This window comes from Flavobacterium fluviatile (genome assembly GCF_010645065.1).
Taxonomy (GTDB): Bacteria; Bacteroidota; Bacteroidia; order Flavobacteriales; family Flavobacteriaceae; genus Flavobacterium; species Flavobacterium fluviatile.
This window is the reverse complement of sequence record NZ_JAADZW010000003.1, coordinates 1-115343: the sequence shown is the minus strand read 5'-3', so window position 1 is coordinate 115343 and position 115343 is coordinate 1. Positions and strand designations below refer to the sequence as shown.

The following is a 115343-nucleotide window of genomic DNA, read 5'->3' as shown; positions in this document are numbered from 1 at the left end:
TTTATATCATGGGCTCTGACCAAATTTTTAATCCATTTTTCAGGGATATTTTCGATTCCGAAATAAATGCCTGCGAGAACTCCGGCAATAGCGCCCGTTGTATCAGTATCTTCTCCAAGATTAACCGCTTTCAGGACAGTTGCTGAATACGAATCGGAATTCAGGAAACACCAAAAACTGGCTTCTAAACTATGAAGGACATAACCTGAAGACTGAATTTCGTCTTCCGAATACTTCGAAATATCATTTTTTAGAATCCTGTCAAATAACTGAATTTCTGCTGAATTAAACTTTTTGTCTTTCAGAAATGCCGAAACAGTGTTTTTCATTTCGGTATATGCGTCGAATTTATCTTTCTTTTTTAAAATTCTCAAACAATAGATTACGTAAATAAAACAAGCAAATATTGATCTGAAATGTGCATGTGTTATCGATGAGACTTCTTTTACTTTTTGGAAAATAACTTCAGTATCATTTTCATTTTGAAGATAAAAAGCCAAAGGCAAAATACGCATTAAGGAACCATTTCCGTTATCACTTTCAGAAAATCCGCCGCACAAATCGGGCTGATGTCCTTTTGCTATATTGTGAATCGCATGAGTGGTCGCTATTCCAATATCGAAAATTTTTCCGTGAGGTGTCCAAAGTTCTTCATTATACCATTTAACAAAATTCCTGGCGATGTCATTTAAATCATAACCTGTACATAAACTTTCAGCCAGACAAAACGCCAGTGAGCTGTCATCACTCCAGGTTCCGATTGGCTGATGATGCGTCCCAAAACCAAACATTTCAGTAACCGGATTTTGTTTTAAATATTCTCTTGATTTAAATTCAACCGGAACGCCTAACGCATCACCAACAGCTAAACCGAATAAACCTGATTCTATTTTGTTTTTCATTTTAGTAACGATTTATAAATCTGATAATTTTCATCATCAAAACAGATAAATAGCACTTTTTCAAATTCTGAAATTCTATCAAAATCTTTTATTGCTTCTACAGCGATTTTAGCTGCTTTATCTTTCGGGAAATGATAAATTCCTGTACTGATATTTGGAAAGGCAATCGTTTTAACTCCATTTTCTAAAGCTACAATCAAACTGTTCTTATAACAATCTGCCAGTAGTTTTGACTTTTCTTCTTTATCGCCATTCCAAACCGGTCCCACAGTATGAATTACATATTTTGAAGGCAGATTGCCGGCTGTTGTAATTACAGCTTCTCCTGTTTTACATCCTCCTTGTTTGTTACGAATTTGAATACATTCGTCTAAAATTGCTTTTCCTCCTTTGCGATGAATCGCTCCATCAACACCACCGCCTCCAAGCAAAGAAGTATTAGCTGCATTTACAATTGCGTCGACTTGAATTTCTGTTATGTCCGCTTTTAATAATTCAATTTCCATAATCATTTTATCTCAATTCATCCCTAACTTCCATCAAGGCAAACCCCAAAAGATTCAAACCTCTCCATTTTTCAGGATTCAAAACATCTTTATGATCTCCCGCCATTCCAATTCCCCAGATTGGATCGACCGGACTTGCTTCGACTAAAACCCGTTCATTCGTATTTAATAAAAATGTTTTTAAATCAACATTTTGGCTGAATTTGTGAAAGTTTCCTTGTTTTACAATTTTGTATCGGTTTTCTAACCAAACTGTATCAACATAATTTTTGACTTCTCTACCTAGTTTTTTGGCTTCTGCAGGAGAATCGGCTTCAAGGATTTTTTCTAAAATTTCCTGATCGTTGAATAATTGGGCTTTTTTAGCCATCATCCAGTGTTCTGCAGTCTTATATGTGATTCCTTCAGTGTCAAAAGAACTTAGCCACCATTGACTGAAACAGGTTTTCGTAATCGTTCCGTCTTTACTTGGCTGATGTCCCCAGAAGAATAAAAATTTACTTTCCGGAGCTATGGTATCTATATTGTATTTCATTTTTTCTATTTAATGCGTTGACAACGGTAATACTAAACAAATGTGATCAATAGTATTATTTTTAATTTTTAGCTAATAAAACCAGTTCACAGAATAACTGGGTTGTTTTCATTGTAATTTTTTCATTATCTGAACTCAATTTTGGAAACGAAAAAATTCCCGATTCCCTATTCACTTTAGATAATGAATATCCGTTTTTTTTAAAAAATAATTCTGAATTATCTGATACTAGAATCTCCCAATCGCCGTGCATATAGCCTTTTGTTTTATTGCTCTCCGTTTTCATCTGAATAAAACGAAAAACATTGTCAAAATTGGTTTTGGAAAAACATAACTCATTATTTTTTTCGCTTTTCATATTGCAGCTCATTTTAAATATTCAAAATTTTTTCTTCATTAATTTAAAAAAGCAGTTTGAAATCTTTTGAATCGGGTGAAAATGATCCGTAAATTTCATTGAATTCTGTTGTGAGACTTTCGAACTCATAATCCTGCTCCAGCTGATCCATACAGGTTACAACCAAATTTCGTTTTGTCATTGGGCTGTAAGCTGCATCAAGTTTTAGAGCATAATTTAGAAGCTCGTAATTCAGAGTTCCAAAACGTAAATGTTTTTGGTATTCGTTAAAAACACAGGTTTCTTCTTCGTTATTTTTTAATTTAATTTCTCCTTCATTCGCCATCCAGCCGTGTCCGTGGCGGGTTGTATAACTTCGGGTTACGTAATAAACGACTACATCTTCAATTTTTAGTGTATTACAAATTTCAAAAGCATTTTTTGAAGTGGTATTGGCATAGGTTACATTCGGAAAAACACCGTGATCCATATCGAGCAGGATTCCCTGACTGCCTTCAAAAATCAGATTTTCATATTTTGAGAGGAATGTATAATCGACAATATTCCATTGTATTTTATCGATTGCTTCCAGATATTGACTGACTTCTTCGTCGATTTCACTTACGTTTAAAAAGCCATAATAATAGGCGATTTGGTTTAGTTTTTCTAACAACATTCCGCGAGGCGCAATCAAATCGATGGCAAACAATTTATACGGACCTTCATTTCTTTTCATGGTTGAACCAATTCCTTTTCCGCAGGTTCCGTTTTCAATGTTTCGCACATTTCCTCTGTTGTGCCAGACATCAAAAGGAGTTGTGACTTTTGCCAGGGGATGTATATACAAATCCAGATTAGCTTCTTTCTCTTTTAATTCTTCTCTTTCGTTGTACAAAAAAAGCGGATGGATAGTGCAATGTTCGCTGTAATAAGACGGAAGTCCGCGAAGTGCTCCGCTTGCAAAACTCGAATGCACATGTTTTCTATCATCGATCATAACCGTGTGTGCGGCCTGCTGTCCTCCCGAAAAGCGAATAACTATAGATTCAGGGTTTTGTTTTGCCAGAAAATCTGTCGTTATGCCTTTTCCTTCATCACCAAATCCTAAACCTATAACTATTTTTGCTGTTTTCATTTTGTTTTTTTTAATCTCGCAAAGTCGCTAAGTTTTTTTAAACTTAAATTTTAAATAAGAATCTTTGCACCTTTGCGTCTTTGCGAGCAAATTTCTAGTTGTCTAAACAAAAAAGCTTATGTTTTAATCTCGCAAAGTCGCAGAGTCGCAAAGTTTAAAGCATTTCTATATTATCTAAACCTGTACTCTTTGTATCAGAAACTGGCATTGTTCCTAAACCAGAACTTTTATGTTTATCGCAAATGATCTTTTTGATTATGTTTGGAATTTCTCTGTGATCTTCGATAGACAAACAGTTTTGTCCCAGTAATTCTTTCCATTCAACATCAGCATTGATGGCCTGACCTGAATGCAGTACACTAATGTGATACACATCGTATCTTTTTTGCGCTTCTGCCAATAATTCAAGATGCGTATAAGTCTGTTGTCCCTGACCCATAATTTCCTTAATTGCTGAAGCCGGAAGTGTTTTCAAGCCTGGTTCATCACCCACTGTGAACAATAATCCTTTTTGTCCTCTTTTTTCGAAAGCATCGGTTTTAGTGTGAAATGCTGCAAAATACCAGGCCAAAAGATAACTTTCTCCGGCGTTTCCGCCACCGCCACCTTCGATGTAGGTTCTGGTTAGCCACATATCCAGTTCCTCGTCACCAGATTCAAACTGGCCTACCTGAAGCGGAAATCTGTCGCATTCGTGATCTCCGATTCCTAAGAATAAAAGTGCCGGATCAGGAACACCGCCCTGAATAATACCGCCCATTAATTTTGGAAGTCCGTCTTTTATCAATTCATGCGGAATATGTCCCATACTTCCTGTAACGTCCAGTCCTAAAATAATAGGAACCGTATTTGGATGAACATCAGAATCTCTTGCTTCTCTAAAAAGCACTCCTTTCGGAATCATTGATTCATGCGCCATTCGCAATGCATTCTGTGTAAAAATCTCACCAGCTGATTTACTGGCATAACCTACTTTTTTTGCCCTGCTTTCGCGGGCTCCGAAATCATATCTTGTACCTCCCATGACTAAAATGTTTTACCAAATAAATATTCAAATCTTTTTTTTGTAACCTCAAGCTGGATGTTTAAATTTCTGATCGTCAGCGAAAGTTCCATGTCTTTCTGAACAAATGCTTCCGGCTGAAAATCGGCAAAAGTCAAGCTGTTTTTATCCAGCGGACTAATATCAATCAATCCTTCCTGTTCTCTTTCGAGCCTTTTGATTTTTAATTCGATGTCTTCGACTCTTCTTCTGTAAATTAATTCAGAATCTTCACCAATTACTTTGGCTCTGTCTTCTCTAATCTGATCATTGTTTCTTTTTAAAGATTCAATAAATCTTGGTTTTAAATCGTCGCTCATAATTTTATTGGTTTGTTTAAGTTTCAAGTTTTTCTTGTTTCACGTTTCCAAGTTATTTGCGCGAACTTGAAACATGGAATATTAAACTTGAAACAGTTAATAGATTTTTTTTTTAAGGTTTGCAAAACAACTTGAAACCTCAAACTTGAAACATTTTTAAACTAATTGATCTAATCCAATTACCTGAACACTTTCGCCTTCAAAATCCTTAAAAGAGTTGGTTGTGAAAATTCCGTCGAAGCAGTTTAAAACTTCAAAACCTTTGTTAAAAATGCCGTGGCTTACTGCTAAATATAGTTTTCCGGCATTTTTCTTTTTTAGTTCTTCGGCTAATCCTACGAAAGTCCCTCCTCCGTCGCAGATATCATCTACTATTAAACAATCCATTCCCTGCAAATCTTCTTCAAAAACTTTAAAACCAGATAATTTTCCGGTTTTTACATCACGGCTTTTACTGCATTCTACAACATCTATCCCGCCTAAAAATTCAGATACTTTATAGATTTTCTTTAAAGCGCCACCGTCTGGAGAAATCAGTTTTACGTTCTCGCCAATTCTATTTAAAACCTCTTTGATAAAAGTATAGTTCGGAATTACAGAACTATTATTCAACAAAGCCGGAGTTACTTCTGAATGCGAATCAAAAACAAAAACTTTATTCAATTGCATCGTGTTGATTATATCAGCATAAACTTTAACAGACAAAGGTTCTCCCGGAATCATAACACGATCCTGTCTGGCAGCCGGGAAATACGGAATGAAAAGATCGATAATCTTAACGTCCATTCTGCGTAAGGCATCAACAGTAATACACAACAAACCTAAATCGTTGAATGAATTTAACCGGTGTGTAATCGTTACTTTTTTGTTGGTATCAAAATCAGGAACGATTTTAATGTGTGGTTCTCCTCCAGAGAAAGTAAAACTTTGAAATTTAATTTCTTCCTGATTTTGAAATGGGGCGAATTTTGGGTCGAGATTTAGTATCATAGTTTTGTATTTTGCGTTAATTATACGCAAATGTAGAATTTAATTTTGAATAAACAATTTATTTTGTGTAAAAATTACGCAAACTTTATTTCGAAGTGAAAGCCTTTTTTTGTTAATTCATTATATTTCAATTTATTAAACTTAAAAAGTTTTGCAGGTCGACCGCTTTTAGATGATCCGAATTGATCCGTTTCTTCAATAATTTCAAAGCTTAATATTTTTTTTCTGAAATTTCGTCTGTCAATTTCTTTTTCCAGAATGGTGCAGTATAAATTTTCAAGTTCAGAAAAAAGGAATTCTTTTGGCAGCAAATCAAAACCTACCGGTTCATAAGTAAGTTTTGCTTTTAGGCGTTCGATGGCTTTTTTTAGGATATCGTTGTGATCAAAAGCTAAGTCCGGAATCTCATTAATTTTGTACCACTGTGCATGGTCAGCATCAGAATCTGCTTTGATTGTTAACTTTGAAGGGTCAACAAGGGCAAAATAGGCCACAGAAATTACACGGTTTCTCGGGTCACGATTTATATCATCGCCAAAAGTAAAGAGCTGTTCAAAATACGTAACGGTAACATTGGTTTCTTCTTTCAATTCCCTTTTTACAGCATCCTGCAACGATTCGTCATTTTTGACCAAGCCTCCTGGCAGCGCCCAATACGATTCCTGTGTGCCAAATTTCTGTTGTATCAAAAGGACATATAATTGATTGTTCTGGTAGCCAAATACGATTGCATCAACAGCTATTCTGATATTTTGAATGTTAGTCATATTCTAAATGCGTAAGATTTACACAAATATAGAGTTTTATATTCTTACGCTGAGCAATTAAGGCTGAGCCGGGGAAAAATTCGCTATAAACGGAATTTCACTATGCAAATTTAATGTGCAGCAGCATATCCATACTCATCATTTTTGATGATTTTATTTAAGGTTATGGTATTTAAGAGGACAAGGCCATTCTCACCTCGTTCGCAATAGTGTCAAAAAAAGTTTTCAGGTTGTTGTTTTTGGCTGCCAGTAAATAGACATATTCTTCAGGAACGTGAAAACTATTCCAGACCAATTGTAGTTTGTTTTGCTGAATAAATTTTCTCGCATTGCAATTCCATGTTATCGCAATTCCCGAATTTTTGGAAAGCATTTCCAGCATTTCATGTTCAGATGGAATAATATAATTAGGGACCATTGCAGGTCTTTTTTTATTGAATGCATGAAGCCAGAATAATTTTATATGCGGAATCCGTGCGTCATGCGAATACCATTTTTGTTCGTTCAGCCATTGTTCTGCTCCGGTAAAATCATCTGATTTGAGTTTTTGGCGAAATTCAGTTATATCTAAGTTCGTTGGTCCAACCATCACCAGTTTAATTTTGGCAACCGTTTCCTGAATAGTATCAAACGTATCATATTTTTTAGAGACAATTGCAAAATCAAGTTTTTTAGAATCGACTAAGGAAAAAAGAGTATCATCATCGGCAAAAGTAAAATCGATTAAATCAAATTTTGCAATTAAACTATTCCCCACACTGCTGAAAAGATGCTTCGAAACACCAACAGAAATTAACCGTGTGGCATCTTCAGCTTTTGACCGAAAAGTAGTTTCTACATTTTCAAGACGATCGAGTGCGTCTATTATTAAGTTATTCAGTAACTTAGCATACTCGGTTGGTTCTACGCCTTTAGACTTTCGGATAAAAAGTTTATTTCCAACATGTGCTTCCAGCATAGAAATTTGCTGGCTGACTGCTGGCTGACTCATGAAGAGTTCTTTTGCGGCAAAAGAAAAGTTTCCGTTTTTATAGACCGCTTTAAAAGTTCTGTACCATTCTAAATTTACCATAGCTATAAATTTATTTATAACAAACATAGTTTATTTTATTTTTACAAATATCACATTAGTCGTAAATTTGATTAAAATTAAATATTATGAAGAAAATAATGCTAATAGCAATAACCGCATTGACAGTTTTAAGCTTTTCAGCTTCAGCTCAAATAACATCCACAAAAAGTATGAAAAAAGTATTATTTGTTGTAACCAGTAATGATAAACTGGGCAACACAGGAGAAAAAACAGGATTCTGGTCAGAAGAATTTGCTGCGCCTTATTATGAATTATTAGATCAGGGTGTCGAAATATCAATTGCATCTCCGCTTGGAGGTCAGCCGCCAGTTGATCCAAAAAGTGCAGATCCGGCATCAGCAACCGAAGATACCAAACGTTTCGATGCAGATAAAGTTTTACAGGAGAAATTAAAAAACACTTTAAAACTTTCTACAATCAATCAGAAAGACTATGATGCTGTGTTTTATCCCGGAGGCCATGGTCCCCTTTGGGATTTAGTTGAAGATAAAAGTTCAATCGCTTTAATAGAATCATTTTATACGAACAATAAACCGATTGCTTTTGTTTGTCATGCGCCTGCAGTTTTGAAAAATGTAAAAGTTAAAGGTGAATTTTTAGTTAAAGATAAAAAAGTAACCGGATTTACCAATGCCGAAGAAGAAGCAGTGGGTTTAACGAAAGTAGTTCCGTTTTTATTAGAAGATGCTTTGACTCAAAATGGGGCTAAATTTTCGAAGGGAGCCAACTGGCAGCCTTATGCAGTCGCAGACGGACTTTTAATTACGGGACAAAATCCGGCTTCTTCTAAATTAGTTGCGGCAAAATTACTTCAAGAGTTGAAGTAAAGGGGCTAAGGGACTGAGGTACTAAGGTTCTAAGTTTTCTAAAAACCTAAAAACTCTATCTCTGTACTCGCTAATTGCAAAATAAAAATTAATAAATCACAATGTTAAGTTTCTGAGAGTTTACGTTTCAACAAAAAAACTTAGAATCTCAGAACCTTAGCATCTCAGTAACTTTAAAAAACATGTTAAACTTTGAATTATACAATCCGACAAATTTAATTTTCGGAAAAGGACAAATAGAAAAACTTTCTGCTTTAGTTCCAAAAGAGGCTAAAATCTTAGTGGCTTATGGTGGCGGAAGTATTTTTAAAAACGGAATTTACGATCAGGTAATTAATAACCTAAAAGGTTTTGAAATAGTAGAATTTGGCGGTATAGAGCCCAATCCGCATTTTGAAACTTTGATGAAAGCAGTAGAATTAATAAAAGCCGAAAAAATTGATTTTATTCTGGCTGTTGGCGGCGGGTCTGTTATTGACGGTGTAAAATTTATTTCGGCTGCGGTTCATTTTGATGGAAATCCAATAGATATTCTTCAAAAAAGAATTCTGATTAAATCAAATGCAATGCCGTTTGGAACAGTTTTAACCTTGCCGGCGACTGGAAGCGAAATGAATTCAGGATATGTGGTGACAATTGAAGCGACTCAGGAAAAATTAGCTTCCGGTGGAAGTGCTCTGTTCCCTCAATTCTCGATATGTGACCCAACTGTAATTGCTTCCTTGCCTGAAAGACAGTTACAAAATGGTGTTGTAGATGCCTACACGCACGTAATGGAGCAATATTTAACCTATCCACACGAAGCCTTTCTCCAGGACAGGATTGCAGAAGGTATTTTACAAACGCTAATTGAAGTAGGCCCAGGGGTTGTAGAAAATCCGACCGATTATGCTTTGGCATCCAATTTTATGTGGAGCTGTACGATGGCATTAAACGGATTAATCCAAAAAGGTGTTCCAACGGACTGGGCCACACACATGATTGGTCACGAGTTAACGGCTTTATACGGAATTGATCATGCAAGGACTCTGGCAATTATCGGTCCGAGTTTATATCAAGTGATGTTTGAAACCAAAAAAGGAAAATTAGCGCAATACGGAAGAAGAATTTTTAATTTAACAGGTTCAGATGACGAAGTTGCAAAAGAAGCTATCAGTAAAACGGTAGAATTTTTCCATGGGATGGGAATGGATACTAAACTTTCCCAATATACAAATGATTACGACAAAACAGCAGATTTTATCGTAAACCGTTTTGATGAAAGAGGCTGGAAAGGCTTAGGAGAAAAGCAGCTGGTCACTTTAGATAAAGTAAAATCTATCGTAGAAATGAGTTATTAATTCGATGAATTTCAAAGGTTTAAAAAATCCAAAAAAAATAATTTCGAATTAATTTTTTTGGATTTTTTGTTGGAATGACAATGAAGAAGTTTGGAATTTGGGAATTGGTATTTAAACAAAAGGCGTTCTTAAAAAATATTTAGAAACGCCTTTTTAAAATACTAAAACAAAACTAACTAACTCAAGTCTTACTAAATTCATTTAAAAATCTAATTTATAATAAATTACAACGTAAGGATTCTATTCTTATTGTGATAAAAGAAAAATATTTTTTAATTTTTTATAATCAGTAAAAAGCATTGTAACTAGAGAGCACTTTTAAAATTCTTAAACTACATTTTGTGATATTACTGCATTATTAAGTACTTTTGCCTTAAATTAATAAAATAATGAGCCAAAATTTAAAGTTTGCAGTAATTGGAGGAGGGAGCTGGGCAACTGCAATTGCAAAAATGTTATGTGTCAATCTTCCTGAAATTTCGTGGTATATGCGAAATGATGCAGCAATAGAGCACATTCAAAAATACAAGCATAATCCAAATTATTTAAGTTCAGTTGAATTTGATACCACGAAACTTAAATTAACCAATAATATAAATGAAGCAATTGAATATGCAGATTACTTAATATTTGCAATTCCTTCGGCTTTTTTAAATGCAGAATTAGAGTCGTTAACGGTTTCTCTTGAAAATAAAATTATCTTCTCGGCTATTAAAGGGATTGTACCTGAAACAAGTTTAATAGTTGGTGAACATTTTCATATTCAATACGATATTCCATACTATAATATCGGCGTAATTACAGGTCCCTGTCATGCTGAAGAAGTAGCTTTAGAAAGACTTTCTTATTTAACTATCGCCTGCGGAGATCCTGATAAAGCCTGTACAGTTGCCAAAATATTATCGAGTAATTATATAAAAGCTAAAATTTCTGATGACATCATTGGAACTGAATATGCTGCAATGCTGAAAAATATTTATGCCATAGCTGCCGGAATTGCCCATGGTTTGGGTTATGGGGATAATTTTCAGTCGGTAATGATGAGTAACGGAATTCGTGAAATGCGAAAATTCATCAAGAAAGTGCATAAAATGAAACGTGACATCAATGACTCGGCTTATTTGGGTGATTTATTGGTTACAGGGTATTCGGTGTTTTCAAGAAACCGAATGTTTGGCAACATGATCGGGAAAGGCTATACCGTAAAAAGTGCCATGATGGAAATGAGTATGGTTGCTGAAGGTTATTATGCCACTAAAAGTGCTTATAAATTAAATCAGGGCTACGGGGCAAAAACGCCTATTATTGATGCGGTTTATGCAGTACTGTATGAAGGTAAAAATGCCAAGACGGTTTTCAAAAAGCTTACTGAATCTTTAGATTAATCTAATATTTATAAAAAAGAGTCCGTTTCTGCTGCAGAGACGGACTCTCTTTTTTAACTGTGATTTGCTATTTTACTTCTTTTATGGCTGAAGCATCGATCCAGCCTTCAGTACCATCCGTCAATTCGATTTTTTTCCAGTTTTCCAAAGCTTCTTTTACGTAAACTTTAGCACCCTCATGCAATAGAAAAATGCTGGCTCCTGCTTTTTGAGGCTCACTTCGTACTTCAGTCATTTCAGCAAAAACTATCGCAGGGCGATCATTATTGTAGTGGTCTTTTTCAGTTATCCCTGCCGATACACTTAATACTAAAGCAAACAGCAAAACAAACATTCCTATAAAATAGATTCTTTTTGAAAGTGTAAGCTGTGAAAAATAATATCCAATAAAACTCAGTAAAAAAGCAAATGCAATTCCTACCGAAATCCAGGCCCAGGTGTTGTAATTAAAAATACCGGTAAAATTCTGAATCAGTTTTGCGAAACCAACTTTTGGGACTTCTTTAATTTCGTCAATAGTCAGTTTTTTGGCAAATTTCAGGTTATTCAGTGTTTCGGCATCATGTGGTTTCAGGACAAGAGCCTTTTCATAATTATAAATTGAAAGCGCTACTTTATTAAGTTTGTAATAACAATTTCCTAAGTTAAAATACAATTCCGCAGAATGTTGTTTGTCATCCTTAATTATACTTTCATAAGTCTGCGCTGCTTCCCGGTATTGTCCCTTTTGATATAAGGCATTACCCTTTTCAAAGCTGCCCTGAGCAAAGAAAACCTGAGAGATTAATAAAAAAAGATATAATATGTTCTTCATTTTGTATTTGTACTATTTTCAACTTGCGAACTTTAATTTAACGAAAGCTAAATCAATTTCCTTATCGAACGTTGCGGTTAAAAATTAAACAATTTGTTTTTCTAATTCTGATATAATCAAAACTGCTTTGTCATAATCCTGCTGTATTGATGCGCTGGATGCCGGAGCATAACGTGCAAATTCGCAGTTTTCGGTCAGGTTTATAAAACTCTGAACTGTTTCCGGGTTTGCATTTCTGGAAGATAGCAGTTCGCGGATATTGTCTTTGCTCATTTCGGAAGTTTCAATATGCAATTTAGCTTTCAGGAAATTATGCATTGCTTTTTCCAGGGCAATATAAAACGGTTCTTTATTGTTGAGCTGCTTTTTGGCTTCAGATAAATATTTCTTCGCCAGTTTATTGTTCATTTTAATTCGGTTACCCGTTACATCGCTGTCAATCGCTTCTTTTTTCTTCTTAGCAATTATAATAACCGGTAAAATGACGAAAGGCAATAACAATAAGCTGTAATATAAATCGGAGCCGTAGAAATCATCTTTTGCAGTCGAAACTAAAATTGTTTTTGGTTTGATGTATTTAAATTGCTCTGATTTTGTAATCACATTTTTCGATGTATGGGATGCAGCTGTTTCAGTCTGAACCGGTCCTTCTAAGACATCAATCATGATTTCAGGAGAAGTTATGGTTTTATAGCTTCCCGAATTCAAATCGAAATAAGAGAATTCCATTGGTTTTATAGCATACTTTCCTTTAAATTGAGGTATGATGGTGTACTTGTCCGAAATTTTTCCTGACATTCCTGCGAGTGATGTACTTACTTTTTCATCATGAACAGGATCATACATTTCTAATGCATTTGGAACAACCGGTTTTGGCAATGTAAACAATTTCATATTGCCTGTACCAGCAGCACTAACAATCAGGTCAAGACTTTCTCCGCTTTTTAAGGTTGTTTTTGAAGGAGTTACTTTAAAATCAAATTTACCAACAGCACCTGTAAATCCGAGAGGTTTATTTGCCTCAGGAAGTGCTCTTACATTAATTGTCTTGGCACCTGCAGAAACGGTTTTGTTCCCGTCATCAGTTACGATTCGGCCAAACATGTCGCGACCTCTGGGAACCTGAACACCTATGTCTAATGAAAGTGGTTCAATAGTAAGTTTTCCTGATTTTTGAGGGTATAAAATAGTTTTTTTAAGAACAACATAATAACAGCGTTCTCCTTTGTACATTCCTTCTTCAATCTGCAGTTGTTTGATGTCAATGTTCTGATTCCAGAAATCTTTGTATTTTGGTTTTGCCAGTTCCTTAAATCCTGTTACACCAATGCCATAAAAATATAACTTATAAACTACTGTGATTGGTTCATTGATATAAGGGTTCGTTTTGGAAATTTCTGCTACAAGATTCAGGATCTCGCTTCCGCTTCCGCCTCCCTGATGCTGTTGTTGCGAATTAGGATCTCTTTCCTGAGCTACAGCATTTGTAACTGTTATTTTTATCGGAGAGGTTTTGTAAACCTGGCCATTGTACTCAATTGCTGCCTGTTTGATGATAAATGTACCTTTTTGGTTAGGCAGTAAAAAATAAGAATAAATCTTTTGAAATGAACTTCTTCCATTGACCCAGGACTGACTTATCTGCTGGCTAGGGCCGGCTACAATTCTGAAACCGTCAAAAGAAGGCTGTTCAAAATTATCCCCATCGACATTCATGATAAAATCAATTCGTAATCTTTCATTAACTCCAAGTGTGTTTTTGCTTACTCTGGCTTCAAATTGAACCTGAGCCATAAGCCCCTGAATAGTGAATAATAATAGAATTAAATATCTTTTCATTTAATTTTTTAATCAGTTTATTGTTGTTGTTTATAGTTTGTTGTTAATTGTTAAAGTTTTAATTCGTTGCTATAATATTTCAATTAAGAAAAACAACAAACTTTAAACCAAAACCACAAACAAACTATTTACCAGTCTTTTTCTGTTTTCTTTGGTTTTCCTTTTGCTTTTTTGGCATTTACTCTATCCTGAATTTTCTTTTCTTCATTGTTAACTGCGTCTAATAAATTCTGAACGCGATCTTTTGAAATGCCTCCGGGCATAGGTTTTGGCTCTCCGTTATTATTTGACTGATCATCCTTTTTAGGATCGTTTTTACCATCTTTTTTATCCTTGTCCTTGTCTCCTTTGTCGTCTTTCTTTTGATCGTCTTTGCCGTCTTTTTTATCTTTATCCTTATTGTCGCCGTCCTTTTTCTGATCGTCTTTTTTATCGTTCTTTTTATCCTTGTCTTTGTTTTTGTCGTTTTTAGGAGGATTTTCTTTTAGTTTTTGTTTGGCTAAAGCATAATTGTAACGAGTCTCATCATCAGCCGGATCATTACGCAAAGCATTTTTATAGGCTTCAACAGCTTGTGAATAATCTTTCTCTTTCATAAAAACGTTTCCTAAATTATGAAAAGCTTTATGTTTTTCAGATCTGGTTTTGGCGTTTTTAATGGCTTTTGCATAAGCATATTTTGCTTCTGATACCTGATTTTGTTTATAAATGGTGTTTCCTAAATTATAAGAAGACGCAGCTTTATTAGGGAATTTTGATTGAGAAATTCTGTAATTTGCTTCAGCATCACCAAATTTATTCTGCTTATATTCTTCATTGGCCTTTGGCAATGTCTTGTCTTTTTCCTGAGCAGAAACTGCCAAAGAAAAAGTTAGTAAAATATAAAGAAGTAAATTTTTCATTCTGTTTTGTATTTTTTTTGCTCCGGAATATCAGAACAATTATTTCTTTTCGTTAAATAAATTCAACTCGTTTATCCAGTTTGTTTTTCTTTCCAACAGAAAAATATCCAGAAACAATAGTATAAAGGCAAAACCTAAAAACCATTGAAACTGAGACTGGAATTCTGCCATTTGCGTAGCTTCAAATTCTGTTTTCTGGATATTATTCAAAGCATTTTTTACGTATTCCAATACTTCTTTTGTACTTCCTCCGTAAACATATCCGCCTTTGGTTGCTTTTGCAATTGCTCTTAAACCTTCCTGATTTAGCTTTGTAATAACGGTTTCACCATTTTGGTCTTGCTGATAGCTTCTTACTATACCATTTTCCTTCAACGGAATTGTAGCTCCTTTTTCAGTTCCAATTCCAATAGTAATGATTTTCATTCCAATTTTATTGGCTTCTTCTGCTGCAATTTCAGCTCCTTCAGAATGGTCTTCTCCGTCAGAAATCAGTATTAAAAGCTTGCTGGTTTTACTTTTTTCATCAAAATAAGTTGCTGATAATTTGATCGCTTCGTCAAGTGAAGTTCCCTGTGACGACACCATTCCCGGATTCATACCCTGCAGAAACATTTTGGCAACACTATAATCTGTCGTAATCGGCAAAACCGGAAATGCGCTTCCTGCATAAGCCACAATTCCAATCCTGTCGCTTCCTAAATTATTGATGATCTGCGAAACCAATTGTTTGCTTTTTTCCAGACGGCTTGGCGCAACATCTTCCGCGAGCATACTTTTTGAAACGTCAACAGCAAAAACAATATCAATTCCTTCCCGTTTAACGGTTTCCATTTTGGTCCCGATTTTTGGATTAACCAAACCGATGATCAAACAGGCTAATGCCAAAAGAAACAATATTAATTTTAAAACCGGTTTAAAGACAGAACTTTCAGGGCTTAGTTTTTTTACGAGTTCCAAATCACCAAACTCACGCTGTTTTTTTCTTTTCCAATACATATTAAAAAGAAAAAAACATATCACAATTGGGATGAGAAACAAAAGATATAAATATTTTTTTTCGTCTAGTTCCATAAATGTTTTTAAATTCCAAAAATTAAATTCCAAATTCCAATCTTTGTTGTATCCTAAATATTAATTTTTAAATTTCAATTTTTTTGTTTGTTTTTACTTTTGATATTCCTTGTTTGAAGCTCCAATTTGTTATTTGGAATTTCAAAATTGGAATTTTTTGATTTGAAAAATCAAATAAAGCTTCTGTAAACCGTATTTCTTAAACCGACTTCCAGCAATAAAAAAATTCCTGCGAGGAATACAAAGAATCGGTATTTTTCATCATAATCATAGAATTTTAATTCCTGAATTTCAGTTGTTTCCAATTTGTTGATAGAATTGTATATTTCAGCCAGTTTATCATTACTGGTAGCTCTAAAATACGTTCCATCTGTTTTTCTGGCGATACTTTTCAGCAACTGTTCATCAATTTCTACTTTTTGCATTTTGAACAAAAATCCGCCGTTTGGAGCATATGCATAAGGAAATTCGGCCATTCCGTTGGTTCCGATTCCAATTGTATAAACTTTTATCCCGTATTGTTTTGCAATATCAGACGCTGTTTCCGGCTCGATGAATCCGGCATTGTTTACACCATCTGTAAGCAGAATGATAACCCTGCTTTTTGCTTTGCTGTCTTTAAGTCGGTTTACGGCAGTTGCAAGTCCCATTCCAATTCCGGTACCATCCTGTAAAACATTGTCGTATTTGATTTCTTTTATGGCTTCTAAAATAATGGCCTTATCGCTTGTTACAGGCGTTTTAGTGTAGGCTTCAGAAGCATATAAAACCAGTCCGATTCGGTCATTTGGTCTTTCTTCAACGAAATCAGCCGCCACTCTTTTTAAAGCTTCCATACGGTTCGGCTTTAAATCTTTCGCCAGCATACTTCCTGAAACGTCAATTGCCATTACAATATCGATTCCTTTTGTTGTTTTAGTCTCATTGCTGATGTCAACTGTTCTTGGTCTTGCCAAAGCAATAATCAGGGAACACAAAGCAATAATCCTAAAAACATATAAACAAGGTTTTAATTTTGTTAAAAGTGATTCAGAATTTTTAAAACCCTGAGTAGAACTCATTTTTAAGGTAGCCGATTGCTGGTTGCGTTTCCAGAAAAACCATGCAATTGCAACTGGGATTAATAAAAACAGCCAAAAAAATTCCGGATTTAAAAAAGTTATTTTTTCCATTAGTTGTTTGCTCTTTTAAGTTCAACAGAATTTAAAATTCTACTTGAAATATCATTAGCATAAGTGTCTCCCTCTTCATGGAATATAGCAATTTGCTGCAATCCGCCATCTTGTTTAAACATCAGGACTTCATAGTAAATTTTAGTGCTTGATTTCAGAGTTTCGTTAATAAGAGTGAAAGTTCCGTAACCTTTGATACCTGTGATTCCTTCTTTGGTTTGAAAATCTTCCTGTTTGACAATCATATTTCTTGCTCCCTGGCTTTCGATAATTTTTAAATTGCCTTCTAGCGCTTTCGATAAATCGATTTCTGTTTCGGCTTTAAATTTTGCTGTAGAAATTGTAATGTAAAAGTTATCCAGTAAACTTCCATAACCAAAAAGCTGCATTTCTTTAATAAGCGCCATTGCTTCTTTTGGCAGAACTTTTTCAGTATCAAGTCGTTTTAAAACCTTTGGAGTTTCTACTAAAACTCCAGGATTTCCGTATTCGCTTTTTATCCATTCCCCTTCCAGTAATTCTTTCGTTGGATGTCCAATGATATTATCTTTTACAAACTTGAAACCTTTAGTGACAACAAAATAAGTAGTTGTAGCCGTTAGTAAAAACACGACAATTGCAGCAGCAGTTACAATACGTTTATTTCTTTTTTTCTTTAACTGGAGCTTGATTTGTTTTTGCTTTTGTGCTTCATTCAGAAGTAAATCCTCTTCTTCGGCAGGAACTTCGGTCGGTATAGCACTGTCAAGAGTTAAAATTGCTTTCTGAATCTTGTTTCTGTCTTGTGTAATTTCGAATTCTAATGGTTTTGATTTAGCAAATTTTACCAAGTCGGCCTGTCTTAAAACCCGTTCCAGATTTTCGACAGTTTCAGGAGTCAGGCTCATTTTCTTTTTGTTTGAAGCCGCTTTAAGTCCCTGGATCAATTCAGAAGTAGTGCTTTCCATAGCGGGTATCTGAATCGCCTCTTCAATATAATTTCGGGCAATATCGGTCAGTTCGCTATAATATTCCTTAATTTCACCTTTTTGCCAAAGTTCTTTTTTTTCTAATACATTTAGCAGGTTTGTTGCTTTTTCGATTGGTGTTTTGTACACTTCCTCTTCAATTTTTTTCTTTTGGTGTTTTTTCATGTACCAGTAAACGAAAACACCAATTCCTAAAATCAGAATCACAATCAAAAGATAAACCCACCAGTTCCCAATGCCATTTTTTACAGTAGAAATATCTTTAATATCATACATTTTCTGCTGCAAAGTATCCACTTTTACACTGGCTACTTCAACAGAAACCGGATCGCTTAAATGAGGCTTTTTATCAATTAGAATCTTAACTGGCGGAATAACATATCTTCCGGAATCAAATTGTGTTAAGCCATATTTTTTAATAAGTTCATAAGTACCGTCTTTTTTAACGGTGTCGATTGGGTACGACTGAATGACTTCTAACGGACCAATGTTTTTTAAAGCAGGAAATACAACTTTAGATTTTGAACTTACTGTGGTTTTAAGCGTTAGCTTAAACTCGGCGCCAATTTTATTTTTTGTAGTATCAATAGTGGTCTCAATCTGCTTGCTTTGTGCAAAAACAGCTGAAGAAAGTAACAATAGAAATATGTAAAATTTTAATTTCATTTGGTTTTTGATTTTAGATTTTAGTCTAAAATGAATGCTTAAACGAATTTAACTTAAGCGATTTTTTTTATGATTATTGTTCAAATTAATCTAATATTCTAACAATCTAAGATGTCTGATAATCTAAAAATTATCTTGATTTGAAATACCCAAGTAATTTGGTGACATAGCTTTCGTCAACTCTTGTATGTACGACACCGGCACCTGATTTACTAAAAGTTTCTTTGAAATAATGTAATCGTTCCTGATAGTGTTTTTCGTAATTCATACGTACCTTTTTCGAGCCTGTATCAACCAGCTGAATTTTACCGCTTTCGGCATCAAGCATCGATACCATTCCTAAATTCGGGATTTTTTCCTCACGGATATCGTAAACCCGGACACCGGTAATATCATGTTTTTTAGAAGCAATTTTTAAAGTGTGCTCATAATTTTCAGACATGAAATCTGAAATCATAAAAACGATTGCTTTCTTTTTTTGTGTTCCTGAAAGAAACTTTAAAGCTTGGGCAATATCTGTTTTTTGGCTTTTTGGTTCAAATTCGATCAGTTCACGAATAATTCTCAAAACGTGCGAACGGCCTTTTTTTGGAGGAATATATAATTCAACATTATCAGAAAACAATATTAAACCAATCTTGTCGTTATTTTGTGTAGCCGAAAAAGCCATCGTTGCCGCAATTTCGATTACGATGTCTTTTTTAAACTGACTTTTGGATCCAAAACCTTCAGAACCCGAAATATCCACCATTAAAACCATGGTCAGTTCGCGTTCTTCTTCAAAAACTTTTACGTGGGCTTCATTATAGCGTGCGGTTACATTCCAGTCGATGTTACGAATATCATCGCCATATTGGTATTGGCGCACTTCGCTAAAAGTCATTCCGCGCCCTTTAAATGAAGAATGGTACTCTCCTGAAAAGATATGATTGCTCAGTCTTTTGGTTTTGATTTCTATTTTCCGTACTTTTTTTAAAAGCTCTTTTGTATCCATTTTATTTGTTTAAAGTTTAAAGTTTAAAAGTTTCAGGTCATTGTCTTATTGAGAACAACTTGAAACTTGAAACTTGAAACAAATTTTTAAGGTACTTCAATCTCGTTTACGATTTTGTTGATAATGTCTACAGAAGTAATATTTTCAGCCTCAGCTTCATACGTTATCCCAACTCTGTGGCGCAGAACATCATGTACAACAGCACGAACGTCTTCAGGAATTACATATCCGCGGCGTTTGATGAAAGCATAACATTTTGCTGCATTGGCCAGATTGATACTTCCACGTGGGGATGCCCCAAAACTGATAAGCGGTTTTAAGTCGGCTAATTTATATTTCTCCGGATAACGGGTAGCAAAGATGATATCTAAGATATATTTTTCGATTTTTTCGTCCATGTAAACTTCGCGAACTGCTTCCTGAGCCCGTAAAATCTGATCTACTGAAACTACAGGATTTACTTTTTCGTAAGAACCTTTTAAGTTTTGGCGAATTACAAAACGTTCCTCATCAATTTTTGGGTAATCAATTACGGTTTTCAGCATAAAACGGTCAACCTGCGCTTCCGGAAGCTGGTATGTTCCTTCTTGTTCTACAGGGTTTTGGGTTGCCAGTACTAAAAACGGACGATCAAGTTTGAAAGTCGTGTCGCCAATAGTAACTTGTTTTTCCTGCATAGCTTCAAGCAATGCCGACTGTACTTTTGCAGGAGCACGGTTGATCTCATCGGCAAGTACAAAATTGGCAAAAATTGGCCCTTTTTTAATAGAAAATTCGTTTGCTTTAATGTTGTAAATCATCGTTCCGATAACATCGGCCGGCAATAAATCCGGTGTAAACTGGATACGGCTGAAAGAACCCTGAACTGCCTGGGATAAAGTATTAATCGCTAAAGTTTTTGCTAAACCGGGAACACCTTCCAGTAAAATATGCCCTTGTCCCAAAAGTCCGATTAATAAACGCTCGACCATGTGTTTCTGGCCCACAATAACTTTGTTCATTTCCATTGTAAGAAGGTCTATAAAAGCACTTTCTCTCTCAATTTTTTCATTTATCGCTCTAATGTCTAAAGTCGTTGTATTTTCTTCCATATAAATATTTTTAAAAACCTTTTAAAATTCTTGATTTTTATGCCTGATTTTTGAGAGTGCAAATTGAATATTTTTTGAGAAGTAAGATGTTAAAAAATGGTTAAAACTTCGATCAACACTCTAATTTTAAGGACGAATTGTGAATCTATTTTTATATTTTTAAGAACTTTGATAATTATGCTTCAGTATAAAATAAATATCATTAAAATGTACATAGTAAAAGAGTTGTAATGTTGGGTGAAATTATTTAAAAAAAGTTAATTAGCGTTTTACCTGAGCTATAATAACGAAACAAAAAATCGTATCCTGAATCGTTTTTAATTCTAATTTTCTTATTCACGATATATCGAAATAACCCGGACTGACGAAAATTAATATTTAAAAACTAACTGCACTCCAAGGTTCAGTTGTCATAATTTTTTCTGGCTGTTGTTTTAGCACAGAGGGTTTGAAAATTATAAAGAAAGTTATTTTTAAAATTGAAGATTGCATAAATAATGACAATGATACTTATACCAGATTTATGGTTTAATTTATATTTCGAATGTATAAAAATCTTTTATTTGTGGGCAAATAACAGACAGAATGAAAAAAACAGTTTTAGTTACCGGTGCTACGAGCGGAATTGGAAAAGCAACTGCTGAGATATTTGCCCGAAATCACTACAAAATTATTATTTGCGGAAGACGAAAAGAACGACTAAAGGAACTTGAAAATGAACTTTCTGCATATACAGAAGTACATTCTTTAGCTTTTGATGTCAGGGATAAAGATGCTGTTTTTGAAAGTATAAATTCTTTACCGGAATATTTTTCGACAATTGACATTTTAATCAATAATGCGGGCAATGCGCACGGATTGGATCCAATTCATAATGGTGATGTTGACGATTGGGATGCTATGATTGATATCAATGTAAAAGGACTTTTATATGTTTCGAAAGCGATAATTCCGCAAATGGTCGAAAGGGAATCAGGACATATCATCAACATAGGTTCAACAGCAGCAAAAGAGGTTTATCCTAACGGGAATGTCTATTGCGGCTCAAAACATGCTGTTGATGCCATCACGCAGGGAATGCGAATAGATTTGAATCAGCACAAAATTAAAGTAAGCGGAATTCATCCGGGTTTGGTTGAAACTGAATTTAGCGAAGTGCGTTTTAAAGGGGATACAGAAAGAGCTTCAAATGTTTACAAAGGTTTCGATCCTTTAAAAGCAGAAGATATAGCCGATATTATCCACTTTGTGGTTTCAAGACCTTACCACGTTAATATTGCCGACTTGATCGTCATGTCTACAGCTCAGGCATCTTCGACAATTGTTAAGAAGGTTTTTTAAAGTTATTAGGCAGAGGCGCACAGTAGTGCGTCTTTTTTAAGGTTATAATTTGCAGAATTGAAATATTGATTTGATAAGAATTAGAGTAATTTGTTATAAATTAAAAACCTCAAATATGATTAATAAACGCCTTTTAATAAAAAACCTGCTTGCTCATAATGACGAGAGCAGTTTTTATGACAAAAAAAGGCAGTTGAATTTACACTCTCGCGAAGGAAAAGGGAAGTTTCTCAAACACATCTGCGCTTTGTCAAATTCAAACCCAGCCAATAATTCTTATATCGTTGTTGGTGTTGAAGATCAGGATAACGAAATTGTAGGTGATGATTTCTTTGATGATAGCAGGATTCAGAATCTTGTCAATGCTTTTTTGGAAAATCCGCCTAAAATTCAGTACGAAAATGTGCCTTTTCCAAATCTTCCAAAAGATAAGGTTATAGGATTAGTTACAATTAAACCCAAAAGCCAGATTTCGTTTTTCAAAAAAGGAATTCATACTATTCCGGCCAACAGTGTTTTTGTCAGGCGCGGAAGCAATTCGGTTCCCGTAGAAGGTGAAATTGAAAAAAATTATCAGAATACCGAAACAGTTATCGGAATCGAAAACAGTTCCCGAAACAGTATCCAGTATACACTCGACGGCGTATTCGATTTTATGAATTTCAGACACAAAGATATGTCTCCAAAATATCGTGTTTTTAAGGAATTGTTTGTGATCTGCTGGGCTGGCGTACCCAAAAAATCAAGAGAAGAAACCTTTCTTTCGCGTGTAGATATTGAATTGATAAATGAACAGATCAAGCTTTTTTATTCTGCTCAGGATGTTGTTACGATTGTTTTTGATGATGACACTTTTACCATAACCGAATATGTTCCTCTGGGATTAAACGATAAAACCAGTTATTATCCACTTGAAAAGCAAACCATACATTTTTTTGATAACGGTTATTACAAAATCGACCGTCAAATGCTTTTTCAGCCTCCTGAATTCAATAAGCGAATGCTGTTTCATATTTACAATTCAAATATCGCCCTGCTTCAAAAATTGCAGAAAGGTTTTGCTTTGTCGCAACGCGAACTCAAAGATTTGGAAAATTTACCTTCTACTTTTATGATTTGTTACCTCAACGGTTTTGACGAAGCCAAACAAAAACTAATTGATGCCAAATTGCTTCTAAAACCTTTTGGGCCAGTATATTTGTCTTTTAAAGAATCGCTGCGGGTTTTACGTAAAATGAAATATGATATTCAATAATTTTAGGGAGAAATGCGGAGTCTGCCGCTAACTGAATCAGATCATTGAAATTTCAAATAGTTACGTATCTGCTCATACGGAAACAAAATCTCTTTTGGACCATCTGCATAAGAACCTGCTTCATAAGAGTTGTAATAGAGCAGCAGACCTCCTTCGGTATAAAATATATTTTGAGGCAATTGAAAAGTGTCTTTTTCAAACATTAATCCTGTTGCATTTATATTGCCTTTTGGAGGAATTTCATATTTTCTGCGGAACTCTTTTTCGGCGAAAGCCTTAAACTCTCTTTCGTTTTTAAATATTTCATCACAAAAAATGGTTTTTCCGGTAGCAGGATTGAATAGCAGAGAGCGAAAACCCTGATAGCCATGAGCGCCGCCTGTAAATGTATAATGATCCAGTTTTATATTTAATATCTGATCCGACTGATATTCGACATTTCCTTTTACTTTCGCTTCCCAGCCGAATGTTTCAGTTGGAAATTTTTTATGCATTTCTTCGTAGGAAGCAATAAAAGAATCAGCAAGACTGTTGTAATCTTTAGCATCAGATGGTTTTTCTCCGAAATAAACAATATCTTTTAAAACGGCCAATATCTTTTTGTTGATACTGTCAGCAACAACAGGAATGTTTTTTGCAATTGGCACTTCTATTGTAATTTCAGGACAATCTTTTTTGCACGGAATTTTGGATTCTTTTTTATAAACTTCTTTTTCAAAAGTTAATGTTTTAGTGCAGCCAGTTAGTAATAGAAGCACCATGACAAGAAGAGAATAATGTTTCATCTTAAAAAGTGTTAATTATACTTAAAGGTAAGAACTGTATCTGGATTTGAATAAATTTAAAAGTAAATTTGTGAAAGTATTAAGTATTTAAAATTTATAACTATATGAAATTCAATACAAAAGTGATCCACGGAGGTCAGCATCATGATTTGGCTACGGGTGCTGTTATGCCTGCGGTGTATCAAACTTCAACTTATATCCAGACAAGTCCGGGTAAGCCATTAGGAGATTATGAGTATAGCCGTGCAGCGAATCCAACAAGGACTGCTTTGGAAAATGCATTGGCAAGTATTGAAAACGGTACCCGCGGACTGGCTTTTTCATCAGGCTTGGCGGCAACAGATTGTATCCTGAGATCTTTTAAAGCAGGTGATGAAGTAATTGCCATGGATGATTTGTATGGAGGTACCTATAGAATGTTTTCAAGAATTTATAAAGACTCAGGTATTAAATTTCATTTTGTTGATATGACAGATATTGCAAAACTGAAATCTTTGATTAATAAAAATACCAAATTAATCTGGGTAGAAACACCTACTAATCCTCTAATGAAACTGGCTGATATTGAAGAAATTTCCAAAATCACTAAAGAGAACAAAATCTGGCTTGCGGTAGACAATACTTTTGCAACTCCTTATTTGCAAAAACCACTTGATTTAGGTGCCGATATCGTAATGCATTCGGCAACCAAATATTTAGGAGGTCACTCTGATGTTATTGCAGGCGCCTTAATTGTAAAGGATAAAGCATTGGGAGAACAATTTCATTTTCAGCAATTTGCAACCGGCGCAACATTAGGGCCAATGGATAGTTTTCTGGTTTTAAGAGGAATAAAAACACTCTCGTTAAGAGTTCAGAGACATTGTGAAAATGGAGAGAAAATAGTTGAATTCCTGACTAATCATCCAAAAATAAAAACCGTTTATTATCCAGGATTAAAAAGTCATCCTTTTCATGAGATTGCAAAAAAACAAATGAAAGCTTTTGGCGGAATGGTCTCTTTTACATTCGTTTCAGGCAAAAAAGAAGATTCAATTGCTTTCTTGGAAAAGCTCAGAGTATTTACATTAGCAGAATCGTTAGGAGGGGTTGAGTCACTGGCGAATCATCCGGCTTTAATGACTCATGCTTCTATCCCGGCAGATAAAAGAGCTGAGGTTGGAATTACAGATGATCTTGTTCGTTTAAGTGTAGGTATAGAAGATGCCGAAGATTTAATAGCTGATTTAGAACAAGCCTTGTCATAAAAAACAAACCCCAGCTCAAAAGAATTGGGGTTTGTTTTTTGTATCTTTTTTTTAGAACTCTAAATAATGGGAATAACCAAAATTGAACCAGACTTGCGAATCTTTTGCTTTGTTTTCTTTGAAAAGATCCCTGTTAGGATTTAAACCGTCTATCCAGTCTGAATTAAATCCCTGATAACGTATCTCAAAAAGCAAATCGTTCATTTCGTCTAATTTGTATTGAACACCAACACCCAGAAGGGCTGAAATCGTGAAACCGCTTTCTGTTGAAAAACCATATTGATTGCCTTCTGAAGGAAATAAATATTTATCAGGAGTGGTCGCCGGGATGCCCAATTGGCCAAGTGAAGAATTAGCTTCAGTGCTGTAATAACTTCCCATAACACCTATACTTAAATAAGGATAGAAACTGCCAACGTTTTTTTCGAATTCGTGAATTGTCATAAAAGGAGAGTAATTTACCTGAACTCCCACATTAAACAAATATGTTTTCCCACTCATGGCTTTAAGCTTTTCTTTGGTTACAGAAGGTTTTCCTTCTACCCAGCGGCCATAATGCTGAAAATTGGTTTTGTTAAACGAAATTTCAGAGCGAATTTTAAAATGCTCATTGAAATATTCATTTCCATTTGCAGCTGATGAAAAGTTAATCCAGTGAACCGCGCCAATTCCAAAACCTGTATTTCCGACATTTGTAGACTGATCGTGTCTCTGCCCATAGTCAGACTGAAAAGCTACCGGACCAGCTATTAATCCAATTTCGTAGGCTAATTGTGCATTTGATACCGTGGAAATACCAAATATTGTAAAAAGAGTTAAGGCTATTTGCTTGAACATGAGTTTTTCGGCTTTCAAATCATGGGCAAATATATAAAAAACATAAACGACTTTAAAAGAATTAAATAGGCAATTAAAAAATATCTATAAAAACACTTAAAATGTTAATCAAAATAATGGGTTTAGACTGGAATGTAATAGTTGTAAATGCTAATCTTGAGTTTGTTTGAAAAATACATAATTTTCATGAAATTGTTATAAAAATAAATTTTCAATTATGATTTTAATTTACCTTTGTTATGAATAACGAAAACGTTTTCTTGATGAATTTTTCTTATTTATTGATGCAAATAAACGATTTGTAAGCATAATTATTTTCAAAATGATGAAACAAAAAATAAATGATTTTATGGCTCTTGTAGAGTCAAAAAACCCAAATGAGCCTGAATTTTTGCAGGCTGTCAGAGAGTTTGCAGAGACGGTAATTCCTTTTATTGCTGAGCAAAAAAAATACGATGGAAAAAACTTACTTCTTAGAATAGCCGAGCCTGAAAGATCCATAATTTTTAGGGTTCCGTGGGTTGATGATGAAGGAGAAATCATTGTAAACAGAGGATTTCGAATCCAGATGAATTCAGCAATCGGTCCTTATAAAGGAGGTATTAGATTTCATCACACAGTAAATCTTTCAGTATTGAAATTTTTGGCTTTCGAGCAGGTGTTCAAAAACAGTCTGACGACTTTGCCAATGGGAGGAGGAAAAGGAGGTTCAGATTTTGATCCGGAGGGAAAATCTGATGGTGAAATTATGCGTTTCTGCCAATCGTTTATGACCGAATTATGCCGTCACATAGGTCCGGATCTGGATGTTCCTGCCGGTGATATTGGAGTAGGAGCAAGAGAAATTGGTTATTTGTTTGGTCAGTATAAAAGAATCAGAAATGAATTCACAGGTGTTTTGACCGGAAAAGGTCTTGCTTATGGAGGTTCATTAATCAGGCCGGAAGCTACAGGTTATGGAGTGGTATATTTTACAGATCAGATGCTTCGTACTATCGGACATGATATTAAAGGTAAAAGAGTTGCTATTTCTGGATTTGGAAATGTTGCCTGGGGAGTCGCTTTAAAAGTAAATGAACTTGGTGGTAAAGTACTTACGATTTCTGGTCCTGATGGTTATATTTATGATGAAGAAGGCATTTCCGGAGAAAAAATTGACTACATGCTGGAAATGCGGGCAACCGGAGATAACAGGGCAGAAAGATATTTAGAAAAATATCCAAATGCTGTTTTTCATAAGGGAAAAAGTCCCTGGGAAGTAAAAGTTGATATTGCAATTCCGTGTGCCACTCAAAATGAATTGAATGGTGATGATGCCAAAAAGCTGATAGATAACGGAGTTCTGTGTGTAACTGAAGCTGCAAATATGCCTTCAACATTAGATGCGATTAAATTATTTTTAGACAATAAAGTGCTTTTTGCGCCGGGAAAAGCGGCTAATGCCGGCGGAGTCGCGGCATCTGGTTTAGAAATGACGCAAAATTCTATTCGCCTGAACTGGACAAGTGAAGAAGTAGATTTAAGACTAAAAGAAATCATGATCGGAATTCACAATCAGTGTAAAAAATACGGTGCTGAAGAAGACGGTTATGTGAACTACGTAAAGGGGGCTAATATTGCCGGATTTGTTAAGGTAGCTGATGCTATGCTTGCTCAGGGAGTAGTATAAAACATATTTTGAATTTCAAGATGCCTTCATTCATTCTCTAATTAGGATAGAATCGAAGGCATTTTTGTTAACTCAATTTTTTTACTTTCTAAAAATGAATATTTTAAAACAGAACAAAAATCTAATATTTTCGTTTGTAGTATATTTGTCAATCTGAATCTTAGCAAATGAAAAAAAAGTTTCTTTACATTCTGTTTTTTATAATTGTTCAAAATTGTTTTTCTCAGGGAACATTATCCTGGCAGGGTTATTTTTCTTATAATAATATTAAAGATGTGGCTGTAAATCCAACAGGAATTATCGCTGCTTCTGAAAACGCCCTGTTTTCAAAGAATTTAACGAGGGATGTCATTAAAACAACCACGACAATTGACGGTCTTTCAGGACAGACTATATCTTCAGTGCATTACAGCGAAGCTTTTAAAAAAACAATTATAGGTTATGAAAATGGGTTGATGATTATTGTAAATGACGACGCAACCATGCTTAAAGTGGTTGATATAATAAATAAACAGCTGCCATCAAACCTGAAAAAAATCAATCATTTTATGGAGCATAATGGATTGGTATATGTTTCCTGTGATTTCGGAATTGTCCAGTTTAATTTAGCAACTTCTAAATTTGGCGATACTTATTTTATTGGCGATGCCGGTGCTGAAATTAGTGTAAAACAAACTACTTTTTTTAATGGATTTATTTATGCTGCTACTTCAGGCGGAATTAGAAGGGCAAGTAGTACTGATGCTAATTTAATAGATTATAATCAATGGTCTGTTGTTAACTCCGGTGATTGGTCCAGTATAGAAACGTTAGACACAGAACTTATTGCAATTAATGCTGCAGGATATATTCATCGATATAATTCAAATTCTTTTGTTGGTTATTTTCAGCTTCCACAGTCTTCAACAGATATGAGGGCAGTTGATCACCAATTGTTTGTTACAACACCATCATCCATTTATGTTTATACGAATCAGATGGTCTTAAGCCGTCAGATTTCGAATACTCAGGTTCTCGAAACCGGGGTGAATTTTGTCTGTGCAACAGCAATTGGTGATGTTATATACATTGGTACAAAAGAAAACGGTTTGTTTAACTCTACTCTGTCTGCTGTTAGTGCATTTGAGAATAGCAGTCCGGATGGTCCTTTACGAAATAATATTTTTGGCCTCGATGTTAATCCAAATGTACTTTGGGCTGTTTATGGAGATTATGACAGCAGAATGAATCCATATCCCCTCGATAGTTATGGTGTTAGTGCCTTAAGAGAAAAAAAATGGCTTAATATTCCCTATGAAAAAGTATTTGGGGCAAAATCAATAGTAAATATAATAGTTGATCCAAATGATGAAAAGAAAGTTTATGCGAGTTCTAATTTTTCCGGATTACTAAAGATTGAAAATAATGAACCCAATATTCTGTATAATGAAAAAAATAGTGGATTGGAAACACTAACTTTTGTAGGTCCTGATTACATTGATGTTCGGATCAATGGATTGGCTTTTGATAAATCAGGAAATCTTTGGCTGACAAATAATATGATTGAAAACGGTTTGAAAGTGTTAAAGTCAAATGAACAATGGCAAAGCGTTTCTATGAAAACTATTTTGTTAAAACCTGAGGATGCCAGTTATACCGATTTGGTTATTGATAAAAACGGAACTAAATGGATTTCCATGAATAGTGAAGGTGTTGTAGGTTTTAATGAAAGCACTAATACTTTTAAAAAAATAAGTTCCGGCACAGATTCAGGAAACCTGCCAATATCAAATGTCAGGGCTTTAGCAATAGATACTAAAAATCAATTATGGATTGGAACAACCAAAGGACTAAGGGTTTTGTCGAATGTAAATAATTTTCAATCTGAAAACCAATTAACCACGAAGCCTGTAATAATCATGGAGGAAGGATTGGCACAGGAATTATTATACGAACAGTTTATTACTTCAATTGCAGTAGACGGAGCAAATAACAAATGGATAGGAACAGCAGATTCGGGTATTTTTATGGTGTCGCCAAACGGTCAGGAAACAAAATACCATTTTACGATAAATAACTCCCCTTTACCTTCTAATACTGTAAACGACATTAAAATCGACAATAAAACGGGTGAGGTATTTATTGCCACAGCCAAAGGAATGATTTCTTTTAATGGATCTGCTACAAAAGCTAATGAAAATTTAAATAATGTTTATGTTTATCCGAATCCTGTCCGACCAGCATATTCAGGAACTGTAAAAATTGCGGGCTTAATTGACAAGGCCAATATTAAAATTACAGATATAGAAGGCAATCTCGTTTACGAAACTATTTCAGAAGGTGGAACAATTGAATGGGATACGACTGCTTTTGGAAGATATAAAGTAGCATCGGGCGTATATATGGTTTTTATTTCCGCACAGGACGGAGAAGAAACGAAAGTCAAAAAAGTGATGATAATTAGATGAAAATCGTTATACTATTTTTATGAGTTCAAAGCAGCAAGCACTAATCAATATAAATTGTTTTGATTTTTTAAGGTTTTTTTTTGCATTTAATATTCTGCTGGCACACTTATGCGAGCTGTCTCAAAGTAAATCACTTTTATTTTTATCTTTTTTCTCAAATTCTCTTATTGCAGTTAAAGGTTTTTTTATCATGAGTGGATTTTTAGTTGCAAAAAGTTTCGCTAATACCTGTTCATTGAAAGAATATTTTATTAAAAGAGCTGTGAGAATTTTACCGGCATATATTTTTTTAGTGCTGTTTTCTACGGTATTCCTTTCTCTATTTAGCAGATACCATTTTTTGGAATATTTTTCTGATTTCGATACCTACCAATATCTGGGCTGGAATTTGCTTTTTCTCAACTTTCTGCATCCTTGTTTGCCTGGTCTTTTTGATCAAAACCTGATTTGTGCAGTAAACGGTGCGCTCTGGACTTTGAAAGTTGAAGTAGGCTTTTATATAATTTTACCGTTAATTTTTTACATAGTTAAGAAATCAGAAAAACCATTTTTGGTATTAGGGAGTCTTTATTTATTCTCGTTAGGATATTGGTTTTTGTTGGATTATCTTAATCAGCCTTTACTGGCAAAACAATTGCCGGGTTATTTGTCTTATTTCGTGACAGGTATTTTTCTTTTTTTAAATTTTGATTATGTTATAAAAAGCAAAAAAATACTTTTGAGTTTGTCTGTTTTGATAATAATAGGTTGTCATTTCTTCGATTTGCATCTTGACCTGATATATCCTGCAGCTTTTGGTTTGATTGTTATAATTACAGCTTATAGCATTCCTTCTCTCAATAATTTTGGCAAATATGGCGACTTTACTTATGGACTTTATATTTATCATTTTCCAATAATTCAACTTTTCAGACAATACAATTTATTCGAAAAATTCAATCCGGTAATCATGGCAATTGGTGTAATTTTTATCTCAGCATCATTTGCAGCGTTTTCCTGGTTTTTTATTGAAAAAAGATTTTTAATGAGATTCAAAAAGAGCAACCTAAAGAAAGTTCCATTTTATGCAGGTTAAAACCAAAGCCATAGTAATCTCTTCATTAAAATTTCAGGAAAAAAGCCTGATTGTAAAATGTTTCACGCTTTCAAACGGACTGAAATCTTACTTTGTGCGTGATGCTTTTTCGAGTACGAAAGCAAGCCAGAAAATTGCTTACTTCCAGCCTTTGTCTATTCTGGAAATTGAAGCAGTCCATAAAAATAAAGGTACTTTAGAGAACTTCAGGGAAATCAAAACAGCCATTCCGTTTCAGAGTATCCATATTGATATTGTGAAAAGTACCATGGTAATGTTTCTTTCAGAAATGCTTCATTATTCTATTCAGGAAGAAGAAAAAAACGAACAGCTTTTTCTGTTTTTAGAAACAGCACTAATCTGGCTGGACCATCATAATGAAATTTCTAATTTTCACTTAATCCTGATTTTAGAAATCACCAAATACCTCGGATTTTATCCGGATGTTTCAGAAATTGATCTGCCCTATTTTGAAATAAATGAAGGTGTTTTTATGCTTTTGCAAAAGGGAAATGTCCTGTCTGAACATGAAACCAATTTGTTTAAAAGGCTGATTGGATTGAAATTTGACAACGATCAGAAAATCTTTCATGTTGTAGAAAGACAAATTCTTCTGAGAATTCTTATTGATTACTATAGTCTGCATCTTGACGGATTCAAAAAACCAAAATCTTTAGAAATTTTAAAAGAAATTTTTTCTTAAATCAATAAAACAGGCAATTTTTCTTGTAGAAGCTATTCGAAATTTTCTGAAATCGGTCTTTTTCCTATCATCTTTTATCTATTTTCCTCAAAATTCCTTACTTTCGCACCTCGATTAAGAAAAGGATAAAATGAGTACAAAATTTACTGAATACAAAGGACTTGACTTGCCAACGGTAGCTTCTGAAGTTCTTGATTTTTGGAAGAAAGAAAATATATTTGAAAAGAGCGTAACAACCCGAGAAGGTGCAGAACCTTTCGTGTTTTTTGAAGGTCCGCCTTCAGCAAACGGATTACCGGGAATTCACCACGTAATGGCGCGTGCAATTAAAGATATTTTTTGCAGATATAAAACTCAGAAAGGTTTTCAGGTAAAAAGAAAAGCCGGATGGGATACTCACGGTTTGCCTGTAGAATTGGGTACTGAAAAAGAATTAGGAATTACTAAAGAAGATATTGGTAAAACTATTTCTATTGAAGAATATAACGAAGCGTGTAAAAAAACCGTTATGCGTTATACGGATGTATGGAATGATTTAACCGAAAAAATGGGGTATTGGGTTGATATGGAAGATCCGTATGTGACTTATAAACCAAAATACATGGAGTCTGTCTGGTGGCTTTTGAAACAAATCTACGATAAAGGTTTGTTGTACAAAGGATACACGATTCAGCCATATTCTCCAAAAGCAGGAACAGGATTATCTTCTCACGAGGTAAATCAGCCGGGAGCTTACAGAGACGTTACAGATACTACGATTGTAGCGCAATTCAAAACTTTACCAGAAACATTGCCAGGCTTTTTACAAGGTTTTGGAGATATCCACATTTTAGCCTGGACGACAACTCCCTGGACACTTCCGTCAAACACCGCTTTGACAGTTGGGCCAAAAATCGATTATGTTTTAGTTAAAACTTTCAATCAATATACTTTTGAGCCAATCAATGTTGTTTTGGCAAAAAACTTAGTTGGAAAACAATTCGGAAAAGGATTTTTCTTAAGTGAAGATGATGCTGATTTTGATAACGTTAAAAGTGGAGATAAAAAACTTCCATATAAAATCTTAACTGAAGCAAAAGGAGCAGATTTAGTAGAAATTCGCTACGAACAATTATTGCCTTATGTATTGCCATATCAAAATGCTGAAAATGCATTTAGAGTAATCGCCGGAGATTTCGTGACAACTGAAGATGGAACCGGAGTAGTGCATACAGCGCCAACTTTTGGTGCAGATGATGCTAAAGTAGCAAAAGAAGCAAAACCGGAAGTGCCGCCAATGTTGGTTTTAGATGAAGAAGGAAATGCGGTTCCATTAGTTGATTTACAAGGGAAATTCACTTCTCATTTAGGTGACTTAGCAGGTAAATATGTAAAAAATGAATATTACGATGCAGGTCAGGCTCCGGAGAAATCTGTAGATGTTGAAATCGCTATTCGTCTTAAAGAAGAAAATAAAGCATTTAAAGTTGAAAAATACGTGCACAGTTATCCACACAGCTGGAGAACAGACGAGCCGTTATTATACTATCCCCTGGATTCATGGTTCATCAAAGTAACCGATGTAAAAGATAGAATGTTCGACCTGAACGAAACTATCAACTGGAAGCCTAAATCTACTGGTGAAGGACGTTTTGGAAACTGGCTTAAAAATGCCAACGACTGGAACTTATCTCGTTCTAGATATTGGGGAATTCCGTTGCCAATCTGGAGAACTGAAGACAAAAAAGAGGAAGTTCTGATTGGTTCTGTAGAAGAATTGTACAATGCGATTGAGAAATCTATCGAAGCTGGTTTTCAAAAAGAAAATCCGTTTAGAGGTTTTGAAATCGGAAACATGTCTGAATCAAATTATGATTTAATTGATTTACACAAAAATGTTGTGGATGAAATTACTTTAGTTTCTGCTTCCGGGAAACCAATGAAGCGAGAAAGTGATTTAATTGACGTTTGGTTTGATTCTGGAGCAATGCCTTATGCACAATGGCATTATCCTTTTGAAAACAAAGATAAAATTGATGAGAATAAAGATTTCCCGGCTAATTTTATCGCTGAAGGAGTAGATCAGACTCGTGGATGGTTCTATACATTACACGCGATCGGAACTTTGGTTTTTGATAAAATTGCTTACAAAAATGTTGTTTCAAACGGTTTGGTGTTGGACAAAAACGGACAAAAAATGTCTAAACGTCTAGGAAACGCAACAGATCCTTTTGAAACAATTGCAGAATACGGTCCGGATGCGACTCGTTGGTACATGATTTCAAACGCAAATCCTTGGGATAATTTGAAGTTTGACCTGGAAGGAATTGCTGAGGTTCGTCGTAAATTCTTTGGAACTTTATACAACACATATTCTTTCTTCTCGTTATATGCAAACATCGACGGATTTAAATATGCTGAAGCTGAAATTCCGTTAAACGAAAGACCGGAAATCGATCAGTGGATTATTTCTGAGTTGAATACTTTAGTAAAGTTTGTTGACGAATGTTATGAAGATTATGAGCCAACAAAAGCTACAAGAGCTATTTCTGAATTTGTTCAGGAAAACTTAAGTAACTGGTACGTTCGTTTGTGCCGTCGTCGTTTCTGGAAAGGAGAATACGCGAAAGATAAAATCGCAGCTTACCAAACGCTTTATACTTGCTTGTTAACAATCAGCAAATTAAGCGCTCCAGTTGCTCCTTTTTTCATGGATAAATTGTACAGAGATTTGACAGCTTCTACGGGAACCGAGAATTTTGCTAGTGTTCACCTGGCAGAATTTCCAAAATTTGTCGAAAACTTTGTTAATAAAACGTTGGAAAGCAAAATGCAGAAAGCGCAAACTATCTCTTCTTTAGTTTTATCACTACGTAAAAAAGAGATGATTAAAGTGCGTCAACCTCTGCAAAAGGTAATGATTCCGGTGCTTGACGAGAATCAGCGTGCTGAAATCGAAGCGATTTCTGACCTTGTAAAAGCCGAAGTAAACGTGAAAGAAGTTGAGCTTTTAGACGATGCTTCGGGTATTTTAGTAAAACAAATTAAACCTAATTTTAAAGCATTAGGACCGCGTTTCGGTAAGGATATGGGTCTGATTTCTAAAGAGATACAAGGCTTTACTGCAGAACAGATCAACCAGTTGGACAAGCAGGGAACCCTGGATATTGTTATTTCTGGAAATAATGTAACTTTATCCTTAGAAGACGTCGAAATAACATCTCAGGATATTGAAGGATGGCTGGTTGCAAATTCAAACGGAATAACAGTTGCACTTGACATTACCATATCTGAAGAGTTGAAAAATGAAGGTATCGCGAGAGAATTAGTAAACAGAATTCAGAATATCCGTAAAGATTCAGGATTTGAAGTTACTGATAAGATCAAAGTACAAATAAAAAGAGACAGTATCATTTTAGAAGAAGCTGTTTCAAAAAATGCAGATTATATAAAATCTGAAACATTAACAGACGAACTGGTTTTTGCTGACGCTTTGGAAAACGGCACAGAAATTGAGTTTGACGACATTAAAACAATGATATTAATTTCAAAATAATATAAAATACCATGATAGATGAAATTACACGATACTCAGACGCTGATTTAGCAGAGTTCAAAGAAATTATACAAGCAAAAATTAAAAAAGCACAAGAAGATCTTGATTTGATCAAAAGTGCCTATATGAATGATTTGAATAACGGGACTGACGATACATCTCCAACTTTCAAGGCATTTGAAGAAGGAAGTGAAACAATGTCTAAAGAAGCAAACTCACAGTTAGCGATCAGACAGGAAAAATTTATCAGAGATTTAAAAAATGCTCTGTTCCGTGTTGAAAATAAAACCTATGGTATTTGCAAGGTTACGGGTAAATTAATCGGCAAAGAAAGACTTAAAATTGTTCCTCATGCAACAATGAGCATCGAGGCTAAAAACATGCAAAGATAGTCACCCTTAAAATACAAAAGAATTAACGCTCCATTTGGGGCGTTTTTTTTGATTTAATTGTTACTTTTGCCAACATTAAAAATCACAACATGTCATTAAGAAAAGCGTATCTCCTTATATTTATCATATTACTGATCGATCAGGTTTCTAAAATCTATGTAAAAACAAACTTTATTTTAGGTGAAGAGGTTACGGTTTTCAATTGGTTTAAAATTCATTTCATAGAAAATGAGGGAATGGCATGGGGTACCAAAATACCTGGTGAATATGGAAAATTAATTTTGACTGTATTTAGAATTTTTGCTGTTTGCGGAATTGGGTACTGGTTATATGATTCAGTAAAAAAGAATGCTTCTTCTTACCTTGTTGTGGCTATTGCACTTATTTTTGCCGGAGCTGCAGGAAACATTCTGGATTCGATTTTTTACGGTGTTATTTTTGACAGCAGTTATAATAATTTAGCGACTCCTTTTTCTCCAGAACCTTATGGTACATGGTTTCATGGTTTAGTTGTGGATATGTTTTATTTTCCTATCTGGAAGGGCGATTTGCCTTCCTGGATTCCTTTTTTTGGAGGAAAACGATTTGAATTTTTTAATGCTATTTTTAACGTTGCTGATGTCGCGATTTCTACAGGTGTCGGCATTCTGCTTGTTTTTAATAAAAGAGCTTTTCCAAAACATTAATTTTTTAAAAATTAAATAAATTCCAAATTCCAATAACTGATGCACAATCAATAGTTATTGGAATTTGGAATTTTGCATTATTGGGTTTAACTATTTAAAGTGCTATTTTTACCATACAAAAACCAACTTATGCAAAGTCCGTCTTTCTCAATTTATGATGCTTCTGCAGGTTCCGGGAAAACCTATACACTGGTTAAGGAATATCTTAAAATCATTCTTTCTTCACCTAAAAATGACGCTTATCGGAATATTCTGGCTATAACTTTTACCAATAAAGCAGTTCATGAAATGAAAGGCCGGATTGTTGGAAGTTTGTCTGAATTTGCTAAAGACGACCCTTCGGCGAAAGCCATAGATTTGATGGAAGACTTGTCCCGGGAAACAGGGCTTTCTGTAATTAAAATCAAAACAAAATCCCAAAATATTATCAAGCATCTTATTCATAATTATGCTGCTTTTGATATTTCTACTATTGATAAATTTACACATAAAGTAATTCGGGCGTTTGCACATGATTTAAATCTGCCAATGACTTTTGAGGTGACTCTGGATACCGAAAATTTGTTGATTGAAGCTGTTGACGCTATTATTGCACAGGCAGGCCAGGACGAAACGCTGACTAAATTGCTGGTTGATTTTACAATGGAAAAGACCGATGATGACAAAAGCTGGGATGTTTCGCGTGAGATTCTCGAAACAGGCAGATTGGTTTTGAACGAAAATAATCGAAATGAAATTATTCATTTTAACGACAAAACAATCGGGGAGTTTGTTGTCATTAAAAAGAAAATGCTGGTCTTGTGCGAGGAATTAGAATCAGAAAATCAACAATTAGCTATTGAAGCACTCTCTTTAATCGACAAAAACGGAATCAACTTAAAATCTTTTTCCCGCGGGACGTTTCCAAATCATTTGGAAAATATTCGTGACGGAAAATTTAATCCGCGAAATAAAACCTTTCGTGAATTTGATGATATTGCAATTAATAAAACAGCAAGTGACAGGGCTTTGATTGAAAATATTATTCCACAATTGCTTCAGATATTAGATAAAATCTATAAAAACTACGAGAAAAGAGATTTCTACAAGGCTTTCCTAAAAAATATTACACCGCTTTCTCTGTTGAATACAGTCAGTAATGAACTGGCAAAAATTCAATCCGAACAAAATGTTTTGTCGATTTCAGAATTCAATGCAATTATACACCGCGAAATCCAAAACCAGCCTGCACCATTTATTTATGAACGTTTAGGCGAGCGATACCGCCACTTTTTTATAGATGAATTTCAGGATACTTCTGAAATGCAATGGCAAAATTTGATTCCGCTTATTGATAATGCACTTTCCGGACAGGATGATTTTGGCAACAAAGGAACCCTCATGATTGTAGGGGATCCAAAACAATCAATATACCGCTGGCGGGGAGGTAAAGCAGAACAATTTATTGAGTTAAGCAAAGATTTAAATCCGTTTAACAATCCTGATAAATCTATTAAGCATTTAGATACAAATTATAGAAGTTACAGCGAGGTAATTGATTTTAATAATGCTTTTTTTAAGTTAATTTCGACTGAATTTTCTAATGAGGACTATAAAAATTTATATGAAAATCACAGTTTTCAGAATACAAATGCTAAGAAAGGAGGTTATGTCAATATTTCTTTTCTTCCTTTAACTGAAAAAAATGATTTAGGCGATGAAGACGAAACAATCGAAAAATCAGATTTGTATGTTCTGGCTACTTTAAATACAATTGAAAAAGTTATTCGTGAAGGTTTTGAATATAAGGATATAGTAATTTTGACCCGTAAAAGAGATCAGGGAATCGCTGTTGCAAATTATCTGACCGAACAGAATATTCCGCTTTTATCATCTGAAACATTGATGATTCAAAATGCTACTGAAGTAAGACTCATTGTTCATTTGCTGAAATATCTCAATAATAGTGTTGATTTGGAGGCAAAAGCAAATTTCCTGCATTTCTTAGGAAGTACAAAAAAGATTGAAATGCCAATTCATGATTTTATTGCAGAAGGAATGAATCAGAAACTTGAGAATGATTTTGAGAAATGGTTATTGACTTTTGATGTTTCGCTTTCATTTGAAAATATCCGAAAGAAATCACTTTATGAAGCCGTAGAGATTATTATATCTAAATTTATTCTTCCTTCTGAAGGTAATGCTTATGTGCAATATTTTCTTGATATTGTTCTGGAGCGTGATATTCGTAATCAGGCAGGAATAGCTGACTTTTTAAGTTATTGGGATAAAAACGGAGAGAAATTCAGTATTCCTTCTCCGGAAGGCAATAATGCAGTCCGGATTATGACGATTCATAAGTCAAAAGGTCTGGAATTTCCGGTTGTAATTATGCCTTTTGCAGAAGAAGATTATAACAGGAAGCCAAAAGACAAACTCTGGCTGGATGCAGAAGGGATTGATTTGGGTGTTCCGAAAGCTCTTATTGACAACAGTAATGCCGTAGAAGGTTTTGGAGAAAGTGCTTCAGCAGTTTTTAATTTGAAAAAGCAGGAAGAATTGCTTGATAACATTAATGTTTTGTATGTTGCATTGACACGGGCAGAAGAGCAGTTGTATATTATTTCTCAGTCATTAAAAGAAAGAAAAGACGGTGAGTTTTCAAATAATATGGCCACTTTTTTTATTAAATTTTTAATGCATAAAGGGATTTACGATCCCGACAAGCCGGAATATGAATTTGGGAATTCAAAAAAACTTTCAGCCTCAGGTAAGACGTTAGATTTCTTAAAAGTAATTCCGGTGGTTTCGGAAGTTTTAAATCCTAAAAATATTATAATTGCACAGCGTGAAGCTTTAATGTGGGGAACACATCAGCAGGAGGCAATTGCTTACGGAAATATTGTGCATGAGATTTTGGCTTTTGTGAAAGACAGGTCAGATATTGATTTGGCAATTACCAAAGCAATAGAAAATGGCTTAATAACATACGATCAAAAAGAAATTGTTTTTAAAACACTTCTGGAAATTGTAAATCATCCTGAAATAAGTATTTGTTTTAATGGTGAAAATGCTGTTTTGAATGAGCAGACGATTGTTCAAAAACAAGGGAAAACATTAAAACCTGACAGGATTGTGCTTACAAAAGACATGAAAGCTTATTTGCTGGATTATAAAACCGGAGCCAAAAACCCCAAATACCTACATCAGATTCAGGAATATCAAAATGCAGTTGAGGATTTAGGATATAAAGTGTTAAAAAAGGTATTGGTGTACATTGGAACCGAAATCGATGTGGTAAATTTGTGATAAAATTAATCAGATGTTAAAGGATTTACGTAGCTTATTTTTTGCTAATGTATTAATTTTTAACGTTTTAAAAATATAGAGATGTACGGAAAAATTAAAGACTATCTGCAAAGTGAGCTGCAGACAATTGAAGCAAACGGAATTTTTAAAAAAGAACGTATAATCACTTCTGCTCAGGATGCTGAGATTACAATTTCTACAGGAGAAAAGGTTTTGAATTTTTGTGCTAACAATTACTTAGGGCTTTCTTCACATCCAGAAGTAATTCAGGCAGCAAAAGATGCAATGGATACACATGGTTTCGGAATGTCGTCGGTTCGCTTTATTTGTGGAACTCAGGATATTCATAAAACTTTAGAAAAAAAGATTGCTGATTTTTATGGTACTGAAGATACAATTCTTTATGCAGCTGCCTTTGATGCTAACGGAGGGGTTTTTGAACCTTTGCTGGGAGAGCATGATGCGATAATTTCAGATAGTCTGAATCATGCCTCTATTATTGATGGTGTACGTTTGTGCAAAGCAGCCCGCTATCGCTATGAAAACAGTAACATGGAAGATTTAGAGCATCAGTTGATTAAAGCTAATGAGGCAGGTGCTCGTTTTAAGTTAATTGTTACAGATGGTGTTTTTTCTATGGATGGACTTGTAGCTCCGTTGGATAAAATTTGTGACCTGGCAGATAAATATGATGCGATGGTGATGGTAGACGAATGTCATGCGGCCGGATTTATCGGGGCAACAGGAAAAGGAACCCTTGAGGCAAAAGGAGTTATGGGAAGGGTAGATATAATTACCGGAACACTTGGTAAAGCCCTCGGTGGCGCAATGGGGGGTTACACTACTGCCAAAAAGGAAATCATAGAATTATTGCGTCAGCGTTCACGTCCTTATTTGTTTTCAAATTCTTTAGCTCCGGCAATCGTTGGTGCTTCTATTAAAGTTTTCGAGCTTTTGGAGAAAGATACGGCTTTAAGAGACAAATTAGAGTGGAACACTAACTATTTTAAAGAACAAATGAAACAAGCCGGCTTTGATATTATAGACGGAGATTCTGCAATTGTACCTGTTATGTTATATGATGCAAAACTATCCCAAACAATGGCAAATGAACTTCTTAAGTATGGAATCTATGTAATTGGTTTCTTTTTTCCGGTAGTTCCTAAAGAAAAAGCACGAATTAGAGTACAATTATCTGCAGCCCATACTAAAGAACATTTAGACAGGGCTATTAACGCTTTTGTACTTGTAGGACAAATGTTAAAAGTTATATAATTACCATTTAATGGAATTTTTGTAGGTTTTTTTTAACATAACATTTTGTATTTAAAAAATTAGGTGTTACTTTTGTCTGTAATTAACTAAATTGTAATTAAAAAAAATAAGTATGAAACATCTTAACAAACTTTTTGTTGCTGTTTTAATGGCGATGGGTATAAATGCCCACGCACAGGACAGTAACAATCCATGGGCTATCTCTTTTGGGGTTAATGCCGTTGATACCAGAACAAGCTCTGGTTCAGGAAGTGGTTTCTTTGATCAACACTTTTCTCAGCCATTCGCTGTTAAAGACAACTGGAATATTCTTCCATCTTTATCTTACATCGGTGTAAATAGATACGTAGGGCATGGTTTTTCTGTTGGTTTACAGGGATCTGTGAATAAAATTGATAAATATGTTGTTTTTGATCCATCTAACGCAGATGCAGATTCAAGAGGAAATGTTGTTTACAACCCAGGAGATTTAATGTATTACGGAATTGATGCTACTATCAAATATAGCTTCATGGAATTAATTAAATCTAAAGTAGTAGATCCTTCGTTATCTGTTGGTGGAGGTTACACTTTCTTTGGTGACAGCAGTTTTGGTACTGTTAATCCAGGTATTGGTTTGACTTTCTGGTTTACAGATGCTATTGGTCTTGAACTTGCTTCAAGATACAAATGGGCTGTAGGTGGAGATAGAGAAGATGCAAATGGTGAGCCAGATGCTCCATCTCACTTCCAGCATACTGCAGGTTTAGTTTTCAAATTCGGAGGTAAAGATACTGACGGAGATGGAATTTACGATAAAGATGATGCTTGTCCGGACGTTGCTGGTTTGAAACAATTCAACGGATGTCCTGATACTGACGGTGACGGAATTGTTGATGCTTCTGATGCTTGTCCAGATGTATTTGGTTTAGCTGCATTAAACGGATGTCCTGATACTGATGGTGACGGAATCGCTGATGCTTCTGATGCTTGTCCGGATGTTGCTGGTTTAGCTGCATTAAACGGATGTCCTGATTCTGACGGTGATGGTGTTGCCGATAAAGATGATAAATGTCCTACTGTTGCTGGTCCAAAAGAAAATGGTGGTTGTCCTTTCTTAGACGCTGATAAAGATGGTGTTGCAGATAAAGATGATGATTGTCCTACAGTTGCCGGACCTGCAAGTAACAGAGGTTGTCCAGAAGTAACTACTGAAGTTTTAGATGAACTTAAAGTTCAGGCAAGAGCAGTTTACTTTAACTCAGGTAAAGCTACTTTCAAAACTGGAGATAAAGAAACTTTAGCAAGATTAGATGCTATCAAACAAATCCTTATCAACTATCCAAATGCGAAATTCAGTATTGAAGGTCATACAGATAGTGATGGTTCTGACAAATTAAATCAAAAACTTTCCGAAGACAGAGCTGCTGCAGTAATGAATGGTTTAATAGAAAGAGGAGTTAGCGCTGATAACTTAGTTTCTAAAGGTTTTGGTGAGTCTCAGCCAGTTGCAAGTAACAAAACTGCAGCAGGGAAAGCACAAAACAGAAGAACTGAAATTAGACACATTGGTTCTAAATATGAAGGTAAACTATAATTTACTTTTCTAAATAATTTTAAAAAGCCATTCTTAATTGAATGGCTTTTTTTATTTTTATGATATGATATACACTTCTTTTTTAGAAAAAATTGCAGCTACAATTATTCAGGATTACTCTGACAGGTTATTTGAAATTACTATTGTGCTTCCTAACAAAAGAGCTAAAGTTTTTTTAATCGAAGCGCTAAGAAAACAAATTAATCAAACAATTCTTTCTCCTGACATTATTTCAATTGAGGATTTTGTGCAGGAAGTTGCCTCTATCCGTTCTGTTGATTCAATTGAGCTGTTGTTTGAATTTTATGAAGTTTATCTTTCCATTACCGAAAAGCAGCATCAACAGTCCTTTGAGTTATTTGCTAATTGGGCGAAAACGCTTCTTCAGGATTTTAATGAAATTGACCGTTATCTTCTGGAACCGACGTATGTATTATCGTATCTTAAAGATATTGAAGACATAAAGAAATGGGGGATTGAAGTCGAAAATAAAACCAGACTACTTGAGAATTATATTGATTTTTGGAAATTGCTTCCGGTTTATTATGAAGCGCTATACAGTCATTTGTTAAATAAAGGTTTTGGTTATCAGGGTTTGATATATCGGGAAGCGGTAAATAACCTAAATCATTTTTCAAATACTATTTCAAATAAAACATTTGTTTTTGCGGGTTTCAATGCTTTAAATGCAGCTGAGGAAAAAATTGTTCAGCATCTTTTAGCTTTTGATAAGGCAAAAATTTATTGGGATATAGACCAGGTTTTTCTGAACGACCCTTACCACGATGCAGGCCTTTTTGTAAGACGGTTTAAAGCAAATTGGAAATACTATAAATCAAATTCTTTTGACTGGATTACGGATGATTTTTCCCAGCCAAAAAACATTCAGGTGATCGGTACTCCAAAAACTATTGGGCAGGCAAAACTTTCGGGAAGTATTATTGAAGATATACTGAGAGATAATCCGGAATCTTCTCTTGATAAAGTTGCTATTGTGCTCGGTGAGGAAAATTTACTGATGCCTGTTTTGTATTCTTTGCCAAATTCTGTTGGTGCTTTGAATATTACCATGGGATATTCAGGTAAAAACAATCCTTCGCAAATTTTAATTGCCAAATTGTTTAAAATGCATACAAATGCCCTTTCCAGAAATGGGGCAAATTATGTTTTCTATTACAAGGATGTACTTGACATTCTTACACATCCGTTAATTGAACCTTTTGCTAAAACCAGTCAATTGGTTAAAATTATAAAAGAAAATAATTATACTTTTATTACCTATACGCGATTAAATGAAATCAACCTGAATCCTTCTGATTTATTTAATCTGCTGTTTCAAAAATGGGAAAATGGATCTTTGGCGGTGCTCGAAAGTATTTCGGAACTCTTACTCTTGATAAAAGAAAATTTCAGTAATGACAATGAGGAAGATAAAATTGCAAAAACTTTTGTTTTCTCCATTTTTAAGGTTATCAATAAGCTAATCAATTACTATTCCCAGCATAGCCATATAGATAATATTCAGACTTTGTATGCGATTTACAAACAGGTTATCGATGTTGCAGAAGTTTCATTTGAAGGGGAGCCATTAAATGGTTTGCAAATTATGGGAGTTTTGGAAAGTCGTGTTCTTGATTTTGATACCGTAATTGTAACTTCGATGAATGAAGGAAAGTTTCCCGCCGGAAAATCTCAGAATTCTTTTATTCCATACGATGTAAAAAGAGAGCTTGGTTTGCCAACTTTTAAAGAAAAAGATGCTATTTATACGTATCATTTTTATCATTTGCTGCAAAGGGCTAAAAATGTTTATCTGATACATAACACCGAAAATGACGGACTGGATGCTGGTGAACGCAGTCGTTTTATCACGCAATTAGAAGTAGAAAAACAACCTAAACATAATTTAACTTTTGATATTTACAATCCGGTTTTGCCAACAACAGCTTATAAACCAATGTTGGTTCCAAAGTCGGATGCAGTGATTGAACGTTTAAAAGAAATTGCTTCCACGGGATTTTCCCCTTCTGCGCTGACTAGTTATATTCGCAATCCAATTGATTTTTATTTTCAAAAAATACTCCGCATTCGGGAAGTTGAAGAGGTTGAAGAAAATATTGCTTTAAATACCTTGGGAACTATTATTCACGGAACATTGGAAGCTTTGTATACGCCTTTTATCGGGAAATTTATTTCGGAATCCGATATTTTAAATTGTTTAAAATTATTAGATGATGAGGTTTTGAGGCAGTTTAAAGTGGTTTATAAGGAAGGAGAAATCAAAAAAGGACGTAATCTTCTGGCTTTTGAAGTTGCAAAACGAAATGTTTCTAATTTTTTAAAAATGGAATTGGAGGCAATCAAAAATGGTGATGCAGTTAAAATTATTGCTTTAGAAGAAACGTTTGGACGTGATTTGATTCATCCGAGTCTCCCTTTTCCTGTTTTAATTAAAGGAAATGTGGACAGAATTGAACTACGTAACGGAAAGATAAGAATTATTGACTATAAGACAGGAAAAGTTGAAAAGAGTAATGTAATCCTGAAATCCTGGAAAGGATTGACTCAGGAGCTCAAAAACGATAAAATCATTCAGGTATTGGCTTATGCTTTTATGTTTGAAAAAGAAGCAGGCGAGTTTCCTGTTGAAGTTGGGATTATTTCATTTAAAAATTTGAGATCAGGTTTTTTACCGTTCGGATTTAAAGAAGATAAAGAATTGGATACTACTGTTACCAGAGAAACTTTAAATAATTATCTGGATGAGATGGTATTGTTATTAAATGAGATTTTTGATGCTAATATTCCTTTCGAAGAAAAAATAAATTGATGATGTGCTGCTTTTTGTAATTTATTTGTTTCTAATTTTCATAATGTCATAGTTAGAGGCCAAGTTTATTTGTTTTTTATGTATTTGTTTTTAGCGACATACGAATTTTTCATTTGAATTTTTGCATACTCTGTTTTTAAAAGCAAGAAAGGATGTATTATAAATAAAAATGATTCAAAGGGATGTTTTGAGTGTTTTTTTTAACAGTTGTTCGTTTAAAAGTTATATTTATTCAAATATCTTTGCCGCATCTAAAAAAATATTATTTTAGAAACCTGACACAGTAGGTCAATTAAAATGTCTAAGATTTTGCCCCCGATAATGAAGAAAGGCCGTTTCATATTGATGATCGGTCTTTTTTCTATTTTAAGTAATTTCTAATGCCTGAAAAAATCTGAGAGAACTGTTTTCAAATCCTCCTTGTTCTCAATGTAGCTCATATGTCCGTCTTCAAAAGAAAAAAGTTTAGCAGTTGTATTCTCAATTTGGGATATACTCTCATCATAATTCAAAACAGGATCCTTTTTGCCTAAAATCAGCAAAACCGGAAAAAGATTTTGTTTTAAAATACTTTCTCTGTCTTTTCTGATTTTCATTCCTTCGAGCGAGGCTACAATTCCCTGTAAGGGTGTTTTTAAGGCTTCTGCTTTTACTTTTTCAATTTCGTTTAATAATCGGGTTCTGTTTTCTTCGCTAAATAAATTAGCGATAGACATGCTCACAAAGTTTGCGAAGCTTTGCTTAACGGCTTTGATGGCACGTGTTCTGTTTACTTTCTTTTCTGCGCTGTCTTCTTTGGATGTAGAGTTCAGTAAAACTAATTTTTCAATTTTATCCGGGTATAATTCGGCGAAAGCCAGACCAACATAGCCGCCCATAGAATGTCCCAGAATTATAGCTTTTCCAATTTTTAAATGTTCTAAAACTTCATTAACAGCCTTGGCATTATCCTCCATTTCGTGAACATAGCCCAAACATTCAGACTCGCCATGACCTAATAAATCGATTGTGATGACACGATAATTTTGGGAGAATAAAACAACATAGTCTTTCCACATTTTTTTGTTTTCCAGAAAACCGTGCAGCAAGACAATTGCGGTACCTTTTCCTGTATCGGAATAGGATATTTTTGTGTTTTTGAAGAGAAGCGTTTTCAAAATTGAATTTTATAGAATGAAAAGCAAAGATAACAAATGATAAACCATACAAGAAATGAAGATTAGTAAACAACGATTATTTTATGGTTTATAATAAAGCCAATAGTTTGATATAAAGGCTTATTTTTGAAAGCCATGCTGTAAATTAAAATCGATTGTCCCCATCCAGAAGATTCCCCAATCCGCCAAGCAGGCTTCCTTCATCACGGCTGTTTCCGCCTGATCTTGGAGCCGATGCTATGATGCGGTCTGCTAAACGGGAGAAAGGCAATGACTGGATATAAACCGTTCCCGGACCTTTTAAAGTGGCATAAAATAAACCTTCACCACCAAAAATGGAGTTCTTTATTCCACCAATAAATTCAATATCATAATCGACGTCTTTGGTAAAACCAATAATACACCCCGTATCGACTTTCAGGACTTCACCGTGAGCCAAAACTTTTTTAGCCATTGTTCCTCCGGAATGTACGAACGCCATACCGTCTCCTTCGATTTTCTGCATGATAAAACCTTCACCGCCAAATAAGCCTCGACCTAGTTTCTGAGAAAATTCTATTCCAACAGAAACGCCTTTGGCTGCGCATAAAAAAGAACTTTTCTGGCATATAAATTTGCCCTGAAATTCGGTTAAATCAATCGGAAGTATTTTTCCCTGATAAGGCGATGCAAATGAGACTTTGCTTTTGGTATGACCCTGGTTTAGAAATGCTGTCATAAACAAGCTTTCGCCCGTAAGGACTCTTTTTCCTGCATTTAAAAGTTTACCAAACAAACCCGATCCCTGTTGTTGGGAACCGTCTCCAAATATGGTTTCCATCCGGATATTATTTTCCATCATCATAAAACTGCCGGCTTCGGCAATTACAATTTCCTGCGGATCCAGTTCAATTTCCACGTACTGCATTTCTTCTCCAAAAATCTGATAATCTATTTCGTGTGACTGCATGATTTTTATAGTATTAAGTTTTTAAAATAAGTCGAATAATGCTTTAAAAAGTTACATTTTAGATCGTATTAAGCTAATTTAAAAATATAAAAAGATTTTGTTATTTTAAATTAGTCTTAATTATGTGTTTATTTCATGTAAATTATATATTTTTGCACCGTTATAATTTTATCAGAATGGCATTAGTTAGCGATTTGACCACCAAAGTATTATTTGAAACCGAAAAAGGATACACATATCAGTGTGATTTGACCAATAGTATAATTGTCAATTTTATTGATACAGTATCAAGTTATAAAATTCAGGATTTTTTGATTTTCCAAAGAAAGGTGAATAGCGTTGATATTCTGGATATGCTTTATGACCTGTCCGATCATGCTGATGCACAGCTGATTGAAACTACTAAGAGAAATTTTTCCAGAAATCTTACCATCTGCGAAATAGTGCAGCTTCGCGAACTATTAAACGGAACTAAATTTACCCTGAGCCTGCATTCTATGCTTTGCAGTATTGCAAATGTTGAGCTTATTTAGATTCTTACTTAGATTAAATCCAAATTTTCAGGCGTTTAATGATGTCTTCCTTAATTTTTGTAAATTTACATAATATAAAAATTAAGGATATGAAAGATTTACTAAGAACCAGTACTTCATTAACTGAAGGAATTGAAAATATATTGAACTTACAGGCAAAAATAGAAAGTGACGCTTCAAACAAATATTTGGCTATGGCTGCATGGCTTGACAGAAATGGTTTTGAAAATACAGCTTCGTATTTGTACAAGCAGGCAGAAGAAGAAAGAGAGCATTTTCTAAAAATTTTCAGATTTATTACGGATATGGGAGGGATTGCAGTTACGCCGTCTGTTCCGGAAGTACAACAGGAATTTGCTTCTTTCAGAGAAGTATTTGAAATCGCTTTGCAAAACGAAATTGCCGTTACCCAGGCAATCAATAAAGTAATTGCAAAATGCAGAGCAGAAAACGATTACGCTACAGAAGATTTTATGATGTGGTATGTGGCGGAGCAGAGAGAAGAAGAAAAAAATGCAAGAAGAGCTTTAGAGCTTTTCGAAATAATCAACGAAAACGAAGCTACAGGCAAATTCGAATTAGATGTGCAAATAGCTAAAATCGGATAATAACCGGTTTATAAAATTTAAAAAGCCCTTAATGTGTAAAGTATTGAGGGCTTTTTTTTATATATTTTTAGGAGCAGAAACATCAGGTGTTTTTAGAGACATCGTTCCTGCTCTCCACTATATCTTTGCTTTTTTAAAGAAAAAAAGCAAAGGATGCCGTTGCGATCAGGGCTAAAAAGAAGCATAGTGATTCTTTATTCAAATTACAAAAAAAGACAGTTTTCAGTACTGAAAACCGTCTTTTATCTTTTCTCTTTATTCTATTTCTAATTAAGAATTCATCAGACTTTCAATTTCATCCACTTCAACCGGAATATTGCGCATAAGGTTAAAAGGTTCTCCTTTTTCCTGAACCACAACATTGTCCTCCAGACGGATTCCGAATTTTTCTGCCGGAATGTAAATTCCCGGTTCAACGGTAAAAACCATATTCGCTTTCATTGGTTCATGAAGTAATCCGTAATCGTGCGTGTCAAGTCCCATGTGGTGAGACGTTCCGTGCATGAAATATTTTTTGTAAGCAGGCCAGTCCGGATTTTCGTTCTGAACATCGGCTTTGTCTAGTAAACCTAAACCTAATAATTCAGAAGTCATAATTTTACCCACTTCAACGTGATATTGTTTCCAAAGCGTTCCCGGTATAAGCATTTTTGTTGCTTCGTTTTTTACTCTTAAAACCGCATTATAAACCGCTTTCTGGCGATCTGAAAAACGTCCCGAAACCGGAATCGTTCTCGTCATATCGCTGGAATAATTCGCATATTCTGCAGCAACATCCAGTAAAATCAAATCTCCGGCTTTACATTGCTGGTTGTTTTCGATATAATGTAAAACGTTTGCATTGTTTCCGGAAGCAATAATTGGCGTATAAGCAAAACCTTTTGAGCGGTTACGAATGAATTCGTGCGCCAGTTCGGCTTCGATTTCGTATTCGGTAACATTTGGCTTTACAAATGACAGCAATCTGCGGAAACCTTTTTCGGTAATATCACAGGCGTGCTGAATCAAATCGATTTCTTCGCTTTCTTTTACAGAACGATTTCTTTGTAAAATTGGATTACTTTTTGCGACATTGTGAGCCGGATATTTTTCTTTCCACCATTTTACAAAACGGGCTTCGCGAGTTTCAGTTTCAACAGCAGCGCGGTAATGTTCGTTGGTGTTGATGTATATCGTATCAGCATACGTCATTATTTCGTTCAAAATTTTATGAAAATCCTGCAGCCAGTACACCGTTCTGATTCCCGAAACCTGAAAAGCACGTTCTTTGGTCAGTTTTTCACCTTCCCAAATCGCAATATGTTCGCTGGTTTCTTTCAGGAAAAGCATTTCTTTCTGGTTTTCATAAGGCGCATCCGGAAACAAAAGCAAAATACTTTCTTCCTGATCCACACCGCTCAGGTAAAAAATATCCCTGTGCTGGGCAAAAGGCAAAGTACTGTCGGCACTAATCGGGTAAATGTCGTTTGAATTGAAAATGGCAACAGAATTAGGTTTCATTTCTGCCGTAAATTTTCTGCGGTTTTTTACAAAAAGATTGCTGTTTATTTGATGATATTTCATAATAACTTAGTTTTTGAACTTGGAATTTCAAAATTACATATTTTAAGTAATCAACGTAAAATTGATTTATTAAAGTTTTCATATTTATTTTTGTTCAATTTTGTCATCTCGACGAAGGAGAGATCACACTCGTAACTCCACAAAGATTGGCAATTTTGTTTAACGCAGATTTAGCAGATTTTGGCAGATTTTTTTCTTTAAAAGTTGTATTGACCCAATCTTGTTATCTCGACAAAGGAGAGATCTCTGCAAGTAGCTCTACAAAGCTAAATAAGCGCAAAGTTCTGTCATTTCGACGGAGGAGAAATCACATTAGAAACTCCGCAAAGAGAATAACCAATCTTTGTCGATTTACGAGTGTGATTTACTTCTTCTGTCGCTATCGCTCGAGTCTCCTCCGTCGAAATGAACAATATTGCGAAATCTCAGCAACTTACTCTCTAAGTGCTTTAAAATTTTATAATGGCGTGTCCCAAGGACCGGGCTTTCGGCTATATTCCCGATTAACAAAAATTACGGTTAAAAAACCTTGTTTTTCTAAATCGGGAGATACCGCCTCAAATGAAATTCACTGAACTCCAATTAAAATATAATAATGTGAAGTAATCCCTCACGCAGACTCTGATTATTTGATATTTCTTGCTATTATAGAAAATGGATTTATTCAGGGTGTTCAGGATTTTAGAGAACAACCGAAGCAATTTTCGCTTCGGTTTTTTTATGGAGTTATTCAGAGAAATGCTAAATTTGAATGTTTACATTTTTATAAGTGATATATTATTTACAGTTTAAAGAATTGATGTCATCCTGAGCGGAGTCGAAGGCTTTTAACCTTGAGGGCTTCGACTCCGCTCAGCCTGACACTTATTTTACCTAACGTATTAATTTAGTAAACATCAATTGAATATGGCAGCAAAAAGATGGAAGTTAAAAAGGATTTTAAAAACAATCTGGATTGCAACAGGTATACTGTTTACCATTTGGCTGTTTTATTCCTATGAGTCTGATGGTGTGGACAAGTCTTTTCTGCAAAGCAATGATTTGATGAATGTAGAAGATGCTTCTGATTATTATTTATTTACGCCTAAAAAAGAATTTAAAAATGTTGTTATTTTTTATCCGGGTGCAATGGTGGAAACAGAAGCTTACGTTCCGCTTTGCAGAAAACTGGCTGATCAAAACATGATGGTCTATTTGATAAAAATGCCATGGCGACTTGCTTCAAAAGGATATAATAAACCTAAAGACTTACATCTTCTTGATGATGATTCTAAAACTTACATTCTCGCAGGACATTCGCAGGGCGGAAAAATGGCAGCTCAGTTTGTGTATGAAAATCCGGATTTAATTGATAAACTGATATTGATCGGAACTTCGCATCCACGGGATATTTCTCTGGTAGATGCCCAAATCCCAATCTTAAAAATTTACGGTTCAAAAGACGGTGTGGCAGATGAAGGGTTCATTATGAAAAACAAATCGAAATTGCCCAAGACTGCAAGATTTATAAAGATAGAAGGAGCAAACCATTGTCAGTTTGGTTATTATGGTTTTCAATTGGGAGATGATAAAGCGACAATTAGTAGAGAGCAGCAGCAAAAAGAAACTTTAAACGGAATGGTTTCTTTTATAAATGAATGATTTATTAGATGGAATCAATGTAAAATTAATTTTGTCACGAAAGAGATCAACAACTGTAAAATTGAGTTTAAAATGGCATTTAATTTAGGTAATAATGTCATCCTGAGCGGAGTCGAAGGCTTTTAACCTTGAGGTGCTTCGACTCCGCTCAGCCCGACACTTCATTTTACTCCAATGGTAATAATAGTTAAACAATAAAAATATGGCATCAGATAATATTTCAGCAAAACCCGAAAACGAAATTGTATCAAACAGAATTGTAAATTTCGCACAGGAACTTGTTTATTCGGCCTGGACAGAACCGGAACATTTAAAAAACTGGTGGGGTCCAAAAGGCTTTACCAATACATTCAATGAATTTGATTTGCGTCCCGGCGGAAAATGGAGTTTCATTATGCACGGACCTGATAAAGGAAATTATGCAAATGAGTGTGAATTTCTAAAAGTTGAAAAGCCCAGTTTTCTAAGCTGGAAACGCCATTCGAAACCACTTTTTCAGGTAGCAGTATCATTTGAAAAGGTTTCAGATAATCAAACTAAAATTGTTTTTAAAATGATTTTTGACACGCCTGAAGAATGCAATAAACTGAAACCCTATGTAGTAGATAAAAACGAAGAGAACTTTGATAAACTTGAGGTCGAATTATCAAAAATGATTTAATAGAAAGTCCTGATATAAAAAAAACCGAAGAATTAATAAACTTCGGTTTTTTGGAATTTGGATTTTTTGGATTGAAAATTAATTTAATCCACCCATTTATAATAGCGAGCTCCGATTAAAGTTGGAATCTCTTTTTCGATTCGGTCTAAAACCCATTCGTTTTTTGGAGTTCTTACACTTTGTTTTTGCTCTTTTTTATGAAGGCTTTCGTAAGTATTGAAATCAATTTCTGTACTTTCTGCTAAGTTTTCAAAAAGCTTCACGTTTTCTAAAGCCGATTTCCATTCCGGCTGAATGGTTCCTTCGAAAACTTTTGATTTCGATCCGCTTCCATAAGCTAAGAAACCGAATTTAGTTCCTGCAATTGCTGCGTTTGTGCCATAAAAATGAGCCAGAGTCGATAATAATCCCATAAAAATAGAACCAGTGTAAAGGTTTCCAATTAAAGAAGAAGCCAATTCTGCAGGCTGTAATTTCTCGGTAACAAAACTTCTGTAATCATCAGATTTTGCCACTTCTTTAATTTTTGCCTGATAATCGGCTGGCACAATATCATCGGCAATAATTTTTTCGGCGCTGTCTAAAGCATAAATTTCAGACAACATTCTGCGTCCCTGAAAAGAATATGGCAAATGCATTACGATACTATGCCAGGTGTTGTATAAAGTTTCGGTAGTATTTTTTAATTTTTTGAATGAAAAGTAAGCATTGCGCGTACGATCCATATAACACTGATTGGAATATTGACCATCAAAAACCGGCTGGTCTTTATGGATTTCGATTTCGGCTTCTAAATTGTCAAACCAGGAATCGTTGTTTGAATTTTGTGTAATGGCTTCTTTTGAAATGCTTCTGTATGGTTTAAAGAAATCAAAAACACCTTTTGTACTTGTTGCCCAGTTATCATCAAAAGCAATAATTTTTGGATTAGCTGAGATTAGCATTGCAACGGCTCCGGCGCCCTGAGTGTATTCTCCGCCGGAATTCAAATCATATTTTGCAAAATCAGAAGTAACTACAATTGCTTTTTTAGATGGATTCAGTTTTACAAAATCCAAACAGTTCTGCACGGCATCAACACCGCCAATACAAGCGAAGGTAAAATCGACAACGTCGCATTCAGCCAAGGCATCTTCTCCAAATTTGTGCTCCATTAGACTAATCAGATAAGAAGCTATTGGTTTCGAACTGTCAATGCCGCTTTCGGTCCCAACATAGATTCTGCTTATTTCGTTTAGGTTGATTTTATTGTCAATGATCAGTTTTGTTAAAGCATTTGCTCCAAAAACTACGGCGTCCTGATGAACGTCCGGGAAAGTCATTTTTAATAATCCGAGACCTTTTTCCAGTTTTTCCGGTTCAATATTTCTGGCATTCGCCAATGTTTTTATGGGTAAATGTATGTTGGCTACATCAAAAGAAATAGCATCAATTCCTGTTTTCATTCTCATTTTTTTTGAAGGCGGTAAAGGTAAAGTTATTAGAATGGAATGGCAATTTTTTAGGAATATAAAATTACAGGCTAATAGCACTTTTGTAAAATAGAGTACGAAAGTTGAAGTAAAATAATAATTTAGTAAAGTTTTGTTATTTTTTATGCGATGCATATTTTCTGAAATAAAATCGACTTAATTATACATTTGAAAATTTTTATAATAATTTAATGCGTAATCTGTTATTTTTATACGTAAAACTACGTATACGTAGTCTATTTTAAAATCATTATAAATAACAGCGAAATGGTTGTAGTTGACGTGTATTTGAGTTATTTTTGCCTAATTTTTAAAACAAAACTACTTAAACACTTATGGCACAATCTGCACTATTGAATGCTTCCATCTTAAAGAAAGTAGCTATGGCTCTTTCGGGAATATTCTTAATCACGTTTTTAGCGCTGCATGTTACCTTAAACTTCATTTCTGTTATTAGTGAAGACGTTTTTAACGAGGCTTCACACTTTATGGGTTACAATCCGCTAATACAGTTTGTAATGCAGCCAATTTTGGCAATCGGAGTAATTTTCCATTTTGTAATGGGATTTATACTTACTGCTCAGAACAGGGCTGCAAGACCTATTGCTTATGCGAATTACAATGGGGCTGCAAACGCATCATGGAGTTCCAGGAACATGATTATTTCTGGATTGGTTATTTTAGCATTCTTAGGACTGCATTTTTATGATTTCTGGTTTCCTGAAGTTACGTATAAGTACATAGCAGGTACGGCACCAGATGCCACTAGATATTATGGGGAGTTAGTTCATAAATTTCATGACCCGATCCGTACGGGATTATACTGTGTGTCATTTATCCTTTTAGGATTTCACTTATGGCACGGATTTGCATCATCTTTACAATCAGTAGGGATGCACAACAAATATTCAAGATTTTTGGCAAAAGTAGGTTACTGGTTCGCAGTTGTGGTTCCGGCTCTTTTTGTAATTATCGCTTTATTTCATCATTTCAATAATTAATATCAATTATAATGGCATTAGATTCAAAAATTCCAAATGGTCCTATAGCGGACAAATGGACAAATTATAAAGATCATATTAATTTAGTAAACCCTGCTAACAAACGTAATTTAGATATTATCGTGGTTGGTACAGGTTTGGCGGGAGGTTCGGCTGCGGCTACTTTGGCTGAATTAGGATATAACGTAAAAGCATTTTGCTTCCAGGATTCTCCACGTCGTGCACACTCTATTGCTGCACAGGGAGGTATCAACGCGGCAAAAAACTATAAAGGTGACGGTGACTCGGTTTACAGATTGTTCTACGATACTGTAAAAGGAGGTGACTACCGTGCACGTGAAGCAAATGTTCACCGTCTGGCTGAAGTTTCTGCAAATATTATTGACCAGTGTGTGGCTCAAGGGGTGCCATTGGCTCGTGAATATGGCGGACTCTTGGATAACCGTTCTTTTGGAGGAACATTGGTTTCACGTACATTCTATGCACAAGGACAAACCGGACAGCAATTATTGTTAGGAGCTTATTCTGCAATGAACCGTCAGATTGGCCGTGGAAAAATAAAAATGTACAACCGTCATGAAATGCTCGAATTAGTAGTTGTTGACGGAAAAGCGAGAGGAATTATCGCTCGTAACTTAATCACAGGAGAAATTGAAAGACATTCTGCTCACGCGGTAGTAATTGGTTCAGGTGGATACGGAAACGTATTTTTCCTTTCTACAAATGCTATGGGAAGTAACGCAACAGCAGCGTGGAAAATTCATAAAAAAGGAGCGTTCTTCGCAAATCCTTGCTACACACAAATTCACCCGACATGTATTCCGGTTTCAGGAGATCACCAGTCTAAACTGACTTTGATGTCTGAATCGTTACGTAATGACGGTCGTATCTGGGTTCCTGCAAAATTAGAAGATGCTCAGGCAATCCGTGAGGGAAGAAAAAAAGCAACTGATATTGCTGAAGCAGACAGAGATTATTTTCTGGAGAGAAGATATCCTGCCTTTGGTAACCTGGTTCCTCGTGACGTTGCATCCCGTGCGGCTAAAGAAAGATGTGATGCTGGTTTTGGCGTTAATAAAACGGGTGAAGCAGTTTATCTTGATTTTGCAGCTGCTATCGAACGTTACGGAAAAGAAGCTGCTCACGTAAAAGGATTGAATGAAAATGATAAAACTTTAGTTACTAAATTAGGAACTGACATCGTTAAAAGTAAATACGGAAACTTATTTCAAATGTACCTGAAAATCGTTGACGAAGATCCGTATGTAACACCAATGATGATTTACCCGGCGGTTCACTACACAATGGGAGGAACCTGGGTTGATTATAACTTAATGACTACTATTCCAGGATGTTTCTCAATTGGAGAATCTAACTTTTCTGACCACGGGGCAAACAGACTAGGAGCTTCTGCTTTGATGCAGGGATTGGCTGATGGATATTTCGTGTTACCATACACTATCGGAGATTATTTAGCTCCGGATATTAAAATGGGACCAATCTCTACAGACTTGCCGGAATTCGTTGAAGCTGAAAAATCAGTAAAAGATTTGATCAATAATTTTATCAGTAATAATGGAACTCATTCTGTAGATTATTTCCATAAAAAATTAGGTAAAATTATGTGGAATAAAGTAGGTATGGCCCGTAATGCTAAAGGATTAGCTGAGGCTATGGAAGAAATTGCCGCTTTGCGTGAAGAGTTTTATAAAGATGTAAAAGTTCCTGGAAGCGCTAACGAATTTAATCAGGAATTAGAAAAAGCAATCCGTGTTGCTGATTTCCTGGAATTAGGAGAATTGTTTGCGAAAGATGCTTTACACCGTAATGAATCTTGTGGTGGTCACTTCCGTGAGGAATACCAGACAGAAGAAGGAGAAGCACTTCGTGACGATGACAACTTTGCATACGTTGCAGCCTGGGAGTACAAAGGAAAACCAAGTGACGCCGTATTACACAAAGAACCTCTTAATTACGAAAACATTAAATTAGTTCAAAGAAGCTACAAATAGGATTTAGCCTTAGTCTTTAGTCCTTAGCTTTAAAATGTTGAGATTGGACTTTAAGATTTTAGACTTAAGACTTTTAAACTTATAAAAGATGAAACTTACATTAAAAATATGGCGTCAGAAAAACGCCCAGGATAAAGGAGGAATCGTTGATTACCCAATCGACGGAATCGAACCGGATATGTCATTCCTTGAAATGCTTGATGTTCTTAACGAACAATTAATCAATAAAGGAGAAGAGCCAGTAGCATTTGACCACGATTGTCGTGAGGGAATCTGCGGAATGTGTTCTTTGTTCATCAATGGTGAAGCACACGGACCGGACAGAGGCGTAACTACTTGCCAGTTACACATGCGTATGTTTAAAGATGGAGATACGATTTTTATCGAGCCATTCAGAGCAAAAGCTTTTCCTGTAATTAAAGATTTAGTTGTGGACAGAAGCTCTTTTGACAGAATTCAGCACGCAGGTGGATTTATCTCGGTAAATACTTCAGGTAATACTATCGATGCGAATACTATTCCGGTACCAAAAGTCGATGCAGACAAATCATTTGATGCTGCTGCCTGTATTGGATGTGGTGCTTGTGTGGCAACTTGTAAAAACTCTTCAGCAATGTTATTCGTTGGTGCAAAAGTATCTCAGTATGCTTTGTTACCACAAGGTAAAGTTGAGGCTACAGAGCGTGTATTAAACATGGTTCACCAAATGGATTTAGAAGGTTTTGGTAACTGTACCAACACCGGAGCTTGTGAAGTAGAATGTCCTAAAGGTATTTCTCTTGAAAATATCGCACGTATGAACCGTGAGTATTTAGCAGCAAGCTTAAAAGGTTAAGTAAATACAACTTAGTTTATAGAAAAATGCATTCATTAATTTGAATGCATTTTTTGTTTCTATTCGTAATACAATTGCGAAGCACTAATTTCCTGTTTTTCTTTTCCTTCCTGCTGTATAAAACAGCTTAATGTAGTTCCTCCAACCTGATCAAAATAACTGATGTTGATTTTATGGAAACCTTTCTCGAGACGGATAGCTCCGTAGGCTTCATTGAGCCAATGAATACCATCGTTGTTTACAATCAATTCATCATCTATAATAAGCTTCGATCCGTCATCAGAAAGAGTTGAAAAGGAATAATTTCCGGTTTCCGGAATAAAGATGTATCCGCCAAATTTTAAACCAATATAGCGCTCTAATTTAGTTTTCCATTTTTCAGCACTGATTTTGCCTCCAAAGATTCCTGAATTAACAGGTCTTGAAAGTTCTAAATCTTGAACTTGAGAAAAATTTCCCGTAAAATACTCATACTTCAAACCATTCTTTTGAGGTTGAATTGTCAAAGCAGGTTTCAAATCTGGATTTCGAACGATAATTTTATTGATGGAACTTCTTCTTCCGCCTGAATTAATCTGAACTGTTTTTATAATTCGGTATTCTCCTTTCGGAATATTTATAGTGACAGGTTTTGTGTAAATTACAGCAGTTTCATCAGGATTGTAACCGTCAATGGTGTAGAAAATTTGCCCGTTTTTGATAGTGGGTTTTAAATCTAAAACATATTTTGATGCAATCAATGCCGTTTCATTCGAACCAAAAGGCGCGGGAACTTTATATAGTCTTTTTTGCGAGTCTAATTTTTCTAAATGATGTGGCATTCTATCCAAAATAAAAGTATTATAATCTTTATTCTGAGGTTCCGTCCAGGCAATTTCTGCCAGGGCGAATATTCTCGGATACAGCATATAATTCAGTTTTGCAGGACTGGTTAGATATTCAGACCAAAGATTTGCCTGAACACCGATGATGTATTTTTGTTCTTCAACCGTTAAGCTGTCCACCGGAGTAGGGTTGTAGTTATAGACTTTTTCCAGAGTACTCAGTCTTCCAACTGTAAGCGGTTCTTCAGGAGAATATCCCTGATTATAGTCAAAATAAACAGTTCCTTCCGGAGTCATCACGACCGGATGTTTTAGTTTTGCAGCATTTATTCCACCGGATTCTCCTCTCCATGACATTACAGCTGCGTTGGGAGCCAATCCGCCTTCGAGAATTTCATCCCAGCCAAAAATCTGTCTTCCATTTGCATTTAGGAATTTTTCAATTCTTTTGATGAAATAACTCTGCAATTCGTGCTCGTCATTCAAACTTAAATCTTTAATTTTCTTTTGACAATTCGGACAAACTTTCCATCTTGCTTTCGGACATTCATCTCCTCCGATATGGATATATTTGCCCGGAAATAAACTCATCACTTCGGTTAAAACATCTTCCAGAAAAGTAAAAGTTTCTTCTTTTCCTGCACAAAATACATCTTCAAAAACACCCCAGAATTCTGCCACTTTATATTTACGATCCGGAAAACAGGCTAAATTAGGATAAGCTGTTAGTGCTGCAGTCGCATGACCGGGCATTTCGATTTCGGGAATGATATTGACATAATGTGCTTCTGCAAATTGTACAACATCCCTGATTTCTTCCTGAGTATAAAAACCACCATACGGATTTCCATCAAAAAAATAGGGAAATCTTTCAAATTTATTGCCCACTAAAGTCTGTGCTCTTTTCGATCCGACTTCGGTCAGTTTTGGATATTTTTTGATCTCAATTCTCCAGCCCTGATCGTCGGTTAAATGCCAGTGAAAGTTATTTAATTTATAACTGGACATCTGTGTAATAAAATCTTTTATAACATTAATCGAAAAAAAGTGACGGCAAACATCAAGGTGAAGTCCGCGGTAGCCGTATCTGGGCTGGTCTTCAATGGTTACACAAGGTAATTTTATCTCTTTTGCTGATGGTTTGTTGGGCAGCATTTGCAATAAACTCTGAACAGCATAAAATAATCCTTCCTCACTTCCGGTAACGGTTATCTTTTTTGAAGTAATATTGATTTTATATGCTTCTTTTTTTAAAGATGCAGATGGGTTTTTGGTAATGAACAAAACTTCAATATTGCTTTTTTTATTTGGTGTATTCGAATTTACAGCAGCTTGAAAAATGGAAGCTGTTTTTTGTTCTTTGGTGCTGTATGTATTGTTTTCGAAAATAACTTTTATCTGACCGTTCAACCGAATACTGTCTCCTGTTGCTTTATAAAAATTAGGTGCAGGAATAATTGTATTGTTGTTGGAGAAATTCTGTGCGTTTCCCAAAGAATACAAAAAAACTAAAATGAATAAAAGACTTTTGTTCATAGGGCGTTATATTTTTTAATTTATTTAAAATCTAATTTGCAAAAAAAATGCAGATTCTGTTTTGTCAGATGTCTTTAAAATTAAGCGTTTCTTAAAGATAATCATTTGTTTCAGAATTTGATTCGCAATATTATTGCAGTTATTGTTTACATTTGCTTTTATTAAAAACGATTCGAAATGAATGATAATGAATTAGTAAATCTTACTAAGGAAGAACGTAAAAATCATATTTTAAAAGAGATTAACCTCCACACGCGTGTGAGTTTTGAAACACTTTCAAACAAACTTTCTGTTTCAGAGGATACTATCAGACGCGATATTAATGAACTTGAATCAGAATCGTTGTTGATTAAAGTGAAAGGTGGCGCGATGACTAATGCGTACCATCATTCTTCGTCTAATGCTACTTATGCCGGAGAAGCAAAACAGGTTATTGCACAAAAAACAGTTGGTTTACTTCATGATGGTATGGTTTTATTGATTGGAGGCGGAACTACAATACGTGAATTTATCCGATTGATTCCAAAGGACATGAATCTTACTATTTTTACAGTTACCGTTTTATCGGCCGTTGAACTTTTGGATAAGCCTAATGTCAAAACTATCATGATCGGGGGCAGCATTTCGTCCTACAGTCAAATGTGTGTCAGCGGCGATGTGTATAATCAGCTGGCCAATATTAAGGCTGATTTATTAATATTAGGAACCAATGCTTTAGATATCGAAGGCGGCTTCTCAGATTCTGACTGGGAAACGGTCCAGGTAAAAAAAGCAATGATTCAGGCTTCTGAAAAAACAGCCATTCTTACTATTTCTGAAAAACTGGACACTGTTCTAAAAATGAAAATTGCCAACTTATCCGAAGTGAATTATGTGGTGACTGAAGTAGGTTCCGATCACGAAAAACTAAAATCGTATAAGAAGGCAGTTCCAGGCCTGGTTTTTATCTAATCCCAGTTTTTCATTAAAAAATCAATCCAGTTTTGGTGAAAGATTTTGTTTAAATCTGCATCAGAATAACCATTATTTTTAAATATAAGAACGAGTTTTTGCAAGTCGGCAATTGTATCTAAATCATAAGGGCACTGCTCAGTTCCAAAAGCACCATCAAGGTCAGAACCTATTCCGATATGATTTGTATTTCCGGCCAGCTGACAAATGTGATCCATATGGTTGAAAACAGTTTCCAGATTGCAGTTTGTGGCTTTTGGCGTCGAAACACCGCGTTCCCAATCCGGAACCAGCATCCAGGCATCTAAAGCGCCTCCAATAACAGCTCCTCGGGAAATTAAAGCCTGAATCATTTCGTCGCTGTATTGGCGATTATGATTCACCAGACTTCTGCAATTATTATGGCTTGCCCAAACAGGTCCGTGATAATGGTCCAGTGCCTGCCAAAAAGCATCATCGCATAAATGTGTTGCATCGAGAATTATATTCAAACGTTCCATTTCTTTTAATAAATCAAGACCATTTTGATTCATTTTTCCGGTTGCATCAGTTCCGTTTGCGTAACGTCCTGGACCATAATGCGCGGGACCAATGGCTCGTAATCCATAATTATATGCTTTTTCTAAATATGAAATATCTATAATGGAATCAGCACCTTCTAAACTCAGGATGTACCCAATCGGTTTTTTATCATTGGGAGTTCCGTCATTCCATATTTCAATTTGTTTTTGGAGTGATTTTTTATCTGTTATCTGAGTTATTTCACCCGCTTCCTCCATGGCTTTGTACCATGCCAGCTGGCCTTGTGTTTGTGCCCAGGCTTGTTCAGGTGAATTCCATCCCGGAATACTACTGTCCGGTTTTACAAAGCGTGCGATTTGAGTGGCTACAACAATTCCGATATTGCCTTTACGCAAGTCAGGAAATGAAACCGTTGCACGTTCACGATCAGGTTTGTCGGTCATTCCTTTTTCTAAGTGACGCAGAGCTGGAACATGATTTCTTAAATCCCGGTTCCATTCCATTGCATTCATGCTGAGATCTAAGTGAGCATCTATTATAAACATACAGTAAGGCTTAAACTTTTAAATATTAATTTTTCTGGTTCGGGCTTTAACCAGCCATTGATCGTAAATTTGATGTTTCTTGTTCACTACCTCAACCGAATCATAAAGCGCACAAGTTGGGCAAACGTGGTAGGGAAGGGAGTAAACTGTATCCCCAATTTTATAGTCTTTTTCTCCTCGGTTTTCTACAATTAAATGTTCTTCTGAATGTGAAACCGGAATTAAATTTTCATCATTTAAAATAACTACTCTTTTATCGACAGGATTTTCAGAAGAAACCGCTTTGTATCCAATATCAACACAAAATGTTGAATCTGTAGGTTTTGAAATAATAGTTCCCACAATAACCAATGCAGGTCTGAAGTCTTGCTCCGGTAAATTAATCTTGTAATTCGAATCCCAGAAAACAAAAGTTCCCGGACTGCATTCTACATTTTCCTGAGTAGCATAATACGGAAATGAGTTGGAACCTCCGGCAACAATTTTTAATTCATAATTTAATTTTTGCTGTAGTTTTTCGAGCTCTTTTTTAATACTTGAAAATGAATTTGAAGCCGTTGATTTTCGTTCTTCAATAGTGCCTTTCAAATGACCGTCATAAATATGAATGCCTTCAAAATGAAGATTTTTTAACGAAATAATTTCATTTGCCAAATCCGGCCACTGGTCTGAAATCGAAATTCCGGTTCTGTTCATTCCGGTATTTAAATCCAGATAAATATTCAGGGTAAGTTTAATTCTCTGAGCAATTTCATTTAAGGCTTTCGCCGAATCTAAATTATCAGCTATAGTCGAAAAATGGATGCCCGGATATTTTTGAAGCAGCGAAATCCATCTTTCCTTTTTTGCACCAACCGGCTGATAGGCCAGAAGAATATCCGGAATTTCATGTATCGCAGCAAGTTCAGCTTCTGCAATTGTGGCACATTTCACCTTCTTTATGTTGTAGATTTTAAACAGCTCCAGAATTTCGCCAATTTTATGCGTTTTGATATGTGGTCTTAATTTTTGGGTGTCACCGTTTACTGCCCCAATCAACCGCTCCAGATTGAACCGGATACGGTCTTCGTAAACGGCCAAAAATGGGGTATCAATGAGGGTTTCGGGATTTATTTCCCACCAGTTTTCTTTCATAGATTCTTTTTAGTTTCTGAATTTTATTAAAGCAAAATGTTTAATGCAATTCAAAAATAGCTTCGACTTCAACCGGAATATTATCAGGTAATGAACCCATTCCAACAGCACTTCTTACACCAATTCCGTTTTCCTGTCCCCAGATTTCTGCGAATAATTCGCTGCAGCCATTAATAACATAAGGATGCCTTAAGAAATCAGAACTGCAATTGACCATCCCTAAGACTTTTATGACTCTTTTTATTTTGTCTAAACTTCCAAAGTTGGTTACAATTGTTGAAAGCATTGTTAGACCAACTTGTCTTGCGGCTAATTTTCCCTCTTCAATATCCATATCATCACCGATTCTTCCAATAATTAAGGATTTGTCATCGCGAACCGGACCGTGACCTGAAAGATACAGATATTTTCCGTCAACCAGATAGGGTTTGTAAATACCAAGTGGCTGTGGAGCAGGAGGTAATGATAAACCTAATGATTCAAATTTTTCTTGTGGTAATAAATTCATGCTGTTAATGTATAATTGAGTTTAAAATAAAAACGAAAATGATTCCCAGAACAGAAACTAATGATTCCATTACGGTCCATGATTTAAAAGTGTCTTTCATGCTGATATTAAAATATTCCTTAAACATCCAAAAACCCGGATCGTTTACGTGAGAGCACATCAGACTTCCGGCACCTACAGATAAAACTAACAGGTTGGGGTCAAGGTTATTAGTTTGTAATAAAGGTAATAAAACACTGGCTGTCATTAATCCGGCTGCCGTTGCTGATCCAACGCAAATGCGAATAATAGCGGCCATTATCCAGGCCAATAAATAAGGGTGTAGATTGATTTGAGTTAAAGCTGCAACGATGGTTTCATTTACACCACTTACAATCATAACTTCTTTTAAACTTCCGGCACCGCCAATAATAAGAATAATCAATGCGACATCCTTTATGGCTGTTGCATAATCGTCCATTACAGATTGCAGACTCCGGTTCATTCTAATTCCTAAAGTGTAGGTGCAGATGAATAAGGAAATTAACATTATGATGCTGGGATCGCCAATTGTTTTACAAATATTTACCAGAGTTTTATTCTCTGAAATTAATGGTAATAATGAAGTGAGTGTTAAGCCGAATACGGGAAATAAAGCAGAGAATAAACTGGTTGAAAAATCAGGCACCTTACCAGTTGTTGAAACTTCTTCTACATTTAATATTCCGTTGTCAGATTCGGTTTTGATGTTTTTAAGCAGGTTCGAAAATAATAATCCTGCTATAAAAATGGTGGGAACAGCAATTATGATTCCATAAATCAGGACAAGTCCAATATCAGCATTCAGAATACTGCTTAAAGCCATTGGCGACGGATGCGGAGGCAGAAATCCATGTGCTACAGAAAGTGAAGCAAGCATCGGAATTCCCAAATATACTTTTGATAATTTGAACTGATGTGCAACTGAAAAGATTAAGGGAACCAATAATACAAATCCAACACTGTAGAAAAGCGGAATGCCGACTATAAATCCGGTGATCATTAAACCAAGCCGAACGTACTTTTTGCCTGTCCATTGCATAACGGTCTTAGCAATAATATTTGCGGCACCAGATGAAACCGTGAGTTTTCCAATACAGGTTCCAAAAACGATTATTAAGGTAATTGAACCCAGCATTTCACCTAATCCTTTTTGAACGGTTTGTGAAAGGGAATTTATTGGGATTCCTAAAAAGAAACCTGCGAGAAGAGCCGTTATAATAAATGCTACAAAAGCATTAATTTTAAACCACGCTATCTGAATGATTAAAAAAGAAATGCAGAGTATAAGGATTATGATGCTCATTTGGTTGGTTTTGGAAAGTATTGGAAATTCAAATATATAAATTATTTTAAGCTAACGCATTTTTTTTGCAAAAAAATGCGTTTTTTTTGCAAATTACCTTTTTCAATGATTTTAATCAGGATTAATTAATAATCCCACATCTTTTTTAACTTTATATAAAATTATAAAAATGAAAATTGCAGTTATTCAGTCGGATCTTTATTGGGAAGATGCTTTTAAAAACAGAATTCAGTTTCAGAATAAAATTAATCAGATCGATTCAAATGTTGATTTGGTAGTACTGCCTGAAATGTTTTCGACAGGATTTACTATGAATGCTCAACAAGTTGCTGAAACGATGCAGGGAGAAACTGTCCTTTGGATGCAGGCTTTGGCTAAAAATAAAAATTGTGCTGTTGCGGGAAGTCTGATTATTACAGAAAATAATAAATTTTATAACCGTTTTCTGTTTGTGTTTCCGTCGGGAGAGATTCAGTTTTATGACAAAAGGCATTTATTTACACTGGCAGGAGAAGATAAAATCTATACTTCAGGAAGCAAAAAACAAATTGTTGAATATTTAGGATGGAAAATATGCCTGCAGGTTTGTTATGATTTGCGTTTTCCTGTATTTGTCCGGAATGTCGAAAATTATGATCTGATTTTATATGTTGCCAACTGGCCAAAAGTCCGAATAAATGCGTGGGATATCCTGCTCAAAGCCCGTTCGGTAGAGAACCTTAGTTATACAATTGGGTTAAACAGGATAGGTGTGGATGCAAATAATCATCACTATAACGGACATTCGCAGGTGGTTGATTTTCTTGGAAATCCAATTTTAGAACCACAGGAAATTGAAGGCGTTTTTTTAGTTGAATTAGATAAAAACAGCATGTTGGAAACCCGAAAAAAAATGGATTTCCTAAGCGATAAAGATGTGTTTGAAATTCAGGATTAAAAAGCAGTTTTTTTTCTCTTTTTTTCCGCATTTAACTTTGCCTGTTCGTTCTTTTTTGCCAGTTCAGGACTATAAGGTATACTTAGATCGATAGATTCGACTTTATCCCAGTTTGCATGTAGGTCGATTTCTTCCTGATAATAAAAAACTTCTTCGGCATATCTTTTTTCTAAATAGTTACCGGAGTCATACATCTTATTTTTATTGTCATCATAAATTATCCTGACAGAATATACACTAGGTTCTAAAAGCAGAAAATCAAATTTTGTCTGAGATTCAGAATATTCACTGGCCAGTACAATATCTCCTTTTTTATTGGTTAATTCAACGATAACAGGGAAACGCTTTACGTTTTGTAAATTTAGTGTCAGGTTGCCGTATTCTTCTATTTCACGCGTATTGAGTTTGTAGGATAAAGTATCATTTGATTTATCATTAAGATCGGTTAAAGCACCCGGCAAAAATGTAAAATTGTATTTTTCTGAAGGCTCTTTTTTAAAATCGATATATAGTTTCTGCTCGAACTCATCATATTCCATTGTGTAAGGGACGGCCGTAGAATCTTTATTAACTAATTGTATTTTTGATTTATCAAATTTAATAAGTGGTGTTGCCGTTTCAAGTGTAAACCTGTCCCGGAAATGAATAATGCCATTTTGCGCAGCAGTAATGTTTAGACTGTCTTTTTTCTGGTTTTTTATTTTAAAATTAAAGGTCTTATTGTAAGTATCTTTGCTGACTTCCATTGATAATGAATCTGCTTTTACAGGCTTATACCAAATTTGCAGTGAATCTTTTTTTGGAAATTGAGTTATAATAGTTTCAAGAACTTCATCTCCATTTTTAAGGACGATTTTTGGTTTTGTATCTTTAAAATTCTGTTTCCCTTCATAAGGAAGTAACAAGCGGTTTCCAGATGCCTGAATTGGTTTGAAAGTTTTCAAAGGAAGTCGTTCCTTAAATAATTCTAATTCAAAAATAGTATCATTTGGAATCGTTACAGGTTGTTTCAAAAACCCAATTTTGTCATCTTTAGGATTGAATTTATTATTGCTTCCTTTATCCTTTAAAGCTACCAAAAGATATTTTCCCGCTTTTAGATTCTCTAATCGGAAAGTAGTTAAACTGTCTAAAGTGTTGGTTACATAACGGGGGTTTTCCTTGTAAATAACAGAATCCTTAAATTTATCATTTATTTCATACAGCATAACAGTTACAAAATTGTCTGCTGTTTTGTCATAAGAATCTTTAATCTTTCCGTTTAAGGCAAGAGAATCAATATAAGTACCTGTAGAAAAAACATATTTGAACTGATTATACGGATTCCCTTCGTTATTATCAGCAATACTTTGTCCGAAATTAAGACTGTAAGTCGTGTTGGGCTGTAAAGTGTCTAAAATTTTTATATTAATAAATTTACTTGCATTGGAAGGCGTAATAATTGGCGGAGTTTTCATTGGAGGTGAAATAATCAGCTGCTTATTGGTGTTTTTAAGTTTGACATATTCATCGAATGTCAGAATGATTTCATCTGCCTTAAAATTGGTGCTGAAGTTTTCAGGTGAACTTGACCTTAAAACGGGTGCAAGAGTGTCTTTTAAACCTCCGGTTATGCTGCCGCGCTTTGCGCAACTCATCATTAAAAATACCAATAAAAAAGTAAAATATTTTAAGTTGTTTTTCAACATAACGATTTGTCATTTAATTGCACAAAATAACAATTATATTTGCTTTAATTGAAATTTTTTATCGTTTTATTGGGTTTTGGGTTTTTGAATAAAGTTGTCTTTAAATTTAATAAAAGTTATCCTCGCAAGTTTACAAACGGGATATAATTTCTTACATTTGGCTTCAATTTAATTTACAGGTTTTGAAGAAAATTTTCTTTTTAGTATTACTTTCACTTTTCTTGATTTCGTGTCATGATACTACCAAGCCGAATGTTTCTTTTTATTATTGGAAAACCATTTTTAAGTTGTCTGAAACGGAAAAAGAAACTCTTCTTGAGAATAATGTCCGTAAAATATATATCCGTTATTTCGATATTGATTTACATCCAAAAGATACATATCCTATTCCTTTATCACCGATTCATTTTAAGGAAACAATGAGTGATTTTGAAGTTGTTCCCGTGGTGTATATCAAAAACAAAGTGATGCTGAAACCAAATCTTGATATTGAAGATTTGGTTCAAAAAACGTTTGTTTTAGTATACGAGATCAATTCTAAAAATAAAATTAGTTGTAAAGAAATTCAGATTGACTGCGACTGGACACTCTCAAGCAAAGACAATTATCTGAAATTTATTGAGTTGTTTAAAAAGCTTTCGCAAAAGAAAATTTCAGGTACGATACGGCTGCATCAGATTAAATATTTCAAAAAAACCAAAATACCAAACGTAGATTCAGGTGTTTTGATGTATTATAACATGGGCAATATCGCCCCGGATTCGCTGAATTCTGTTTATGATAAGAAAGTTGCTGACCGTTATCTGAAAAGTTTAAAAAAATATCCGCTGCATCTTGATTTTGCTTTGCCGGTTTATTCCTGGGCAGTTCATATTAGAAATCAAAGAGTAGTCGGATTGCGTTCAAAGCTTACTGTAAATGAACTTAAAGAGGATGAAAATTTCGAGCAGACCAGTCCTGTTTTTTTTAAAGTAAAACAGGCTAATTATAAAAACGGCATATTTTATGAAGAAAACGATGTATTAAAAGTTGAGGCCATTTCATCAGAAGATTTAATCGAAATGGCTGAAGATCTGAATGAAAATAGCCATCAAAAACCAAAAGAAATTATTTTTTACGACTTAGACGAATTCAATATAAAAAACCATGAAAAGAATATTTTTAAGCAAGTTGTTTCTTGTTTCTAGTGCTTCCTTATTATTTGTGTATGGAATTATTTATGCCTGTGCAGGCGGAGACGACTGGGATTTTTTTGGCTATAATTCAAATTTTACACCGGAGACCTTTGCAGATAAATCCTATTCACCGCTTTTTTTATCAGGCGATGTATTTTATGGAATCGGTTTTGACACTGAACATAATTCACGCTTCAATGAAAACATCAAATCAGATTGGGTTTCTTATCTCAAAGGAAGTGTAGATGCTGCAACTGTGAATTATTTTTTAATTGGAGATGATAAGCCGCGATATTATTCAGATGAAAAAAGCACAATAAAAAATAAAGAAGAGGTTACACAACTTCATGTGTATTATAAAAATAAAAAAGAGAATGCTGCTTCTGCAAAATGGGGCAAAAAAATGAGCCTTAAAGATAGTAAGGTAAAAAGCTTTATTGAATTTTTGTATTTGGCACAAAAAATTGAAACCGTATCGATTGGAGAAGATTATTGGAGTTATGATCCGGTTGTGGCGAAAACATTTGATGATGCAAAAATGATTCAGTCCATAGAAAATGTTTACAATACGACTTCAGATCCGTTTTTGAAAAACAGATACTGGTTTCTGACCATGAAGGCGCGTTTTTACAGCAATGACAAGCAAAAGGCAATTTTATTTTTTAATAAAACAGAAAATTCGGTTCCTAAAAATACGCTGTATTATCGTGCATTGTCGTATGTGGCAGGAATCCATTACAAACAGAAAAAATATGCGCTTTCTAACTATTTGTATGCCCAGGTTTTTGATAAATGCCCGGAACTGAGAATTGTGACTGCTTATAGTTTTCATCCAAAAAATGATGCCGACTGGAATAAATCACTGGCAATGGCAAAAAATAATAAGGAGAAAGCGGCTCTTTGGGCAATACACGGTTATTATAAAGACGAAAAACAAGCTATTGAAAAAATCTACGAATTAGATCCTAAAAGTGAACATCTGAATTATCTGGCGACAAGACTGGTAAATAAACAGGAACAGGCTATCAATAATTCTTTTCAGCAGAATGCCGGAGAAAATTTACCAATAAAAAAACAGACTGTAGCAGAAAATAAAACTGAAAATCAGTCTAAAATTGATAAAACAGCTTTTGCTTTAGTCGAAAAAATTGCAGCAGCAGGAAATACAGACAGGCCTTATTTATGGGATTTGTGTCTGGGATATTTACAGACTTTAAAAGGCGATTATACAAATGCAGACAAAAGTTTTGACAAGGCAGTAAAAACATTGCCAAAAACTGAATTAGCAGGAATGCAGCTGCGTCTGCTTCGGTTTGTAAATAATCTGAGCAAAATAGATAAACTCACCGATAAAAACGAAAAAACAATTTTAGCCGATCTGAACTGGCTGTATAATGAACTGCCAAAAACTTATAAAGGGCAGGAGTTTCGCTATCAAAATGCCTCTTCATGGAGCAGAAGCTATTTGTCTGCACTTTACAAAGGAAAATCGGATCCGGTGATGGCTGAGATATTTGGTGAGTCTCGTTACAGCTATTGGAACGAAGGGAACTCTTTTTATGATAATGAAAAAAATCTGTTGGATATAAAAGCTTTTCTGTCTAAACCGAATAAAACCGAAATTGAAAAAATTGGTGTCGGAATTTATAGTCTGAAGTTAAAAGACATCAATAATTTTCAGGCTGTTCAGGCTACCTTCCAAAATAAAATTTCAGAAGCCATCGGATTTATGCAACAGACAGATTCTGTTCAGTATCAAACCTTTTTGGGGAATCCGTTCAACGGAAACATAAAGGACTGTCATGACTGCGATCACGCTGCGTATCAAAAAAAGAAATACAGTTATCTCGATTTTTTAAATACAATAAAAACAATGCAGGAGAAACTGGCTCAAAAAGAGGATGTTTATACCAATAGTTTACTGCTTGGAAATGCATTTTACAACATTACACATTTTGGAAACGGACGGACTTTTTATGAAATTTCGATTGTAGGTTATGGGTCAAGTCCATATTCTTTCAGGAATTCGATGAAAGAAATGATAACCAATTGTGATGTGTCAAAAATGTATTACCAAAAAGCATTTGAAGCAGCCATAACCAAAGAGCAAAAAGCAAAATCTATTTATTTAATGTCAAAATGTGAGCGAAATGAGTATTACAATAATAAGTATAATAAAGTCAACAGCTGGTGGGAAATTCAGGATGACAAAATTAATTTTATTGCCTGGAACGGATTTAAAATTTTGAAAAACGATTATTCGGACACAAAATATTATCAGGATGTAATTGCAGAATGTGGTTATTTTAATACTTATGTAAATCAATAAATTGTATTTGAATGTATAAATTATGGTAAATAAAATTGAACATATTGGAATTGCAGTAAAAAATATAGATGACGCCAATATTTTGTTTCAAAAACTTCTAGGCGTTCCGCCATATAAAATGGAAACGGTAGAGACAGAAAGTGTGGTGACTTCATTTTTTCAGACGGGAACCAATAAAATTGAACTTTTAATGGCAACAAATCCTGAGAGTCCAATTGCAAAGTTTCTGAAGAAAAAAGGGGAAGGAATCCATCATATCGCTTTTGATGTGGAGGATATAGAAGCAGAAGTTGCCCGATTAAGAAAAGAGGGTTTTATCCTGATAAATGAGAAACCAAAGCCCGGAGCCGACAATAAAATGGTTATTTTTTTACATCCTAAAAGCACAAACGGGGTTTTAGTTGAGCTATGTCAGGAAATAAAGTGATTTTAATGTTTTAATAATTACCTGATAATCAATTTAATTTTTAATAAGAATTGTTAATATTGAAATTAAGTACAAATGAGAGTATAAAATATTTGGAACGAATAAAAAATAGTAGTAATATTGCAAACTCTTAACCGGTCCTATAGCTCAGCTGGTTAGAGCACCTGACTCATAATCAGGTGGTCCCTGGTTCGAGCCCAGGTGGGACCACTTTAAAAAAAAGCTTCATAATATTTTTATGAAGCTTTTTTTGTATCATAGTCTTTTTTTAATAAAAAGCAATATATTTGCAACGGACTTTGTGAAAGAACCACGCTTTGTTAAAAGTCTGTAAATCAAATTTAAGATAAACTAAGATTTTAAACTGTTTCGTTTTTTATGAAAATGATAAATAAAACTATAATGTTTTTGATGGCGTTTTGTGTGGTTAATGTTTTTGCTGCAGATCCGCCACCGCCAGCATCAACTGCAAAAGCAATGGCGCCAGGTCCTCCGGAACCACCTGCGCCAATAGATGGTGTTGGTTTGCTAATACTGGTATTGGCAGCAATCTTATTAGGTACATATGTCATATACAAACATAAATTAAAAACAAAAGCTTCAGTGTAAAACTGAAGCTTTTGCTTTGTAAAAAAGTTTTGTTTTATTGTTTGATGGAATAAAGTCTGGAAATATATTTTCCAACAACATCAAACTCTAAATTTATTTTAGTGCCAACTTTAAAATTTTTGAAGTTAGTGTTTTCAAAAGTATAAGGTATTATAGAAACACTAAATTCGTTTGTCTTAGAATTTACTACTGTCAGGCTGACTCCGTTTACTGTTATTGAACCTTTTTCGATAGTAATATTGTTTAGGTTTTTGTCGTATTCAAAAGTGTAATTCCAGCTTCCGTTAGCCTCTTCAATTTTTATGCAGGTTCCGGTTTGATCTACATGTCCCTGTACAATATGCCCGTCAAGGCGGTCGCCGAGTTTCATTCCTCTTTCTAAATTAACAATGTCTCCGGCTTTCCAGTCTCCAATATTGGTTTTTAAGACAGTTTCCTCGATTGCAGTTACGGTATAAAAAGTATCTTTTATAGCAACAACAGTAAGGCAGATTCCATTATGGGACACACTTTGGTCAATTTTTAATTCGTTTGTGATGGATGAATCAATTGTTATGTGAAGATTATTTTTGTCTTTTTGTATTTCGTAAACCCTTCCTAAGGTTTCTATAATTCCTGTGAACATTGTTGGTTTTATTTACTAAATTTGCACATCAAAATTAGTAATAAATAATTGGAGCTCATGAATAAAAAAGCAGAAAATATAATAGTTGGAATTTCGATTGGAGATTTAAACGGTATTGGAAGCGAAGTTATATTGAAAACATTCGAAGATTCCCGTATGTTGGAATTATGTACGCCGGTTATTTTTGCAAATGCCAAAATACTTTCTTTTGTTAAGAAAAGCTTCACTTCTACAGTTCAGTTTCATGGTATTGACAAGTTAGATCAGGTTTTGCCCGGTAAAGTGAACGTTTTTAATCTATGGAGAGAAAGTGTTGAAATAAATTTAGGTACAAACGATGAGAAAATAGGTGAGTACGCTATAAAATCATTTGTGGCCGTTACAAAAGCATTAAAAGAAGGAGAGATTGATGTTTTGGTAACAGCTCCTATAAATAAATACAATATTCAGTCGGAAAATTTTAAATTTCCGGGGCATACCGATTATCTCGGTCAGGAACTGGAAGGGAATGCATTGATGATGATGGTTCATGATGATTTGAGAGTTGGTTTGTTGACAGACCATGTTCCTCTGAATGAAGTTTCTTCTCATTTAACAGAAGAATTAATTACAAGAAAAATCGAAACGATCAAAAAATCATTAATCCAGGATTTTAGTATTGTAAGGCCTAAAATTGCAGTGCTAAGCCTGAATCCTCATGCCGGTGATGGAGGTGTGATAGGAAAAGAAGATGATTTGGTGTTAAAACCTGCATTAAAAAAAATATTCGATGCCGGAACTTTGGTTTTTGGACCTTTTCCGGCAGATGGTTTTTTTGGAAGCGGCCAGCATGAAAAATATGACGCTGTTGTAGCAACTTATCACGACCAGGGATTGATTCCTTTTAAAACATTATCATTTGGAAAAGGAGTTAATTATTCGGCAGGACTAAACAGGATCAGAACCTCGCCGGATCATGGTACTGCTTATGATATTGCAGGAAAGGATATGGCAGATCATAATTCATTTAAACAGGCTGTATATCTTGCAATTGATATTTTTCGTTCACGCAATCAGTATGAGGAGATTAGTGCAAAACCACTTAAAATAAAAGAAAAACAGTTATAAACAAAAAAAGGTGAATAAGATTATTAGTTTTATAATAATTTTATATCTTTGCACCCCAATTCAGGTATCTGAGTTTTAGAGCCTAATTGCAAAAATTGATGTTGAAATGAGCAAAACAAAAGAATTTTTAATTCCTTTCGTGGGGTTAAAGCTAGGAAAACACCATTTTGAATATCAAATAAATAAGAAGTTCTTTGAGGACTTTGATTATAATGAGTTTCAAAATTCGGATATCAAAGTCAGTTTAGTTTTAGATAAGAAAAGCAATATGCTGGAATTGGATTTCAAGCATAAAGGAACAGTAAATGTGCCGTGTGACTTAACTAGTGAAGATTTTGATTTGCCTGTAAAAGGAAAGATGAAACTCATCGTTCGTTTTGGAGAAGAATTTAACAATGATAATGAAGAGCTGCTGATCCTGCCTCATGGCGAATTTGAAATAGATGTAGCACAATACATTTATGAAATGATTGCATTGTCAGTTCCGCAAAAAAGAATTCACCCGGGGGTAAAAGACGGAACTTTGCAGACAGAAGCGCTGACCAAACTAAATGAGTTAAAAGTCAAAGAACAAAAGAAAGAGAGTAAACAAGAAGAAGATATTGACCCGCGTTGGGAAAAATTAAAAAAACTATTAACGGATAAATAATATAGTAAAATGGCACATCCTAAGAGAAAGACCTCGAAAACAAGAAGAGATAAAAGAAGAACACATTATAAAGCTACTGTAGCTCAAATCGCTACATGTCCTGTTACAGGTGAAGCGCATTTATACCACAGAGCTTACTGGCATGAAGGTAAAATGTATTACAGAGGGCAAGTTGTTATCGATAAATCTGAAGCGGTTGCTTAATACGTTTTTGTAAATGATATTGGAACTCTCACTATGTGAGAGTTTTTTTTGTTGGATACAACTTTCTTTTTTAAAGAAATTTACGACAATACGTTTAGAAATTTTTTTGTAATTTTCACGTCTTTTAAAAATTTTTCGAATAGAAATATTTGAAAGGAAATAATAGAATATAATGAATACAATCACAGCCGCAATTACCGCTGTTGGAGGATACGTTCCTGACTTTGTACTTTCTAACAAAGTACTAGAAACAATGGTTGATACCAATGATGAATGGATTACTACCCGTACCGGAATAAAAGAAAGAAGAATCCTTAAAGATGCTGATAAAGGTACTTCCTATCTTGCTATAAAAGCAGCACAAGATTTAATAGCAAAAGCCAATATTGATCCGCTGGAAATTGATATGGTAATAATGGCAACAGCTACACCAGATATGATGGTGGCTGCTACAGGTGTACATGTTGCTACAGAAATTGGTGCCACAAATGCATTTGCCTACGATTTACAAGCGGCCTGTTCCAGTTTTTTATACGGAATGTCTACTGCGGCAGCTTATGTACAATCCGGACGTTACAAAAAAGTATTATTAATTGGTGCCGATAAAATGTCATCTATTGTAGATTATACAGACAGATCTACCTGTATTATTTTTGGTGATGGAGCCGGAGCGGTTTTATTTGAACCGAATTATGAAGGTTTGGGTTTGCAGGATGAATACTTACGAAGCGATGGTGTAGGACGCGATTTTCTCAAAATTCCTGCAGGAGGTTCTTTGATTCCTGCTTCTGAAGAAACCATTAAAAACAGACAGCATAATATTATGCAGGACGGTAAAACAGTATTTAAATATGCTGTTACCAATATGGCTGATGCAAGTGAATTAATTTTGCAAAGAAACAGTTTGACAAAAGAAGATGTGAACTGGTTAGTGCCACATCAGGCAAACAGACGTATTATTGACGCTACTGCCGGCAGATTAGATCTTGAAGATTCTAAAGTACTTGTAAATATCGAAAGATATGGTAATACAACTTCAGGAACATTGCCATTAGTGCTTGCTGACTTTGAACACAAGTTCAAAAAAGGAGATAATGTTATTTTTGCCGCTTTCGGAGGTGGATTCACATGGGGATCTATTTACCTGAAATGGGCTTACGATAAGAAATAAACTAAAACTAAAAACGAATCATTATGGATTTAAAAGAAATTCAAAACCTAATCAAATTTGTAGCAAATTCGGGTGTTGCAGAGGTAAAGTTAGAAATGGATGATGTGAAAATCACTATCAGAACAACTTTAGAGACAAATTCAACTGAGGCTACTTATGTACAGCAATTACCAGCTCAGGCTACATTGGCACAGGCAGTTGCTCCTCAACAAACTGCACCGGTAGTTGTAAACGTGAATAGTGAAGCGGCTGCTCCTGCTGAAAATTCTAAATTCATTACTATAAAATCTCCAATTATTGGAACATTCTACAGAAAACCTTCTCCGGATAAACCAGTTTTCACTGAAGTAGGAAGTACAATCGCAAAAGGTGATGTTCTTTGTGTAATTGAAGCAATGAAATTATTCAACGAAATTGAATCAGAAGTTTCTGGTAAAATTGTGAAAATTCTTGTTGACGATATGTCTCCGGTAGAATTTGACCAGCCTTTATTTTTAGTAGATCCATCTTAATTAATTATAAATTATGAATTATAAATTATGAATTGATATTTAATCAATCATAATTTCAAAACTCATAACTCATAACTCATAACTCAGAATAGATGTTTAAAAAAATATTAATTGCGAATAGAGGAGAAATTGCATTACGTGTAATTCGTACATGCAAGGAAATGGGAATCAAGACTGTAGCGGTTTATTCTACAGCCGATGCGGAAAGCTTACATGTTAAGTTCGCAGACGAAGCGGTTTGTATTGGTCCTCCTCCAAGTAACTTATCGTATTTAAAAATGTCAAATATTATTGCTGCTGCAGAAATTACAAATGCAGACGCAATACATCCGGGATACGGTTTTCTTTCTGAGAATGCTAAATTCTCAAAAATCTGTCAGGAACACGGAATCAAATTTATTGGTGCAGCTCCTGAAATGATCGACCGGATGGGAGATAAAGCTTCAGCTAAAGCTACAATGAAAGCAGCAGGAGTACCATGCGTGCCAGGTTCAGACGGATTATTAGAATCTTTCGAACACGCACAAAAAGTAGCTAAAGAAATTGGTTACCCGGTTATGATGAAAGCTACTGCCGGTGGTGGCGGAAAAGGAATGCGTGCCATCTGGAAAGAAGAGGAACTTTTAAAAGCCTGGGAAAGTGCCCGTCAGGAAGCTGCTGCAGCTTTTGGAAATGACGGAATGTACATGGAGAAACTTATCGAAGAACCACGTCACATCGAAATTCAGGTTGTTGGGGATTCTTACGGAAAAGCATGTCACCTTTCAGAAAGAGATTGCTCTGTCCAGCGTCGTCATCAAAAATTGACTGAAGAAACACCTTCACCTTTCATGACAGATGAATTGCGTACAAGAATGGGAGAAGCGGCTGTAAAGGCGGCTGAATTCATCAAATACGAAGGAGCCGGTACTGTAGAGTTTTTAGTGGATAAACACAGAAATTTCTACTTCATGGAGATGAATACCCGTATCCAGGTAGAACACCCAATCACTGAACAGGTAATTGATTATGATTTGATCCGTGAGCAGATTATGGTGGCTGCCGGAATTCCGATTTCTGGTAAAAATTATTTGCCGGAATTACACGCTATCGAATGTCGTATTAATGCCGAAGATCCTTTTAATGATTTTCGTCCTTCACCAGGAAAAATTACTACACTTCATATGCCTGGGGGTCACGGTGTTCGTTTAGATACTCACGTATATTCAGGTTACAGTATTCCTCCAAACTACGATTCGATGATTGCAAAGTTAATTACAACTGCGCAGTCCCGCGAAGAAGCTATCAGCAAAATGAGAAGAGCTCTGGACGAATTCGTAATCGAAGGTGTGAAAACAACAATACCTTTCCACAGACAACTAATGGATGATCCAAAATACATTGCAGGAGATTATACAACTGCTTTCATGGACACTTTCAAAATGAATAGTCCGGAATAATAACTAGAACCTCATTGAAAAATGAGGTTTTTTTATGCTCTGATTTAACTAAAAAATGTCGATTATTTAATCCGGATTTAAAGTTAGGACAGCCGGAAGCAAATACTTTTGCAGACAAAAAAACATGAAATCTTTTTTGTTCCTCGGTATTGCCCTTTTTACAGGTTTTGTAATAATGTCTTTTAATCCCGGAGATAATGAATATATAGCTACAAATGCGATAGTGAATCACGGATTAAAAACATTCAGAGATAAACTGAATGTTTTAAAATCTGACGTCCGTCTTTTTCAACAGCATAAGATTTCAAATGAAGATTTACAGGAATCCTTAAAAAACACCAGAAACTCATACAAGGAAATAGAGTTTTATATTGCTTATCATTATCCGGAATTTTCCAAAACGCATCTTAATGCTGCACCATTATTTCATATAGAAGGTACAGGTACTGCCTCCAATACTTTGCCTCCGGAAGGATTGCAGGTTCTGGATGAACTTATTTTTTCAGATGATGCCGATAAGCAACAAGACAAGATTGTTGAAATAACAGACTTTCTTTGTAATAGCTATAATAGTTTTTACCTGAGTGCTTTAAAAAACGGCTTTTCAGAAGAAAACAATAAAACACTGCCATTGCGTATAGAGCTTATTAGAATTTATACCATGGGTGTTACAGGATTTGACACACCCGGATCGCTGAATGTTTTTGAAGAATCTATACATGCTCTTAGAGGGATTGATAACTACATTAAGAAAGACGATTATTTTAAAAAATTTGATACCAAAAAAGCCGAAAACTTATTGGCAGGCAGTATTGATTATCTTTCAAAAAATACCAATTTTGATGCTTTTGACCGAATAGAATTTTATAAAACCCATCTTCAGCCCTTATATGAAGAGTTAGGGAAATGGGATAATTCTCCGGATGATTTAAAAGAAGTTTCAGGCTGGAACATCAATAACAAAAATTTTTTCAATGACGATTTCCTTGACCCTTATTTTTACACGCTATTAAAACCATCTGAAGATAATGCTGAATTGAGATCTTTAGGAAAAGAAATCTTCTATGATCAAAGTTTAAGCAATGATGCAAAAATGAGCTGTGCGTCCTGCCATTTACCTGAAAATGCTTTTACTGATTTAAAGCCTAAATCTTTAAGCAATGTAGAGGGGAAAACTGTTTTAAGAAATTCTCCTTCACTATATAATGCTGTTTTCGCCAAAAGATTCTTTTATGATATGCGTGCTTATTATCTGGAGCAGCAGGCAGAGCATGTAATTTATAATGAACAGGAATTTAATACGAGTTATGAAAGTATCATCAAAAAACTAAAAACAAATTCTAAATATAAAAAAGGATTCAAAAAAGCATTTAAAAATGGGGAAATAAGCAAACAGAATTTTTCTAAGGCTTTAAGTTCTTATGTAGCTTCTCTCTATTCTTTCAACAGTGATTTCGATAAATTTATGAGAAACGAAAAAGAAATTTCTGAAGATGCAAAAAAGGGTTTTAATCTTTTTATGGGAAAAGCTGCCTGTGCAACCTGTCATTTTGCGCCACATTTTTCAGGATTGGTTCCTCCATTTTATAACGAAAATGAATCTGAAGTTTTAGGGGTAACGAAAAATCCATTGCAAATAGTGCCTTTTGAAATAGATGATGATAAAGGAAGAATAAACAGTAATGTAAAAAAAGAGCAATCCTGGATTTATGAGAACTCGTTTAAAACAATGACTGTTAGAAATGCTGCGCTGACAAAACCGTATTTTCATAATGGAGCTTTTACAACTTTAGAAGAAGTAATAATTTTTTACAACGAAGGCGGTGGACAAGGAATAGGCCTGGAAGTCAAAAACCAGACACTGTCTCCTGATAAGCTTAATTTGGATGAAAAGGAAATAAAACAGCTTGTAGCTTTTATTAATTCTTTGACAGATGTAAGCAAAGCTCAATATTAACCGAATCTTAATCGGTTAACATTAAATTTAAGATTTGCTAATTTGTAAACTCATTATTTAAATTACGCTTAATATAAAGTACGCAACAGAAAAATAACTTCGCATTGTATAACAAAAAGATACAATACCGTGAAAAAAAAATTACTTTCAGTTGCTACATTGTTACTAATAGCAAATTCAGCAATTCAGGCACAGACTACAATTTTTGATAAAGCTTCTTCATGGCGTTATGATGACAAAGGTGTGCAGTTAGCCGGCCAATGGAAAAATCCGGGATTCGATATTTCTGCATGGTCATCAGGAAACGGACCATTAGGTTATGGGGATCCAGTTACTACTACTATTGCTAAGCCTTTGAATACGGCTTATTTTACCAAAGATTTTACAGTTAATTTAGCTGATCTAAGTGCCACTATGGAACTTGGAGTAATGAGAGATGATGGTATTATTGTTTTCTTGAATGGAGTTGAAATAGTAAGAGATAATATGCCGGCAGGTGAAATTACATACGAAACGCTTTCAAGCACAACGGTTGACGGGGCTAATGAAAGCATTTATAATGTCTTTTCAATTCCAAGATCAAAATTTGCAGATGGGGTTAACAGAATTTCTATCGAACTCCACAACAGAGGAGCGGGAAGTTCTGATCTAAGAATGGATGCTTATCTTAAAACAGTTCCTGATAATGGATTTGACAAAGGTTCCTCATGGAGTTATGATGATAAAGGGGTTCAGTTAGCCGGCCAATGGAAAAATCCGGGGTTTGATATTTCAGCCTGGTCTTCAGGAAACGGACCGTTAGGATATGGCGATCCCGTGACTACGACTATCACAAAACCTTTAAATACGGCATATTTTACCAAAGATTTTACAGTTAATTTATCTGATCTTACAGCAACTATGGAATTAGGGGTAATGAGAGATGATGGTATTCTTGTATTTTTAAATGGAGTTGAGGTAGTAAGAGATAATATGCCGGCAGGTGAAATTACATACGAAACGCTTTCGAGCACAACCGTTGATGGTGCTAATGAAAGCATTTATAATCTCTTTTCAATTCCAAAAGCGAATTTTGTACAGGGAGTGAACAGAATTTCTATAGAATTGCACAACCGGGGAGCAGCCAGTTCCGATTTAAGGATGGATGCTTATCTTAAAAATGCAGCCCCGCCTGTAGTTATACCTCCTGATACTTCTTGTAATGACGGAAACCATATTAGCTGTTTTACATCTATTGTTCCTACAGCGCAGACCTCAAAATTAATTATTCCGACACAGCATAAATATCAATTGATTCTTAAAGAAGGTGATTCTTATACTGAAGGTGGAGGATTTGTTGGCGGACAAAACGATTTTACGGGATATGTTGCTAAAAAAAATGGCGGTATGCCAAGCAGTACAGATGGATACCTTTCTGTAAACCATGAAACCAACCCGGGTGGTGTTACAATGGCAGAAATAAATTTCAATGCTGCTACAAAACTTTGGGAGCTGACAAAATCAAGAGCTGTAGATTTTTCAGGAACTAGCTTAGTGCAAACCATTAGAAACTGTTCCGGAGGAGTTACGCCTTGGGGAACTATTGTTACGGCAGAAGAGTCTGTAACAGGAAATGATACAAATGGAGACGGCTACAAAGATTATGGGTGGTTTGTAGAGATTGATCCGGCTACAGCAGAGGTTTCTTCAAAAAATGCCAATGGAACGAAAGGGAAACTTTGGCAAATGGGAATCATGAATCACGAAAACGTAGTGGTTAATGATGCCGGAACATTAGCTTATTATGGTGAAGACGGAGGAACTCACATGGTGTACAAATATGCAATGGATACTCCAAATGATCTTTCTTCCGGAAATTTATATGTTTTAAAGCTGGATCAGGGTTTAACAAACGGAAACCCTGTGGCTACAACGGCAACCTGGATTCAGGTTCCGAATAAGACACAAGCGGATCAAAACAATACAACTTCGCTGGCTGAATCTTTAGGAGGTACAAGATTTAACGGAATAGAGGATGTAGAAATAAGTCCTGTAGATGGTAAAATATATTTTACAGCAAAAGGACTGGATAAGGTATATCGTTTAAAAGATAACGGTACGACAGCTTCAGAAGTTGAGGTTTTTGTTGGCGGAGGATCAACGGTTTATAATTTACATACAGCAGACGGTGTTAAATCTGAAGCCTGGGGAGACGGTAACGATAATTTGACTTTTGATGAATTAGGAAATCTTTGGGTACTTCAGGATGGAGGAAAGAATTACATTTGGGTAGTAGCTCCTGATCATACTCAGGCAAATCCTAAAGTAAAACTTTTTGCTTCCATGCCAGCGGGTTCAGAGCCTACCGGTCTTACTTTTACACCAGATCATAAATTCGGATTTTTCTCTATCCAGCATCCGAGTTCGTCTATTGCTACTGATGTTGATGCAACAGGAAACACCATTAATTACAAAGGGAAATCGGCTACAATAGTTATTGCCCTTAAACAAAATTTAGGAATACATGGCTCTTTAGGGACTATAGATCATGCAATTGACCATGTGATCGTATCTCCAAATCCTACTTCTGGAATTGTACAGATTAATTCAGGAAATCTTAAAAACTTTGAAGTTACCGCTTACAACTTGTTAGGACAGATTGTTTTCAAAAAGAGTTTTTCCGAAACAGATTCTATTACGGAAGTAGATTTAACAACACAATTTCTGTATTCAAATATGCTGATTTTAAATATTGAAGCTGATGGTTTCCAAAAAACCGTTAAACTTCTAAAAAAATAAGTACAAATTTTAGTTTTAGCTGCCGGCATTCAATGCCGGCAGCTTTTATATTTATGAAATCGCTACTTACGAAACGTTTGTTGAAAACAAGTACCGCTAAGAAAAAGCGATACATATAGCCACTTAAAGTAATAACTACATATATGAAAAAAATACTTTTATTGATTGTATTTGTATTGTTCCTCTCTAATGCAAAAGCACAAATTGATCCCGTTAAATATCCTACTTACACAGATATTGATGCGGCAATTTTAAGTAAAAAAACGGTTTATAGTATGAGTTTCAGAGATAAGGGTTTATACAACCTTCCTGCTGATCTTATAAAATTGGATTCCCTGTTTTTCCTAAATCTGATGGCGAATCATTTAGAAAAAATGGACAAAGTAATATTTTCACTGAGGGAACTCGAAATTTTAAATGTAAATGAAAACGGAATTAAGTTTATTCCCGATGGAATTGGCGAATTGAAAAAGCTAAAAACATTATCGATGAACCTTAATAGCCTGACGGCTGTAAATTCAGAAATCTCAAAACTTCAAAATTTAAAGGTGGTACATTTTGATTCTAATAATTTAAGTGTTTTTCCTGAAGCCCTGTTGGATATACCCTCTTTAGAAGAGATAAACCTGCACAGTAATCAAATAAGTTATGTTTCAGACCGGTTAGATAAAATTAAAAATTTGCTCTACCTGAATCTTTCTGCTAATCAAATCAATGACTTAGGAGAAGTAAAATTGCCAAAACAAATAAAATATTTAGAATTACAGAAAAACAGTATTGTAAAAATTCCTGAGGCAGTATTTCAATCCGGGAACATGGAATTTTTAAATGTAAGTGATAATGCTATAACTCAAATTTCTCCAAAAATAAGAGCACTAAAAAATGTGGTAAGTATGAATTTAGCCAATAATAGACTCAGGGATTTACCGGAAGACATTCAGTATCTAAAAAAACTTAAAACGCTCATTCTGGTTGGTAACCCAATGACAAAGGAAACGATTGCTAACCTTAGAGATTTAATGCCTCAGACAATAATTTACTTTTAAAATTAAACCACGTAGTTATATGATTGAAATTATAATATGTTGTTTAATAAAAAAAGCGTGAAAATTCACGCTTTTTTAATGATGCCGGATAATAAATTCGACTAATTAGTGTGTCTTAATTTTTTATCTTGAAAGTAACTCTTCTTACTAATTTTCTCGCTGTAGCAGAATCTTTATCTACAGAAGTATCTACACCTCCGCTTATTACGGTTATTCTTTCCGGAGCAATCTTCGCTTTTAGAAGAATATTTTTTACATTGTCTGCTCTTTCATTAGCTAATTTTTCATTATATACAGCATTTCCAATTTCATCAGCATAACCAGTAATATCTACAGAAGCTGAAGGATTGTTTCGTAAATAGTTTAATACGAAATTAATGCCATCCATTGAAGAGTCCGTAGGAGTAGATTTGTTGAAATCGAAGTAAGCAGCAACATAACCTCCGTTAACTAATTTCGTAATTGATTCCTTGTCACTTATTGGATCATCGCTGTTTGCAGTACCAGGATACGTTTTAGTCAAGTAGCGCTCCAATTCATCAGGGATAGCGTTATTGTTTAAATCAATAGCTCTACCTTTAGAATCAACCATAAGTCCCGCAATTGTATTTGGCTCAAGATCTAAATAATCTACAACACCATCTTTGTCAGAATCAAGGAACATCTTATCATGCTGATCAAGTCTTTCTCTTAAAGCTGCTATTTCTTCGTTTTCAAAAACAATCCAGTCAGCATGGTTTTCTTTTTTACCTAAGTATAATGTCAGGCCTATAGTTCCATTAAATAAAGCTCCGTTGAAACCTTTCTCCGCGTTAACTGCAGCTGCATCATACGTGTGACTTTGAAGAGCATTGGTAATAGTTGAAAAATCTCCGGTCAAAACCAGTTTATCTGATAACTTTACCTGAGCAGTTACACCAATGATAAAGTTAATCATTTTGTCATCTAATGAAGAGTTTTTGTCCTCGAAGTAGGCAGCACCAATACCTGTATGTCCTAATAAGCCGATTGTTTTGGTCCAGGTTTGAAAATCCATAATCCGACCTAAGTTGGCTACACCCTGAACATCAAATCTATAATATTTTGTACTGAATTCAGGTGAGTTTTTTTCTTCCTGAAAGCTATTATAGCCAAAATCAGCTTTCAAACCAAACTTATTGTTGAACATGTATCGTACACCTAAATCAATAACATACGGACTTATTGGTGATGTGTAATATTTCATTGGTTTTTGTGGTTTGTTAAATCCGCCTGCAAATTCAATAGACCATTTGTTGAAATTTCCATTAGTTAAACTTTCGCCTGTGCCGATTTGAGCATTAGCTGTTAAAACTGTTACTAGCAGAACAAGTAATAGTATAATTCTTTTCATTTATTGAAATTTTAAAATTTCGTGCAAAACTACAACTTAATTTTTAACATTTTAATACAGATAATGCAATTAAATGTAATTGTTTGTAAATATGTTAAAAAAAAATTTTAAACAGTTGTTTTGTGTTATTATTTCATTTATGGCTTGTTTTCTTTAGTAATATAAATTCAACAAAAATTCGTTTGTCAGTATTTATTTAATTTTTTTCTTCAAAAAAATTTAAATAGTTTTTATAGTTAGAATTATGTCATTAAAAAATGAAGTTTTTTTAGATTAGTTTTTTTATTTAATGCCACACTTGTGTGTATTTTTTACACATAGTTTCTAAGGAATTATACACAATAGCATTTATTAAAAATGAGTATATTTATGTAATGTACTGAAAAACAACAATTTATGTATTTTTGAAGATGTAATTCTGATTACGGCATAATAATTTCTTTGACTAATGTGTAAAACAACATATATAACATTTAAAATATACATATTATGAAAAATCTATTTTTATCAGCCGCAATCGTTTTGGGAGGTTTAACTTCATTTGCTTCAACTTCTCCAGTTTCAGATAATGTCATAAAAACAGTTTCAATCCAGGATGAATATACTGAAGTGAAATTAGAAGAAGTTCCTACTGCAATCACTGACGCTCTTAAAAAAGCATATCCGGATGTTGTACTTTCGAAAGCATATAAAAATGCAAAATCAGAATACAAATTAGATGTTACTGTTGGTGATAAAGTAGGAAATCTGTTTGCTAATGCAGACGGTACATGGATTAAAAAATAATTTACTAACTTTAAATGACTTATTATGAAAAAGTTAATCTTATCAGCCGCAATAGTTTTAGCAAGTTTGTCAGTTCAGGCATCAGCTTTAAGTTCTGCAAATTCATTTTATTCGATAATTCAGGACGATTACAAAGAAGTAGATGCTGTTCCGGCAGCCGTTAAAACTGGTTTAGACAATGCATACCCTGGTGTAAAACTTGAAAAAGCGTTTGTAAACAGCAAAAAGGAATACAAAATCGAAATAACAGTACGAGGTGATAAATCTATTGTTTATACAGATGAAAAGGGAAATATCATTAAGAAATAATTTAAAAGAAGTATTATGAAAAAATTAATTTTATCTGCAGCACTTATTTTGGGAGGCTTGTCAGTTCAGGCAGCAATGTCTGAAGTAAAAATTTCAAGTGTTAATTCTTTACTGTTTCAGGATGAATATACAGAAGTTGCTTCAGATGCGGTTCCTGCAACTGTTAAATCTACAGCAGAGAAATCTTTTCCAAACACTAAACTCGAAAAAGTATATAAAAATGCAAAAAACGAGTATAAACTGGAAATCTCAAACGGTGACAAAAAGTATACAATTTTTACAGATGCATCAGGAAACATCATTAAAAAGTAATTAAAAAATCAACATTATGAAAAAGTTAATCTTATCAGCAGCAATTATTCTTGGAAGTTTGTCAATTTACGCTACAACTACTAATGTTGAACCCGTAAAAGTTAGCGTAAATTTTCAATCAGAATATAAAGAAATAAAAGCAGAAGAAGTTCCTGAAGCTGTAACAAAAGCACTGGAAACTGCTTATCCGGGAGCAAAACTTGAGAAAGTATTTGTAAACGAGAAAAAAGAATACAAGCTGGAAATAGCAGTTGGAGACCAAAAGGCTACTGTTTACTCGGATGCCAATGGTAACTGGTTAAAAATATAATTAGGTGAATTAGATTTATGTTTTTGGTGAAAAAGAGATTGCTTTACTGCAGTCTCTTTTTTTTTACATAATTTTGTGAAAATACTGTATTAATAGTGGTATTTTAGCAAAAAGTCCCAAAAAGCACATGCCGAAGATATTATTAATAGAAGACGATATTTCATTTTGCAAATTATTGGAAAGGTTTCTGGTAAAAAAAGCATTTGATGTAACTATTGCTTTCTCCGCAGAAGAAGCCCGATTGTATGTCAAAAAAGAGTCATTCGATTTGATTTTGACAGACCTTCGTTTGCCTGATGCAGACGGGATTGTTTTGATGACCGAATTTAAAACTTCGCATCCCGAAATCCCTGTTATACTTATGACGGGCTATTCTGATGTAAATACAGCCGTAAAAGCAATTAAAAACGGCGCTTCAGATTACATCTCAAAACCATTTAACCCTGATGAAGTTTTATTGGTCATTACAAATGCATTGCAAACGGCACCAACTGAAAAAGCAGCAGTTAAAGAAAAAAAAGTCCACAAGAAAGAGGTTTCTGCTCAAAATGAGTTTGTAAAAGGAATTTCAGTTGCATCCAAAAAATTACTGGAACACATTAAACTGGTAAGTCCTACAGATATGTCTGTTTTAATAATTGGTGAAAGCGGCACCGGAAAAGAAATTATTGCCAAAAGTATCCATCAGCAAAGCCATCGTAAAAATAATAATTTTATAGCTGTTGATTGCGGTGCTATTCCAAAAGAACTGGCAGCCAGCGAATTCTTCGGGCATTTAAAAGGATCTTTTACAGGAGCAATCAGTGATAAAACAGGATATTTTGAAGCTGCGAATGGCGGTACAATTTTTCTGGATGAAATTGGAAATCTTTCTTATGAAAATCAGATCCAGTTGTTAAGGGCGCTTCAGGAACGAAAAATTAAACCTGTTGGAAGCAATAAAGAAATCAATGTTGATATCCGGATTATTACTGCAACCAACGAAGATTTGCGTGAAGCAGTTAAAAACGGTGATTTCCGCGAAGATTTATACCACCGGATTAATGAATTCTCAATCCAGTCGCCTTCGTTAACAGACAGGGGAGAAGATTTAATGGTTTTTGCTGATTACTTTTTAGAGAAAGCAAACCAACAGTTAAATAAAGATATTATCGGCTTTTCACCGGAAGTGGTAGCCATTTTTCAAAAATACAGCTGGCCGGGAAATTTACGTGAACTTCAAAACTGCATCAAACGGGCAACACTTCTGTCTCAGGGAGATTTCATTGAGAGTGATGTTTTGCCAATTGAGTTTTTTCAAACAGAAAAACCAGGTTCTTCAGGCAGTTTTTCTTTGTCTGACAATGAAAAAGAAACCATTATTCATGCCTTATCCAGAACCCAAAACAATAAATCTGAAGCGGCAAAGCTGTTAAAAATAACCCGAAAAACGCTTTACAATAAACTGAAGCAATACAATATTGATTAAAGGATTTCTTTTTTTAAACTATCAAAAAGCAAATCAATTTTGGCTTTTAAATTGCTTAAATGAGATTCCAAATCTGAATTTTTCAAGGTGTTTTGTTCTAATTTAGTAAGGATTTCACCAGTTTCGTAGGCTTGGATTTGCCTGAACATTGGTGCCATTCTGTGGCTGATTGCATTTACTTCGGCTATGTTTTTTTTCTGCACGGCATCTTCCAAAGCATTTAAATTTCTTTTTGTACTTTTTATAAATGATCTGATGAACTCTCTTGCTGATTCTGTATCGTTTCCTAAAAACTCTTTTAAAGTTGCTAAAGAATAGGTTTTTGAAGAAATTTCTTCTTCTGTTGTTACAATTTTATTGTCCAGACTTATGGTGTTGTCTAAAACTTTCTGAATAGTTTCAAGCAAGGATTTTGGAGAATAAGGCTTGTTTATTACGGTCGAAAAACCTGCATCCGTATAAGTAGAAAAATCTAAATCTGTTCGCCCTGTTATAGCCATAATGGGCTGATTTTTATAACATGAACCCTTTTTGCTTTTTAGTTTTTTAACAAACAAGAAACCATCAATTTCAGGCATCTGAATATCTGTAATGATGAAATCAAAATCGGTATTGTGTATAGTTTCCAAAGCTTCTGAGGCACTTGTAAATGATAAAACCTGATGTCCCTGCTGTTTTAAAACAGTGCTGGTCAGATTGAGCAAATTAATATCGTCATCTACAACGATAAAAGTAAATTTTTCAGAGTTTGCAGTAATTTCTTTTGATTCGGGGTCCGGAAGGCCTGGACTTGTATCAAATGAAAGTGGCAGTTTAATTTTAAATGTACTTCCTTGTCCAAATGTACTTTCAAGTTTTAATTTTCCGCCTAATATCGAAATGATTTTTTGACAGATGGCCAGCCCTAAACCTGTTCCGCCATATTTTTTTTCAATGTTTTCATTCGCCTGCGCAAATTCTTCAAATACCAGTTTCAGATTTTTCTTTTCGATTCCAATACCGGAATCTTCAATGGTAATGGCAAAAAAATCATTTTCTTCAGCAACATATGCATTAATTCTTATAAAACCCTGTTCAGTAAATTTATACGCATTTCCGATTATATTGGTTAAAATCTGTTTCAGACGAAACGGATCGCCGACGATTTTGGTGTTCAGCTTTTCATCAACATTAATAATCAGGTCAATATTCTTTTGTTTGTTAACGGTCTGAATACTTTTGGCCACTTCATCAATGATTTCAGGTAATAAAAATGGAACTTTTTCAATTGTGATTTTTCCGGCTTCGATCTGAGAAAAATCCAGTAAATCCTGTACCAGCTGGGTAATATATTCCGAAGAATTCCGGATGTTTTTAATGAAATAAGACTGTTTGGTAGTGACATCAGTATTGCCTAAAAGTTCAGAATATCCCACAATGGTACTCAACGGTGTTTTTAAATCATGACTGACTGTTGAGATAAGCTGTTCCCGGCTTTTAAGCAGGTTTTTGGTTTTAAAATTGGCAATCTCCAGCTGTTTTTTATACAACTGGGATTTCGAATAATCACTAACAATGATGATAGAGAAAATGACAGTAAGCAGTAAACCTACAATAGCCGAAACGGTAACGATTTCATTTACTTTTTTTAGTGATTTTTCTTTGAGGGAATTGTTTTTAATCGAATTGATAATAATTTCCCTTTCAATTATCCGGAGTACTTTTCGAAGCTGTTCAGAAATAGCAATTTCATTTTTGAGCAATTTATTTTCTTCAAAATTTAAAGATTCTTTTTTCTTCTCTGCTTTTTGTTTTACATCACTCAAAAGCTTTTTTGAATTAGCCAGAATAGAGTCAGAAGCCTGTTTGGTAAGTGTATTGGTACTGTCATCCGGAATGTTCTGATTGAGATAATCAACATATTTTTGCAGTACATTTCGCTGATAACTTCCTAAATCGTTTGGGTTTTTGGTAAAATCCTGAAGTTCCAGTTTTCGGAGTTTAAACTCCATTTTGGTAATTTCGTCAATCGCCGTATTAACTGAAACTTCGTCCTCAGCTTTATTTTTTATCGTTTTTAATTGTCTGATGTTTTCTGTTTTTTCAGACAATAAGTAAGTAACGCTGTCTAATAAAGCCTTTTGATATTGTGTTGTAACAATTTGTTTTAAGGTGTCAATCCTTGATTTTAAGGAGTCTGTTTCGATGAGATAGCTTTTGAAATCTTTTTCAGAGTTGGTCTGAATTGTTTTTCTGGCTAAACTTTCCGTTTTATATACATTCGAAAAAAGCTTGCTGACTCTTAATATTTTAGTTTTTTCAAAGGCAATTTTATCTTCTAAGTTATTGTAAACTACATTTTCAGAATATAAAAACCATCCCACAATTACTACGAGCCCAACCAGTGCAAGATAGCCGAAAAGTACTTTAATGGGCATATAGCTTTTTTTGCTTTCCATAAATTTAGTAGTAAGGAGTTGTTTTTTGAATGATTACTGCAATTTATTCAATATTTTCTGTTTTAAAAAGCCAAACTTTCTATAAAAAAAGCCACAGACTGGAGAGCTGTGGCCAAAAATATTTTGTTTTTTATTAAAGGGTTTCTTTGAGCCATTTAAAAAATTCGTTTTGCCATACCTGAGCATTCTGAGGTTTTAAAACCCAGTGATTTTCATCAGGGAAATAAAGAAAACGACTCTTGATGCCTCTTAACTGTGCCGCCTGAAACGCCTCCTGACTTTGCCCAATCGGCACACGGAAATCTTTTCCGCCCTGAACAATTAAAATCGGTTTGTTCCAGTTCCCAACCAAAGTTGCAGGATTAAAAGTCGTGTATGCTTTTTGTGCAGCCAAATTGTCTTTTTCCCAGTAAGCGCCGCCAAAATCCCAGTTGCTAAAGAAAACTTCTTCAGTTGTTCCAAACATGCTTTGTGTATTGAAAACGCCATCGTGAGCGATAAACGTTTTAAAACGGTTTTTGTGAATTCCGGCCAGATAAAATACTGAATATCCTCCGTAGCTCGCACCCACACATCCTAAACGGTCTTTATCCACGTATTTTTCTTTGGCTACATCATCAATAGCAGAAAGGTAATCATCCATAACCTGACCGCCCCAGTCTTTACTGATCTGCTCGTTCCATTCTACACCGTGACCCGGCATTCCACGACGATTTGGTGCTACAACTATATATCCTTTAGCAGCCATTAAGGAGAAATTCCAACGGAAAGAATACGATTGTGTCAATGCAGCCTGTGGCCCTCCCTGACAGAATAATAAAGCTGGATATTTTTTTGAAGCGTCAAAATTGGGAGGAAGAATAACCCAAACCAGCATTTTTTTGCCATCAGTTGTCGTCACATAACGCTTTTCTGTTTTGCTCAGGGTTAATGTTTTGTACGTTGCTGTGTTTACATTTGATAATTGTTTCCAGGTATTTTTCTTCAAATTAAAAGAATAAATTTCTGAAGCATGATTCATGTCGGATCTCGTTACAATAATCTCATCACCAGAGAAACCAACCAAGTCGTTTACATCAAAATCCCCGCTAGTTATTTGTCGGACATTGATTGCAATTTTAGTCAGACCCGGAAAATTAACTGTGAAAAGCTGTTTTGTCCCGTCAATTGGTGCTACAAAAAATACAGTTTTCCCATCTTTGCCCCAGATAAAATTATCTACAGTTCCGTCCCAGTGGGCTGTCAAATTTTGTTTGATTCCTTTGAACTCAACAATAATATCATTTTTATCAGATTCATAACCGTCACGCTTCATTTGCAGCCAGGATAAATTTCCTGTTGGAGAAAATTGAGGAGCGGTATCGTAACCCAGATTGCCCTCAGTCCTGTTTATTGTTTTTTGTGTCTCTAAATTGTACTCGTAAATATTTGTATTGGTTGAAATGGCATAATCGGTTCCTGCTTTTTTCTTGCATACATACAAAATGCTTTTGCTGTCCGGAGACCAAATGTAATCTTCGTCGCCTCCAAAAGGTTTTTGCGGACTGTCAAAATTTTCATCTTTCAAAATGTCAATTCCTTTTGCACCGTCCTTATTTTCCTTATAAAAAACATGGTTAAATTTCCCTTCGTTCCAGGTATCCCAATGGCGATAATCAAGGCCGTCGTAAATCTGGGCATCCGATTTGTCAAGATTTGGATAGAAATCTTTTCCTAAAACTTTTTCGAGTTTTACCTCTTCGTTATAAACCACATATTTTCCGTCAGGCGAAACGTTCTTATCGGCCAGAACCTCTTTAGTGTCTTTAATTTCAGTTGCGGTTCCTCCATTTACAGACAGAATGTAAAATTTAGAATGTGATTTGTTTTCCTCTACAGAAGGAGTTGAAACTTTGAAAACAACATTTTTACCGTCTTTCGAAAGTCCGAGTGGCGTTACTCTTCCTAATTTCCATAGCAACTCCTGCGACATTACATTTTGTCCAATAACATTTAAACTCATCATTATTAAGGTTATAAATAATACTTTTTTCATAATAAAATTCTATTCTTTGTGGTGCTAAAAATACAACATTTAGATTCCGATTAGTTAAATTTAAATTCCAATTTTGAAAATTCTAAATTCCAAACTCTGTGAGAGTATATCGAAGGTTTCAATTCCTCTTTAGTGATACAAAACTCAGGAGATTAAGTTTTTGGAATTTTGTCTGAAGATTGGAATTTGGAATTTAAAAAATTGTAATTTACACCAGGATTGGAATTTGGAATTTAAAATTTGGAATTTAAAAAAAAGCAGATGGAATTAAGTTATTGGGAACTGAAAAACTGGTTTACAAATGTAGATTATACTATAGTTGGAAGTGGGATTACAGGGCTTCATACAGCATTGCGGTTGCGCGAAAGATTTCCGGAAGCAAAAATTCTCGTGTTAGAAAAAGGGATGCTTCCGCAAGGCGCCAGTACAAAAAATGCCGGTTTTGCCTGTTTTGGAAGTCTTTCTGAAATTTTGGAGGATTTAAAAACACATACTGAAGAAGATGTTGTCCAGTTAATAGAAAAACGCTGGCAGGGTTTACAGCTGCTCCGAAAAAGGTTAGGGGATCATGCTATAGATTTTAAGCCTTATGGCAGATATGAATTGTTTTTGAAAGAGGATGAATCTGGTTTTAATGAATGTATTTCTAAAATTCCTTTTATAAATGAAGTTTTAAAGCCAGTTTTTAAAGCAGAAGTTTTTACCAAAGAAATTGACCGTTTCGGGTTTGAAAATATCCGGGAATATTTGATTTTTAATCCGTTTGAAGCACAGATTGATACCGGTAACATGATGCAGGAATTACTGAAACAGGCTGTTGCTGCCAATATTTTAATTCTGAATCAGCAAACAGTAACTTCTTACATTGATGCTGGAAACCATGTTGAAGTCGTGGTGAATGATTTTAGTTTTAAAACACAAAAACTGCTTTTCGCAACTAATGGTTTTGCTAATTCATTAACAAAAGGCGCTGTACAGCCTGCCAGGGCACAAGTTTTAATTACAGAGCCAATTCCCAATTTAGATATTAAAGGAACTTTTCATTTAGATCGTGGGTACTATTATTTCAGGAATATTGGTGAAAGGATTTTGTTAGGCGGAGGAAGAAACCTGGATTTTGAAACCGAAAACACTACCGAATTTGGTAACACCAAAATTGTGCAAAATAAATTGGAAGATTTACTGAAAAATGTAATTTTACCAAATCAGGATTTTTATATTGCTCATCGATGGAGCGGCATTATGGGAGTCGGAAACAGTAAAAACCCTGTTGTGTCTCAACTGTCTGATAACGTGTTTTGTGGAGTGCGTTTGGGCGGAATGGGAGTAGCAATAGGCAGTTTAATAGGAACAGAATTAGCAGATTTATTATAATGGCAGCCAAAAAACCAACAACCAAAAAACCAACCGCAAGTAAATCAAAAACATCTTCAAAAAAGTCAAACCGCTCTTGGGGAGAAAAAATAAAATGGTTTTTAATCAAACTGATGTTATGGTTCTTTGGACTCTCAATAGCATCAGTAGTTATTTTTAAATATGTACCGGTACCCTTTACACCACTTATGGTAATTCGTGCCATCGAAAATAAACTGGCCGGTAAAGAAGTTTATTTTGATCATGACTGGGAACCGATTGAAAAAATTTCGAAGAATCTGCAAAAAGCTGTTATCGCCAGTGAAGACGGCACTTTTCTATACCACAACGGATTCGATTTTAAAGCGCTTCAAAAGGCCTATAAAAGCAATGCCCGTGGCCGCAGGATTCGTGGCGGAAGCACAATCTCACAGCAGACAGCAAAAAATGTCTTTCTCTGGCAGGGGAAAAGCTATTTTCGTAAAGGATTAGAAGCTTATTTTACAGTGCTGATAGAAATCATCTGGGGAAAAGAACGAATTATGGAGGTATATCTGAACAGCATAGAAATGGGAGATGGGGTTTACGGAGCCTATGCCGCAACAGAGCACTGGTACAGGCGTGATGCTTCTAGTTTGACACCAATGCAGGCAGCCGGGATTGCGGCTATTCTTCCAAATCCGAGAAAATTTAAAGCTACCGGATCCTCAAGTTATATTGTAAGACGAAAAGAAAGAATTGTTCGCGAAATGCGCGCTGTAGGAAAAATTAATTATGATGGGAAGTAAAAAAAGCTTTTTTCTGCTTTTCGTATGGGTGACAGCTTTTGGTTTCGCACAGGTAAAAAAGACTGAAATAGGTTTTATCACAGATAATGATCTTTATACCTCCTCTAAAAACGATATGTATTATACCAATGGACTGGAGTTTTTTTACAGGTTTTTGTCGAAAAATAACAACGAAAAAATCAATAAGAAAATTACTGAGTTCAGAGTGGGGCAATATATTTACAATCCCAGATTTATTAATGAAGAAGCGGTTACCATAAACGACCGCCCTTTTACGGGATATCTCTTTGCAGAGGCAGGACGCAGTTTCTTTTATCAAAGCGAATCGGTTTTAAAAACTGATTTTCAACTGGGCTTTATTGGACCCAATGCTTTTGGCGAAGAAATGCAGGGAGGTTTTCATAAGATCATAGGATATAAAAAAATATATGGCTGGGAAAATCAGCTGCATAATGCCCTGGCTGTACAGGCTCATGTTATGTATTCGAAGAAATTATTTCCAGTAAAACATCATGATTTTGCTGATCTTCATTTTCAGTCTGAAGCGAATCTGGGAACTATTTTTACAGGAGTTTCCACAGGGTTGTTAGCGCGGTTTGGATTTAAAAAGCTGCTGCCGGTTTACGATTCTAATTTACATGATGCTTCAGTGAGTTTTGACCCTCAGTACAATATTCGGGAATTTTACTTTTATGCAATGCCAAGTGTAAATTATCAGTTTTATGATGCGACAATTCAGGGTAGTATGTTTAATAACACAAGTCCGCTTACTTTTGATCTGGAACCCCTGCGTTTTAATGCTGAAGCTGGTTTAAAATATCGTTACAATAATTTTAATATATCGTATTCATTTTTGTATCGCGGAAGGGAATTAAAAGATCCTGAGACCAATACCAATAGTGGCTATTTTTATGGTTCGATTCGTTTTGGGTTCTTACTGAAATAGTTTATTAAACAGCTAATTTACGGTTAACCATAAAATCGTATTTCTAAGTTTTGTATTTTTATATAATGCAGGTAAATAATTTCTAACTTCTAATTTAACACAAAAGCATGGGAAAATTTGTAATTACCAAAAGAGCCAACGGAGAGTTTCAATTTAATTTAAAAGCAGGCAACGGTCAGACTATTTTGACAAGCGAAGGATATTCGGGCAAAGCAGCTTGTTTAGGCGGAATAGAATCTGTAAAGACAAACTCTCAGGATGATTCTAAGTTCGATAAAAAAGAATCTTCAAGTGGGAAGTTTTATTTTACACTGAAAGCTTCAAACGGACAAATTATTGGAAGCAGCGAAATGTACGAAAGCGCTGCAGGAAGAGACAACGGAATCACCTCTGTAAAAACTAATGCTCCGGACGCAGCAACTGACGATCAGGCTTAGGTTTGGATTTGTAACAATATAATTGAAAGCTCTCTTAATTGAGGGCTTTTTTTGTGGACTAGTATTTGCATTCGACTAAAACTTTAAATTTTTAATACTATATTTGTATAGTGTATAAAACAAAAAATATCATATTATGATAGAAATAGTTGAAAATTATGAGAACTATGTAAATAGTTTACCGGAATTGATTAATAAATCATATTACAAAGCTGATTTTTTTATTCAAAAATTAGGTTTGAAGCATGCAACATATTATAGAAAATTGAGGCTAAAAACGTTTACTCCTCAAGAAGTAAAATTGATTACAACCTTGCTTTATCCAGAAGAAATAGTGGCTCAGGAATTACAGAAAAGCGAGGAAGATATTAAAGCTGGAAAAACAATTAACTATACAGAGTTCAAAGAGAAATTAAGAATGAAGTATAACATCTAAATTCAAAGGGCTTCTTTTATTATCCCAAAATAATACAATGTAAATTATATCAGATTCAATTTTATAGAAAATATAAACTTCTTCAGTCAATAAAAATTTTCTGTAAGGAGTTTTCAGGTATATTTGTCCTATATGGCTGTTTTGTTTAATGATGTCCAAAACAAAAATAGTTTTTCTCGAAAATAAAGAAGCCTTAATTTCTGAATACCTGCTTATTATTTCAAAATATGATTTCTCTGCATTTTTAGTGATTTGTATTTCCATTTACGTTCAGTATAACACAAATATAAATTACTCAATTTACAAATCAGTGTTTTTATTAAATATAATCTTACAAATAAATATTCAACAAAACAATTCAATAGTACATTCTAAAATCGAGCAGTTTACAAAGATCGTAATACTTTTCGTAAAGCGTTTCCACAATTTCAACAAGGTCGTCTTCTTCCTGGCATAATTTGAAAAAGGCTTTGTCAACAGAACCTGTACTGGTAAATTTATTAGAAACATTTCCATAGCCTGAAATAGCTCTTGCGCCGGTGATGTCCAGGAAATACTGGGCTTCTTCTTCGTTTAAATCCAGAATTTTAGAATTGGCAAAATGCAGGATTTTGCCCTTCATTTTCCCTTCAAAGATTTCGGCGATTTCTTCCAGACTATAATAATAGTCATGAAGACAGATATTGTTGGGTTCGCCTTTCATCACGAGATAGATGATTTCGTAATCTTTAAAATTATGGTCGTCGTACAACAAAGTGTTCAGGCTTTCTTCGAGTCCTTCGATCGTATCACAAGTTTTGTAAATACTGGATATACCCTGATTAAAAGCCAGTTTTTCAAGACTTTTAACCACTTCTGTAGCTGTGTCGTTTTCTACATCTGAAATGCCTTCAAGGCAGAAAATAAATTTATCAGCATCCATGACCATTGATTTTATGAAACGGTGTAATTAAAAAATCCGTTGTTTTTAATCCCTGAGAGCAATTTAATTATAATTGTTAAGATATAAAAGGCAGTAAAACACAGTTTAACATATTTGTTGAGGTTTAACCTTTTGATAATATCCTTAAAATTTAGAAACCATAACTTTAATGAAATTTAAAATTATGGAAATCAATTGGATAGTAATAGGAGTGATAGCATTGGTGCTAATTGTACTGATTCTGTTTATGATTAGAAAAAATCAAAAAGAGAAAAAGAAATTAATGGATTTTTTGAATAATGACTTTAAAAAATCCGATGAAGATGAACCGGATTTTGATAATAGTAGCGAACGATAATTTAATATAAAGAAACCGTATCACAATTAAGTAATACGGTTTTTTTGTGGAGAATATCGGATTCGAACCGATCACCTCTACGCTGCCAGCGTAGCGCTCTAGCCAAATGAGCTAATCCCCCGTTTCTACAGCAAATAAAGTCAATTAATTTTCAAAAAGCAAATTTCAAATCAATATAGCACAAAAAATAGTTGCCAAAACCGTAACTTTACTTTAAAACTATATTTATGAGCACAGAAAATCTAAACGGAAGCTTATCAACTTCCTTTCAAAATACCGTAGCAACTATTCAGTTTGGACACCCTGCCAGCAATTCTTTTCCGCGTGAATTACTCGATCGTTTGACAGCCGAAATCAACTTGCTGAGCCGAAATGAAGCCGTTTCGGTTATCATCCTGCAAAGTGAAGGCTCAAAAGTATTCTGTTCCGGTGCTTCTTTTGACGAACTTCTGGCGGTGCAAAACGAAGAACAGGGAACCGAATTTTTCTCCGGTTTTGCACATTTGTTAAACGCAATGCGCAATTGTACCAAACTTATTATTGGACGTGTACAAGGCAAAGCCGTTGGAGGCGGAGTGGGTATTATTGCTGCCTGCGATTATGTTTTGGCAACTCCGGAAAGTGCTGTAAAACTATCGGAACTCGCTATCGGGATCGGGCCGTTTGTAATTGAGCCTGCTGTTTCCCGTAAGATTGGTAAAATGGCAATGACTCAAATGACTTTGGCTGCACACGAATGGAAATCTGCAAGCTGGGCCTTGCAAAACGGACTATATTCAGCTCTTCATAATGCTGATTTGCTCGATGCAGAAGTAGAAAATTTTGCACAAAAACTCAGTTCATACAATCCCGAAGCGCTATTTGAAATGAAGAAAATTATTTGGGAGGGTACTGAACAATGGGAATCGATCCTTATTGAACGTGCTAAAATTACAGGAAAACTGGTGCTGTCTGACTTTACAAAAAACGCCTTATTACAATTTAAGAAGTAGTTGTTTCAGGAGCTGATTCCTGCTCTCCGCTATATCTTTTGTGGCGAACCCCGCCACAAAAGGATGTCGCTGCGATCAGGGCTAAAAACCATAAACCAAGACCTTTTTTTATTAAAAGACCATTTCTCAACATCTATTTCCTAAATTTGCAGAAAAAACAACCGATGAGTAATATCAGAATTACAAAACAATTTAGTTTCGAAACCGGACACGCTTTGTACGGATACGACGGAAAATGCAAAAACGTTCACGGACATAGTTACAAATTATCGGTAACAGTTATTGGTTCGCCAATCACAGACCGGTCAAATGTAAAATTCGGAATGGTAATCGATTTTTCGGATCTAAAGAAAATTGTAAAAGAAGAAATTGTCGATCAGTTTGACCATGCAACTGTATTTAACCAAACCACCCCACATATCGAATTGGCAAACGAACTTAAAAATCGTGGGCATCACGTAATTTTGGTAGATTACCAGCCAACCAGCGAAAACATGGTAATTGATTTTGCAAAAAAAATCATTTCACGTTTACCAGCAGGAATTTCGCTTTTTTCCCTAAAACTTCAGGAAACCGATTCTTCGTTTGCAGAATGGTTTGCAAGCGATAATCAATAAAATTCCAATTTTTAAATTCCAAATTTCAATCTTTCGACTTCACTCAGGAAGACAATAGGTCAAAATCTAAAACTCTAAGAAGTCTAAGATCTAACAATCTAAAACCAAATGAAAAAAATATATTTTGCTTCTGACCAGCATTTTGGAGCTCCAACTCCTGAATTGAGTTTACCGCGCGAAAAGAAATTCGTAGCCTGGCTTGATGAGATAAGAGATGATGCAGAAGCTGTTTTTTTATTAGGGGATTTATTCGATTTTTGGTTCGAATATAAAACGGTTGTTCCAAAAGGATTTGTACGTATTTTAGGCAAACTGGCCGAACTTCGCGATAGTGGCATCCCAATTTTTTTCTTCGTAGGAAATCACGATTTATGGATGCATGATTATTTTGAAACCGAATTGAATATTCCGGTTTATCATGATAATAAAGAATTTGTTTTTAACGGAAAAACATTCCTGATTGGTCATGGTGACGGAAAAGGACCCGGTGATAAAGGATATAAAAGAATGAAAAAGGTCTTTACAAATCCGTTTTCAAAGTGGCTTTTTCGCTGGCTTCATCCTGATATTGGCGTTAGTTTAGCACAATATTTATCAGTAAAAAACAAACTGATTTCCGGAGATGATGATGTGAAATTTTTGGGCGAAGAAAACGAATGGCTGGTTTTGTATGCCAAACGTAAACTCGAAACAAAACATTACAATTATTTCATCTTCGGTCATCGTCACCTGCCAATGGTTATTCCTGTTGGAGAAGATTCAAAATATATAAATCTGGGCGACTGGATTGGTTATTTTACGTACGGTGTTTTTGATGGTGAAACTTTTGAACTCAAAAAATTCGAAAATTAATTTCTACCTGCTCCATACACATATTCATCCAGATCTAATCGGAATAAAGTTCCTTCAATCAAATCCTTTATCGATTTAATTTCTTTCATCGAAACGGCCAAATCTACCTGAGATAAAGGTGTTTTGAGTAAAAATTTATGACAGCTGTTTTTTAATTGACAGGATTCACAACAGGTATTTTCAATAAGACTGTGCTCAATCAAATCACAAAACTGATTCAATTCGGCAATAGAAAGATAAAATCCGGTTTCCCTGAAAACCAATTGTACTTTATCTAAAATGGTTTTGTTTTCCTTTTTCCAGTAAAAGGCTACTCCAAAGTTATTATGGTATATCTGTTCAATATCTTTCATTATAGAATCCTTTATTTCAACAAATATAAATATTATTTATATTAATTCTAAATAAAAAATCCATAAAATTGTGAAAAAATCTTTTACCATATTAAGTTATATAAATTCGTTTTAGTCTACATCGTAATTTTTTAAATGAACTTATGACTAAGTTAAAATTTATCTGTTTAAATCCTGATGATCTTCCATATCTCTGTTAAGATCCAAGTTTCTAAAAGTTGGTGATTTAAGTGCGGTTACAATAACCGTTAAAAGCGTCACACTTCCACCAAAAACAACTGAAGTTACAGTTCCCATTAATTTGGCAGTTGCACCGCTTTCAAAAGCGCCCAATTCATTAGAAGAACCCACAAAAATTGAATTTACAGCACCAACACGGCCACGCATATGATCCGGCGTTTTAAGCTGCAGGATAGTTTGCCTAATTACAACCGAAATTCCGTCAGAAAGTCCACTCAAAAATAAAGCGAACACCGAAAGCCAGAAAAAAGTGGAAAGGCCAAATAAAATAATCGACAATCCAAAAATAAATATGGCTGCTAAAAGTTTCTTGCCTGCATTTTTATTTAAAGGCACATACGCAGAAACAAGTACTGTAATGAAAGATCCTACTGCAGGAGCAGCCCTTAAAATACCAAAACCTTCAGAACCCACTTTTAAAATATCCTGAGCAAAAACAGGCAATAATGCTACGGCTCCTCCAAAAAGTACCGCAATCATATCAAGCGATAATGCACCTAAAACAATCTGGTTTTTGAATACAAAAGTCAAACCTTCAGTAAGACTGTCTTTTATAGATTCCCCAATTTTTGGATTTAAGATTGGTTTTTTGCTGATTTGCGATAAGGCAATTAAGGAAAGGATAGAAAATCCGAATACCAGACACATAGACCAGTGAACACCAATCCAGTTAATTGAGAAACCTGCTAATGCCGGGCCCATAACGGCTGCAATCTGCCAAACCGAACTGCTCCAGGTCGCCGCGTTTGGATATACTTTTTTAGGAATGATCAATGATAAAAGAGAAAAAATAGTTGGTCCCATGAAAGAACGAACGATTCCGCCAACAAAGACAAGAGCATAAATGGAATATAAAATGTAATCTTTAGACCAGTCTCCAACAACTTTTGGCCAGGTTAACAAGAAAAGTCCAAAACTAATGACTGAAAATCCTAAAATACATTTTACCAATAATCCTTTCTTTTCTCTCTGATCGACAATATGTCCTGCAAACAAAGCCATTGAAACGGCAGGAATAATTTCCATCAAACCAATAAAACCTAATGAAAGAGGATCTTTTGTCAAACTGTAAACTTCCCATTCAATTACAATAAACTGCATCGACCAGGCAAAAACCATCGCAAAACGCAATAATAAAAACACATTGAATTCTCTATAGCGCAAGGCCTGATAAGGGTCGTTTTTCTTTTCGTTATTTTTCATTACTTCTAATATCTTTCAGCATCAGCTGAGTTGAAATGTTTCCGTTCCATTCATTTTCAGCAATGCAGTACGCCAGTTGAAACGGATTTTGATTTTGTACAATATTTATTTTTTTTCCGAGTCCGAATCCAATAGCAGCTATTCCGTCAGAGTTATTTTGTTTGACAAAAAGCCTTAAATGTTCTTCTTCTGAACCCAGATTTTTGGCATATCCGGTATCTTTAGCATCCCGTGTCATAAAAACCGGCGTCATGTTTTGTGGACCAAAAGGCTCAAATTGTTTTAGAATCCGAATTAATTTTGGTGTGATATCTGCGAAATTTATTTCAGCGTCAATTTCAATTTCCGGAGTCCGCATATCGGGATGAATAGTTTCTGCTACGCATTTCTCAAAAGCAGCTTTGAAAGCCAGATAATTTTCTGCCTTCAAAGTCATTCCTGCGGCGTACATATGACCTCCAAACTGCTCGAGATGTTCTGAACAGTTGTCTAAGGCATTATACACATCAAAGCCTTTTACAGATCTTGCTGAAGCAGCGTATTTATCTCCGCTTTTAGTGAAAACCAAGGTCGGGCGGTAATAAGTTTCAATTAACCTTGAAGCCACAATTCCGATTACGCCTTTGTGCCAGTCTTCCTGAAAAACAACGGTTGAAAAACGTTCTTCTTCATTATTTTCTATAATTTGCTGAAAAGCTTCTCTTGTTATTTTTTTATCTAAATCTTTTCGGTCTGCGTTGTATTGCTCAATTTCTGAAGCAAACTGCTGTGCCTGTTCAAAATCAAATTCGGTTAACAATTCGACAGCATGATTGCCGTGTTTGATTCTTCCTGCAGCATTAATTCTGGGAGAAATGATAAAAACAACATCGGTAATATCCAGCACTTTCTTTTTTACCTGATGAACTAAAGCTTTTATTCCGGGTCTTGGCTCGCTGTTAATTACCTTTAAACCGAAATAAGCGAGAACACGATTTTCACCCGTAATCGGTACAATATCAGCTGCAATTGCGGTAGCTACCAAATCCAGATACGGAACCAGATCTTCTATCGTTTCATTTCGGTTTTGGCCTAAGGCCTGAATCAGTTTAAAACCAACGCCACAGCCACACAATTCATCGTAAGGGTAGGAGCAGTCTTCTCTTTTTGGGTCTAGAACAGCCACAGCATCCGGGAGAATTTCGCCTGGGCGGTGGTGATCACAAACGATGAAATCGATGTTTTTTGCTTTCGCGTAGGCGATATGATCAATAGATTTTATTCCACAGTCTAAAGCGATAATTAAAGAAAATCCGTTATCGTCCGCAAAGTCAATTCCTTTATACGATATTCCATAGCCTTCGTCATAACGATCCGGAATATAAGTCGCAATATTGGGGTAATGGGATTTCAAATACGAAGAAACCAAAGAAACCGCTGTTGTCCCGTCAACATCATAATCGCCAAAAACCAGAATGTTTTCCTGATTTTCAATTGCCAATTCGATTCGGGCAACGGCTTTATCCATATCTTTCATTAAGTATGGATCATGAAGATGTTCTAATGAAGGGCGAAAGAAATTTTTAGCTTCATCAAAAGTTTCAATTCCACGCTGAATCAAAAGTGTGGCAACAAAATCTTCTACATTTAAGGCTTGAGCCAAATGTTTGATTTTATCTTCAGAAGGTCTTGGTTTTAAGGTCCAGCGCATCAGATTGATGATTTTAAAGGTCGATTTAAAGGTCTGAATTCAACGAATTTGTTTGTCAGGCTGAGCGGAGTCGAAGCCCTTTTTACTAATAAGAATCTCGACTCCGCTCAGCCTGACAAACGGAGAATTATAAATATTTTATTTCAATTCAAGGGCATTCCCTTCAAATTGAATTCCGTCCCAGCCTAAGTTGATGAAATTTCTAATATTTTGGTGGTTTGTTCCGTTTGGATCGCCTAAAACTTCTTCGAAATAGAATGCTCCAAAGCAGGCTAAGGTTTCTTCTTTACTTAAATTCTGCAGTTTTGCAAAAGAAAACAATTTGCAGGAACCGGAATTTTCTCCGGCTGCGTTATGTTGTGTCCCGTTTTGAAAAGCAGTTGGAGTAAAGTTGTAGTTTTCTTCGATTACTGCAATAGTTTCAGGAAACGTGATTTGTGTTGGAGTTTGTTTTACTTTTTCTAAAAAGGTTTGAATGCTCATGATTATGGTTTGATTTTTTTTTTGCCACAGATTAAAGAGATTTAAAAAGGATTTTTTTTGCCACGAATTTCGCGAATTTCACTAATTCAATTCGTGATAATTTGTGAAATTCGTGGCGAACCTTTTTTGATCTGTAATAATCCTTTTAATTTGTGGCTGAAATAATTATTTATTCTTCGTCATCCTTAGAAAACTTACTTTTCTTAGGTTCTTTTGTTATTGTTTTTCCAGCAACCACAACTACGATTTCGCCGCGCGGCGCTGTTTTTTCAAAATGTGCCAGAACTTCTTTTGCCCTTCCGCGTACATTTTCTTCGTGCAGTTTTGATAATTCACGTGAAACGCAAACTTGTCTGTCTTCGCCAAAATAATAGACAAATTCACCTAAAGTTTTAACCAGTTTATGTGGAGAAACGTATAAAATCATGGTTCGGGTTTCTTCGGCCAAAGCCAAAAATCGGGTCTGGCGTCCTTTTTTCTCCGGAAGGAAACCTTCAAAAATAAAACGGTCATTCGGTAGCCCGCTGTTGACTAATGCAGGAACAAAAGCGGTTGCGCCCGGAAGACATTCTACTTCAATCTTGTTTTCGACACATGCCCGGGTCAATAAGAAACCCGGATCTGAAATTGCGGGAGTTCCCGCATCTGAAATCAAAGCGATAGTTTCGCCGGCTTTCAGGCGGGCAATTAAATTTTCGGTCGTTTTGTGCTCATTATGCATGTGATGACTGTGCATGTGCGTGCCAATTTCAAAATGCTTTAAAAGTTTACCGCTCGTTCGGGTGTCTTCGGCCAAAATCAGATCGACTTCTTTCAAAACACGAATAGCCCTGAAAGTCATATCTTCAAGATTGCCGATTGGCGTTGGAACGATATATAATTTTGACATAATTTAGTTTAATGATTTAAACACGAATTTCACAAATTGTAAGTGCTTTTAAAAATTTCACAAAGAAAGAATTTGTGCCAATTCGTGCAATCTGTGTTTTGTTTTTAAGAGAATTTCTTTTCAATAATTCCCAGAAAACGTTCTGCATAATCTTCTTTTCCTTCCCAGTCGTTATAATCAGGTTTTACCATGGTTTCAATAAATTCTTTTGCTTCGCTGAAACTGTCGAATGTCAAAAGCTGATTCAAAACCCGGCTGTAATCTTCGGTGCTGTTTCCGAAAAGGTTTTTGGTAAAGGCAATACGATCATTCAGATCAATATGAAATCCTTTGGCCAGTTTTTCGTTTAACGGAACTGTTTTAGGTTTAACAGGTTCTGCAATAGTGGCTTGAACAGGTGTCTGCTTCTCCTGAAATTCGTTTAATGTTGCTGAAGGAGGAGAAGTAACATCTTTAATATCATCTATTTTTACAAATTGTGCATCAGCATAATTAACGCCTAAAATATCAGCAAACGAAATAGAAACAGCTTCTGGTTTTATCGGAGTTTCTACCTTTGGTTCTTCTGTTTTTATTTCCTCTTTTTCTAATTCAAAAGCCGGTTTAAAATCCGGAATAGGTTTTAAATCGCTGACGGTTTTAAAAGAAAACTCTTCAGCAGGCTCGGTTTCTTTTATGGTTTCAGATACAGGTTCTTCAGTTTTTGCAGCAATCTCTTCGACTACTTCTACAGGAATATCGACTATTGTTTCCTTCTTTTTAGTAATTACTTCCGGAACTTCAGCAACGACTTCGATCGGAGTTTCTTCAATGACTTGAGTTTCAGCAATAACTTCTTCTTCAATTAGAGGCTCATCAACGACTGTCGGAAGTGTTTCTACATTCTTAATTTCTGCCGGAAGGGGTGCTTCTTTTTCAAAAATTGTTTCAAGCTGTGATTCTATTTCGCTGTATCCGATAGTTGGTTTTATATCGTCGAAATTTTCATCTACAAATTTTAAAACCGATAATTTTTCATATAATTTCTGTGTTTCCAGATATAATTGATTAATATCGGATTTGTTTTTAAGTTTCAAAATTCGATGTGCTATGCTGATTAAATCGGCTTCCAGTTTTTTTTTCATGACTATTGAATTATAGTGAATAGGCTATTTTAGTATATTTTGAATGTCTTTTTAAATCGCGAAAGAAATTCGCCGGGTATTTATTTTCTGTTAATAAACGTGAGCGAATCTTTCGTTTGATAAAAATTCTCTACTTTTGAAAAAGTGTAAAAACAGCAGTTTTTGCGTTGATTTATTACCAGTACAAAGTAATAAAAACTATTCATTTTTTAAAGGCAGAAAAATACAAAATGTTTCTCGAAAATACAGTAAATCACAAAGAACAATTTGGTTGGATTGAAGTTATTTGTGGGTCAATGTTTTCGGGTAAGACCGAGGAATTAATCCGTAGATTAAAACGCGCGCAATTCGCCAAACAAAGAGTGGAAATCTTTAAACCCGCTATTGATATCCGCTATCATGACGAAATGGTGGTATCGCATGATGCCAATGAAATTCGTTCAACTCCCGTTCCTGCGGCTGCAAATATTTCTATTTTGGCACAAGGATGTGATGTGATCGGAATTGACGAAGCCCAGTTTTTTGATGATGAGATTATTACGGTATGTAATGATCTTGCAAATCAGGGAATCCGCGTAATTGTTGCCGGTCTGGATATGGATTTTAAGGGAAACCCGTTTGGACCAATGCCCGGGCTTATGGCAACAGCAGAATATGTAACAAAAGTTCATGCAGTTTGTACCAGAACCGGAAATCTTGCCCATTACAGTTTCCGTAAAACCGATAGTGATAAACTGGTGATGCTGGGAGAAACAGAAGAATATGAGCCACTTAGCCGAGCTGCTTATTTTAAGGCAATGAAAAAGAATCAGGAGAAATGATGTTTTCTATTCATAAGCTTCAACAAAACTAAAATATGAGAAAGCAGAATATTCTATTTTTAACAATTATTATAATCGCGTTGGGCATAGTAGGTTATTTTTATTTTTTTCTTGAAGAAAATGCTGAGGAAGAAAATACTGAGATAACTGAATTAGTGTTGAAATACAATAAAAATTGCCCATTAAAGATTCAGGAAGGCATTCGTTTAGACAGTGTGAGTTTACACAAAGAGAGGATTGCACAGTATAATCTGACTTTGTTGCATGTTGTAAAAGAAACTGCAGAAGTAGATATTATAAAAGATGAAATTCAAAAAAGTCTGATAAGTACAGCAAAAGGAAATCCGGGATTAGTGGTTTTTAGGAATAATGATTATACTTTAAATTATAGTTATAGTGATAAAAAGAAAGTGTTTTTATTTAATGTGAAAATCTTGCCAGATCAATATAAATAAGTATCTGACTTCGCTCAGTCTTAAAACGATATAAAAAAAACAGAACCCGACAGATTTTTAATAGCCTGTCGGGTTTGTTATTTGTACGGATAAAATAATTATATTTGTACGTACAAAATAAAAATGATTATGGATGCTAAATTAACTTTGAAATTGGATAAAAGTGTGATTGAGAAAGCTAAGATATATGCAGCTGAACATCATCATAGTTTGTCACTTTTAGTAGAAAATTATCTAAAGGCAATTACTCAAATAGATAAATCTGAACAGAAAAATGAAATTGAAATAAGTTCCTTCGTGAAAAGCTTTACAATTGGGAAAGGAGAAATCAGTGAAGATTTTGATTATAAAAAAGAGCGCCAAAACTATTTAGCAGAAAAATATAAATAGGATGAATTTATTTTTAGATACAAGTGTTCTGATCGATCTAATTGATAAAAGAGAGCCTTTTTATAATGACATTGCAATAATCGCTTCATTAGCAGAAAATAAAAAACTGAAACTGGCGGCATCATCTTTGTCCTTTGTCAATACAGTTTATGTTGTTTCCAGAAATATTGAGAAAAACATTGTTTTAGATGCTTTAAAGAAATTTCGAATTATTTGTGATGTTTCTAATATTGATGAAATTGTGATTGACAAAAGTTTAATTTCAAATTTTAATGATTTTGAAGATGCGGTTCAATATTTTAGTGCATTGCATCACAAATCGGAAATTATCCTAACCCGGAATAAAAAAGATTTTAAAAATTCTGAAATTCCAACAATGACGCCGTCTGAATTTCTTGCTTCAATAAAATAGAAAACCCTGATAAATTTCAATTGTCAGGGCTTTATTTTGTAAAAATTTAAATTTTCTTTCGCATTCTAGCAACCGGAATATCCAGTTGCTCACGGTATTTTGCAATCGTTCTTCTGGCAATCGGATACCCTTTTTCTTTTAAGATTTCAGCTAACTGATCGTCCGGAAGTGGTTTCTTTTTGTCTTCTTCTTCAATTGTATTCTTAAGGATCTTTTTTATTTCCAGAGTTGAAACATCTTCTCCCTGATCGTTTTTCATGGCTTCAGAGAAAAATTCCTTAATCAGTTTTGTTCCGTATGGCGTTTCTACGTATTTGCTGTTGGCTACACGAGAGATTGTCGAAATATCCAGACCAACCATATCAGCAATGTCTTTCAGGATCATTGGTTTTAGTTTGGTTTCGTCGCCGTCTAAGAAAAATTCCTCCTGATAATGCATAATCGCATTCATCGTTACAAAAAGTGTTTCCTGGCGCTGTCTGATTGCATCAATAAACCATTTAGCCGAATCCAGTTTTTGTTTGATAAACTGAACCGCATCTTTCTGCGCAGTCGATTTATCACGGGATTCTTTGTATGTCTGCATCATTTCCTGATAATCCTTAGAAACATGCAGGGAAGGGGCATTTCTTCCGTTTAAGGTCAGCTCTAATTCGCCATCTACTATTCGGATAGCAAAATCCGGAACTATATTTTCAGTGATTTTATTATTTCCTGTAAAAGATCCTCCTGGCTTTGGGTTTAGTCTTTCTATTTCGTGAATTGCTTTTTTAAGCTGTTCGTTCGATATGCTGTATTTCTGCAATAACTTGTCGTAATGTTTTTTTGTAAAAGCATCAAACTGATTTTCGATTATATCAATGGCTAAATCAACATATTCAGTTGGTGTTTTGTGCTTTAATTGCAGTAAAAGACATTCCTGCAAATCACGCGCACCAACCCCTGAAGGTTCTAATTCGTGAATGACATGCAGCATTTTTTCGACCATGGCTTCATCAGTATAAATTCCCTGAGTAAAAGCCATATCGTCAACAATATCCGGAATGCTTCTGCGGATGTAACCCATATCATCAATACTTCCCACAAGGAATTCAGCGATTTCGCGCTCTTCGTCATTGAGGATAAATGTATTGAGCTGATTGATTAAATCCTGATGGAAACTGATTGGTGAAGCAAATGGCGTTTCGCGTTCTTCATCTTCACTGTAATTATTGACTTGTGTTTTATAATCAGGCGTATCGTCGTCACTCAGATATTCATCAATGTTGATGTCGTCTGCCTCGATTCTCTCTGATTCATTGTCATCATAATCGTCGTAGTCGTCATTAGCAAATTCATCGGCTTCGTATTCATCTTCCTGTCCTGCCTCTAAAGCCGGATTTTCGTTCATTTCTTCCAATAAACGCTGTTCAAAAGCTTGCGTAGGCAATTGAATTAACTTCATCAGCTGAATTTGCTGCGGAGATAATTTTTGGGATAATTTTAAATTTAAAAATTGCTTTAGCATTTGTTTTTGTTAAAAGTTTCAAGTTTCAGGTTTCAGGTTTTCCAACAGAACGGATAAACTTAAAACCTTAAACTTGAAACAAATTTTATATAATTTTAGTTTCAGGTTCCAACAACTTGAAACCTGAAACCTGAAACTTTTTAAACTTCTTAAAACTCAGCGCTTCCAGGAGTTCTTGGGAAAGGAATTACGTCCCTGATATTTGTCATTCCCGTTACAAACAATACCAGACGCTCAAATCCTAAACCAAAACCTGCGTGAGTGGCAGAACCAAATCTTCTGGTGTCTAAATACCAGTATAATTCTTCTTCGTCGATTTCTAAGGCTTTCATTTTTTCAACCAGAACATCGTAACGCTCTTCTCTTTCAGAACCACCAACGATTTCTCCAATTCCAGGGAAAAGGATGTCCATGGCGCGAACTGTTTCTCTTCCTGGCTCTGTGTTGTCATTCAAACGCATGTAAAACGCTTTAATATTGGCCGGATAATCAAATAAAATTACCGGACATTTAAAGTGTTTCTCCACTAAATAGCGCTCGTGCTCTGACTGTAAATCAGCTCCCCATTCGTTGATGATGTATTGGAATTTTTTCTTTTTATTTGGAGTGGAATCTCTTAAAATGTCAATTGCCTCTGTATAAGAAACACGTTTGAAGTTGTTTTCTAAAACAAAGTTCAGTTTCTCTAACAGACTCATTTCGCTTCTTTCTGCCTGTGGTTTTGATTTTTCTTCTTCCAAAAGTCTTCCTTCCAAAAATTTCAAATCGTCTTTACAGTTGTCCAAAGCATATTTTATTACGTACTGAATAAAATCCTCAGCCAAATCCATGTTGTCATCCAAATTATTGAAAGCAACTTCAGGTTCGATCATCCAGAATTCTGCCAGGTGACGGGAAGTGTTTGAGTTTTCTGCTCTAAACGTGGGTCCAAAAGTATAAATCTGACCCAAAGCCATTGCAAAAGTTTCACCTTCTAACTGTCCTGAAACGGTTAAGTTGGTATGTTTTCCAAAGAAATCTTTTTTGAAATCGATGTTTCCTTCCTCATTTTTTGGCAAGTTATCAAGCGGCAATGAAGTTACCTGGAACATTTCTCCTGCACCTTCAGCATCAGCTCCTGTGATAATTGGCGTGTTTACATAAACAAATCCTTTGTCCTGAAAGTATTTATGAACCGCATAAGACAAAACAGAACGCACACGCATAATCGCACCAAAAGCATTTGTACGTACGCGCAGGTGAGCGTTTTCACGTAAAAATTCCAAAGAGTGTTTTTTGGGCTGCATTGGGAATTTCTCAGCATCAGAATCTCCAAGGATTTCAAGCTTGTTCACCTGAATTTCATATTTCTGACCCGCTCCTTTACTTTCAACCAAAGTTCCAATTACAGAAACAGCAGCTCCGGTTGTGATTCTTTTTAAAGTCTCTTCCGGGGTGTTTTCAAAATCAACAACACATTGAATATTATTAATCGTAGAACCGTCATTTAAAGCGATGAACTGATTATTTCTAAAAGTTCTCACCCATCCTTTTGCATTTACTTCCTGTAACGTTGTCGTACTGTTTAATAAGTCTCTAACTTTTGTGTGTTTCATTTTTATATATAATTGATTTTAAGTAAAATTCTTTGAACAACTGCAAATATAGTCGATAATAATTAATTTTTGAAGCTGTTCCTGCTCTCCGCTATATCTTTTTCCTGCTAAAGGAGCAGGAAAAAGGATGCCGCTGCTATCAGGGCTATATTATTTCGCTATTCTGTTTAAATAAGAACAAAATCACAAAACTAATTCCTTGTAAAATCCTGTTAACTATTCATTTTTATTGTTAGTATCCTGATTTTTTTCATCATCTGTATCAGTCATATCGGCAAGCACATCAAATGCAGGTTTTGTAAATTCCTGTTCGTTAGCCAATGATTTATTTAAGGTAAGCACCAGACATGGCAGCAGCATTAAATTTGACAGCATACCAAACGCAAGCGTTATTGCAATTAGTCCGCCCAAAGCAATTGTACCTCCAAAATCGGAAAGCATAAAAACCGAAAAGCCGGCAAATAGTACAACAGACGTATAAAACATACTTACACCCGCTTCTTTAAGTGTTGCATACACAGAACGCTTTATCTTCCAGTTGTTTTTGACCAGCTCCTGGCGGTACTGAGCCAGAAAGTGAATAGTATCATCTACAGAAAGTCCAAAAGCAATACTGAAAACCAAGATGGTTGATGGTTTTAAAGGGATGCCAAAATATCCCATCAATCCTGCTGTAATCATGAGCGGAAGTAAATTTGGAATCAGCGAAACAACGACCATTTTAAAAGACCTGAACATGAATACCATCAGCAGCGAAATCAGCAATATGGCAAAAAGTATAGAACTTATCAGATTATTAAGTAAGTATTTTGTTCCTTTTTCAAAAACAAGCGCTTTTCCTGTCATAACTACTTTATAACGGTCAGATGGAAAAATTTCATCTACTTTTTTCTGCAGTCTTTCTTCAATTTTGGCCATGTTTCCGGTACCAATATCTTTCATGAAAGTAGTAATCCTTGCAACCCGTCCCTCCTTGTCAACATAGCTTTTCATGATGTTTTTATCTGTATTTTTGCTGGCATTTTTGGCATAACTCAAGATAAACGATTGTTCCTGAGAAGTCGGCAGCTCATAAAAATCTGGATTTCCGTTGTAGTAAGCCTGTTTTGAATATTTTACAAGATTCAGTATCGATACAGGTTTTGAAAGTTCAGGGATTTTTTCTATCTCCTTTTGTAATTCATCCATTTTACGCAGAGTAGAAAGCTTCATCACTCCTTTTTTTCTTTGGGTATCGATAGTGATTTCAAGTGGCATTACACCATTAAACTCTTTTTCAAAAAACTTTATATCCCTGAAAAAGTCGGTTTTTTGAGGCATGTCCTCAATTAAGCTTCCTGAAGTTTTTATCTGAAAAGCACCAAAAGTACTTACTATAAATATAATTATGGATACTGCATAAACATAGCGGCGGTTATAGCGAACGGTTTCTTCTATCCAGTCCATGAAAGAGCGGGTGTAGTTCCGGCTCAGATGTTCAAGATGTTTTGCTTTCGGAACTGGCTGGTAACTGTAATAAACGGGAACAATTATTAAACATAAGAAAAACAGCGAGATAATACTGATAGATGCTACAAGTCCGAATTCTTTCAGCAATACGCTGTTAGTAATTATAAAGGTAGCAAATCCCGCAGCAGTAGTAAGGTTGGTCATCAGTGTCGCTGTACCAACCTTGGTGATTACACGTTGTAATGCCCTTGCTTTGTTACCATGGGCCAAATACTCCTGCTGGTATTTGTTCGTTAAGAAAATACAATTAGGAACTCCTATTACTATAACCAGAGAAGGCACTAAAGCGGTAAGGACTGTAATTTCATAATGAAACAGCCCCAGTAGTCCAAATGTCCACATTACACCAATTATAACGATGACCATTGAAATCAGGGTAGCTCTAAATGACCGGAAGAAAAAAAAGAAAATTAAAGAAGTCAGCAATAAGGAACCTCCAACAAACAAACTGATCTCATCAACAATACTTTTTGCATTCAGGGTTCTGATATAAGGCATCCCGGAGACACGCAAATCGATTCCGGTTTCTTTTTCAAAATCGTTTATTTTCGGAATGAAATCATTTAAAATATAGTTTTTTCGGTGCGATGTGTTTATGATTTTTTTGTCCATGTAAATTACAGAACGTATAGAACCGCTTTTTTTGTTAAAAAGCAGGCTTTCATAAAAAGGCATTTTTTCAAATAATTCCTTCTTTACAGTTTTCAGATAGGCCGCATCCTTTGTTTTGTTTTGATTAATAAAAGGAACCAGTTCAAAACTCTTTATCGAATCATTTTTTTGTAATTTAGGCAAGTCGGTTACAGAGATTACCAAATCGACTTCTTTTTGATTTTTAAGGGATTCTGTTAATTTTTCCCATGCTGCAAAAGCCTTCGGAGTAAAAAAGGCCTCTCCCTTAACACCGATAACGATGAGGTTTCCCTCTTCGCCAAATTCTTTTAAAAAGGCTTCGTATTGTTTATTTACTTCGTGGTCATCAGGAAGCAGATTGGCTTCTGTAAAAGAGAAACGAATGTTTTTCCACTGTAAGCCAAAGAAAATGGTAATCAAAATAATCAGTGCAATAATTGCAAGTCTGTTTTTTAGTACAATTCGGGCTATAAATTCCCAAAAACCAACATTTGTTCTTTTTTTCATATTTTTATAAAATCGGTGCAAATGTAATGAAAAGTGCTAAAATCATTTGAAAACAGTTTTTGTTTTTACGAGATGTTAACATAAATTAACATGCTTCTTTAGTTTAAATTTGAATATTTTAGGATTATTCTACCAGCTTTTACCATCTTTGCATTTCAATTTTAAAAGCAAAAGAAATGTATTGGATTTTATTAATCATAGCCGGCCTTTTTGAAGTTGGTTTTGCATCCTGTTTAGGCAAAGCCAAAGAAACAAGCGGGGTTGTCTCGACTTACTGGATGATTGGCTTTTTTGTCTGTCTTTCGATTAGTATGATTTTGCTTTATAAGGCAACACAGGTTTTGCCAATTGGTACAGCTTATGCAGTATGGACCGGAATTGGTGCCGTTGGAACTGTTTTAGTCGGAATTTTTATTTTTAAAGAACCTGCCACTTTCTGGAGAATATTCTTTCTTTCTACCCTGATCGCTTCGATTATTGGATTGAAATTTGTTTCCAGTCATTAAGACGAAGGAAAAGAAAATAATTACGCTGGTAAAATGAGCTTTATATCAAAACGTAATGATTACAAGTTTGGACAGCTGTAAAAAACTAATCGGATCTCAGAATGCCTGGCTGAATAATGGCATGGGTTTTAATTTTGAAAACAAAAGCCCTAGGTACTATCTTTAGTTCCTAATTTATTTTACTATTTTTTTTATATTTGTATGACCGAGAGGAAACTTCTTGCGA

Annotated in this window: 104 protein-coding genes and 2 tRNA genes (1 of these 106 running past the window's edge); 58 read left to right on the top strand and 48 right to left on the bottom strand. The window is 35.0% G+C overall.

Going from position 1 to position 115343, the window contains the following annotated elements; genetic code table 11:
- The 10 genes from GXM17_RS06285 to GXM17_RS06240 all read right to left on the bottom strand — a co-directional run.
- Positions 1 to 902, bottom strand: partial view of an ADP-ribosylglycohydrolase family protein gene (locus GXM17_RS06285; protein ID WP_163398446.1) — the 5' portion only. The gene continues 37 nt to the left of window position 1, outside the view; the window shows 902 of its 939 coding nt (coding positions 1–902); it begins with the start codon at positions 900 to 902; its stop codon lies off the left edge, out of view.
- A complete protein-coding gene (locus GXM17_RS06280) occupies positions 899 to 1408 on the bottom strand; it encodes an O-acetyl-ADP-ribose deacetylase (protein ID WP_163398445.1) in 510 nt (169 codons plus the stop codon). The genes GXM17_RS06285 and GXM17_RS06280 overlap by 4 nt, the downstream gene beginning before the upstream one ends.
- A gap of 7 nt (positions 1409 to 1415) precedes the next feature.
- Entirely contained in the window at positions 1416 to 1943 is a 528-nt protein-coding gene (locus tag GXM17_RS06275; RefSeq protein ID WP_163398444.1) for an NADAR family protein, read from the bottom strand.
- 61 nt (positions 1944 to 2004) lie between these two features.
- Positions 2005 to 2301: a hypothetical protein gene (locus GXM17_RS06270; protein WP_163398443.1), complete on the bottom strand. Its 297-nt coding sequence runs from the start codon at positions 2299 to 2301 to the stop codon at positions 2005 to 2007.
- A gap of 43 nt (positions 2302 to 2344) precedes the next feature.
- Complete coding sequence (locus tag GXM17_RS06265; protein WP_163398442.1) at positions 2345 to 3415, bottom strand: adenylosuccinate synthetase; 1071 nt, start codon at positions 3413 to 3415, stop codon at positions 2345 to 2347.
- A 154-nt stretch (positions 3416 to 3569) separates the two neighbouring features.
- Positions 3570 to 4439 carry a hypothetical protein gene (locus GXM17_RS06260; protein ID WP_163398441.1) on the bottom strand — a complete coding sequence of 290 codons (870 nt, stop codon included), beginning with the start codon at positions 4437 to 4439 and terminating at the stop codon, positions 3570 to 3572.
- Between the two features lie 2 nt (positions 4440 to 4441).
- Positions 4442 to 4777 (bottom strand): hypothetical protein, encoded by a 336-nt coding sequence (locus GXM17_RS06255; RefSeq protein ID WP_163398440.1) that lies wholly within the window; start codon positions 4775 to 4777, stop codon positions 4442 to 4444.
- A gap of 156 nt (positions 4778 to 4933) precedes the next feature.
- Positions 4934 to 5767, bottom strand: coding sequence for a ribose-phosphate diphosphokinase (gene prs / locus GXM17_RS06250; protein WP_163398439.1), 834 nt, complete (start codon positions 5765 to 5767; stop codon positions 4934 to 4936).
- Between the two features lie 74 nt (positions 5768 to 5841).
- Positions 5842 to 6534, bottom strand: a complete 693-nt coding sequence (locus GXM17_RS06245; RefSeq protein WP_163398438.1) for an NUDIX hydrolase — start codon at positions 6532 to 6534, stop codon at positions 5842 to 5844.
- Between the two features lie 172 nt (positions 6535 to 6706).
- On the bottom strand, positions 6707 to 7606 hold the full coding sequence (locus tag GXM17_RS06240; protein ID WP_163398437.1) for a LysR family transcriptional regulator: 900 nt from the start codon (positions 7604 to 7606) through the stop codon (positions 6707 to 6709).
- 86 nt (positions 7607 to 7692) lie between these two features.
- Here GXM17_RS06240 and GXM17_RS06235 point away from each other — a divergent pair, with 86 nt between their 5' ends.
- From GXM17_RS06235 to GXM17_RS06225, 3 genes are all read left to right on the top strand, one after another.
- Positions 7693 to 8454 (top strand): type 1 glutamine amidotransferase domain-containing protein, encoded by a 762-nt coding sequence (locus GXM17_RS06235; protein WP_163398436.1) that lies wholly within the window; start codon positions 7693 to 7695, stop codon positions 8452 to 8454.
- A gap of 182 nt (positions 8455 to 8636) precedes the next feature.
- A complete protein-coding gene (locus GXM17_RS06230; RefSeq protein ID WP_163398435.1) occupies positions 8637 to 9794 on the top strand; it encodes an iron-containing alcohol dehydrogenase in 1158 nt (385 codons plus the stop codon).
- A gap of 389 nt (positions 9795 to 10183) precedes the next feature.
- Entirely contained in the window at positions 10184 to 11179 is a 996-nt protein-coding gene (locus tag GXM17_RS06225) for an NAD(P)H-dependent glycerol-3-phosphate dehydrogenase (protein ID WP_163398434.1), read from the top strand.
- A gap of 67 nt (positions 11180 to 11246) precedes the next feature.
- Here GXM17_RS06225 and GXM17_RS06220 read toward each other — a convergent pair whose 3' ends face one another.
- From GXM17_RS06220 to GXM17_RS06185, 8 genes are all read right to left on the bottom strand, one after another.
- Positions 11247 to 11993 carry a tetratricopeptide repeat protein gene (locus tag GXM17_RS06220; RefSeq protein ID WP_163398433.1) on the bottom strand — a complete coding sequence of 249 codons (747 nt, stop codon included), beginning with the start codon at positions 11991 to 11993 and terminating at the stop codon, positions 11247 to 11249.
- 84 nt (positions 11994 to 12077) lie between these two features.
- A complete protein-coding gene (locus tag GXM17_RS06215; protein ID WP_163398432.1) occupies positions 12078 to 13832 on the bottom strand; it encodes a BatD family protein in 1755 nt (584 codons plus the stop codon).
- A 128-nt stretch (positions 13833 to 13960) separates the two neighbouring features.
- Positions 13961 to 14734, bottom strand: coding sequence for a tetratricopeptide repeat protein (locus GXM17_RS06210; protein ID WP_163398431.1), 774 nt, complete (start codon positions 14732 to 14734; stop codon positions 13961 to 13963).
- Positions 14735 to 14773: 39 nt separating this feature from the next.
- A complete protein-coding gene (locus GXM17_RS06205) occupies positions 14774 to 15808 on the bottom strand; it encodes a VWA domain-containing protein (protein ID WP_163398430.1) in 1035 nt (344 codons plus the stop codon).
- Positions 15809 to 15978: 170 nt separating this feature from the next.
- Positions 15979 to 16980: a vWA domain-containing protein gene (locus GXM17_RS06200; protein ID WP_163398429.1), complete on the bottom strand. Its 1002-nt coding sequence runs from the start codon at positions 16978 to 16980 to the stop codon at positions 15979 to 15981.
- Positions 16980 to 18614 (bottom strand): hypothetical protein, encoded by a 1635-nt coding sequence (locus tag GXM17_RS06195; RefSeq protein WP_163398428.1) that lies wholly within the window; start codon positions 18612 to 18614, stop codon positions 16980 to 16982. Before GXM17_RS06195 ends, GXM17_RS06200 begins: the two co-directional genes overlap by 1 nt.
- A gap of 130 nt (positions 18615 to 18744) precedes the next feature.
- Positions 18745 to 19608, bottom strand: a complete 864-nt coding sequence (locus tag GXM17_RS06190) for a DUF58 domain-containing protein (RefSeq protein WP_163398427.1) — start codon at positions 19606 to 19608, stop codon at positions 18745 to 18747.
- 86 nt (positions 19609 to 19694) lie between these two features.
- On the bottom strand, positions 19695 to 20699 hold the full coding sequence (locus tag GXM17_RS06185; protein ID WP_142451507.1) for an AAA family ATPase: 1005 nt from the start codon (positions 20697 to 20699) through the stop codon (positions 19695 to 19697).
- A 585-nt stretch (positions 20700 to 21284) separates the two neighbouring features.
- On the opposite strand from GXM17_RS06185, the gene GXM17_RS06180 reads away from it, so the two are divergent.
- Positions 21285 to 22040, top strand: a complete 756-nt coding sequence (locus tag GXM17_RS06180) for an SDR family NAD(P)-dependent oxidoreductase (RefSeq protein ID WP_163398426.1) — start codon at positions 21285 to 21287, stop codon at positions 22038 to 22040.
- A gap of 115 nt (positions 22041 to 22155) precedes the next feature.
- On the top strand, positions 22156 to 23295 hold the full coding sequence (locus GXM17_RS06175) for an ATP-binding protein (protein WP_163398425.1): 1140 nt from the start codon (positions 22156 to 22158) through the stop codon (positions 23293 to 23295).
- Positions 23296 to 23336: 41 nt separating this feature from the next.
- Here GXM17_RS06175 and GXM17_RS06170 read toward each other — a convergent pair whose 3' ends face one another.
- Positions 23337 to 24080 carry a DUF3298 and DUF4163 domain-containing protein gene (locus GXM17_RS06170; RefSeq protein ID WP_163398424.1) on the bottom strand — a complete coding sequence of 248 codons (744 nt, stop codon included), beginning with the start codon at positions 24078 to 24080 and terminating at the stop codon, positions 23337 to 23339.
- 104 nt (positions 24081 to 24184) lie between these two features.
- Here GXM17_RS06170 and GXM17_RS06165 point away from each other — a divergent pair, with 104 nt between their 5' ends.
- On the top strand, positions 24185 to 25327 hold the full coding sequence (locus GXM17_RS06165) for a cystathionine gamma-synthase (RefSeq protein WP_163398423.1): 1143 nt from the start codon (positions 24185 to 24187) through the stop codon (positions 25325 to 25327).
- 51 nt (positions 25328 to 25378) lie between these two features.
- On the opposite strand, the gene GXM17_RS06160 is transcribed toward GXM17_RS06165, so the two are convergent.
- The gene (locus tag GXM17_RS06160; RefSeq protein ID WP_163398422.1) at positions 25379 to 26164 is read right to left on the bottom strand and encodes a THC0290_0291 family protein; all 786 of its coding nucleotides are present in this window, start codon (positions 26162 to 26164) and stop codon (positions 25379 to 25381) included.
- A 325-nt stretch (positions 26165 to 26489) separates the two neighbouring features.
- Between GXM17_RS06160 and gdhA the strand changes: the two genes are divergently transcribed.
- The 11 genes from gdhA (at position 26490) to GXM17_RS06105 (ending at position 45640) form a co-directional block, all read left to right on the top strand.
- Positions 26490 to 27833 carry an NADP-specific glutamate dehydrogenase gene (gene gdhA / locus GXM17_RS06155; RefSeq protein ID WP_163398421.1) on the top strand — a complete coding sequence of 448 codons (1344 nt, stop codon included), beginning with the start codon at positions 26490 to 26492 and terminating at the stop codon, positions 27831 to 27833.
- Between the two features lie 167 nt (positions 27834 to 28000).
- Positions 28001 to 30280, top strand: coding sequence for a type IX secretion system anionic LPS delivery protein PorZ (porZ, locus tag GXM17_RS06150; RefSeq protein ID WP_163398420.1), 2280 nt, complete (start codon positions 28001 to 28003; stop codon positions 30278 to 30280).
- 19 nt (positions 30281 to 30299) lie between these two features.
- Complete coding sequence (locus GXM17_RS06145) at positions 30300 to 31355, top strand: acyltransferase family protein (RefSeq protein WP_163398419.1); 1056 nt, start codon at positions 30300 to 30302, stop codon at positions 31353 to 31355.
- Positions 31345 to 32058, top strand: a complete 714-nt coding sequence (gene recO / locus GXM17_RS06140) for a DNA repair protein RecO (RefSeq protein WP_163398418.1) — start codon at positions 31345 to 31347, stop codon at positions 32056 to 32058. The genes GXM17_RS06145 and recO overlap by 11 nt, the downstream gene beginning before the upstream one ends.
- A gap of 130 nt (positions 32059 to 32188) precedes the next feature.
- On the top strand, positions 32189 to 35593 hold the full coding sequence (gene ileS, locus GXM17_RS06135; protein ID WP_163398417.1) for an isoleucine--tRNA ligase: 3405 nt from the start codon (positions 32189 to 32191) through the stop codon (positions 35591 to 35593).
- Between the two features lie 11 nt (positions 35594 to 35604).
- Complete coding sequence (locus GXM17_RS06130; protein WP_163395408.1) at positions 35605 to 35985, top strand: TraR/DksA family transcriptional regulator; 381 nt, start codon at positions 35605 to 35607, stop codon at positions 35983 to 35985.
- Between the two features lie 89 nt (positions 35986 to 36074).
- Positions 36075 to 36671: a lipoprotein signal peptidase gene (locus tag GXM17_RS06125; protein WP_163398416.1), complete on the top strand. Its 597-nt coding sequence runs from the start codon at positions 36075 to 36077 to the stop codon at positions 36669 to 36671.
- Positions 36672 to 36800: 129 nt separating this feature from the next.
- Positions 36801 to 39959: a UvrD-helicase domain-containing protein gene (locus tag GXM17_RS06120; protein WP_163398415.1), complete on the top strand. Its 3159-nt coding sequence runs from the start codon at positions 36801 to 36803 to the stop codon at positions 39957 to 39959.
- An 81-nt stretch (positions 39960 to 40040) separates the two neighbouring features.
- Complete coding sequence (kbl, locus tag GXM17_RS06115) at positions 40041 to 41234, top strand: glycine C-acetyltransferase (RefSeq protein WP_163398414.1); 1194 nt, start codon at positions 40041 to 40043, stop codon at positions 41232 to 41234.
- Between the two features lie 112 nt (positions 41235 to 41346).
- Positions 41347 to 42810, top strand: a complete 1464-nt coding sequence (locus GXM17_RS06110; protein ID WP_163398413.1) for an OmpA family protein — start codon at positions 41347 to 41349, stop codon at positions 42808 to 42810.
- A gap of 64 nt (positions 42811 to 42874) precedes the next feature.
- Entirely contained in the window at positions 42875 to 45640 is a 2766-nt protein-coding gene (locus GXM17_RS06105; RefSeq protein ID WP_163398412.1) for a PD-(D/E)XK nuclease family protein, read from the top strand.
- Positions 45641 to 46017: 377 nt separating this feature from the next.
- On the opposite strand, the gene GXM17_RS06100 is transcribed toward GXM17_RS06105, so the two are convergent.
- The gene (locus tag GXM17_RS06100; RefSeq protein ID WP_163398411.1) at positions 46018 to 46797 is read right to left on the bottom strand and encodes an alpha/beta fold hydrolase; all 780 of its coding nucleotides are present in this window, start codon (positions 46795 to 46797) and stop codon (positions 46018 to 46020) included.
- A gap of 145 nt (positions 46798 to 46942) precedes the next feature.
- The gene (locus GXM17_RS06095; RefSeq protein WP_163398410.1) at positions 46943 to 47746 is read right to left on the bottom strand and encodes a TIGR00266 family protein; all 804 of its coding nucleotides are present in this window, start codon (positions 47744 to 47746) and stop codon (positions 46943 to 46945) included.
- Positions 47747 to 47922: 176 nt separating this feature from the next.
- Between GXM17_RS06095 and GXM17_RS06090 the strand changes: the two genes are divergently transcribed.
- Positions 47923 to 48279: a hypothetical protein gene (locus tag GXM17_RS06090; protein ID WP_163398409.1), complete on the top strand. Its 357-nt coding sequence runs from the start codon at positions 47923 to 47925 to the stop codon at positions 48277 to 48279.
- Between the two features lie 89 nt (positions 48280 to 48368).
- Positions 48369 to 48887, top strand: coding sequence for a ferritin (locus GXM17_RS06085; RefSeq protein ID WP_163398408.1), 519 nt, complete (start codon positions 48369 to 48371; stop codon positions 48885 to 48887).
- Positions 48888 to 49157: 270 nt separating this feature from the next.
- Here the strand turns inward: GXM17_RS06085 and GXM17_RS06080 are convergent, their stop codons facing one another.
- Positions 49158 to 50450, bottom strand: coding sequence for an aminopeptidase P family protein (locus GXM17_RS06080; protein ID WP_163398407.1), 1293 nt, complete (start codon positions 50448 to 50450; stop codon positions 49158 to 49160).
- A 906-nt stretch (positions 50451 to 51356) separates the two neighbouring features.
- On the opposite strand from GXM17_RS06080, the gene GXM17_RS06075 reads away from it, so the two are divergent.
- The gene (locus GXM17_RS06075) at positions 51357 to 52091 is read left to right on the top strand and encodes an alpha/beta fold hydrolase (RefSeq protein ID WP_163398406.1); all 735 of its coding nucleotides are present in this window, start codon (positions 51357 to 51359) and stop codon (positions 52089 to 52091) included.
- A 202-nt stretch (positions 52092 to 52293) separates the two neighbouring features.
- Positions 52294 to 52752 carry an SRPBCC family protein gene (locus tag GXM17_RS06070; RefSeq protein ID WP_163398405.1) on the top strand — a complete coding sequence of 153 codons (459 nt, stop codon included), beginning with the start codon at positions 52294 to 52296 and terminating at the stop codon, positions 52750 to 52752.
- An 83-nt stretch (positions 52753 to 52835) separates the two neighbouring features.
- Here GXM17_RS06070 and GXM17_RS06065 read toward each other — a convergent pair whose 3' ends face one another.
- Complete coding sequence (locus GXM17_RS06065) at positions 52836 to 54197, bottom strand: hydroxymethylglutaryl-CoA synthase family protein (RefSeq protein WP_163398404.1); 1362 nt, start codon at positions 54195 to 54197, stop codon at positions 52836 to 52838.
- Between the two features lie 362 nt (positions 54198 to 54559).
- On the opposite strand from GXM17_RS06065, the gene GXM17_RS06060 reads away from it, so the two are divergent.
- From GXM17_RS06060 to GXM17_RS06050, 3 genes are all read left to right on the top strand, one after another.
- Positions 54560 to 55225 carry a succinate dehydrogenase cytochrome b subunit gene (locus GXM17_RS06060; RefSeq protein WP_163398403.1) on the top strand — a complete coding sequence of 222 codons (666 nt, stop codon included), beginning with the start codon at positions 54560 to 54562 and terminating at the stop codon, positions 55223 to 55225.
- 11 nt (positions 55226 to 55236) lie between these two features.
- Positions 55237 to 57237, top strand: coding sequence for a fumarate reductase/succinate dehydrogenase flavoprotein subunit (locus GXM17_RS06055; protein ID WP_163398402.1), 2001 nt, complete (start codon positions 55237 to 55239; stop codon positions 57235 to 57237).
- A gap of 88 nt (positions 57238 to 57325) precedes the next feature.
- Positions 57326 to 58072, top strand: coding sequence for a succinate dehydrogenase/fumarate reductase iron-sulfur subunit (locus tag GXM17_RS06050; protein ID WP_163398401.1), 747 nt, complete (start codon positions 57326 to 57328; stop codon positions 58070 to 58072).
- Positions 58073 to 58131: 59 nt separating this feature from the next.
- Here GXM17_RS06050 and GXM17_RS06045 read toward each other — a convergent pair whose 3' ends face one another.
- Positions 58132 to 60432, bottom strand: coding sequence for a family 20 glycosylhydrolase (locus GXM17_RS06045; RefSeq protein ID WP_163398400.1), 2301 nt, complete (start codon positions 60430 to 60432; stop codon positions 58132 to 58134).
- A 177-nt stretch (positions 60433 to 60609) separates the two neighbouring features.
- Here GXM17_RS06045 and GXM17_RS06040 point away from each other — a divergent pair, with 177 nt between their 5' ends.
- Entirely contained in the window at positions 60610 to 61383 is a 774-nt protein-coding gene (locus GXM17_RS06040) for a DeoR/GlpR family DNA-binding transcription regulator (RefSeq protein WP_163398399.1), read from the top strand.
- On the opposite strand, the gene GXM17_RS06035 is transcribed toward GXM17_RS06040, so the two are convergent.
- The 4 genes from GXM17_RS06035 to GXM17_RS06020 are packed head-to-tail and all read right to left on the bottom strand — an operon-like array spanning position 61380 to position 65416.
- Positions 61380 to 62450: a dipeptidase gene (locus GXM17_RS06035; protein ID WP_163398398.1), complete on the bottom strand. Its 1071-nt coding sequence runs from the start codon at positions 62448 to 62450 to the stop codon at positions 61380 to 61382. The genes GXM17_RS06040 and GXM17_RS06035 overlap by 4 nt on opposite strands.
- 18 nt (positions 62451 to 62468) lie before the next feature.
- Complete coding sequence (locus GXM17_RS06030) at positions 62469 to 63584, bottom strand: D-TA family PLP-dependent enzyme (protein ID WP_163398397.1); 1116 nt, start codon at positions 63582 to 63584, stop codon at positions 62469 to 62471.
- Positions 63585 to 63624: 40 nt separating this feature from the next.
- On the bottom strand, positions 63625 to 64092 hold the full coding sequence (locus GXM17_RS06025; protein ID WP_163398396.1) for a RidA family protein: 468 nt from the start codon (positions 64090 to 64092) through the stop codon (positions 63625 to 63627).
- Between the two features lie 4 nt (positions 64093 to 64096).
- Entirely contained in the window at positions 64097 to 65416 is a 1320-nt protein-coding gene (locus GXM17_RS06020; RefSeq protein WP_163398395.1) for a GntP family permease, read from the bottom strand.
- Between the two features lie 169 nt (positions 65417 to 65585).
- Here GXM17_RS06020 and GXM17_RS06015 point away from each other — a divergent pair, with 169 nt between their 5' ends.
- The gene (locus GXM17_RS06015; protein WP_163398394.1) at positions 65586 to 66353 is read left to right on the top strand and encodes an amidohydrolase; all 768 of its coding nucleotides are present in this window, start codon (positions 65586 to 65588) and stop codon (positions 66351 to 66353) included.
- Here the strand turns inward: GXM17_RS06015 and GXM17_RS06010 are convergent.
- Positions 66350 to 68041, bottom strand: a complete 1692-nt coding sequence (locus GXM17_RS06010; RefSeq protein ID WP_163398393.1) for an Ig-like domain-containing domain — start codon at positions 68039 to 68041, stop codon at positions 66350 to 66352. The two genes, GXM17_RS06015 and GXM17_RS06010, sit on opposite strands and share 4 nt — an antisense overlap.
- 182 nt (positions 68042 to 68223) lie before the next feature.
- On the opposite strand from GXM17_RS06010, the gene GXM17_RS06005 reads away from it, so the two are divergent.
- The 4 genes from GXM17_RS06005 (at position 68224) to GXM17_RS05990 (ending at position 72182) form a co-directional block, all read left to right on the top strand.
- Positions 68224 to 69228 (top strand): hypothetical protein, encoded by a 1005-nt coding sequence (locus GXM17_RS06005; protein WP_163398392.1) that lies wholly within the window; start codon positions 68224 to 68226, stop codon positions 69226 to 69228.
- A complete protein-coding gene (locus GXM17_RS06000) occupies positions 69188 to 71545 on the top strand; it encodes a hypothetical protein (RefSeq protein WP_163398391.1) in 2358 nt (785 codons plus the stop codon). Before GXM17_RS06005 ends, GXM17_RS06000 begins: the two co-directional genes overlap by 41 nt.
- A gap of 22 nt (positions 71546 to 71567) precedes the next feature.
- Positions 71568 to 71972, top strand: a complete 405-nt coding sequence (gene mce, locus GXM17_RS05995; RefSeq protein WP_163398390.1) for a methylmalonyl-CoA epimerase — start codon at positions 71568 to 71570, stop codon at positions 71970 to 71972.
- Between the two features lie 136 nt (positions 71973 to 72108).
- Positions 72109 to 72182, top strand: a tRNA-Ile gene (locus GXM17_RS05990).
- A gap of 149 nt (positions 72183 to 72331) precedes the next feature.
- Here GXM17_RS05990 and GXM17_RS05985 read toward each other — a convergent pair.
- Both GXM17_RS05985 and GXM17_RS05980 read right to left on the bottom strand, forming a co-directional pair.
- Positions 72332 to 72544, bottom strand: coding sequence for a hypothetical protein (locus GXM17_RS05985; RefSeq protein ID WP_163398389.1), 213 nt, complete (start codon positions 72542 to 72544; stop codon positions 72332 to 72334).
- 71 nt (positions 72545 to 72615) lie between these two features.
- The gene (locus tag GXM17_RS05980) at positions 72616 to 73206 is read right to left on the bottom strand and encodes a riboflavin synthase (protein ID WP_163398388.1); all 591 of its coding nucleotides are present in this window, start codon (positions 73204 to 73206) and stop codon (positions 72616 to 72618) included.
- A gap of 57 nt (positions 73207 to 73263) precedes the next feature.
- On the opposite strand from GXM17_RS05980, the gene pdxA reads away from it, so the two are divergent.
- From pdxA to GXM17_RS05935, 9 genes are all read left to right on the top strand, one after another.
- On the top strand, positions 73264 to 74313 hold the full coding sequence (gene pdxA / locus GXM17_RS05975; protein WP_163398387.1) for a 4-hydroxythreonine-4-phosphate dehydrogenase PdxA: 1050 nt from the start codon (positions 73264 to 73266) through the stop codon (positions 74311 to 74313).
- Positions 74314 to 74419: 106 nt separating this feature from the next.
- Positions 74420 to 74962, top strand: a complete 543-nt coding sequence (locus tag GXM17_RS05970) for a YceD family protein (RefSeq protein ID WP_163398386.1) — start codon at positions 74420 to 74422, stop codon at positions 74960 to 74962.
- Between the two features lie 9 nt (positions 74963 to 74971).
- Entirely contained in the window at positions 74972 to 75166 is a 195-nt protein-coding gene (gene rpmF / locus GXM17_RS05965; RefSeq protein ID WP_163398385.1) for a 50S ribosomal protein L32, read from the top strand.
- 172 nt (positions 75167 to 75338) lie between these two features.
- Positions 75339 to 76337 (top strand): beta-ketoacyl-ACP synthase III, encoded by a 999-nt coding sequence (locus tag GXM17_RS05960; protein ID WP_163398384.1) that lies wholly within the window; start codon positions 75339 to 75341, stop codon positions 76335 to 76337.
- 23 nt (positions 76338 to 76360) lie between these two features.
- A complete protein-coding gene (accB, locus tag GXM17_RS05955) occupies positions 76361 to 76849 on the top strand; it encodes an acetyl-CoA carboxylase biotin carboxyl carrier protein (RefSeq protein ID WP_163398383.1) in 489 nt (162 codons plus the stop codon).
- A 92-nt stretch (positions 76850 to 76941) separates the two neighbouring features.
- Positions 76942 to 78288, top strand: coding sequence for an acetyl-CoA carboxylase biotin carboxylase subunit (gene accC / locus GXM17_RS05950; RefSeq protein WP_163398382.1), 1347 nt, complete (start codon positions 76942 to 76944; stop codon positions 78286 to 78288).
- A 124-nt stretch (positions 78289 to 78412) separates the two neighbouring features.
- Complete coding sequence (locus tag GXM17_RS05945) at positions 78413 to 80245, top strand: cytochrome-c peroxidase (RefSeq protein ID WP_163398381.1); 1833 nt, start codon at positions 78413 to 78415, stop codon at positions 80243 to 80245.
- Between the two features lie 129 nt (positions 80246 to 80374).
- Positions 80375 to 83023, top strand: coding sequence for an alkaline phosphatase PhoX (locus GXM17_RS05940; protein ID WP_244307344.1), 2649 nt, complete (start codon positions 80375 to 80377; stop codon positions 83021 to 83023).
- Between the two features lie 143 nt (positions 83024 to 83166).
- Positions 83167 to 84069: a leucine-rich repeat domain-containing protein gene (locus GXM17_RS05935; RefSeq protein ID WP_163398380.1), complete on the top strand. Its 903-nt coding sequence runs from the start codon at positions 83167 to 83169 to the stop codon at positions 84067 to 84069.
- A gap of 115 nt (positions 84070 to 84184) precedes the next feature.
- On the opposite strand, the gene GXM17_RS05930 is transcribed toward GXM17_RS05935, so the two are convergent.
- Positions 84185 to 85441: an OmpA family protein gene (locus tag GXM17_RS05930; RefSeq protein WP_163398379.1), complete on the bottom strand. Its 1257-nt coding sequence runs from the start codon at positions 85439 to 85441 to the stop codon at positions 84185 to 84187.
- A gap of 489 nt (positions 85442 to 85930) precedes the next feature.
- Here GXM17_RS05930 and GXM17_RS05925 point away from each other — a divergent pair, with 489 nt between their 5' ends.
- The 5 genes from GXM17_RS05925 to GXM17_RS05905 all read left to right on the top strand — a co-directional run bounded on the left by GXM17_RS05925 (position 85931) and on the right by GXM17_RS05905 (position 88626).
- Positions 85931 to 86227 carry a hypothetical protein gene (locus GXM17_RS05925; protein WP_163398378.1) on the top strand — a complete coding sequence of 99 codons (297 nt, stop codon included), beginning with the start codon at positions 85931 to 85933 and terminating at the stop codon, positions 86225 to 86227.
- Between the two features lie 24 nt (positions 86228 to 86251).
- Entirely contained in the window at positions 86252 to 86536 is a 285-nt protein-coding gene (locus GXM17_RS05920; RefSeq protein ID WP_163398377.1) for a hypothetical protein, read from the top strand.
- A gap of 15 nt (positions 86537 to 86551) precedes the next feature.
- Positions 86552 to 86848 carry a PepSY-like domain-containing protein gene (locus tag GXM17_RS05915; RefSeq protein ID WP_163398376.1) on the top strand — a complete coding sequence of 99 codons (297 nt, stop codon included), beginning with the start codon at positions 86552 to 86554 and terminating at the stop codon, positions 86846 to 86848.
- A 16-nt stretch (positions 86849 to 86864) separates the two neighbouring features.
- Positions 86865 to 87158: a hypothetical protein gene (locus tag GXM17_RS05910; protein ID WP_163398375.1), complete on the top strand. Its 294-nt coding sequence runs from the start codon at positions 86865 to 86867 to the stop codon at positions 87156 to 87158.
- Positions 87159 to 87285: 127 nt separating this feature from the next.
- Positions 87286 to 88626 (top strand): sigma-54-dependent transcriptional regulator, encoded by a 1341-nt coding sequence (locus GXM17_RS05905; protein WP_163398374.1) that lies wholly within the window; start codon positions 87286 to 87288, stop codon positions 88624 to 88626.
- Here GXM17_RS05905 and GXM17_RS05900 read toward each other — a convergent pair.
- Together GXM17_RS05900 and GXM17_RS05895 are read right to left on the bottom strand one after the other, a co-directional pair.
- Positions 88623 to 91064, bottom strand: a complete 2442-nt coding sequence (locus tag GXM17_RS05900) for an ATP-binding response regulator (protein WP_163398373.1) — start codon at positions 91062 to 91064, stop codon at positions 88623 to 88625. The two genes, GXM17_RS05905 and GXM17_RS05900, sit on opposite strands and share 4 nt — an antisense overlap.
- Before the next feature lie 133 nt (positions 91065 to 91197).
- Positions 91198 to 93099 carry a S9 family peptidase gene (locus tag GXM17_RS05895; protein WP_163398372.1) on the bottom strand — a complete coding sequence of 634 codons (1902 nt, stop codon included), beginning with the start codon at positions 93097 to 93099 and terminating at the stop codon, positions 91198 to 91200.
- A 261-nt stretch (positions 93100 to 93360) separates the two neighbouring features.
- On the opposite strand from GXM17_RS05895, the gene GXM17_RS05890 reads away from it, so the two are divergent.
- The 5 genes from GXM17_RS05890 to GXM17_RS05870 all read left to right on the top strand — a co-directional run bounded on the left by GXM17_RS05890 (position 93361) and on the right by GXM17_RS05870 (position 97059).
- Complete coding sequence (locus GXM17_RS05890) at positions 93361 to 94473, top strand: NAD(P)/FAD-dependent oxidoreductase (protein WP_163398371.1); 1113 nt, start codon at positions 93361 to 93363, stop codon at positions 94471 to 94473.
- The gene (gene mtgA, locus GXM17_RS05885) at positions 94473 to 95240 is read left to right on the top strand and encodes a monofunctional biosynthetic peptidoglycan transglycosylase (RefSeq protein ID WP_163398370.1); all 768 of its coding nucleotides are present in this window, start codon (positions 94473 to 94475) and stop codon (positions 95238 to 95240) included. Before GXM17_RS05890 ends, mtgA begins: the two co-directional genes overlap by 1 nt.
- Positions 95230 to 96186, top strand: coding sequence for a lipid A deacylase LpxR family protein (locus GXM17_RS05880; protein ID WP_163398369.1), 957 nt, complete (start codon positions 95230 to 95232; stop codon positions 96184 to 96186). The genes mtgA and GXM17_RS05880 overlap by 11 nt, the downstream gene beginning before the upstream one ends.
- Before the next feature lie 107 nt (positions 96187 to 96293).
- The gene (locus tag GXM17_RS05875) at positions 96294 to 96623 is read left to right on the top strand and encodes a YegP family protein (RefSeq protein WP_163398368.1); all 330 of its coding nucleotides are present in this window, start codon (positions 96294 to 96296) and stop codon (positions 96621 to 96623) included.
- 136 nt (positions 96624 to 96759) lie between these two features.
- Positions 96760 to 97059 carry a hypothetical protein gene (locus tag GXM17_RS05870; RefSeq protein ID WP_163398367.1) on the top strand — a complete coding sequence of 100 codons (300 nt, stop codon included), beginning with the start codon at positions 96760 to 96762 and terminating at the stop codon, positions 97057 to 97059.
- Here the strand turns inward: GXM17_RS05870 and GXM17_RS05865 are convergent.
- Together GXM17_RS05865 and GXM17_RS05860 are read right to left on the bottom strand one after the other, a co-directional pair.
- Positions 97036 to 97323: a hypothetical protein gene (locus tag GXM17_RS05865; protein ID WP_163398366.1), complete on the bottom strand. Its 288-nt coding sequence runs from the start codon at positions 97321 to 97323 to the stop codon at positions 97036 to 97038. The genes GXM17_RS05870 and GXM17_RS05865 overlap by 24 nt on opposite strands.
- 94 nt (positions 97324 to 97417) lie before the next feature.
- Entirely contained in the window at positions 97418 to 97981 is a 564-nt protein-coding gene (locus tag GXM17_RS05860; RefSeq protein ID WP_163398365.1) for a DUF6642 family protein, read from the bottom strand.
- 184 nt (positions 97982 to 98165) lie between these two features.
- Here GXM17_RS05860 and GXM17_RS21555 point away from each other — a divergent pair, with 184 nt between their 5' ends.
- Positions 98166 to 98339, top strand: coding sequence for a hypothetical protein (locus GXM17_RS21555; protein WP_167522113.1), 174 nt, complete (start codon positions 98166 to 98168; stop codon positions 98337 to 98339).
- Between the two features lie 47 nt (positions 98340 to 98386).
- On the opposite strand, the gene GXM17_RS05855 is transcribed toward GXM17_RS21555, so the two are convergent.
- Positions 98387 to 98460, bottom strand: a tRNA-Ala gene (locus tag GXM17_RS05855).
- Between the two features lie 106 nt (positions 98461 to 98566).
- Here GXM17_RS05855 and GXM17_RS05850 point away from each other — a divergent pair.
- Positions 98567 to 99331 (top strand): enoyl-CoA hydratase/isomerase family protein, encoded by a 765-nt coding sequence (locus GXM17_RS05850; protein ID WP_163398364.1) that lies wholly within the window; start codon positions 98567 to 98569, stop codon positions 99329 to 99331.
- Here GXM17_RS05850 and GXM17_RS05845 read toward each other — a convergent pair.
- Complete coding sequence (locus GXM17_RS05845; RefSeq protein ID WP_163398363.1) at positions 99321 to 99464, bottom strand: hypothetical protein; 144 nt, start codon at positions 99462 to 99464, stop codon at positions 99321 to 99323. The genes GXM17_RS05850 and GXM17_RS05845 overlap by 11 nt on opposite strands.
- Positions 99465 to 99495: 31 nt before the next feature.
- On the opposite strand from GXM17_RS05845, the gene GXM17_RS05840 reads away from it, so the two are divergent.
- Both GXM17_RS05840 and GXM17_RS05835 read left to right on the top strand, forming a co-directional pair.
- A complete protein-coding gene (locus GXM17_RS05840) occupies positions 99496 to 99948 on the top strand; it encodes a 6-pyruvoyl trahydropterin synthase family protein (protein WP_163398362.1) in 453 nt (150 codons plus the stop codon).
- Positions 99949 to 100056: 108 nt separating this feature from the next.
- A complete protein-coding gene (locus tag GXM17_RS05835) occupies positions 100057 to 100800 on the top strand; it encodes a UDP-2,3-diacylglucosamine diphosphatase (RefSeq protein WP_163398361.1) in 744 nt (247 codons plus the stop codon).
- On the opposite strand, the gene GXM17_RS05830 is transcribed toward GXM17_RS05835, so the two are convergent.
- From GXM17_RS05830 to GXM17_RS05805, 6 genes are all read right to left on the bottom strand, one after another.
- The gene (locus GXM17_RS05830) at positions 100797 to 101153 is read right to left on the bottom strand and encodes a hypothetical protein (protein ID WP_163398360.1); all 357 of its coding nucleotides are present in this window, start codon (positions 101151 to 101153) and stop codon (positions 100797 to 100799) included. The genes GXM17_RS05835 and GXM17_RS05830 overlap by 4 nt on opposite strands.
- Positions 101154 to 101312: 159 nt before the next feature.
- Positions 101313 to 102596: an MFS transporter gene (locus GXM17_RS05825; protein ID WP_163398359.1), complete on the bottom strand. Its 1284-nt coding sequence runs from the start codon at positions 102594 to 102596 to the stop codon at positions 101313 to 101315.
- Positions 102586 to 104286 carry a single-stranded-DNA-specific exonuclease RecJ gene (recJ, locus tag GXM17_RS05820; RefSeq protein ID WP_163398358.1) on the bottom strand — a complete coding sequence of 567 codons (1701 nt, stop codon included), beginning with the start codon at positions 104284 to 104286 and terminating at the stop codon, positions 102586 to 102588. The genes GXM17_RS05825 and recJ overlap by 11 nt, the downstream gene beginning before the upstream one ends.
- Positions 104287 to 104424: 138 nt before the next feature.
- Positions 104425 to 104769, bottom strand: a complete 345-nt coding sequence (locus GXM17_RS05815) for a HopJ type III effector protein (protein ID WP_163398357.1) — start codon at positions 104767 to 104769, stop codon at positions 104425 to 104427.
- 169 nt (positions 104770 to 104938) lie between these two features.
- Complete coding sequence (rsmI, locus tag GXM17_RS05810) at positions 104939 to 105658, bottom strand: 16S rRNA (cytidine(1402)-2'-O)-methyltransferase (protein WP_163398356.1); 720 nt, start codon at positions 105656 to 105658, stop codon at positions 104939 to 104941.
- Between the two features lie 104 nt (positions 105659 to 105762).
- Positions 105763 to 106782: a hypothetical protein gene (locus GXM17_RS05805; protein WP_163398355.1), complete on the bottom strand. Its 1020-nt coding sequence runs from the start codon at positions 106780 to 106782 to the stop codon at positions 105763 to 105765.
- A 230-nt stretch (positions 106783 to 107012) separates the two neighbouring features.
- On the opposite strand from GXM17_RS05805, the gene GXM17_RS05800 reads away from it, so the two are divergent.
- From GXM17_RS05800 to GXM17_RS05785, 4 genes are all read left to right on the top strand, one after another.
- Complete coding sequence (locus tag GXM17_RS05800) at positions 107013 to 107603, top strand: thymidine kinase (protein WP_163398354.1); 591 nt, start codon at positions 107013 to 107015, stop codon at positions 107601 to 107603.
- Positions 107604 to 107638: 35 nt separating this feature from the next.
- Positions 107639 to 108058 carry a hypothetical protein gene (locus tag GXM17_RS05795; RefSeq protein ID WP_163398353.1) on the top strand — a complete coding sequence of 140 codons (420 nt, stop codon included), beginning with the start codon at positions 107639 to 107641 and terminating at the stop codon, positions 108056 to 108058.
- Positions 108059 to 108187: 129 nt separating this feature from the next.
- On the top strand, positions 108188 to 108448 hold the full coding sequence (locus GXM17_RS05790; RefSeq protein ID WP_163398352.1) for a DUF6364 family protein: 261 nt from the start codon (positions 108188 to 108190) through the stop codon (positions 108446 to 108448).
- A gap of 1 nt (position 108449) precedes the next feature.
- A complete protein-coding gene (locus GXM17_RS05785) occupies positions 108450 to 108860 on the top strand; it encodes a type II toxin-antitoxin system VapC family toxin (RefSeq protein WP_163398351.1) in 411 nt (136 codons plus the stop codon).
- 46 nt (positions 108861 to 108906) lie between these two features.
- On the opposite strand, the gene rpoN is transcribed toward GXM17_RS05785, so the two are convergent.
- From rpoN to GXM17_RS05770, 3 genes are all read right to left on the bottom strand, one after another.
- Positions 108907 to 110367: an RNA polymerase factor sigma-54 gene (rpoN, locus tag GXM17_RS05780; protein ID WP_163398350.1), complete on the bottom strand. Its 1461-nt coding sequence runs from the start codon at positions 110365 to 110367 to the stop codon at positions 108907 to 108909.
- 149 nt (positions 110368 to 110516) lie between these two features.
- Complete coding sequence (gene asnS / locus GXM17_RS05775) at positions 110517 to 111962, bottom strand: asparagine--tRNA ligase (protein WP_163398349.1); 1446 nt, start codon at positions 111960 to 111962, stop codon at positions 110517 to 110519.
- A gap of 216 nt (positions 111963 to 112178) precedes the next feature.
- Complete coding sequence (locus tag GXM17_RS05770; RefSeq protein ID WP_163398348.1) at positions 112179 to 114611, bottom strand: efflux RND transporter permease subunit; 2433 nt, start codon at positions 114609 to 114611, stop codon at positions 112179 to 112181.
- A 176-nt stretch (positions 114612 to 114787) separates the two neighbouring features.
- Between GXM17_RS05770 and GXM17_RS05765 the strand changes: the two genes are divergently transcribed.
- Positions 114788 to 115117, top strand: a complete 330-nt coding sequence (locus GXM17_RS05765; protein ID WP_163398347.1) for a DMT family transporter — start codon at positions 114788 to 114790, stop codon at positions 115115 to 115117.
- Positions 115118 to 115343 lie beyond the last annotated feature (226 nt).

Excerpts from the sequence above, each read along its gene's own strand:
- GXM17_RS06280 (WP_163398445.1), bottom strand. The coding sequence starts at position 1,408 with ATGGAAATTGAATTATTAAAAGCGGACATAACAGAAATTCAAGTCGAC.
- GXM17_RS06275 (WP_163398444.1), bottom strand. The coding sequence starts at position 1,943 with ATGAAATACAATATAGATACCATAGCTCCGGAAAGTAAATTTTTATTC.
- GXM17_RS06270 (WP_163398443.1), bottom strand. The coding sequence starts at position 2,301 with ATGAAAAGCGAAAAAAATAATGAGTTATGTTTTTCCAAAACCAATTTT.
- GXM17_RS06265 (WP_163398442.1), bottom strand. The coding sequence starts at position 3,415 with ATGAAAACAGCAAAAATAGTTATAGGTTTAGGATTTGGTGATGAAGGA.
- GXM17_RS06260 (WP_163398441.1), bottom strand. The coding sequence starts at position 4,439 with ATGGGAGGTACAAGATATGATTTCGGAGCCCGCGAAAGCAGGGCAAAA.
- GXM17_RS06255 (WP_163398440.1), bottom strand. The coding sequence starts at position 4,777 with ATGAGCGACGATTTAAAACCAAGATTTATTGAATCTTTAAAAAGAAAC.
- prs (WP_163398439.1), bottom strand. The coding sequence starts at position 5,767 with ATGATACTAAATCTCGACCCAAAATTCGCCCCATTTCAAAATCAGGAA.
- GXM17_RS06245 (WP_163398438.1), bottom strand. The coding sequence starts at position 6,534 with ATGACTAACATTCAAAATATCAGAATAGCTGTTGATGCAATCGTATTT.
- GXM17_RS06240 (WP_163398437.1), bottom strand. The coding sequence starts at position 7,606 with ATGGTAAATTTAGAATGGTACAGAACTTTTAAAGCGGTCTATAAAAAC.
- GXM17_RS06235 (WP_163398436.1), top strand. The coding sequence starts at position 7,693 with ATGAAGAAAATAATGCTAATAGCAATAACCGCATTGACAGTTTTAAGC.
- GXM17_RS06230 (WP_163398435.1), top strand. The coding sequence starts at position 8,637 with ATGTTAAACTTTGAATTATACAATCCGACAAATTTAATTTTCGGAAAA.
- GXM17_RS06225 (WP_163398434.1), top strand. The coding sequence starts at position 10,184 with ATGAGCCAAAATTTAAAGTTTGCAGTAATTGGAGGAGGGAGCTGGGCA.
- GXM17_RS06220 (WP_163398433.1), bottom strand. The coding sequence starts at position 11,993 with ATGAAGAACATATTATATCTTTTTTTATTAATCTCTCAGGTTTTCTTT.
- GXM17_RS06215 (WP_163398432.1), bottom strand. The coding sequence starts at position 13,832 with ATGAAAAGATATTTAATTCTATTATTATTCACTATTCAGGGGCTTATG.
- GXM17_RS06210 (WP_163398431.1), bottom strand. The coding sequence starts at position 14,734 with ATGAAAAATTTACTTCTTTATATTTTACTAACTTTTTCTTTGGCAGTT.
- GXM17_RS06205 (WP_163398430.1), bottom strand. The coding sequence starts at position 15,808 with ATGGAACTAGACGAAAAAAAATATTTATATCTTTTGTTTCTCATCCCA.
- GXM17_RS06200 (WP_163398429.1), bottom strand. The coding sequence starts at position 16,980 with ATGGAAAAAATAACTTTTTTAAATCCGGAATTTTTTTGGCTGTTTTTA.
- GXM17_RS06195 (WP_163398428.1), bottom strand. The coding sequence starts at position 18,614 with ATGAAATTAAAATTTTACATATTTCTATTGTTACTTTCTTCAGCTGTT.
- GXM17_RS06190 (WP_163398427.1), bottom strand. The coding sequence starts at position 19,608 with ATGGATACAAAAGAGCTTTTAAAAAAAGTACGGAAAATAGAAATCAAA.
- GXM17_RS06185 (WP_142451507.1), bottom strand. The coding sequence starts at position 20,699 with ATGGAAGAAAATACAACGACTTTAGACATTAGAGCGATAAATGAAAAA.
- GXM17_RS06180 (WP_163398426.1), top strand. The coding sequence starts at position 21,285 with ATGAAAAAAACAGTTTTAGTTACCGGTGCTACGAGCGGAATTGGAAAA.
- GXM17_RS06175 (WP_163398425.1), top strand. The coding sequence starts at position 22,156 with ATGATTAATAAACGCCTTTTAATAAAAAACCTGCTTGCTCATAATGAC.
- GXM17_RS06170 (WP_163398424.1), bottom strand. The coding sequence starts at position 24,080 with ATGAAACATTATTCTCTTCTTGTCATGGTGCTTCTATTACTAACTGGC.
- GXM17_RS06165 (WP_163398423.1), top strand. The coding sequence starts at position 24,185 with ATGAAATTCAATACAAAAGTGATCCACGGAGGTCAGCATCATGATTTG.
- GXM17_RS06160 (WP_163398422.1), bottom strand. The coding sequence starts at position 26,164 with ATGTTCAAGCAAATAGCCTTAACTCTTTTTACAATATTTGGTATTTCC.
- gdhA (WP_163398421.1), top strand. The coding sequence starts at position 26,490 with ATGAAACAAAAAATAAATGATTTTATGGCTCTTGTAGAGTCAAAAAAC.
- porZ (WP_163398420.1), top strand. The coding sequence starts at position 28,001 with ATGAAAAAAAAGTTTCTTTACATTCTGTTTTTTATAATTGTTCAAAAT.
- GXM17_RS06145 (WP_163398419.1), top strand. The coding sequence starts at position 30,300 with ATGAGTTCAAAGCAGCAAGCACTAATCAATATAAATTGTTTTGATTTT.
- recO (WP_163398418.1), top strand. The coding sequence starts at position 31,345 with ATGCAGGTTAAAACCAAAGCCATAGTAATCTCTTCATTAAAATTTCAG.
- ileS (WP_163398417.1), top strand. The coding sequence starts at position 32,189 with ATGAGTACAAAATTTACTGAATACAAAGGACTTGACTTGCCAACGGTA.
- GXM17_RS06130 (WP_163395408.1), top strand. The coding sequence starts at position 35,605 with ATGATAGATGAAATTACACGATACTCAGACGCTGATTTAGCAGAGTTC.
- GXM17_RS06125 (WP_163398416.1), top strand. The coding sequence starts at position 36,075 with ATGTCATTAAGAAAAGCGTATCTCCTTATATTTATCATATTACTGATC.
- GXM17_RS06120 (WP_163398415.1), top strand. The coding sequence starts at position 36,801 with ATGCAAAGTCCGTCTTTCTCAATTTATGATGCTTCTGCAGGTTCCGGG.
- kbl (WP_163398414.1), top strand. The coding sequence starts at position 40,041 with ATGTACGGAAAAATTAAAGACTATCTGCAAAGTGAGCTGCAGACAATT.
- GXM17_RS06110 (WP_163398413.1), top strand. The coding sequence starts at position 41,347 with ATGAAACATCTTAACAAACTTTTTGTTGCTGTTTTAATGGCGATGGGT.
- GXM17_RS06105 (WP_163398412.1), top strand. The coding sequence starts at position 42,875 with ATGATATACACTTCTTTTTTAGAAAAAATTGCAGCTACAATTATTCAG.
- GXM17_RS06095 (WP_163398410.1), bottom strand. The coding sequence starts at position 47,746 with ATGCAGTCACACGAAATAGATTATCAGATTTTTGGAGAAGAAATGCAG.
- GXM17_RS06090 (WP_163398409.1), top strand. The coding sequence starts at position 47,923 with ATGGCATTAGTTAGCGATTTGACCACCAAAGTATTATTTGAAACCGAA.
- GXM17_RS06085 (WP_163398408.1), top strand. The coding sequence starts at position 48,369 with ATGAAAGATTTACTAAGAACCAGTACTTCATTAACTGAAGGAATTGAA.
- GXM17_RS06080 (WP_163398407.1), bottom strand. The coding sequence starts at position 50,450 with ATGAAATATCATCAAATAAACAGCAATCTTTTTGTAAAAAACCGCAGA.
- GXM17_RS06075 (WP_163398406.1), top strand. The coding sequence starts at position 51,357 with ATGGCAGCAAAAAGATGGAAGTTAAAAAGGATTTTAAAAACAATCTGG.
- GXM17_RS06070 (WP_163398405.1), top strand. The coding sequence starts at position 52,294 with ATGGCATCAGATAATATTTCAGCAAAACCCGAAAACGAAATTGTATCA.
- GXM17_RS06065 (WP_163398404.1), bottom strand. The coding sequence starts at position 54,197 with ATGAAAACAGGAATTGATGCTATTTCTTTTGATGTAGCCAACATACAT.
- GXM17_RS06060 (WP_163398403.1), top strand. The coding sequence starts at position 54,560 with ATGGCACAATCTGCACTATTGAATGCTTCCATCTTAAAGAAAGTAGCT.
- GXM17_RS06055 (WP_163398402.1), top strand. The coding sequence starts at position 55,237 with ATGGCATTAGATTCAAAAATTCCAAATGGTCCTATAGCGGACAAATGG.
- GXM17_RS06050 (WP_163398401.1), top strand. The coding sequence starts at position 57,326 with ATGAAACTTACATTAAAAATATGGCGTCAGAAAAACGCCCAGGATAAA.
- GXM17_RS06045 (WP_163398400.1), bottom strand. The coding sequence starts at position 60,432 with ATGAACAAAAGTCTTTTATTCATTTTAGTTTTTTTGTATTCTTTGGGA.
- GXM17_RS06040 (WP_163398399.1), top strand. The coding sequence starts at position 60,610 with ATGAATGATAATGAATTAGTAAATCTTACTAAGGAAGAACGTAAAAAT.
- GXM17_RS06035 (WP_163398398.1), bottom strand. The coding sequence starts at position 62,450 with ATGTTTATAATAGATGCTCACTTAGATCTCAGCATGAATGCAATGGAA.
- GXM17_RS06030 (WP_163398397.1), bottom strand. The coding sequence starts at position 63,584 with ATGAAAGAAAACTGGTGGGAAATAAATCCCGAAACCCTCATTGATACC.
- GXM17_RS06025 (WP_163398396.1), bottom strand. The coding sequence starts at position 64,092 with ATGAATTTATTACCACAAGAAAAATTTGAATCATTAGGTTTATCATTA.
- GXM17_RS06020 (WP_163398395.1), bottom strand. The coding sequence starts at position 65,416 with ATGAGCATCATAATCCTTATACTCTGCATTTCTTTTTTAATCATTCAG.
- GXM17_RS06015 (WP_163398394.1), top strand. The coding sequence starts at position 65,586 with ATGAAAATTGCAGTTATTCAGTCGGATCTTTATTGGGAAGATGCTTTT.
- GXM17_RS06010 (WP_163398393.1), bottom strand. The coding sequence starts at position 68,041 with ATGTTGAAAAACAACTTAAAATATTTTACTTTTTTATTGGTATTTTTA.
- GXM17_RS06000 (WP_163398391.1), top strand. The coding sequence starts at position 69,188 with ATGAAAAGAATATTTTTAAGCAAGTTGTTTCTTGTTTCTAGTGCTTCC.
- mce (WP_163398390.1), top strand. The coding sequence starts at position 71,568 with ATGGTAAATAAAATTGAACATATTGGAATTGCAGTAAAAAATATAGAT.
- GXM17_RS05985 (WP_163398389.1), bottom strand. The coding sequence starts at position 72,544 with ATGACATATGTACCTAATAAGATTGCTGCCAATACCAGTATTAGCAAA.
- GXM17_RS05980 (WP_163398388.1), bottom strand. The coding sequence starts at position 73,206 with ATGTTCACAGGAATTATAGAAACCTTAGGAAGGGTTTACGAAATACAA.
- pdxA (WP_163398387.1), top strand. The coding sequence starts at position 73,264 with ATGAATAAAAAAGCAGAAAATATAATAGTTGGAATTTCGATTGGAGAT.
- GXM17_RS05970 (WP_163398386.1), top strand. The coding sequence starts at position 74,420 with ATGAGCAAAACAAAAGAATTTTTAATTCCTTTCGTGGGGTTAAAGCTA.
- rpmF (WP_163398385.1), top strand. The coding sequence starts at position 74,972 with ATGGCACATCCTAAGAGAAAGACCTCGAAAACAAGAAGAGATAAAAGA.
- GXM17_RS05960 (WP_163398384.1), top strand. The coding sequence starts at position 75,339 with ATGAATACAATCACAGCCGCAATTACCGCTGTTGGAGGATACGTTCCT.
- accB (WP_163398383.1), top strand. The coding sequence starts at position 76,361 with ATGGATTTAAAAGAAATTCAAAACCTAATCAAATTTGTAGCAAATTCG.
- accC (WP_163398382.1), top strand. The coding sequence starts at position 76,942 with ATGTTTAAAAAAATATTAATTGCGAATAGAGGAGAAATTGCATTACGT.
- GXM17_RS05945 (WP_163398381.1), top strand. The coding sequence starts at position 78,413 with ATGAAATCTTTTTTGTTCCTCGGTATTGCCCTTTTTACAGGTTTTGTA.
- GXM17_RS05935 (WP_163398380.1), top strand. The coding sequence starts at position 83,167 with ATGAAAAAAATACTTTTATTGATTGTATTTGTATTGTTCCTCTCTAAT.
- GXM17_RS05930 (WP_163398379.1), bottom strand. The coding sequence starts at position 85,441 with ATGAAAAGAATTATACTATTACTTGTTCTGCTAGTAACAGTTTTAACA.
- GXM17_RS05925 (WP_163398378.1), top strand. The coding sequence starts at position 85,931 with ATGAAAAATCTATTTTTATCAGCCGCAATCGTTTTGGGAGGTTTAACT.
- GXM17_RS05920 (WP_163398377.1), top strand. The coding sequence starts at position 86,252 with ATGAAAAAGTTAATCTTATCAGCCGCAATAGTTTTAGCAAGTTTGTCA.
- GXM17_RS05915 (WP_163398376.1), top strand. The coding sequence starts at position 86,552 with ATGAAAAAATTAATTTTATCTGCAGCACTTATTTTGGGAGGCTTGTCA.
- GXM17_RS05910 (WP_163398375.1), top strand. The coding sequence starts at position 86,865 with ATGAAAAAGTTAATCTTATCAGCAGCAATTATTCTTGGAAGTTTGTCA.
- GXM17_RS05905 (WP_163398374.1), top strand. The coding sequence starts at position 87,286 with ATGCCGAAGATATTATTAATAGAAGACGATATTTCATTTTGCAAATTA.
- GXM17_RS05900 (WP_163398373.1), bottom strand. The coding sequence starts at position 91,064 with ATGGAAAGCAAAAAAAGCTATATGCCCATTAAAGTACTTTTCGGCTAT.
- GXM17_RS05895 (WP_163398372.1), bottom strand. The coding sequence starts at position 93,099 with ATGAAAAAAGTATTATTTATAACCTTAATAATGATGAGTTTAAATGTT.
- GXM17_RS05890 (WP_163398371.1), top strand. The coding sequence starts at position 93,361 with ATGGAATTAAGTTATTGGGAACTGAAAAACTGGTTTACAAATGTAGAT.
- mtgA (WP_163398370.1), top strand. The coding sequence starts at position 94,473 with ATGGCAGCCAAAAAACCAACAACCAAAAAACCAACCGCAAGTAAATCA.
- GXM17_RS05880 (WP_163398369.1), top strand. The coding sequence starts at position 95,230 with ATGGGAAGTAAAAAAAGCTTTTTTCTGCTTTTCGTATGGGTGACAGCT.
- GXM17_RS05875 (WP_163398368.1), top strand. The coding sequence starts at position 96,294 with ATGGGAAAATTTGTAATTACCAAAAGAGCCAACGGAGAGTTTCAATTT.
- GXM17_RS05870 (WP_163398367.1), top strand. The coding sequence starts at position 96,760 with ATGATAGAAATAGTTGAAAATTATGAGAACTATGTAAATAGTTTACCG.
- GXM17_RS05865 (WP_163398366.1), bottom strand. The coding sequence starts at position 97,323 with ATGGAAATACAAATCACTAAAAATGCAGAGAAATCATATTTTGAAATA.
- GXM17_RS05860 (WP_163398365.1), bottom strand. The coding sequence starts at position 97,981 with ATGGATGCTGATAAATTTATTTTCTGCCTTGAAGGCATTTCAGATGTA.
- GXM17_RS21555 (WP_167522113.1), top strand. The coding sequence starts at position 98,166 with ATGGAAATCAATTGGATAGTAATAGGAGTGATAGCATTGGTGCTAATT.
- GXM17_RS05850 (WP_163398364.1), top strand. The coding sequence starts at position 98,567 with ATGAGCACAGAAAATCTAAACGGAAGCTTATCAACTTCCTTTCAAAAT.
- GXM17_RS05845 (WP_163398363.1), bottom strand. The coding sequence starts at position 99,464 with ATGTTGAGAAATGGTCTTTTAATAAAAAAAGGTCTTGGTTTATGGTTT.
- GXM17_RS05840 (WP_163398362.1), top strand. The coding sequence starts at position 99,496 with ATGAGTAATATCAGAATTACAAAACAATTTAGTTTCGAAACCGGACAC.
- GXM17_RS05835 (WP_163398361.1), top strand. The coding sequence starts at position 100,057 with ATGAAAAAAATATATTTTGCTTCTGACCAGCATTTTGGAGCTCCAACT.
- GXM17_RS05830 (WP_163398360.1), bottom strand. The coding sequence starts at position 101,153 with ATGAAAGATATTGAACAGATATACCATAATAACTTTGGAGTAGCCTTT.
- GXM17_RS05825 (WP_163398359.1), bottom strand. The coding sequence starts at position 102,596 with ATGAAAAATAACGAAAAGAAAAACGACCCTTATCAGGCCTTGCGCTAT.
- recJ (WP_163398358.1), bottom strand. The coding sequence starts at position 104,286 with ATGCGCTGGACCTTAAAACCAAGACCTTCTGAAGATAAAATCAAACAT.
- GXM17_RS05815 (WP_163398357.1), bottom strand. The coding sequence starts at position 104,769 with ATGAGCATTCAAACCTTTTTAGAAAAAGTAAAACAAACTCCAACACAA.
- rsmI (WP_163398356.1), bottom strand. The coding sequence starts at position 105,658 with ATGTCAAAATTATATATCGTTCCAACGCCAATCGGCAATCTTGAAGAT.
- GXM17_RS05805 (WP_163398355.1), bottom strand. The coding sequence starts at position 106,782 with ATGAAAAAAAAACTGGAAGCCGATTTAATCAGCATAGCACATCGAATT.
- GXM17_RS05800 (WP_163398354.1), top strand. The coding sequence starts at position 107,013 with ATGTTTCTCGAAAATACAGTAAATCACAAAGAACAATTTGGTTGGATT.
- GXM17_RS05795 (WP_163398353.1), top strand. The coding sequence starts at position 107,639 with ATGAGAAAGCAGAATATTCTATTTTTAACAATTATTATAATCGCGTTG.
- GXM17_RS05790 (WP_163398352.1), top strand. The coding sequence starts at position 108,188 with ATGGATGCTAAATTAACTTTGAAATTGGATAAAAGTGTGATTGAGAAA.
- GXM17_RS05785 (WP_163398351.1), top strand. The coding sequence starts at position 108,450 with ATGAATTTATTTTTAGATACAAGTGTTCTGATCGATCTAATTGATAAA.
- rpoN (WP_163398350.1), bottom strand. The coding sequence starts at position 110,367 with ATGCTAAAGCAATTTTTAAATTTAAAATTATCCCAAAAATTATCTCCG.
- asnS (WP_163398349.1), bottom strand. The coding sequence starts at position 111,962 with ATGAAACACACAAAAGTTAGAGACTTATTAAACAGTACGACAACGTTA.
- GXM17_RS05770 (WP_163398348.1), bottom strand. The coding sequence starts at position 114,611 with ATGAAAAAAAGAACAAATGTTGGTTTTTGGGAATTTATAGCCCGAATT.
- GXM17_RS05765 (WP_163398347.1), top strand. The coding sequence starts at position 114,788 with ATGTATTGGATTTTATTAATCATAGCCGGCCTTTTTGAAGTTGGTTTT.